Origin of the sequence: Fructobacillus sp. CRL 2054, assembly GCF_028764065.1 — a bacterium.
GTDB lineage: Bacteria > Bacillota > Bacilli > Lactobacillales > Lactobacillaceae > Fructobacillus.
On record NZ_JACOFN010000004.1, the window covers coordinates 1 to 105,007 of the forward strand.

Sequence of the window (105,007 nt, forward strand, 5' to 3'; positions counted from 1 at the left end):
ATTCGCTTATGGGCCATTAGCTCAGTTGGTTAGAGCGCTGTGTTGATAACGCAGAGGTCCCTGGTTCGAATCCAGGATGGCCCATCATCAGTCGACTTCGGTCGGCTTTTTTTGTGCTTTCTTTTAGTTTTTACTTGTCAAATGTTCCCTTCTAGCATAGAATATAGGCAAGAGCTCATCATAAGTAAGCCAGTACAGAAAGGTAGCGGTCGCTGTAAGCTACCAGGCTGAAACTCCAATGAGTCACGTTTAGCGGGCAATGCCGCTCGGGTCCCACCGTTATCGGAAAATGAGTGCTGCATCGATATGCAGAAACTGGGTGGTACCACGGATTGCGTCTTTTTCGTCCCTGACTTTTGTCGGATGAAAAGGCGCTTTTTATATAAAAGGAGATTATTATGCTTGATTTGAAGTACTTACGTAAGAACAAGGAAACGGCTGCCAAGCAGTTGCAGGACCGTGGAGTTGAAACTGGGACTTTAGAAGCATTACTAGCTAAGGATGAAGAACGCCGTACCTTGATTGCCAAAGTCGAAGAGATGAAGGCAAAGCGTAACGAAGCTTCTGACAAGATTGCCTTTGCAAAGCGTCAAAAGGAAGATGCTAGCGAAGCCATTTCAGAAATGCAAAAGGTTGCCAAAGAGATCAAGGAAATGGATCAGACTTTGGCGGATTTGGACGCTGAAGTAAAAGAAGCTGCGGCGCACTTGCCAAACATCGCTGAAGCCGATGTTCCAGTTGGCCCTGATGAATCAGCTAACGTTGAAATGCGTAAGTGGGAACCAACGGATTACGAAGGTCGTGTACATGCTTTGACGGAAGCACCAGCATGGTTGAAGCCACACTATGAAATTGGTGAAGATCTCGGTATCTTAGACTTCGAACGTGGTGCCAAGGTTTCTGGTGCCCGCTTCCTTTACTACGTTGGTGATGGTGCGCGTTTGGAACGTGCCGTTTATAACTTCATGTTGGACGAACACCGTAAGGAAGGTTACACGGAGATGATTACGCCAATCGTTGTCAACGATTCAGCGATGTTTGGAACTGGTCAGTATCCTAAGTTTAAGGATGATGCCTACCGTGTTCGTGACCTTGACCAAACGTACATTCCAACGGCTGAAGTGCCTTTGACAAACTACTACTCTGGCGAGACTTTGCCAGCAGAAGATTTGCCAATCTCATTCACGGCTTTGTCACCATCATTCCGTAAGGAAGCCGGTGCTGCTGGACGTGACACCCGTGGTTTGATTCGTTTGCACCAATTTAACAAGGTTGAAATGGTGAAGTTTGCTAAGCCTGAAGATTCAGATAGCGAATTGGAAATCATGACAAACAACGCGGCCAACATTTTGGAAAAGCTTGGTTTGCCTTACCACATCATCACTTTGTCAACTGGGGACATGGGCTTCTCAGCTGCTAAGACGCACGATGTGGAAGTTTGGATTCCTGCCCAAAACGTTTACCGTGAAATTTCATCATGTTCAAACACCCGTGACTTCCAGGCCCGTCGTATGCACATCACTTACCGTAACGACGAAGGAAAGCTTGAATTGGTCCACACGTTGAACGGTTCAGGATTGGCCGTTGGTCGTACGGTTGCTGCCATCTTGGAAAACTACCAAAACGAAGATGGAACCGTTACGATTCCTGAAGTTTTGCGTCCATACATGGGCGGTCAAGAGAAGTTGAACAAGACGCCACACCACTAAAATAACGCGATGAAAAAGCTTGCAATTGGACTAGCTCTTATCTGTCCTTTTCGGGCTTTTTTTGCTATAATTAGACTTAGTTTCTAAAATAATTTTCACATTAATAACTTTGATGAAAGGGGCGTATCTAGAAAACTAGGTACCGAACATTCGATGGCAAATCCAATTCGTAAGCTTGTTGATAATTCCAAGCACAAATTAAAGAAGATTGACAAGGTGGCTAACCAGGTTGAAGCTCTCTCAGAGAAAATGGCTGCCATGTCCGATGAGGCCTTGCAAAAGAAGACCCCAGAATTCCAAATTCGTATCCAAAAGGCCTTAGCTGGTGTTAAGACCGAAAAGGAACAGCAAAAGGCAACGGCCAAGGTTCTTGATGAAATCTTGCCTGAAGCTTTTGCCGTTGCCCGTGAAGGGGCCAAGCGTGTGCTTGGGCTTTATCCTTACCACGTGCAGGTTATGGGTGCCATCGTTTTGCACGGTGGAAACATCGCCGAAATGAAGACTGGTGAAGGTAAGACTTTGACGGCCACAATGGCGGTTTACTTGAACGCCTTGGCTGGAAACGGTGTCCACGTTGTTACGGTTAACGACTATTTGTCAAAGCGTGATGCCGAGCAAATGGGACAACTTTACAACTGGTTGGGCCTTTCCGTTGGTATCAATGTTGGTGACGATTCACCTGAAAAGAAGCGTGCTGCTTATGACGCCGACATCACTTACTCAACAAACTTCAACATCGGGTTCGATTACCTACGTGATAACATGGTGACCCGTGCCGAAGACCGCGTCATGCAACGTGGGTTGAACTACGCCTTGATTGATGAAGCGGATTCAATTTTGATTGATACGGCTCGTACGCCTTTGATTATTTCTGGACCTGGTTCAGGAATTTCCCCACTTTACCAACGTGTTGACCGTTTCGTTAAGACGTTGACTCGTGACGAGGATTATAAAGTCGATGAAGAAGCAAAGAATACTTCTTTGACACCGGAAGGTATCAAGAACGCCGAAGTCTTCTTCAACTTGGATAACATTTACGATAGTGAAAACACTGCCTTGACTCACCACATTGATCAAGCGCTCCGTGCCAACTTCAACTACTTGCGCGACAAGGATTACGTTGTGCAAGACGGTGAAGTAAAGTTGATTGATCAATCAACTGGACGTATTTCTGAAGGTACTCGTTTGTCTGATGGTTTGCACCAGGCAATCGAAGCCAAGGAAGGCGTTGAGATTAAAGAAGAAAACAAGTCGATGGCTCAAATCACTTACCAGAACCTCTTCCGTATGTACAAGAAGTTGTCTGGTATGACTGGTACGGCTAAGACGGAAGAAGAAGAACTTCTTGAAATCTACAACATGGAAGTAATCGAAATTCCTACTAACCGTCCAATTCAACGTGTGGACATGCCTGACCTTTTGTACCCATCATTGAAGGCCAAGTATAACGCGGTGGTTCAGCGTGTTGCTGAATTACACAAGAAGGGACAGCCCGTTCTTTTGGGAACTGGTTCTGTTGAATCTTCTGAATTGGTAGATAAGTTGTTGACGGCGCACAACATTCCTCACAACGTGTTGAACGCCAAGAACAACGAAAAAGAAGCCGAAATCATTGCCAACGCTGGTCAAAAGGGTGCCGTTACGGTTGCTACGAACATGGCTGGTCGTGGAACCGACATCAAGTTGGGCCCTGGTATTGATGAACTTGGTGGCTTGGCCGTTATCGCAACCGAACGACACGAATCACGTCGTATCGATAACCAGTTGCGTGGACGTGCCGGCCGTCAGGGTGACCACGGATTCTCACAGTTCTACCTGTCATTGCAAGATGACTTGATGATTCGTTTCGGTGCCGAAAAGGTCCGTGCACTCTTGCAACGCATGAACATGGATGACGAAGACACGGTGATTACCCACCGTTGGATTACTCGTTCTGTTGAATCAGCTCAGAAGCGTGTTGAAGGAAACAACTACGATACTCGTAAGAACGTCTTGCAGTATGATGATGTTGTTCGTGAACAACGTGAGTTGATTTACCACGAACGTGATCGTGTCTTGGATGAAAAGAAATCCTTGGATGACGTCTTGATGCCAATGGTTAAGCGGACAATCGACCGTGTGGTTGATGCGCAAACTCCTGGTAAGGACCCTGAAAAGTGGCACTTGGATGCAATTAACAAGTTTATCGAATCTTCATTGACGTCACCAAAGCATGGTTCAGTTCGTTTGCAGAACTTGAACCGCGATGAAATCAAGGATAAGCTTTTCAATATTGCCAAGGAAAACATGGAAGACAAGAAGAAGGACTTGTACGACGCTGACCAATTGTTGGCCTTTGAACGCGTTGTCATTCTTCGAGCTGTTGACCAACACTGGACCGACCACATCGATGCCCTTGACCGTTTACGTCAGGGAGTTGGACTGCGTGGTTACGGACAGTTGAACCCATTGGTTGAGTATCAAAACGAAGCCTTTGAAAACTTTAACAAAATGATTGCTGATATCGAATACGATGCAACTCGTACCTTCATGAAGGCCGAGATTCGCACCAACATGTCAGCCTAAGTATGATGAAGGACAAAGCGAACGATGAGTTCGCTTTTCTTATGGGAGGATCGCCATGGAAGTAGTGGCAGCCAAACAGGCGCTAGCGGCAATTCGCGAAGAAGTTGCTCGCTTTGAAAAAACATTGGATTTAGATGCTTTAACAGAAGAGATTGCCGACTTTGAAAACCAGATGACCGAACCAGGTTTTTGGGATGATCAGCAAAAGGCCCAGGGTGTGATTGATGAAACGAACGTTTTGAAGAAGCGTCGTGATTCATTCTTGGCCCTCGGCGAAGCTGCTGACGAAATCGAGATGTTGATTGAAATCGTCAACGATGATCCAGAGGACACGGATTCTGCTGAAGAATTGGGCAACCTTGTTGAAAAGACGAATGATGCCGTTCAAGCTTATAACTTGGAGCAGTTGTTGACGGGGGAATACGATGCCAACAACGCTATCTTGGAAATTCACCCAGGTTCTGGTGGAACGGAATCAACGGACTGGGGCGAAAAGCTCTACCGTATGTATACACGTTGGGCCAATGCCCACGATTTCAAAGTCGACGTCTTGAACTACAGTGCCGGTGATGAAGCCGGGATTGACTCAGCGACTTTGAAAATTTCTGGACACAACGCCTACGGTTTCTTGCGTTCTGAAAAGGGTGTGCACCGTTTCGTTCGAATTTCACCATTCGATTCAGCTGGACGTCGTCACACGTCATTCGTTTCCGTTGATGTCATGCCTGAATTGGATGACTCAATTGAGGTTGAAGTCCGTGATGATGATATTAAAATGGATGTCTTCCGTTCTGGTGGAGCCGGGGGACAGAACGTCAACAAGGTTTCAACTGGTGTTCGTTTGACCCACGAGCCAACGGGTATCGTCGTGTCATCAACGGTTGAACGTACGCAGTATGGTAACCGTGACTACGCCATGCGACTTTTGAAGGCCAAGTTGTACCAGCTTGAGTTGGAAAAGAAGGAAGCCGAACGTGCTGCCTTGGCAGGTGAAAAGAAGGAAAACGGTTGGGGATCACAGATTCGTTCTTACGTTTTGCACCCATACCAGATGGTCAAAGACCACCGGACGGGTTACGAAACCAACCAGCCACAGGATGTTTTGGACGGGGACTTAGACCCATTCATCAACGCTTACTTGCAGTGGCAATTATCATTAAAGAATCCAGATTAAGAAAAAAGCAGGGGATATCCCCTGCTTTTTACGTCTCCCTTTATGAAGGGGCTAGACTGCGTTATAATAGTAGCCAATTAGAAGACGTATTAAAGTAAAAAAGGAGCAGAATATGGCAGATCAATATACAAATTCAGCAAAGACTGTCCTGGCGATTGCCCAGGACCAAGCCAAGTATTTCCGCCACCTAGCCGTTGGGACGGAACATCTGCTTCTCGCACTGGCCATGGAACGGCAGGGAGTTGCTGGTAAGATTCTTTCCGAATTCTCCGTGACGGCCAAGGACGTGCAAGAAGAAATTGAGCACTATACCGGATTTGGGGTACAACAAAGTTTTGACCCTGATCTCTATTTGCCTTATTCACCAAAGGCTGGTGCCGTGTTGAACTGGGCCAAGGAACAGTCCGAAACACTGGGTCAGCAGGAAATTGGGACAGAATTGATTCTTTTGTCCTTGATTCAGGACCAGAGTATTTTGGCCGGTCGTGTTTTGCTCGCTCTTGATGTGAACTTGACTGACCTACAAAAGGCCATTCTCCGTCGTCTGGGTATTTCGGACTTGCGTAAGCAGTTGAAGCGAGCTAAGCCACACCAAAAGCCAATCGAAGGCACACCAACCTTGGATAAGTTGGGCCGTGATTTAACTCAGGTTGCTCGAACGGAGCACTTGGATCCTGTTATTGGACGTGACAATGAAGTTCGCCGTGTCGTCCAGATTTTATCACGTCGTACAAAGAATAACCCGGTACTGGTTGGAGAACCGGGGGTTGGTAAAACTGCCATTGCTGAGGGCTTGGCCCAGCGGATTGCGAAGGGACAAGTGCCTGATAACTTGAAGCACAAGCGTTTGATGGTCTTAGACATGGGTTCTTTGGTCGCTGGGACCAAGTACCGAGGCGAGTTCGAAGCTCGGTTGAAGCAGATTATCGATGAAATCGAGGCGGACGGCCAGGTTATCTTGTTCGTGGACGAACTTCATACGTTAGTCGGGGCTGGAGGAGCTGAAGGTGCGATTGACGCAGCCAACATCTTGAAGCCAGCCTTGGCACGTGGTGATTTGCAGATGTTGGGTGCGACGACTTTTGATGAATACCAGCAATCGATTGAATCCGATGCCGCTTTGGAACGTCGTTTTGCCAAGGTGACGGTTAACGAACCATCTACCGAAGAGGCAATTGCCATTCTGAAGGGCATTCGTCCAAAGTTTGAAAGCTACCACCGAGTTAACATTGAGGACGCTGCGGTTGAAGCAGCGGTCAAGCTTTCTGCCCGTTACATCACGGCCCGCTTCCTACCTGATAAGGCTATCGATTTGATGGATGAAGCGGCTGCAAAAGTCCAAATCGACGCCGTGGACCGGGCAACACCCGTTCACAACGACCGTGCCGATTTAGCCGAGATTGTGAAGGATAAGGACGCAGCCATTGCCGAGATGGATTTTGAATTGGCTGCCGATTTGCGCTTGAAAGAAATTGCTCTTCGTCAAAAGATTGATAAGGCCATGGTTCGAGCACAGAAGAAGGAAGCCAAGCAGGCTTCTTATCAGATGAAAGTTACGCCAGAAGACATCGCCGATGTCATTTCTGAACAGACCGGTGTGCCTTTGACCCAGGTTCAAGAAAGTGAATCCGACCAACTAATGAACTTGGAAAAGGAACTGGGTAAGCGAGTGATTGGCCAAAAGGATGCGGTATCCGCCGTCGCCCGTGCCATCCGCCGTTCCCGTTCTGGCTTAGCTGACCCTAAGCGTCCAATGGGGACCTTCCTCTTCTTGGGACCAACTGGTGTTGGAAAGACGGAGTTGGCCAAGGCATTGGCTGAACTGGTCTTTGGTTCCGAAGACAACATGATTCGAATCGATATGTCAGAATACCAAGAACAGTATTCTGCCTCCCGTTTGATTGGTTCAGCCCCTGGTTACGTTGGTTATGACCAGGGTGGTCAATTGACTGAACAGGTCCGCAAGCACCCATACTCAATCATCCTCTTGGACGAATTGGAAAAGGCCAACAAGGACATCTACAACTTGATGCTCCAGGTCTTTGACGATGGTTTCTTGACGGATGCCAAGGGACGACGTGTCAACTTCCGAAACACCATTATCATCATGACTTCAAACCTTGGGGCAACCCGTTTGCGTGATGAAAAGACGGTCGGCTTTGGTTCTGTTGACTTGGCTAAGAACAATGAAGCGGTTGCTAATAAGATTCGTGAGACGGTGAAGGAAACCTTCCGTCCTGAATTTGTGAACCGAATCGATGAAGTGCTCGTCTTTGACGCGTTGGAAGAACCAGAGGTTGAACAAATCGTTCGCTTACTTTCTAAGTCTCTCTTGGAGCGTGTGGCTGAACAGGGTGTCAAGATTAAGATTACCAAGGCAGCCGTTCAGGCTATTGCAAAGGAAGGGTACGACCGCGAATACGGTGCTCGTCCTGTCCGCCGTTTGATTCAGACTGAAATCGAAGATAAGTTGTCAGAAGCTTTGCTCTCTGGTGAAATCACGACTGCTGACATGGTGACGATTGGAGCCACAAAGGGTAAGATTACCTTGAAGGTCCAAAAGGAAGCTGAAAAAGTCAGTAACTAATTAAATGTTTAAACAGAAAAAGTCTTGGGAGAATGTTCCCAAGACTTTTTTTAATTGCATCAAAAAAAGAACCCGACGAAGCGAGTTCTTTTTGTTTTTACATCATATCAAGGTGAAGATCGTTTTCCTTAGTCAATCCTGCCTTCTTCAAGAAGAAGTAGTAGAACCATGCGGCAACACCAGGTACAAGAACACCGAAGACCATAACAAGCATCAAAGCGTGAACGTTTGTTCCAAGCAATGCCAATGGGGCGATCAATGAGTTCAATCCAAGACCGGCGATGGCGTAAGGAACCTTCAATTCAAATACACCAACGGCAACCATTGCTGAAACACCAGCGATAAGGGCTGGACCGAAGAAGAGCAATGGGCTCTTCAACATATTAGCGAATTGAACCTTAGGGGTAACGATTGTTTGGGCAACGTTAGCACCCAAGTCGTTTTGCTTGTAACCCATAACCGTATACATAACGAAGGCAGCAGTTGTTCCAACCAAAGCAGCTCCACCTGAAAGTGGGTCCAACATAACGGCGATGGCAAGGGCAGCAGATGAAGCAGGGGTCATCAAGAAGGCGAACCAGAAGAAGGAAACGATAAAGGCTCCTAAGAATGGGTTCACAGACATTGTGTCAGCCAACTTTTCTGAGATCCAGTTCAAGAACGGTGTTGTATAAGTAGCGGCAACCAAACCGGTTAAGGTACCAGTCAAAACAGCTGCAAATGGAACCAAAAGCATGTCCAAAGCTGTCTTACCAGTCAAGTAGTTACCAACCAAAACGGCAACAACGGCTGCCAAAACGGCGGAAACTGGCTGACCAGAAGTCATGATGATTGAACCAGCTGGTTGGTTGGCTGCCCAGTGGGTAGCAGTGTGTGTGTTCGCAACGGCTGTGCTAGCAAAGTAAACAGCGTTTGATCCAACCGTAGCAGCGATCAATGCGGCACCGGTTGTCAAAACAGTTGAGTCCAAGGCCATGGCAACCCCAACCCCAAGGGCTGGTGCCAACATCTTTTGACCCATTACACCGGCCTGCACCAAAGCAGGCAAGTGCAAGATGTTACCAAGGGAGCTGAGCAAGAGGCCCATTCCCAAAACTGACAAGATGGCGTATGAGACACCTTGTGAGACAGCGTATACCGCTGACTTCTTCTTTTCTTGCGCAGGTTCTTGCGGGCGCGTATCCGCCTTTGTTAATGTTGCATCCATTGTTACTTCCTCCAATAATTCGTTCATGCCAATAAAAAAACGCCAGGCAGCTGGCGTTAGTCTAAAGTCGTGGTTAATACGAAAAAAGAGGGCTGCCAGCCGGTGTTGTCTTTGCTGGCAGCTAAAAAGGTGACCAGCATTTATCAAATAATGATAATGCTAATCACAATGACGTTATTCAATTGAGTTGATTGCTTTGTAGTAGTCATAATCAATTCTCCTCGATTGGTTGTCTTAACTATACTAAGATTAAAATTAAATGTCAACATTTTAATAAAAATATTTTTATTCTCATTAAATCAACTCCGTTATTATCCATGAAAATAAGAGAAAAGGAAGAAATGGCATTTTCCTTTTCTTTATCATTAAAGGAACGAAAATTAATGTCGAAAAGGTAGAGGTGAAAATAAAGTTGGTAAAGGCTACCCCGTCAAACATAATTGCGGCCAAAACAAAGACAGGAAAATCGCCAACGCCCATTTTTTGTAAGTACATGAGAGGAAAGTTCAGTGTAAGGAAGAAAACTTTGAGCAGAATGAATACCGGCTCGTCATGCGCTAGTCCTTCATTAAAAAATAGAAAGTAGGGAGTAAGCAGCCACACAATATCGGTGTGTGCACGTTCCTTTTGGCTGTCCTCCCTGGCTAAGAAGAGTAGGAAGAAGTGGAGGAAGTAGGCAGGAGACCATTGGAAGGGGATGGTTAGCATCATAAGGGGGAAGAGTCCCTCGAAGAAAAGCCATTCCGGAACCGAGGTAAAGGTTTGGCTACAGTTACGGCAGCGGAACTTGAGCATTGGAGCGGATAGCAAAGGGATCATATCGTACCAGGCGAGGGGATGACCGCAGTTAAAACAATAGGAACGGTTTGTCCAGAGAGCCTGTCCTGATATTGCTCGATCTGCTAAGCAGCAAACTAATGAAGCAAGTGTAAATTGTGTGATAATCAATAATATTTCTTTCATGCCAGATTATACGTAGAAAGCTAGTAAAAGTTGTCGACTTTTCCATTAATAATTCTTAAGATTTTTATCTATAAAAACCCTGCAAAATCCCTTGACTTTACCCTAGAAACTGTTATTATATTTGACGTGCTTTTAAGACATATGCTCTGAATGTCGCTATTGTTGCGACAAAGGGCGGTGTAAAGGCAAGTCTAAGCAGGACTTCCGGGAGCACTTTTGTTTAATGACAAAAATGATACACCTGGAACTGTGAAAAGAAACGAAGGAGAATAGTAGGATGCCTACAATTAACCAATTGGTTCGTAAGTCTCGTAAGTCTCAAGCGACTAAGTCAAACTCACCCGCTTTGAACTTCGGCTACAACTCAATGAAGAAGAAAGCAACTAAGAATGCTGCGCCACAAAAGCGTGGGGTTGCTACCCGTGTTGGAACTTTGACACCAAAGAAGCCTAACTCAGCCTTGCGTAAGTACGCTCGTGTACGTTTGTCAAACTTGTACGAAGTTACTGCTTACATCCCAGGTATCGGTCACAACTTGCAAGAACACTCTGTTGTCTTGATCCGTGGTGGTCGTGTTAAGGATTTGCCTGGTGTGCGTTATCACGTTATCCGTGGTGCGCTTGATACTGCCGGTGTTGACGGCCGTATGACATCACGTTCTAAGTATGGAACGAAAGCTCCTAAGAAGTAATAAGGAAAGGAAAACTCATGCCACGTAAAGGTTATACAAAGCGTCAGGAAGTTTTACCTGACCCAATTTACAATTCAAAGCTAGTTTCCCGTTTGATCAACAAGTTGATGGTCGATGGTAAGCGTGGAACTGCATCTACAATCTTGTACGATGCGTTCGACCGTATCAAGGAAACAACTGGTAACGAACCATTGGAAGTTTTCGAACAAGCAATGGAAAACATCATGCCAGTATTGGAAGTTAAGGCCCGCCGTGTTGGTGGATCTAACTACCAGGTGCCTATCGAAGTTCGCCCAGACCGTCGTACGACTTTGGGACTCCGTTGGTTGGTTAACTACGCACGTTTGCGTAACGAACACACAATGGACGAACGTTTGGCAAAGGAAATCATCGATGCAGCCAACGAAAACGGTGCATCAGTTAAGAAGCGCGAAGACACGCACAAGATGGCTGAAGCCAACCGTGCCTTTGCACACTACCGTTGGTAGGATTTACCGGTTAGCTTGCTGACCGATTGCTTCTTAGCAATGAATACTTTTTTAAAAAAGCGAACTGAACCTAGGTCGCTTTTTATTGCAATAAACGAAAAAATTTAGGAGATCACAATGGCAAAGCGTGAATATCCGCTTAACCGTACTCGTAACATTGGTATCATGGCCCACATCGATGCTGGTAAGACGACTACGACTGAGCGTATCTTGTACTATACTGGTAAAATCCACAAGATTGGTGAAACACACGATGGTGCTTCACAAATGGATTTCATGGACCAGGAAAAGGAACGTGGAATTACGATTCAGTCAGCCGCTACTACCGCCGTATGGCGTGGGTTCACTGACCAATATGAAAAAGATCCTTTCCGTGTTAACATCATCGATACCCCAGGTCACGTGGACTTCACTATCGAAGTTGAACGTGCCCTCCGTGTTTTGGATGGTGCCGTAGCCGTATTGGATGGTGCTGCTGGTGTTGAACCACAGACCGAAACTGTTTGGCACCAAGCCACAACTTATAACGTTCCACGTATCGTCTTCGTTAACAAGATGGATAAGTTGGGTGCCGACTTTGCAATGTCAGTTGAATCAATGCACGAACGTCTTCGCGTTAACGCCGAAGCCATCCAATGGCCAATCGGTGCCGAAGATGACTTCGCCGGTGTTATTGATTTGATCAAGGAAGAAGCTTACTACCCAACTGATGAACTTGGTTCAACTTGGGAACCAAAGCCAATTCCTGACGAATACAAGGATATCGTTGCTGAACGTCGTGAAAAGTTGATTGAAGCGGTTGCTGATGTCGATGAAGCCTTGATGGACAAGTACCTTGAAGGTGAAGAAATTTCAGTTGACGAATTGAAGGCAGCTATCCGTCGTGCCACTTTGGCACTTGAATTCTACCCAGTTCTTGCAGGTTCAGCCTACAAGGATAAGGGTGTTCAAATGATGTTGGATGCCGTTGTTGACTACTTGCCATCACCATTGGAAGTTCGCCCATACGTGGCAACTGATCCAAAGACTGATGAAGAAGTTGACTTGATCGCCGATGACTCAAAGCCATTCGCGGCCTTGGCATTTAAGATCATGACTGATCCATTCGTTGGACGTTTGACATTTATGCGTGTTTATACTGGTTCATTGAAGGCCGGTTCATACGTACAAAACACTTCTTCAGATTCACGTGAACGTGTTGGACGTTTGCTCCAAATGCACGCTACTTCACGTACTGAAATCGAAGAAGTCTTCTCTGGTGATATCGCCGCTGCTATCGGTTTGAAGAACACTACTACTGGTGATTCATTGACTGATACTGAGCACCCATTGATTCTTGAATCAATGGAATTCCCAGAACCAGTTATCGAATTGGCCATCGAACCAAAGACGAAGGCCGATCAAGACAAGTTGGCTACTGCTTTGCAGAAGCTTGCTGAAGAAGATCCTTCATTCCGTGCTACAACGAACCAGGAAACTGGTGACACGTTGATCGCCGGAATGGGTGAATTGCAGTTGGACATCATGGTTGATCGTATGAAGCGTGAATTCAACGTTGAAGCCCAAGTTGGTGCCCCTCAAGTTGCTTACCGTGAAGCATTCACTAAGGACGTTAAGGCCCGTGGATTCTTCAAGCGTCAGTCAGGTGGTAAGGGACAGTATGGTGATGTTTGGATCGAATTCTCACCAAACGAAGAAGGTGCCGGATTCGAATTCGAAGACGCCATCGTCGGTGGTGTTGTTCCTCGTGAATACATCCCTTCAGTTGAAGCAGGTTTGAAGGATGCTTTGAACGCTGGTCCTGTTGCTGGATTCCCATTGGTTGACTTGAAGGCCAAGTTGTACGATGGTTCTTACCACGATGTCGATTCTTCTGAAGCTGCCTTTAAGATTGCCGCTTCATTGGCATTGAAGGAAGCTGCCAAGACTGCTGGTGCAGTTATCTTGGAGCCAATCATGGCCGTTGATATCGTTGTTCCTGAAGAAAACCTTGGTGATGTTATGGGACACGTCTCAGCACGCCGTGGTTTGATTGAAGGACAAGAAAACCGTGGACCTGTTTTGGCTGTTAAGGCTCAGGTTCCATTGTCAGAAATGTTCGGATATGCAACGACTTTGCGTTCAGCTACGCAAGGACGTGGAACTTTCCAGATGGTCTTCGACCACTACCAGGCTGTTCCTAAGAACGTTCAAGAAGAAATCGTTAAGGCACAAGGTAAGGAAGCTTAATTCCAACCTCTTAACGGATAACCAGACTAGTTTACTAGTCTGGTTTTTCTTTTGCCCTAAATTCTTGGTAAAGTCGGGCTAGACCGTTCAGGAAAAAACAGGTGAAAAGGCTATACGCTGCAGGACTGCCGTTGTAAAATAGAAAGACTGAATGAAATTGGAGAACAGGTATGCAAGCAAGCGAGAAGATTTTAGAATTTAAGCAGGTTGCCTTATCATTTGGAGAGACAGAGGTCTTGAAGAACATTGATTTATCACTAGATTCCGGGCAGTTTTATACCCTTTTAGGACCCTCTGGTTCTGGTAAATCAACCATCTTGAAGTTGATTTCTGGCCAATTACAGCCTTCAGCCGGGCAAGTGGTTTTTGACGGCAAAGTCATTAATGACCTCCCTGCTGAAAAGCGCCGGGTGAACACTGTTTTCCAAAACTACTCCCTTTTTCCAAACATGAACGTCTACGATAACGTGGCCTTCGGACCCCGTTTGAAGAAGATGGCGGAGCCTTTAATTGAAGAAAAGGTCAAAGAAATGCTTTCACTCGTGAAGCTTTCCGGCTATGAAAATCGTGACATCAATGAACTTTCTGGTGGCCAACAGCAGCGTGTGGCAATTGCGCGCGCATTGGCCAACGATCCAGAGCTGCTTTTGCTCGATGAGCCTTTGTCAGCCCTGGATTACAAGTTACGGAAGGTCCTGCAGACTGAATTGCGGACAATTCAACGCCGTCTTGGAATTACCTTTGTCTTCGTTACCCACGATCAGGAAGAGGCCTTGGCGATGTCTGACTGGATTTTTGTCATGAATGATGGGGTCATCCAGCAGCAGGGGACGCCGGAAGATATTTACGATGAACCGGTTAACAACTTCGTTGCCAACTTTATCGGGGAATCAAACATCGTGCCAGGTATCATGAAGTCTGATTACCTTGTCCACTTCGTTGGCAAGGACTTCGAAAACGTTGACGCCGGTATGCGTCCGAACGAACAGGTCGAAGTCGTTTTGCGTCCGGAAGACTTGGACTTCACTACGCCTGAAGAAGGAAAGTTGGTCGTGACCATCAAGAACCAGTCCTTCCGTGGTGATTACTACGAAATTATGGCCCAAGATGATGATTTGAACATGTGGCAGGTGCAGGTAACGAACCCTGCTGAAATCGGCGAACGGGTTGGCCTGACTTTTGACCCTGAAGACATTCACATCATGCGCTATGACGAGTCCGAAGAAGAATTCGATGCTCGCTTGGAAGCCTACGAAGAGGACGAAGCTGAAGCAGCCGGTTCGGGGGAGAATGCTCATGAATCGGATTAAGAAACGCTATACGGAAGCCTACTTGGGTATCTACGGACTTTGGCTATTGGCCTTTGTTGTGGCCCCAATGCTCTTGCTGCTGATCCAGTCTGTGAATGTGCCGGGGCAGGGTTTCTCACTGTCGAATTACCGGGACTTTTTCACGTCGGGCCCATACTTGGCCATGACGGTGAACTCCGTCTGGTACGCCTTTTTGATTACCTTGGTCACGTTAGCCATTGCCTATCCGCTTGCGCTGGTCTTGACGACCTTGAAGCACCGACAACTTTGGTTGCTTTTGGTGATTTTGCCAACCTGGATTAACTTGCTCTTGAAGACATACGCATTCATTGGGCTGCTCGGCAAAGGCGGTCTCTTAAATCAGGCGATTACGGGCATGGGCTTTGGCCCTAGCCAGTTGCTCTTTACCAACGGGGCCTTCTTGCTGGTAGCAGCGTACATCGAGCTGCCATTCATGGTACTACCAATCTATAACGCTTTGCTTGATATCGATCCGCTCTTGCCAGCCGCATCACGCGATTTGGGTGCCAGTCGTTTTCAAACGCTGAAGCAGGTCATCTGGCCGCTTTCAATGCCCGGGGTAAAAACTGGTGTTCAAACCGTCTTTATCCCCAGCCTTTCACTCTTTATGATTACCCGTCTGATTGGTGGTAATAAAGTCATTACGCTGGGAACGGCCATTGAGGAACATTTCTTAGTCACCCAGAACTGGTCATTCGGTTCGACAATCGGTGTTGTCCTTATTATTGCCATGGCCCTGACCATGGCTCTCACAACGGATCGAAAGAAGAAAGGAGGTCGCCGCAAATGAAAATTATTCAACGCTGCTGGTTGACCTTCTGTTTCTTCCTTTTGTACGCACCCATTCTCTTTTTGGTTGTCTACTCCTTTAATTCGGGGGAGACGATGCAGACATTTGAAGGCTTCTCTTGGGCCCACTACCAGGAACTTTGGCAGGATACCCGTTTGCTACAGATTGTTCTAGGGACTCTGGTCTTGGCCTTGAGCTCATCCTTGATTGCCACAGCCATTGGGACAATCGGTGCCCTAGCCATTTACCGGACGCCACGTAAGTTAGTCAAGCAGTCCTTGCTCGGATTGAACAACGTTTTGCTTGTGTCGCCAGATGTTATCATTGGGGCATCCTTCTTGATCTTGATGACAGCCTTAGGACTGAAGTTGGGCTTCTTTACCGTTTTGCTTGCCCACGTCGCCTTTTCAATTCCGATTGTGGTCTTGATGGTGCTGCCTAAGTTGCAGGAAATGAACCATGACTTGGTTTTGGCTGCTCAGGACTTGGGCGCCACGCCCACGGAAGTGCTGACGAAAGTTACGCTACCTGTTATTTCACCGGGAATCCTTGCTGGCTTTTTCATGGCCTTGACCTATTCCTTGGATGACTTCGCCGTGACTTTCTTCGTGACGGGGAATGGCTTCTCGACATTAGCGGTTGAAGTTTACTCGCGTGCTCGTCGCGGTGTTTCACTCGAAATCAACGCGCTATCAACGCTGATGCTTTTTGTAGCCTTCATCCTAGTACTGGGCTACTATGTCTATGGCCAGCGTAAGAAGGGGCAGAAGCCTAGTAAGTTAAAGGAGAAAGTTAAATGAAAAAAATTCTGATGACTTTTTCCGGTGTCTTTCTATTGATTTTGGTTTTGCTTGGGCTGCAATGGGGACTTTCGGCCTCTCGCAATCAGGACAATTCATCCAGCAAGGACACCTTAACCTTCTATAATTGGGGGGACTACATTGACCCAAGTATCTTGAAGGACTTCACCAAGGAAACTGGCTACAAAGTCAATTACCAAACCTTTGATTCCAACGAGGCTATGTACACCAAGATTAAGCAGGGTGGAACCAACTTTGATTTGGCTGTGCCTTCTGAATACATGGTGTCTAAGTTGAAAGAAGCGGGACTGTTGGCCAAACTCGACAAGAGTCAGCTGACGGGGATGAATAATCTCAACTCGCAGTTCATGAATCAGTCCTTTGATAAGGGGAACCAGTATTCCGTGCCCTACTTCTGGGGAACGCTTGGTATTCTCTATAATAAGAAAGTCGTGAACGGTTCGGACCTGAAGGACTGGTCCTCGATTTGGTCAAGTAAGTACCGCCACCAGTTGCTCTTGGTTGACTCTGCTCGTGATGTCTTGGGACTGACTTTGATATCACAAGGCAAGTCGGTTAATGATCAGAACGCAGCGGACCTGGCAGCGGCACAGGGAAAGTTATCTTCTTTGATGCCAAACGTGAAGGCGATTGTTGGGGATGAGTTAAAACTCTACATGGCTCAAGGGGAAGGTAACATTGCCGTTACTTATTCCGGTGAAGCTAAGAATGCCATGGAGAAAAACTCGGACCTGGCCTATGTGGTACCAGAAGATGGTTCCAACCTCTGGTTAGATAATTTAGTTATTCCAAAGTCTGCCAAGCACAAGAAGGCAGCCTACGCTTTGATTAACTACTTGAACCGTCCGGAAGTGGCAGCAAAGAATGCTGAATACATTGGCTATGCCACACCAAACCAGAAGGCCTATCAGTTACTCCCTAAGTCGGTGAAGTCTGACCAAGCTTTCTATCCTAAGCAAAGTATTTTGGATAAGTTGCAGGTTTACCAAAACTTCAACCAATATTGGACACAAAAATACAATGATGCCTTTTTGGAGTTTAAGTTGGGGAAGTAGTGAAAAGATTTGAAGCAAATTATGATAAAATATCATCATAAATCAGTAAAAACTCTTGCTAGAAATTAATCGAAAATTTAATAGAAAATACTGAAAAACCCTTGTATATCAAGGGTTTTTCTGCTATTATATTCAAGTACGCCTTTTGGGGTTGCCGATGCAAACCCCCTAAAAAGACTGGTGTATCAACGTTTAGCGATGATGATTAAGGTTGCGACACGCGCGGCCGCGTTGCCATGGGCGCGCAAACACAACATGTGTTGTCGGTTTTTGATCGGAGTTAGCTGATTTACAAAATCAACGAGGAGGCAGAAAATGGCACAAAAGAAGATCCGTATCCGCTTGAAGGCATACGAACACCGCATCTTGGACCAATCAGCGGACAAGATTGTTGAAACGGCAAAGCGGACTGGCGCAGAAATCGCCGGCCCAATTCCATTGCCAACTGAACGCTCTTTGTACACGGTGCTTAGCTCACCACACAAGTACAAGGATGCCCGCGAACAGTTCGAAATGCGGACACACAAGCGTTTGGTCGACATTGTGAACCCTACTGACAAGACAGTTGACGCATTGCGTAAGCTTGAATTGCCAGCAGGTGTTGCAATTGAAATCAAGCTCTAATTAAGTACCATCCCGCTGAGCATAAGCTTAGCGACGAAATGAAGGAGATAAGTCATGACTAAAGGTATCTTAGGCCGTAAAGTCGGTATGACTCAGGTTTTCACTGAATCTGGTGAATTGATCGCCGTGACTGCTGTTGAAGCTACACCAAACGTTGTTTTGCAAGTAAAGACGCAAGCAACTGATGGTTACAACGCTTTGCAGTTAGGTTACCAAGACAAGCGCGAGATTTTGTCAAACAAACCTGAACAAGGCCACGTTGCAAAAGCCAACACAGCCCCTAAGCGCTACATTCGTGAAATCCGTGATGCGGAAGGCGAATACGGTGTTGGGGATGCAATTGCTGTTGACACTTTCCAAGCCGGTGAATATGTTGATGTTACCGGTGTTACTAAGGGACACGGTTTCCAAGGTGCAATCAAGAAGCTTGGACAATCACGTGGACCTATGAGCCACGGTTCTCGTTACCACCGTCGCCCAGGTTCAATGGGTGCCATCATTAACCGTGTATTCCCAGGTAAGCTTTTGCCTGGTCGCATGGGTAACAACAAGCGTACGATGCAAAACATTGCCATCGTGCACGTTGACGTTGAAAACAACCTCTTGTTGTTGAAGGGAAATGTTCCTGGTGCCAACAAGTCATTGTTGACAATCAAGTCAACTGTTAAGACAAACGCAAATCACCCTGAAATCAAGATGGCCGGTTCAAAGCCAGCTGCTGATTCAGAAGAAAACTAAACTAATAGAAAGGAGAACAATCAATCATGACTAAAGTTGCTGTATTAAAGCAAGACGGTTCAAAGGCTGCTGATTTGGATTTGAACGAAGCAGTATTCGCCGTAGAACCTAACAACGCTGTGATTACGGAAGCCGTATTGATGCAACGTGCTTCAATGCGTCAAGGTACGCACGCCGTTAAGAACCGTTCAGCGGTTTCTGGTGGTGGACGTAAGCCTTGGAAGCAAAAGGGTACTGGTCGCGCTCGTCAGGGTTCAATCCGTGCACCTCAATGGCGTGGTGGTGGAATCGTCTTCGGTCCTACTCCTCGTTCATACGCTTACCGTATTAACAAGAAGGCCTACAACTTGGCCTTGAAGTCAGCTTTGTCACAAAAGCTTTCTGACAACAAGTTGGTTGTAGTTGACGCTTTGGCCTTTTCAGAAGCTAAGACAAAGGACTTCAAGCAAGTTCTTGCTAACTTGGCTGTTGACTCAAAGGCTTTGGTAATCGTTGACGAAAACAACGAAAACGCATTGCGCGCTGCTCGTAACTTGGCTAACGTTCAAGTTATGACTGCTGCAGGCGTTAACGTCTTGGACGTGGTTAACGCGGACAAGCTGGTGGTTGTTCAATCAGCGATCGAAGAAATCCAAGGAGGTCTCGCCTAATGGATGCACGCGATATTATCCGTCGCCCAATCATTACCGAAGCTTCAATGGCGCAAACAGAAATGAAGCGCTATGTCTTTGAAGTAGACGTACGGGCAACTAAGCCAGAAATCAAGCGAGCAATCGAAGAAGTCTTCGACGTAAAGGTTGCTAACTTGAACACCGCTAACGTAAGCGGAAAGAAGAAGCGTCAAGGTCGCTATGTTGGATTCACTCGTAAGATGAAGAAGGCTACAGTTACTTTGAAGGCTGACTCAAAAGATATTCAAATCTTTAACGAAGGTTAATTTTAATAGGAGGATAAGACATTGGCTATCAAGAAGTATAAGCCAACCTCAAACGGACGTCGTAACATGACTTCTTCTGATTTCTCTGAAATCACGAAGTCAACGCCCGAAAAGAGTTTGTTGGCAAAGAAGTCAAAGACCGGTGCACGTAACTCACAAGGTCATATGACAGTTCGCCACAAGGCTGGTGGACACAAGCAAGCCTACCGTATTGTCGATTTCAAGCGTGTTAAGGACACTAAGTCTGCAACAGTTAAGGCTATCGAATACGATCCAAACCGTACGGCTAACATTGCTTTGATCGTCTATGAAGACGGAATCAAGAGCTATATCTTGGCGCCTAAGGGATTGAAGGTTGGCGATAAAGTTCAATCTGGTCCTGATGCCGATATTAAGATCGGTAATGCCTTGCCATTGAGCGCTATTCCTGAAGGTACTTTGATTCACAACATCGAATTGAAGCCTGGTAAGGGTGGTCAATTGGCACGTTCAGCCGGTGCATCAGCACAGGTTTTGGGACGTGACGGTAAGTACGTTATCGTTCGTTTGACTTCAGGTGAAGTACGTTTGGTTATCGAAACTGCACGTGCAACTATCGGTGAAGTTGGAAACGCAGAACACTCATTGATTAACTGGGGTAAGGCTGGTCGTAACCGTTGGCGTGGAAAGCGCCCACACGTTCGTGGATCAGTTATGAACCCTAACGATCACCCTCACGGTGGTGGTGAAGGAAAGGCCCCTGTTGGTCGTCCAAGTCCACTTTCTCCATGGGGTAAGAAGACTGCTGGTAAGAAGACTCGTAACGCGAAGAAGGCTTCAACGAAGTTCATTATTCGTGGTCGTAAGAAGAGTAAGTAAGGGAAAGGAGATAACTAATGGCTCGTAGTTTGAAAAAGGGACCATTTGCGGACCCACACTTGCTTAAGAAGATCGAGGCCCAAGCGGACCAAGAAAAGAAGTCAGTGATCAAGACATGGTCACGTCGTTCAACGATTTTCCCAAGTTTTATCGGGTACACAATCGCAGTTTATGATGGACGTAAGCACGTTCCTGTTTATGTTCAAGATGACATGGTTGGTCACAAGTTGGGCGAATTTGTTCCAACACGTACTTTCCGTGGACACAAAGTAGACGATAAGAAGACTAAGTAAGGAGGAAATGCAAAATGGCTGAACAAGTAACATCAGCTCGGGCGACTGCCAAGATCGTTCGCGTTGCCCCTCGTAAGGCGCGCTTAGTTCTTGATACGATTCGTCGTAAGAATGTAAACGAAGCCTTTGCAATCCTAAAGTTCTTGCCAAATACTTCAACTGAAGATATTTACAAGGTATTGAACTCAGCAGTTGCAAACGCAGAAAACAACTTTTCACTTGACCGTGAAGATTTGATTGTTAAGGAAGCATTCGCAAACGAAGGACCTACGCTTAAGCGTTTCCGTCCACGTGCGAAGGGATCTGCTTCTGCAATTAACAAGCGCACAAGCCACATTACTATTGTGGTAGCTGAGAAGGAGGAAAAGTAATGGGTCAAAAGATTAACCCTACTGGCTTCCGTGTCGGCGTCATCCGTGATTGGGATGCAAAGTGGTTTGCTAACAAGGCAGACTTCTCAAACCAACTTCTCGAAGACTTGCGTATTCGTAAGTACATCGAAGAAAACTTGACGGATGCTTCAGTTGACCGTGTTGAAATTGAACGTTCAACGAAGTCACGTATCGATTTGACTTTGCACACTGCCAAGCCAGGAATGGTAATTGGTAAGGGTGGCTCAGAAGTTGAAAAGCTACGTACTCAATTAGCTAAGTTGACTGATGTCGATGCACGTGGCCGTCACAAGCGCGTATTCATCAACATCGTTGAAATCAAGAAGCCTGACTTGTCAGCTCACCTTGTGGGTCTACAAGTTGCAGGTGATTTGGAACGTCGTGTTGCCTTCCGTCGTGCAATGCGTGGTGCTATTCAACGCGCCCGCCGTGCCGGTGCTAAGGGAATCAAGATTGTTGTTTCAGGTCGTTTGAACGGGGCAGATATGTCACGTATCGAACAGTACACTGAAGGAACTGTTCCACTCCACACACTCCGTGCCGACATTGATTACTCATGGGACGAAGCAGCTACTGCTTACGGTAACTTGGGTATCAAGACTTGGATCTACCGCGGTGATGTGTTGCCAAAGAAGAAGAACAAGTAAGGAGGGAAGCAAACATGTTAGTACCAAAGCGTGTTAAATTCCGTCGTGTACACCGTGGCCACATGCGTGGTGAAGCAAAGGGTGGAAAGACGGTTGCCTTCGGTGACTACGGCTTGCAAGCAACAACTTCAAGCTGGATCACTAACCGGCAAATCGAAGCTGCCCGTATTGCAATGACCCGTTATATGAAGCGTGGTGGTAAGGTCTGGATCAAGATTTTCCCACACAAGTCATATACATCTAAGGGTGTTGGTGTTCGAATGGGTAACGGTAAGGGTGCACCTGAAGGATGGGTTGCCCCAGTTAAGCGTGGTAAGGTAATGTTCGAAGTAGGTGGCGTTGATAAGCCAGTTGCTGTTGAAGCATTGCGTCTTGCCTCACACAAGTTGCCTGTACGTACGAAGATTATTGCTCGGGAGGCTGAATAATGACTAAAGCAAACGAATTAAAGGCTTTGTCACTTGCGGATTTGCAAAAGCGCGAAGCCGAATTCAAGGAAGAATTGTTCAACCTTCGTTTCCAATTGGCTACTGGTCAATTAGAAAACACGGCCCGTATTTCAAAAGTTCGTAAGGACATTGCACGTGTGAAGACTGTCATTCGTGCACAACAGTTGGCAGAAGCCAACAAATAAGACGAAAGGAAGAAGCTGAAAAATGAGTGAAGAACGTAACGCTCGTAAGGTCTACCGTGGCCGTGTCGTTTCCGACAAGATGGAAAAGACAATTACTGTTGCTGTTGACACTTACGTCAACCACCCAGTTTATGGTAAGCGAGTTCGCTATACGAAGAAGTTCAAGGCCCATGATGAAAAGAATGTTGCCAAGCAAGGTGACATCGTCCAAATCATGGAAACTCGTCCTTTGTCTGCAACGAAGCACTTCCGTTTGGTTAAGGTCATTGAAGAGGCCGTTATCCTTTAATCTTAGGATTAACCAATCGTCGTAAATTATTGCTAACAAGGAGGATGAACCATGATTCAACAAGAGAGTCGTTTGAAAGTGGCTGATAACTCTGGCGCACGTGAAATCTTGACGATTAAAGTGCTCGGTGGTTCTGGCCGTAAGGTTGCTGGCATCGGTGACATGATTGTTGCTACTGTTAAGCAAGCTATCCCTGGTGGTACAGTAAAGAAGGGTGACGTCGTTAAGGCTGTCATCGTACGAACTGTTTCTGACGTACGTCGTACTGACGGTTCATACATCAACTTCGATGAAAACGCTGCTGTTATCGTAAAGGATGACAAGTCACCAGTTGGTACGCGTATCTTTGGCCCTGTTGCACGTGAATTGCGTGACAACAACTACACGCGTATCGTTTCATTGGCACCAGAAGTGCTCTAATACTGACAAGGAGGAGCCAATCATGTTTGTAAAAACAGGTGATAAGGTTCGCGTCATTGCTGGTAAGGACAAGGGTAAGGAAGGAACAGTTACAAAGACTGTTGCTGCCAAGAACCGTGTCGTTGTCGAAGGCGTAAACCTCGTTAAGAAGCATCAAAAGCCTTCTAACGAATACCCACAGGGTGGTGTTATCGATACTGAAGCACCTATCCATGCATCAAACGTGCAAGTACTTGACCCTTCAACTAACGAACCAACTAAGGTTGGATTCAAGTTTGAAGACGGCAAGAAGGTACGTTTTGCCAAGAAGTCTGGCAACAAGCTAGGCTAATTAAGCTAACCATTTGAAAGGTAGAAATCATTATCATGGCAAATGAATTAAAAGTAAAATATGTTAATGAAGTTCAACCTGCTTTAATCAAGAAGTTTAACTTCACATCATCAATGCAAGCACCTAAGATCGAAAAGATCGTTTTGAACATGGGTGTTGGTGATGCTGTGTCAAACTCAAAGAACCTCGATGAAGCGGTTGAAGAATTGAAGCAAATCGCTGGACAACAACCAGTGATTACGCGAGCAAAGAAGTCAATCGCCGGATTCCGTTTGCGTGAAGGTATGGCAATCGGTGCGAAGGTTACTTTGCGCGGAGAACGTATGTACGAATTCTTGGACAAGTTGATTAACATCTCTTTGCCACGTGTTCGTGACTTCCACGGTGTTTCTGGTAAGGCCTTTGACGGCCGCGGAAACTACACGTTGGGTATCCGTGAACAGTTGATTTTCCCAGAAATCGACTTTGACAAGGTGAACAAGGTTCGCGGTTTGGACATCGTTATTGTAACGACTGCACAAACTGATGAAGAAGGTCACGAATTGTTGGCTCAACTTGGCATGCCATTTGCTAAGTAAGACAACGATTTAAGGACGGCCACTCGTTTGAGTGGCACGTTCTTAAGTCCAGTAGACTTCGGTCTGCTTGACTTAAGAGCGTAACAATTGTTGCTACGTTCAAAATATATAAGGAGGATATCGATAGATGTCTATGACTGATCCAATTGCTGATTTTTTGACTCGTATTCGTAACGCCAACTTGGCGCGTCACGCTTCCGTTTCAATTCCAGCATCAAAAATGAAGAAGAGCATGGCTGAGATCTTGAAGCAAGAAGGTTTCATCCGCGACTACGAATTCGTTGAAGACAACAAGCAAGGTGTTATCAACGTATTCTTGAAGTACGGGGAAGATCAACAGCGTGTTATCACTGGTATCAAGCGTGTTTCTAAGCCAGGTTTGCGTAAGTACGCTAAGGCCGAAGAAATGCCAAAGGTTTTGAATGGCCTTGGTATCGCGATTGTTTCAACATCAATGGGTGTTGTAACTGACAAAGTCGCACGCGCTAACCAAGTTGGTGGCGAAGTGCTGGCTTACGTTTGGTAATATATCTAAGAAAGGAGACTTACCATGAGCCGTATTGGTAATAAAGTAGTTACGATTCCTGCTGGCGTTGAAGTTAAGCAGGACGGACAACACGTCACGGTTAAGGGACCTAAGGGAGAATTGTCATACACAATCAACCCTGAAATCACTATGCACATGGACGGAACTGAAGTTCGTTTCACTCGTGCAGCCGAAGACAAGAAGCACCGTGCTTTGCACGGTACAACCACAGCTAACTTCCTCAACTTGATTGAAGGAGTTACAAATGGTTTCTCAAAGACTTTGAAGATGGTCGGTGTTGGTTACCGTGCCGCTAAGAAGGGTTCAGTATTGAACTTGTCAGTTGGATATTCACACCCAGTTGACTTTGAAGACCGCGAAGGTTTGACTGTTGAAGTACCTGATGCTTTGACTATCAAGATCTCTGGAATTTCTAAGCAAGCCGTTGGTGACTTTGCTGCCGAAGTTCGCGCCGTACGCCCTCCTGAACCATATAAGGGTAAGGGAATTCGCTACGAAGGCGAAGTTGTTAAGCGTAAGGAAGGTAAGACTGGTAAGTAAGCTTAAGGCTCACTTATTCGTTTTAACCGTATTAATTAATTATTATTTTGAAAAGGCGACTAAGGTCGCCTAGAAAAGGAAAGCACAGCTATGATTTCAAAACCAGATAAGAACAAGCTCCGTGCACGTCGCCACAAGCGCGTCCGCGGAAAGGTCTCTGGTACTGCTGCTCGCCCACGTTTGAACGTTTTCCGTTCTAATGTAAACATCTACGCTCAATTGATTGATGACGTAGCGGGTGTAACGCTAGCAAGTGCCTCATCACAATCTGCCGATGTTACCGGTACTAAGGTTGAACAAGCCGTTAAGGTTGGTGAATTGATCGCCAAGAACGCTAAGGCTGCTAACATCGAAGAAGTTGTCTTCGATCGTGGTGGTTACGTATATCACGGACGTGTGAAGGCTTTGGCCGACTCAGCTCGTGAAAACGGCTTGAAGTTCTAAAGAAAGGAGGAATAAACAAATGGTTGAATTCGTAAACCCTAAAGAATTAGGTGAATTAGAAGAAAACGTTGTCGCAATTAACCGTGTTACCAAGGTTGTTAAGGGTGGACGTCGTTTGCGTTTCGGTGCTTTGGTTGTCGTTGGTGACAAGCAAGGACACGTTGGTTTCGGAACTGGTAAGGCACAAGAAGTGCCAGAAGCTATCCGTAAGGCTGTCGAAGATGCAAAGCGCAACTTGATCACAGTCCCAATGGTTGGTACGACTATTCCTCACGATGTTCTTGGAGAACACGCAGGTGGTAAGATTTTGATCAAGCCAGCTGAAGAAGGTGCCGGGGTTGCCGCCGGTGGTTCTACTCGTTCCGTAATGGAATTGGCTGGAATCGCTGATGTGACTGCTAAGTCACTTGGTTCATCAACTCCAGTTAACGTTGTCCGTGCAACTTTTGATGGTTTGTCAAAGTTGAAGGATGCTAACGACGTTGCAAAGTTACGTGGTGTTTCATTGGAACACTTGGCTGAATAAGGAGCGATAACATGGCTGATTTGAAGATCACTTTGATTAAGAGTGCGGCTCATCGCTTGCCTAAGCAACGTGCCATTGTTAAGTCACTTGGACTTAACCGTGTGTCAAGCTCAGTGGTGAAGCCTGATAACGCAGCAACACGTGGTGCAATTTTCCATATTGCTCACTTGGTTTCTGTTGAAGAAGTAAAGTAAAAAAAATAAAAAAAGGAGGGACCAAACCATGGATTTGAACGAATTACAACCTGCTGCAGGCTCACGCTTTGTACGCAACCGTGTTGGTCGTGGTACATCATCTGGAAATGGTAAGACTGCTGGTCGTGGTCAAAAGGGTCAAAAGGCTCGTGGTAAGACACGTCTTGGCTTCGAAGGTGGACAGATGCCTTTGTACCGTCGTATTCCAAAGCGTGGATTTACTAACATTTCACGTAAGGAATTCGCTGTTGTTAACTTGGAAAAGTTGAACAACTTCGATAACGGTACTGAAGTGACACCAGCATTGTTGATTGAATCTGGTCTCGTTAAGAACCAAAAAGATGGTGTTAAGATCTTGGGTAACGGACAACTTGACAAGAAGTTGACTGTTAAGGCTAACAAGTTCTCAGCATCTGCCGTAAAGGCAATCGAACAAGCTGGTGGTAACACCGAGGTGATTTAATGTTTCGCACGTTATTTAATGCCATCCGACAAAAAGATATTCGCAAAAAGTTGCTCTGGACTGTGTTCTTAATCTTCGTTTATCGAATTGGAACACATATCACGGTGCCAGGTGTTAACGCTGCTGCTTTGCAGTCAGTGGCTAACTCTGGTCTCTTGAACATCTTAAATATCTTCTCGGGTGGGGGATTGTTGAACTTCTCCCTCTTTGCGATGGGAGTGTCACCCTATGTTACTGCGCAAATTGTTGTGCAGTTGCTGCAATTAGATATCGTGCCACGTTTTGTCGAATGGAGTAAACAAGGTGAAGTTGGTCGACGGAAGCTTAATCAAGCAACCCGTTATTTGACCATTATCTTTGCCTTTTTGCAATCTGTTGGTATTACAGCAGGTTTCAACTCCTTAGCCGCCTATGGCTTGGTCCAGCAGACCAATAACGTGACCTCCTTCTTATTGATTGGGTCGGTCATGACAATGGGTACTTTCTTTGCCATGTGGCTCGGTGAAATGATTACTGAAAAGGGATTGGGAAACGGCGTTTCCATGATTATCTTCTCAGGAATTATTTCTCAGGCTCCTAGTTCATTTAAGGAAATCTTTAATGAAAACGTTTTGCAGGCTTCAAAGTCTCAAACGTTGAATGGTTGGATTTTCGTCACTGTTTTGATTTTGGCAATTATTCTCGTTATCGGGATTACGACTTGGTTCTACGAAGCATCTCGTAAGTTGCAAATTCAATACACACGTTCCGCTGCATCTTATGGATCAGAGGCCTATCTACCATTGAAGTTGAACGTTTCTGGTGTTATTCCAGTTATCTTCGCTTCATCATTGATTTCAACACCACAAACAATTTTGTTTGCCTTCCAGAGTAAGTATGGAAATGATCAGTGGTTTAAGGTATTGAAGGAAATCTTCTCAATGCAGACGACGACCGGAGCTATCTTCTACACGGTAATGATCATTCTCTTTACCTACTTCTATGCCTTTGTTCAGGTTAATCCAGAAAAGCTTTCTGAAAACTTGCAAAAGCAGGGAGCATACATCGTGTCAGTTCGACCTGGTATCGAAACACAGAAGTTCATTACGAGGCTTTTGCTTCGTTTGTCCTTCGTAGGTTCTTTGTACCTTGGCTTTGTTGCCTTGGTACCATTGATTGCCTCCGATGTATGGGGATTGAACGAAAAGATTGGGCTTGGAGGAACATCCTTGCTAATCACAATTGGAGTTACCCTTGATTTGCTCCGTCAAATTGATGGTTTGCTACAAAAGAAGAACTACGTTGGATTCATCCACTAGTTTGAAAAAGGAGTCTCATCATGACAAAAAACTTAATTCTTTTGGGCCTGCCTGGTGCAGGTAAGGGAACACAAGCTGAAAAGATTGTTGCCGATTATCCGATGGTTCACATCTCAACCGGTGACATCTTCCGCGCTAACCTCCGTGATAAGACAGCATTGGGCGAAAAGGCCCGTGCTTTCATGGACGCTGGAAACTTGGTACCCGATGAAATCACAAACGCCATGGTTGCAGATCGTTTGACTCAACCAGACGTTGTGAAGAACGGCTTTATGCTGGACGGGTATCCCCGAAACGAAGAACAAGCGAAGTTCTTGGATCAATTCCTTGCTGAGCATGAAGAAGCGGTTTCCGCTACTTTGTACTTCAAGGTTTCAGACGATGTATTGGTTCAACGACTCTTGGGTCGTGGACGTGCAGATGACACGAAAGATGTTATCGCACATCGCTTGGAAGTCAACAAGAAAGCAAACTTACCTTTGGTTGACTACTATGAAAAGCACAATGTCTTGCATACCATTGACGGTGAAGGCGACTTGGATACAATCTATTCAAACGTTAAGACTGTCTTGGATGGCTTGAACTAAGGCTTTCTTGTCAGCTATTGATAATTCTGGTATAATTTGATAGGTTAAGCACTTATCGATTATGTTGAAGTATGGTTACATAGGAGGTAATCTGCGTGGCCAACGATGTCATTGAAATTGAAGGCAAAGTCAAAGAGACGATGCCAAACGCAATGTTTCAAGTCGAACTTGAAAACGGGGCGGTAATCTTGGCGCATGTTTCCGGTAAGATTCGTAAGAACTACATTCGTATCTTGCCTGGTGACCGCGTCACAGTTGAAATGTCACCCTACGACTTGACAAAGGGTCGTATTACTTACCGTTTCCGTTAATTCGGAGCGGTCTATAATCAGTTAACCGAATAGGAGGAATAGATTATGAAGGTACGTCCATCAGTAAAAAAGATGTGTGAATCTTGTCGCGTAATCAAGCGTAACGGCCGGACAATGGTTATTTGCCCAGCTAACGCTAAGCACAAGCAACGCGCAGGTAAGTAAAACTTACCAAACATTAATTAATGCTTGAAAATGAACTTAAAAGTTCTTTCAAAATATCAAAAGGAGGTAAATTGTTATGGCTCGTATTGAAGGTATCGATTTGCCACGTGACAAGCGAATTGTCATTGGCTTAACATACATCTACGGAATCGGTGCAAACACTGCACAAAAGATCTTGAAGACGGCCGGTGTGTCAGAAGACATCCGTGTTCGCGATTTGTCAGTTGATGACGAAGACAAGATCCGTGAAGCAATCGCTTCATTGAACTTGCAGTTGGAAGGTGACTTGCGTCGTAAGATTTCTCTTGACATCAAGGGATTGCAAGAAATCGCCTCATACCGTGGTATTCGTCATCGTAAGGGATTGCCTGTTCGTGGACAACACACGAAGAACAACGCCCGTACACGCAAAGGCCCAGCTACGGCAATTGCAGGTAAGAAGAAGTAATTTTTCTTACCATCTCTTTACTAAAAAAGCGGCTTAAGCCATTTTTTAAAAGAGCCTCACTTTCGTGAGAAATGATTATCACAACCAAAGTTGTGTAATGTTGATGAGTTTTGCTCATCCGAGAAATTATAAGAAAAAGAAGGAGGCATATTATGGCAGTTCGTACTACACGCAAGCGTCGTGTCAAGAAGAACGTTGAATCTGGTGTGGCACATATCCACGCAACTTTCAACAACACAATCGTCATGATTACCGATGCACAAGGTAACGCTGTTGCCTGGTCATCAGCTGGTGCCCTTGGATTCAAGGGATCCCGTAAGTCAACACCTTTCGCAGCCCAAATGGCAGCGGAAGCAGCCGCAAAGTCAGCATTGGACGTTAACATGCGTACCGTTGCTGTTACGGTTAAGGGCCCTGGTTCAGGTCGTGAATCAGCAATTCGTGCATTGGCCGCAGCTGGTCTTGAAGTAACGTCAATCAAGGATGTTACCCCAGTTCCCCATAACGGATCACGCCCACCAAAGCGTCGTCGTGTTTAATTGATTTTCATTGCGCTTTGCTTTGAAAAGAGGGGGGTTAGAGTTAACAGATGATTGAATTTGAAAAGCCAGATATTCATAACATCGAAGAGGATGCCAACTACGGTAAGTTCATCGTAGAACCTCTTGAGCGTGGCTATGGGACGACTTTGGGAAATTCCCTACGTCGTGTCTTGCTGTCATCGCTTCCTGGCGTAGCAATCAACACAGTTCAAATTGACGGTGTTGTTCACGAATTCTCCACCGTTGATGGTGTTGCAGAAGACGTTACACAGTTGATCTTGAACTTGAAGAAAGTTGTATTTGCTACGGATTCTGCTGAAGAGCACACTTTGGAAATTGATGTTCAAGGACCAAAGGATGTTACTGCTGCCGACTTCGTCGGTTCAGCTGACATCGAAGTGTTGAACCCTGATTTGCATATTGCAACCTTGGCTGCCGGTAAGTCATTGCACATGACTGTTACGGTAGTAAAGGGTCGTGGTTATGCTTCAGCTGAAGAAAACAAGCAATTACGTGATGAAATGCCAATCGGTGTTTTAACGGTTGATTCAATTTACACGCCAATTGAGCGAGTAAACTACCACGTTGAACAAAAGCGTGTTGGTTCTCGTGATGACTTTGATAAGTTGACGATGGAAGTTTGGACTAACGGTTCAATCAAGCCATCTGACGCTTTGAGTCTTGGTTCAAAGATTCTAACAGAACACCTGAACTTGTTCACGGATATTTCCCCAGTAGCACAAGAAACCAAGGTGATGGTTGAAGCTGAAGCTCCTGTTAACGCAGCTGCTGATGCCGCTCCTATCGAAGACTTGGACTTGTCAGTTCGCTCATATAACTGCTTGAAGCGCGCCGGTATCAACACTATTGAAGAGTTGACCGACCGTTCAGAAGCCGACATGATGAAGGTTCGTAACTTGGGCCGTAAGTCATTAGACGAAATTCAAGAAAAGTTAACTGAGATGGGCATGGGCTTCCGTCAAGAAGATTAATTCATCAAAAGTTTAGAAAAAAGGAGGATTAACCGATGTCATACCGTAAGTTAGGCCGTACTTCATCACAACGTAAGGCAATGATGCGTGATTTGACTACTGACTTGTTGATTAACGGCCGGATTCAGACCACTGAAGCCCGCGCTAAGGAAATCCGCAAGACAGCTGACCAAATGATCACGCTTGGTAAGAAGGGTGATTTGGCTGCTCGTCGTAAGGCTGCTGCCTACGTTCGCAACGAAGTTGCTGACGTCAAGGAAGATGGCGACAACATCCGCATCCAAACTGCTTTGCAAAAGTTGTTTGAAGATATCGCACCACGCTTTGCAGAACGCAATGGTGGATACACGCGTATCATGAAGACTGTTCAACGTCGTGGAGACGCTGCACAAATGGTTATCTTGGAGTTAGTTGACTAATTTCTAATAACCAAAAACCTCTGACCATCTGGTCAGGGGTTTTTCTTTTGCTCTTTTTTACCGCTTAGTTCAGTCATTCGACCGCTTAGCGTCAAATCGACTTATAAAAAGTCAAATGCTCCTATACTAGTGAATGTAAAGGAGCAATATTCATGCTAATTCAAACCAAAAAACTCTGCCAGCAATACGGTGACTACCAGGCAGTGAAAAACTTAAACATTGAAATCGATAAAGGTTCCCTTGTTGCCTTGCTTGGGCCAAACGGGGCTGGAAAGTCAACGACGATGCGGATGCTAACAGGGCTGAAGAAACCATCATCGGGTGAGGTGATCTACGCACCCAACACGAAGATTGGCCTTGTCTTTCAAGAATCCGTTCTAGATGCTGATTTGACTGTAAAAGAAAACTTGCTGATTCGTGCGAAGCAGTATCGTCACATTGATGCCGCCCGCATCCCGCTATTGATTCAGGAACTGGGACTCTCTAACTTTCAAAATCAAAAGTATGGTTCACTCTCTGGTGGACAGAAGCGCCGAGTTGACATTGCCCGAGCGCTATTGAACGAACCTGATGTGCTTTTCTTGGATGAACCAACGACCGGTTTGGATATTCAGACACGTAACGCCATCTGGGCGCTCTTGCACAATCTTCAAAAGGAGAAGGGGTTGACCATTGTTCTGACCACCCACTACCTGGATGAAGCCGACCACGCTGATAAAGTCTTTGTCGTCGATCATGGCCAGCTCATTGCCTCTGGTTCTGCCATTGATATCAAAGCTAAGTACGCACAGAATCAGCTTATTATCTGGACGAAAAAGTCAGCAGAAGCATCCATCCTTCAAAACGCACTAAAAGCTGAAAACATCAATTACAACATTCTATCCGACGGTTCTCTACAAATTGCCGGCCTCGCAACTCCGGCCGTCCTCAAGCTGCTGAATCAAATCAGCCAAGTAATCGAGAACTTTGAATACCGTCCGGGCACGATGGATGATGCCTTCGTCGCACTGACAGGAAAGGAGATGCGCTAATGTTCGCACTCGTTAAACGAAACCTCATGCTCTACTTCCGCAACAAATCGGGGGTCTTCTTCTCGCTCTTTGGCGCGCTGATCTCCTTTGTGCTTTACCTAGTCTTCTTAAAGCAAACGATTAAGTCCTCTTGGGCCGCAATCCCAAACGCCTCCCAATTATTAGACAATTGGTTGATTGCCGGTACTTTAACCATTACTGCTATCACTACTTCTTTGACCGCTTTGTCTCAGATGGTTAAGGATGAAGAGCAGAAGATTGACTTGGACCTCCGCTTAACAGACATCGGTCCAGTTGCCGTTCGTTCCTCCTATCTCATCTCCGCTTCCTTTATTGCCTTTATCATGCAGGCCATCGTTTACGCGGTGATGGCACTTTACTTTGCTGGCACGGATTCACTCAGCTTTAATCTCCAGGTTCTTCCCGAACTGATTCTCATCATGGCGCTATCCGCTATCCTATCCACAGCCTTGAACGCCATCATCGTCAACTTCATTCATTCGGTAGATTCACTTGGTAAGCTGGCATCCCTAATCGGAACTGCCTCTGGTTTCCTTGTCGGGACCTATGTACCAATCGGTACCCTACCAGACTTTGCCCAGCTGCTGATGAAGTTAACGCCAGGGACGTACATCGCCGCGCTCTACCGCCAGACCTTGATGACACCTAAGCTAGACGACGTTTTCGCCCACGCATCAGCCCAACTCAGTCAGTTCGAGCAGTCGATGGGTGTTAAAATAGAGTGGTCAAGTCTTCTGACCCACGGTCAGAGCTATGCCGTTGTGATTGCCGTGCTTGTTTTCTCAGCCGGTATTCTAACAGCATTCAGTTTGAAACAGAGGCGTTTTGCCTAAGTAAGGTTGATTTAGTTGTGAAAGTCGAATTCATACAAAAAGATATTCCGAACGGTCAGGTTGAAGTAACCGTTGCCGCCACCGAAAAGAACCAGCAGGTTGCCAAAGTCATTGCCAGCCTATCGGCCCTGGAAGAAAGCGCGCCCGAGGTCCTCTCCCTTAAGACGGCGGACGGGCTCCAGCTAGTCAAAATAAAGGACATTATTTATGTCGATGTTTCGGATTCAGGTCTGCTAATCTACACGGCAAAGGAGACGCAACCCATCCAAAGCAAGGACCGCCTGGCGACTTTTCTAGACCGATTAAAGAACCCAAACTTTGTCCAAGTATCCAAGCACGCCGCGGTAAATATGAACCATTTGGAACGTTTGGAGAATTCCTTCTCCGGTTCGATGTTGGCCAAACTCGAAAACGATAACCAGACCATGGTTAGCCGCCGCTACGTCAAGAAGCTGATTGAACAGCTGGGGGCCTAAAAAATGAAAAAAATTCTACAACACATTTTGATTGGGGTAGGCTTCGGATCGTCGACCTACCTGGTCATTCTCCTCATCAACGCCGCTATCTATCATATCGACGTACTTTACTTACCGAGAAAAAATATTCTCGCCGTGTTAATTATGTCCGCCTTCATCGGCCTCTTGTCCATGATCTTTGACAGCGACCGACTGCCATTCTTAGCCGAGTTCATCATCCACCTCATCGGAACAGCCGCGCTATTCTGGACTACCGGAGAACTGACCAATTGCTTTCACACCAGCATGAACAGCTCCGTGCTCTGGTTTTACTTCCTGTTGACCTATGTTATCATCTGGGGCATCATCCGTTTTAACCAGGAGAAGCAGGTTTCAGCCATTAACGAAGCCTTAAAGAAGCGCCAACAAAAATAAGAAAATCAGAAAAGACCGGTATAGCCAAACCGGTCTTTTTTTACAGCTTAAGCTACTGGCAAAGTCGTCGGAGCCCCGCCAATATGGTAAAATAGCAGATAATGACAAACGCAATCACAATCAAAAATTTAAATTATAGCTACCCAGAGCAGGGAGAGCTTTTCAAAAATTTCGACTTCTCTGTCCAAGAGGGGGAGTGGCTAGCCATCGTTGGACACAACGGTTCCGGTAAGTCGACACTAGCTAAGCTCATCTTGGGCCTACTCGACTTTGACCAGGGCGAAATCCAGGTTTTTGACGAGAAGCTCTCAGAAGAAACGCTGGCCAGCATCCGCGCGCAGGTGGGAATGGTTTTCCAAAATCCCGATAACCAGTTTGTTGGGGCAACGGTCGCTGACGACGTGGCCTTTGGACTCGAAAACCGGCAGGTGCCATCAAAAGAAATGCCCGCCAAAATCGAGGCGGCCTTGAAGCAGGTCGGCATGGAAGACTATGCTGAACGGGAACCCCACACCCTTTCTGGTGGACAAAAGCAGCGTGTGGCCTTGGCCTCCATTTTGGCTCTCCACCCACGTGTCATCATCCTAGATGAAGCAACAGCCATGCTCGATCCTGAGGGAAAGCAGGCGGTTATGGAGACCTTGAAGGAACTCAAGGCCCGCTACCAGGACCAGCTCACACTCATCATGATTACCCACGACATGGAAGAGGCTGCCTTAGCCGACCGCGTCGCAGTGGTTAGTGATGGTCAACTGGTCTTTGACGAAAAGCCTGAAACGCTTTTCCTAAAGGGAAAGCAACTGGCTGAACTGGGCTTGGCCCAGCCATTTTCCATGGAGTTGCAGAGTGCCCTTGGCATCAGCCAAACAACCTATCGAACAAAGCAGGAGCTAGCCACATGGTTATCAACATTGAAGGCTTAGACTTTGCCTACGGGGCCGGGAAGCAAACGGTTCCCGTGCTGAAAAACATTAACTTAACCTTCCCGGAAGGGCAGATCACGGCCATCATCGGCCAGACTGGTTCTGGTAAGTCTACACTGGTGCAACAGCTGAATGCACTCTTGAAGCCAACGGCCGGGGAAGTGCACATTGGCGACCACACGGTGACCAATAAGACCAAGGAAAAGGCTTTGACGCCTATCCGGGCCGAGGTGGGGATGGTCTTCCAGTTCCCTGAATCACAGCTCTTTGCACCAACAGTCATAGAAGACGTGATGTACGGGCCAAAGAACTTTGGTGCAACGGACGAGGAAGCCAAGCAAGCGGCTGAAAAGGCCCTTGCAAAAGTCGGATTCGACACCTCCCTTTATGACCAGTCACCATTCAACCTTTCCGGTGGACAGATGCGCCGTGTCGCTTTAGCCGGCGTTCTCGCCATGAATCCGCAGACCATGGTCTTTGATGAACCGGCTGCCGGATTAGACCCCCAGGGGCAGGCTGAACTGCTGGATCTCTTAAGGACACTGCGAGACGAGGGTAAGACGATTGTCCTTATCTCCCACCAGATGGAGCAGGTGCTAGCACTTGCCAACCAAGTGGTTGTCATGAAGGACGGTCAAGTCGCCGCCCATGAACCGGTCGAAGAACTCTTCGCCCGTCCACAGTCCTGGTTTGCTGACCAGCACTTGGACCTACCTGAAACCATTGCCTTTCAAAAGGAAATGGAGAAGCAAGGCTTTGTCTTTGACCACCTGGCGAAGACGGTCGATGATTTGGCCAAGCAATTAGCGGGCCAGCTCGACTCAGCCAAGCTAACCGGACAAAGATCCGACCAAGCAGGCAGCCAAGCTCAGACGGGAGGACCTCACCATGAATAACCTCGTCATCGGTCAGTTCGTACCGGGTTCAGGGATTCTCTACCGGATGGACCCCCGTACCAAGATTTTAATGACCATCGTCTACGTCTTTCTCTTGGTCTTTGCCAACAGCTGGGTAACCTATCTCTGGTCTGCCATCTTCCTTGTTGCAGCCCTTCTCTTAACCAAGCAGGGCTTAGGACTTTACTGGCGGGGGATTAAGCCAATCCTTTGGTTAATTCTCTTCACGGTCGTTTTGCAGCTACTCTTCTCAGGGGGAACGCCAGTGCTCTTCCAGTGGGGGGCCATTAAAGTGACCGAACCAGGATTAATCAACGCGATTTACGTGATTGTGCGTTTCGTCCTCATCGTCTTGATGTCGACCATTCTAACGATTACAACGCCACCGACCGCCATTGCCTCGGCCATCGAATCCTTGCTGAAGCCCTTGAAGGCCATCAAGGTGCCGGTTGCTGAATTGGCGCTGATGCTTTCCATTGCCTTGCGTTTCGTTCCATTACTGATGGGCGAGACCGACAAGATTATGAAGGCGCAAAAGTCGCGGGGGATGTCACTGTCAACTGGATCACTAATGAAGCGTGCCAAGGCCGTGATTCCTTTGCTTGTCCCACTCTTCGTGGGTGCCTTGCAGCGGGCACTAGACTTGGCCAACGCCATGGAAGTCCGTGGCTTCGAGTCTGCCGAAGGGCGTACCCGCTACCGCGAGCTCTCCTATGGACGAGATGACACTTTGGCCTTTGTTGCCATCGCTGTCTTCGCCATCGGATTCCTCGCACTCTCATTTATTAAATAAGAAAAAGGCTGGCGCTATCAGTCAGCCTTTTTACTAGCAATTATCCAAGAAAGGGGGCGACACCATGCCACGTTACCGTGCAGTTGTTGCCTATGATGGCTCGGACTTTCTGGGCTTTCAAGTACAATCAAAAAACGGCGTTGAGCGCCACCGAACGGTCCAGGGTGAACTAATCAAGGCCGTCAATCAAATGGGAAAGAACCCAGCCGAACGAATCAAAGTCGTCGGTGCCTCCCGCACCGACACCGGTGTCCATGCCAACGGCCAGGTCATTCACTTCGACCTCCCATATGACATTCCAGGTGAAGGGGTTCGTAAAGGATTGAACACCATCCTGCCCCGGGACATTCTCATCCATGAAGTTCGCCAGGTGGACGATGACTTTCACGCCCGCTTCTCCTCCCATAACAAGCGCTACTACTATCGGGTGTCGACACAGGACTACGTTGATCCCTTCAAGCGTCGTTATACCGGCCACTTCCACTGGAATCTGGACGCCAAGAGAATTGAACAAGCCTTGCCGGACCTCATCGGCGAACAGGATTTCACGACTTTTGCAGCTTCGGGAAACCAAACCGCTACGAACGTGCGAACAATTACCCGAGCCGAAGTGGAAGTCAAGGAAGACGAGCATGAATTGGTCTTTACCTTCGAAGGAAACGCTTTCCTCTACAATCAGATTCGAATCATGGTCGGCGTTCTCTTGGAAATTGGAACCGGACGTCGCGAACCCGACTGCATTCCAGGGCTAATTGCTGCCAAGGACCGTGAAAAAGCACGGTACACGGCACCAGCTGCTGGTTTATATTTGGACCACATTGATTATAATGGTAGTAGCGATATCTAAAAGGAGAGTGTTATGACTTTATTTGAAGAATACGCACAGGCCTCACACGGCCTGCTCTACGTTGCAACCGAAAAGGATGGTCAGCCCAGCTTGCGCATGATGGGCTTTGGGATGGACCCAGAAAATCCAAACCACTGGTATCTGCTCAGCAAGGCTGATTCTAACAAGATGGCAGATCTTAAGGAAAACGACCGGGTCGCCATTGAAACCTTGATGAACGAAAACGGTGCTCGCATCGAGTCCAACCGAGCGACGTTGAAGCCTTCTGATAAAGTCTGGGGGGATGTAAAGGATTTCTTTACAAACCCTGTCTTCCATAAGAATCACCCCGAGCCTGAAAGGGAAGTACTCTTAGAACTCACGATTCGTTCTGCCCGTCTCTCATCTTTTGCGGGTAGCGAAGTGATGACTTTTGAAGCGTAACTTGATAGAAAAAAGGTAGGAAAATCTTTCCTACCTTTTTCATTACAATATATAATACTTTTATTTAAATATTGTATATTATCAATAAAATATTTAATATTTTAAATAATTTTCTTGCCCAATTACCACTAATCGTGGTATAAATAGGCGAGAACAATTTACCTTTAACTCTCACCATGCGGATTGGTCACTAGCGCTTAGTAATTGTCGGACTTTCTTTAGCGCTTCCTTGAAACTCTCAAAGTGCTAATTGAACATTGGCGTGATGATCCAGTGGGTTATTAGCAACTCCGGCTAGGCCTGTTCGACTTTGTGGGATGAGTTACTTTGTAGCTGGTACATTCTGTTTGGGGAATCGTTATGATGTATTCCTCTTACGACGACCCTACTCCTAAACTTGTCTTGTTGTAAGCATAGGGTTCCAGAGTGTTATTGGAAGATTGTTCTCACAAAAAAAATCGGCGCTGTTTCAGCGTCGGTTTTCTTTATCCAAATAAAAGTAAACAAAAAAGAAGCAACTCTTTTCAGAGTTACTTCTTTTATTTAGCTATTAATTACCACGGGAGGTGATTAGTGCTTACGTGTTAGCAAGTACAAACCAGCTACAGCAGACAATGCAACAGCTAATCCACTCAACAAAACTGGGCGAGCGTTTTCACCAGTTGCGGGCAAAGCACCGATGTTCTTCTTTGCAGAAGACTTCACATTGTTGTTTGCGCTTGAACCATTAGTACTGTTTGAACTCTTAGGAGTATCAGCACTTGGTGTTACGTTGTTATTAGATGGGGTGTTGCCACCGTTGTTACCACCATTATTGTTGGAAGGGGTGTTACCACCGTTGTTATTGTTGTTACCACCACCACCGGCAGTTCCACCAGCATTATAGCTAGCGGTCCAACTATCTTTAAATTGGTGATAGTTGTTAGTGCCATCTACGTGGACGTTGTTACCATAGGTTTCACCTGCTTTACCACCATCGGTTAAACGAGAGTAGTAGTAAATCAAATAGGTGTTGTTGGTGCTACCAAGGTCGATGTGGAACTTAGTGTTTGTGTCAATCACAATCTTGTCGCTGACATTACCTAAGGTAGTGAATTTATCACTACCATCGGCATTATAGGCAACCTTGAGGGCAACGAATGGATGTGTTGCTGTGTTCTCGAGAACCTGGTTATTAGCTAATTGGTCGGTTACAACCGCGTTATCGATTTGCTCTTGGGCGACATTGACACGAACAGTCCAATCAACCAAGGTTGGATCGTTCTTATCGTACCAACCGAACTTAGCTAACTTCTCATCCTTACCAGGACCGTAATCAGGGTTAATGTTTACGATGATGTGTCCAGGCTTGGTGTTGTCACTATTAGGAAGGTTCCAGTAAATTGTCTTTGGTGTGTTTACTGGAACCTTCGTCATATTCCAATTGCAGGCAATGAACAATTTTCCTGTAACATCACCATTAGCATTCGCGGTAACCATGTCATCGGCCATTGTGACGTGAATACGGTTCGTTGAAGAATCAACAACCGCGTGACCGACGGTATTTCCACTGCTGTCCTTCAAATCAAATTGCAGACCACTGGCCATTGAGAATTCCTCAGGAATCGTGGCATCAAAGGTCTTATTGCTTGAACTCAAAGAACCCTTCGGAATCTTGAACGTATAATCAACCTGAAGTGAATCATGTTGGTCAAAATTTGTTGTTGCGCTTGGATTAGTCAAGTCTTTTAATTCCGCGCTTGTAATCCACTGATTGTCGCTTGCGGAGGCTTGGGTATTTTGACTGCATGCGATGGCCCCCATCGTTAAAACAGTCAAAATAAGGGAGAATAACCGTTGACGACTAATTTTCATACTCATCATATCATCTCCTTCGGTTCCATTCTAACACTAATATTTAAAATGTTAAATTCTCATGTAAAAAGTTTCAAAACTTGATTTATTTAAAAAGTGATTAAAAAATAAAAAGGCAACCAGCCCTTTGCATGGGCTGTTGCCTTTTATTACTTGTAGTAAGAAAGTTCTTATTTTTTGCTTGAAAGCTTGAATAGTCCGAATGACGTTATGACTGCTAGTAAGCTAAGGGAGAGCCATGAGTTAGCCACCTTAGCGGTTGCGGGCAAGGGACTTGTCTTAGCTGTAGCTGAAGTGCCAGACTGTGCCTGTGAACCGTTTGAATTGTTTGAATTCTCAGGAACAGCAGGGGTAGCCGGTGTAGTTGGTACTGTTGGGGTATTTGGTGTAACCGGTGTGTTTGGCGTTACCGGTGTGTTGTCGCCTCCGCCATGATAACCTGCATTACCGCCGGCTGAATAGCTAGGTGATTCAACGTATTTTGTGTCTGTCTTGATGTTGGTACCAGTTAACGTTGCGGTGTTACCGTAAACCTTTTGAGCGCCACCATCGGTTAACTCTGACTCATAGTAAATGAGGTAAGTATCATCGATGTCTCCAAGGTTACCATGGAAAGTCGTGTCGCTATCTTTCACAAAAGTTGAAGGGTCAACAGTGCCAAGCGTATCAAAGTTTACGCCGTCAGCATGATACTTGACCTTAATGATATGGAAAGTACCGATTAACTTCTGATTAGCTGCTAAGACATCTTTTACGACGGCATTGTCAATGTGCGTTCGCGAGTAGTTGACTCGAACGCACCAGTGCAGGTAAAGAGGATTTTGGGGATCAAACCAAGACCATTTCTTGAGCTTTTCGTCAGAATCAGGACCAGTGGCGGGATTAACAACGACAGTGTCAGAATTGGGGGTTGTACCATTGTTGTCAGGCAAGCCCCAATTGATGACTGTTTTGTTACCCGTGTTGATTTTATCTAGGTTCCAATGCAGTGTGATATTGAAAGAACCCTCAATGTAATTCTTCGCGCTCATGCTGATGGCCCAGTCGGTATAGTGAAGCGTAATGCGACGGGTAGTTGGATTCGTTGTGGCTTTGGCCACAACTTGATTGTCCTTATCCGTTATATCAAAAGTAAAGGTCGACAAGATATTGAACTGTTCAGGAATGACAACAGAACTGTCACGGTTACTTTCGGTAATGGCTCCCTGCGGAATTTTGAAGCCGTAGGTTACCCGCATGTCATCCGTTGGCCCGTAGGGATTAGCGTTTTTATTGGTGAGATCTTCCAAACTGGCGCTGGTAATCCACTGGTTATCAGTGCTTGCTGCTGAAATTTGCTTGCTTTGACTGAATCCCCATACAGTGAGTGTAAGGGCAGCCAGGACAAGGAGAGACAGCTTGCGAATTGATACGCTACTTTTAATCATATTTTTCTCCTTAAAGTGCCATTGTACCCCCTGTTTAAGAAATATTTCAAATGTATTTCAAAATTCGTTTGAAAGTAATGAAGGTGGATCTTGATAAACGATAAAAGTTCCACGAGGTTCTTTAAAAAAGAAAGTAGTTTTGCCATATAATAGTAGAAAATCATTTCATTCTACTCCTAAAGGACTAACTTAAAAGATATTAATAAATGGTAAAAAAGACTGTCAAAAACTGCTTTTTTCATTGACAGGGACCCCTATATTTTATATACTGAACATCGGTATTGTTTACCTCACGATAAGCCCCGGAAACTTATTGTAACCGTTCGAGAAGGAACGCTCGAACATTGTAAACAACTAATTAAAGGAGCGCGCTATGCGTACAACATTTTTAGCAAAGCCAGGCGAAATCGAAAAGAAGTGGTACATCATTGATGCAAAGGACGTCGTATTAGGACGTTTGTCAACTGTTGTTGCTGCAATTTTGCGTGGTAAGAACAAGCCAACCTTCACACCAAACGTTGACATGGGTGATAACGTTATCATCATCAACGCTTCAGAAGTGAAGTTCACTGGTAAGAAGGCAACTGACAAGATTTACTACCATCACTCAAACCACCCAGGTGGCTTGAAGGAACGTACTGCTGGTAATTACCGTCAATACGATCCAGAAAAGTTGTTGGAATTGTCAATCAAGGGTATGTTGCCTAAGACTTCTTTGGGTCGCAAGCAAGGTTTGAACCTCCACGTCTACGCTGGAGCAGATCACAACCATGCTGCACAAAAGCCTGAAGTGCTTGACATCAACAAGTTAGTTTAAGAAAGGAGACCAAGAATATGACTGAATCAGCTCAATATCGTGGAACCGGTCGTCGTAAGAACTCAGTTGCCCGTGTACGTTTGGTACCAGGAACTGGCGCAATTACGATGAATGGTAAGTCTATCGAAGACTACATTCCTTTCCCTAACTTGCGTGAAGTTGTTTTGCAACCATTTAACGCTACTGATACGTTGGGTAACTACGACGTACTTGTTAACGTTAACGGTGGTGGATTCTCAGGACAAGCTGGTGCAACTCGTCACGGTATCGCCCGTGCCTTGTTGACTGTTGACCCTGACTTCCGTACTGCATTGAAGCAAGCTGGTCTTTTGACTCGTGACGCTCGTATGAAGGAACGTAAGAAGCCAGGTCTTAAGAAGGCCCGTAAGGCATCACAGTTCTCAAAGCGTTAATCTACGGATTATCTCTTTACAAAAAGCTCGCATTTGCGGGCTTTTTTTGTGTCTAAATTTTTACTTGAAGCATCTAAGCTAAAAAAACGACGGTTTTTGCCATTAATACTCTCTTTAATGGGCTCTTTATCGAAATATCGCTATTATTTGCATAAAGGCGAGTGCGATAGAGTGAATAAGGAGATTTTATGACAAAATACCAGTCATTATTGAAGTTGAAATACAACGGCCGAGGACGAACGCTTTCCGATGAGGAGGTACAAGAAGAATATCAGAAACGTTATCATTCTTGGTCTGCTCACCGGACAGCGCTCTTGCCTGTCTTGAATGACTATCGGAATCGTCATTTTCAAAATCATCCTTATCTCATCTTTTATACCTTGACGACTGAAATTGAAAAACAGCTAGCCGACTTTGGGGATAACTCCTTGGAAATACAGGGGTTAATCAAGGATTTACCGGTGATTGCCCAACAGACATATATTCGGAAAAGCTTGGTTGAAGAGATTTATCGATCGAATGAGATTGAAGGGGTAAAAACGAGCCGTTATGAACTAAACACCATCGCAGGCGAGCTAATTGGAACAGATGGTGCAGTAAAAAAAGGAAAACGTTTGATGTCAACGGTTAAACAGTACCTGGCTAGCATCGAAGGACAACCGCTTCAAATGAATGACTTAGCAGCTTACCGGATCCTTTACGATGAACTTCTCAAGGGAGAGATTCCAGAAGAAAGCCAGCCTGATGGGCGACTTTTTCGGAATAGTAAAGTTTACGTTGGCTCTTCAACAAGGGTTCGCCATCAGCCACCAAAATTCGAAAGGGAGATTGAGCAAGGCCTCATAGACTTGCTTGATTATATGAAGACGGATAAAGCCTTTCCAATTATTAAAGGACTGGTTAGCCATTTTATGTTTGAAAACATGCACCCCTTTTTTGATGGGAATGGGCGAATGGGACGGTATTTGCTCTCCGCTTATCTTTCTGAAAAGACCGATATGTATACAGGGATGGCAATTTCAGCGGCCATTTTAGTTGAACGAAACCGTTACTACGCTCTCTTTAAGGAGGCGGGGGATGTGTTGAACTTTGCTGATTTAACGATGTTTATTGAGGGGATGCTGAACATTGTGGTTGCTGGGCAGGAACAGATACTTGCGGACTTAAAGCAGCGCAAGCAAGCCTTGAACGAAGCACTGGAAGAGTTGAAGCAAAATATGCAGGTTCATTTTCAGAGCTGGACTCTATCAGACCACGAAGAAGAAATCGTTGCAGGGATTCTCTCCCTTCTTTTGCAGTCACAGGTGTTTGAAAATGAGTTCAATGGTGGTGTAAAAGTCATTGAAATCGCAGGGCGTTTAAAATCAGACTATCGTTTTTCTGAGGTGCAGGTTCGTCGACTTTGTCAATTTCTAGAGCATCAGGGACTAGTGGAAAAACGTAAATTACGACCTCTTTGTTATGCCCTGGTGGAGAACTAGTGTGGGACTACTTAGTGGTGTGCTACACTATTCTTAGTAGAAAAAAGAAATTAGGATAGAGATACCCATGAGATTAATTAATCGAATTATTGCGGACTTCAAACAGATCCGTCCATTAACTTGGATTATTGTGGCCATTTTGTTGGTCGCAATTATCGCCATTGCCCCTTCAGCATTGAAGGGTTAATAAAATAAAGGGGGCTTGCTAGTTAGCAGGCCTTTTTATTTTTCAACAACGTTCACTTATTTGGCTTGAAAACATTCAAATAAGTAGGAAAATACGTAAATCAAGGCCTTTTTTGGCTGATAATTTAATAAATGACCGTTTTTGTGGTAGACTTTTCACTGTTTATAGAGCTTTTATAAAAGCAAAGGAGAGAACATGACTAGTAAGAAAGATTGGGAAGACTATTTCGAGTTGTTAAACGGTCGGAAGCCAACCCCAGATGAAGTTGCAGAAGCGTTGAAGCAGGGAAAGTTTGAAGCGCCCCAACCACAGCCAAAGCCAGCGCAACCAGCGATGGCAGAACGTCCAGCGGCACCAGTACAAACAACGGCTGCACCAGCGGCCCCTGCTAAGGAAGGCCAAGCGAAGAGCTTCTTAGCTTGGTACAAGGATGCACTCTTGCACCCAGTGAACGCAGCCAGTCGTGCGGAAAAACCACACTTTGGTTATGCCATTATTTCTTATTTGGTTACGGTTTTGTTGTCAGCCGGCATCTTCTGGAACATCACTTGCCGTGTCTTTGCCTGGGCAAAGCAGCAACAGGGAGCGGACACGTCATTGATTAACAAGATTGCTGATCAAGTGACCACACCAATCTTTACTACTTTCTTGATAACCTTTGTCTTCTTGTTCTTGGTTGCTTTGCCAGGACTATTCTTGACAGCTAAGAATGGTAAGGGCTTCAAGGACCTCTGTGCTGACTACCTATCATGGTTCCCAGCTATTTCATTGATTGCTTTGCTTGGCTTTATCTATTCTTACGTAGCTTCAATGCCATCAAGCAGCGAATGGGAGAACATGCTCGAATCAGCCTTCGATAATGGTAACTTCACACCATTGATGAACGGTATCTCAAGTGTGCTTCTCACTATTTTGCCTTTGATTGCGATTCCACTCTTCGCCATCGGTTTGACCAACTACAAGGCCTTCCAAATGGTCATCGAAGCCCGCATTCAGGGACAAAAGTTTGATGCCTTCTGGTGGTTCATTATCCAAATTGTGATTACGGTTGTGATTGCTATCATTGTGATGAATGTCGTTGTGGATCCACAGTTTACTTCTTTGGGTAACAAGATTGCCAACACGATTTCAAATGCGACATCAAGCTCATACTCATATTAATTAACTAGAAACACTTTGTTTTGTTTAGAAAAAGTCGGTCTGTCCGGCTTTTTTTATGGCTTAAAAGTTAAGCTTTGTTAAAAAGTCGAACAATCTGGCCAAAATGTCGGTTGATATTTTTAATAAAACTCTGATACGTGGTACAATTTGAACTGTTATTTAATATAAATGAAATAGGAGAGAAGATATGTCTACTCGTAAAGAATGGGAAGAATATTTCCAAGCTGTTAACGATCGCATGCCTAGCGATGCGGAAGCAGCGGAAGCCTTGCAAAAGGGTGAATTCCAAGAAGCTACAACAGCACAAGCAGCACCAGCACAGGAAGCTGCCCAACCAGCACAGGCTGCTCAAGCACAACAAGGTCAACCAAACGAAAAGGTTGAAGAATTTAAGAAGCAAGCTGGTAACTACTTTGCTTGGTTCAAGGAACGTGCTATGGCGCCTTCAAAGTTCATGAACGAAGAAAAGCCAAACAAGATGTTCTTGTGGATTTCATTTGCATTGGCTGTTATCTTTGCTGCTTTGACACCATGGAACTACTTGCGTCGTGTTTTGGATCAATTGAATAACCAAACTGGTGGTGCAAGCTCTTCAACTAAGTCTGCCATGAGCTCATTCTTGAACTCAACATTCATCGACTCTGCCTTGATTATGATTGTTCTCTTCTTGGCTGCCTTCGTTGGAATGGCTATCTTGTTGAACAAGAAGGAAAACTTCCAAGTGATGTTGAACAAGTACTTGGTAATCTTCCCAGCTGCTACTGTTTTGACTTTTATTGGTTTCTTGTACTCATTCTTTGCAAGCACACCTTCATTGTCAGACTACAGCGCCTTTAAGTCAGCTATCAATGACCCATTGTCATTTAACATGTCAATTGCTGGTATCGTTGTCTTCGTGATCACGATGATTGTTGCCTTCCAGTTCATCCAAAAGAACTTGGTTTCTGACCAAAAGATGGACATTATCTGGTGGCAGTTGCTTCAATTTGTTATCACAGCCGTTGTCTTCGTTGTTTTGGTAAGCTACGTCTTCCAACCAATGTTGGATTCAGCTGCCACAACATTCATGAAGTCATCAATCTGGTACTAATACTATGACGCAACAAGAATGGCTCGACGCCTTTAAAAGTCAAAATGGTCGTGAACCTTCACTTGACGAATTCAAGCAAGCTAAGGCCAATGGTTTTGCCATGGCTAAGCCAGCCCAATCTGTTTCGCCTCAAGACGAATTAAAGAAATGGGTTGCAGAATTTGAAAAGCAATATAACCGTAAGCCTTCATTTGATGAAGTAAAGCAACGCCGTTTCTTGGGGAATGCTAAGCCAGCACAGGCCACTCAACCTGTCCAGCCACAGCAATCAACCCAGGCAACGCAACCTGTGCAAGCACAAACTGCGCCTCAACAGCCACGTCGCCAAAAGGCTGCCCAACAAGCGACACCATCTGCAGCCCCACACCGCAACCACAAGAAGGCTGGTAAGGGGAAGAAGCGTGGAATTCGCTTATTAATTCTTATTATCGTGCTTTTGGGTGGTGGCTACTTCTTTGGACAGAGCTACTACTCATACGATTCATCAATGGATCGTGCCGCAACGATGTTGAACAGCCACAGCTTGGATAAGTACAGCAAGAACGTGGTATGGGCTGACAACGATAAGACTTTGACTGGTAGTGAAGCTGAACCATTGGCTGATTTGATGAAGTCCAGCAAGTACGACAGCAAGTCCAACATCAAGGATTTGTTGAAGTCAAATGCCTACGGTATTCAATTGAAGAAGACCGGTAAGAAGTTCTTTGTCTTCGACGACTACAAGGTTGTTGTACGTCCTGTGACGGTTAAGGTTTACACTGATCAATCTGGATTGACAGTGAAGGCTAACGGTAAGGTCTTGGACAACGACTCTGATTCAGACAGCGTAATTACTGTTAAGCACCAAGCACCAGGGCTCTACGAGTTCACGGCTGCTGGTACTTCAGACGGTGACAAGTACAAGGGTAGTGACAACGAACAATTGGGTGATAGCTCAACTGCCCGTGTCTACATCTACACTGAAAAGTCATCATCATCTAGCTCATCTTCATCAAAGAACAAGTTGACAAAGGATGATGCCACATCAACACTTCAATCAATGGCTTCATTGCTTTCATCAATTGGTGCCAAGAATGATAGTGATAGCTCAAGTTCAACGACCGCATCAGACGTCTTTACTGACGGATCTGATAACAAGGCCTACACGGACTTCACTGAAATGATTAAGAACAACAAGACAACGTCAAAGCGTACGGCTGACTCAATCAACTTTGGTTCAATCGACGTTCAAGACGTGAAGTCAACGGGTAAGAAGACTGCTGATGCAACCTTCAAGATGCAAGAAGATTTCAATTACTCAGCTGATACTGATCCTGACAAGCACACTTCTGGTACTTTGACGCAAGTCTTCTTGCTTAAGGCACACATGAAGTATGACAAGAGTTCTGACAAGTGGTTAGTTGATAGCATCGATTCTAACCAACAGAAGATTTCTGAAACAGACAACACGAGGTAATTGTGATGTTCTAAAAAAGTCCCTTCGGGGGCTTTTTTATTTTGGTGCAATGTTTGGTGAATATAATTGAAATTTTATGGCAATTTCTTTGACTTATTCCAAATAAAGTTGCAAAATAGAGGCAGATAAAAGGTTGCCCTAACCAATGGTTAGAGAACTTGGCTGAATAGCCACCGCAACTACAGTGACATCAGCTTAGAATTGAGCAATCGGTTTGGAGAGCTGCTATGACAGTGAATAATCAAGCACAATATAAAAATGATATGAAAGGAACGTTGATTAAGTTCTTCGCCTTACCTATCGTCGTTTTGTTTGCACTATTTTCAATGACCGCAATGGGCATGAAAGGCGTATCAAATGCGGATAGCATGGTTTCAGCAAAGGCCTTGGACCCTAACAATTGCGTGAGCGGTACGAGCATTTCCAGTTTGTCTCACCCTGGAAATTCCAATTATAGTTACTACGATACGGTTCAAGCAAAGTGGACTTTTTCGATTCCTACTTCTGAAGATATCCAAGCAGGTGATACGTTGACCCTACCAATTCCTCCGGAATTGACAGCGTTAACAAATGATACCTTTGATATTAAGTCACCAAGCGGTGCTGTCTTTGCACACGTTGTTTTGAATAAAGACACCGGAACGGTAACCATGACTTTTGAGCAGCCCGCTGCAACTGCTGACCAAAACCACACCATTACTGGTGATTTGGAATTGCCACTTACCTTTAATAATAATGGATCAATTCAACCTGGTAAGACAAACAACATCCACTGGGGAATCAACGGATGGACAACACCAATTTACGTTGATCCACAGGAAGCACCTGCTACCGGTGAGAAAATTTTCAAGTGGTCTTCATTTGATAAAAACGATGAAAACCTTATCCACTGGGGTGTTCGTTACAACGCGGTCGCTGGAATGACGACAAAGAATGGTGTGATTAAAGATACGGTGTTACCAGGACACGCTATCTGTTCAAGCATTAAAGCCATTTATGTTCGTTATATTCCTGGTACGTTGGATTACAACCCAACAACTTACAACGGACAGAGTGAGATTCCACAAAGTCAGATTCACCAGACATCTAGCCAGGGATTCACAGTCGATATTGGTGATATTACTGATCCTGATGTTGCTATTGTTCTTCTCTACGACACTCGGATTACCGATGGCCGTTCATCAATTTCTTACTTAAACTTAGCAACGTATACGAATGATGGTGTTCAAGGTGATACCGCTCAAGCCTATCAGGCAATCACGAGGGGATCTGGTGGTGCTGATAATACCCCAGTCAATCCTGTAAACCCTGTTAACCCAACGCCAAATCCTACACCAGCACCAACCCCTAACAAGGGTGGTGGTGATAACGACAACGGCGGAAATGGTGGTAACGGCGGCAATGGCGGCGGTTACGTAACACCTAAGGGAAACGGTGGTAATGGTGATAACAGCAACAGTGGTAGCAACGCATCAAATACTACCAACGGTCAGGGTCACTTCACCTTGCCAGCAACTGGCAAGCAAGCTGACCAAGCCGGTGTGATTGTTACTGCCATTGCAACTGCAGTTACCGCAGCCTTCACATGGTTGTTTGGACGTAAGCACTAATAAGTAATCGTTAAATTAAAAGTCGCTGGCTCGAGAGAGTGGGCGGCTTTTTGTGTGTGCATTAAAAAGGGCGTACGATAATTTGATGTGTAAATGAAAAAGTCAAAACAGGTCGTATTGATACCCTAATTAACTTAATTTTCCAGATTTTCTTTTCATTCAATCGTTTCCCTGCTCTACTAATAGCAGGAATTAATGACAGTAATCGTCGATGAAAGGATGTAAGATGTTTATAAATAATAAAATTGTGAGCGCAGAAGAAACGCATTATATTCTTAGAAAATATCACTATAACTATTCTGATTTTGATGAACATGCCTCAAAGGAGGAGCAGTTAATCGTAATGCGTTACATTACCCAGGAAGCCAATCGAATGCAGAGACGGTTAGCAGGGTTGGAGTAAGATATTGAATGAAAGAGGATAACTTGCTAGCTATCCTCTTTTTGTTTGTTGAAGAAATCCTAAAAGCGAGGACCAGCGAGTGAAACTGCTGAACGTGTTGACTAACAGCCGGGCAAGTATTTTGAATTCATACTTATTGATGCATTGCTATAATATAGGATGATTGATAAGCAAAAAGAAAGGATAGTTCCATGCAAGCCATTTTTGAAGAAATTTTGAATAACGCTACTAAACGTGTCTATCGGATTACCTTTTATAATGGCGAAACGGCAGTGGCTACCTTTATCAAAGAGACTCAGGAATACCAATATTCAGGATATGAAGAACGTGAATATGTGAATCTTTACCCTGATAAAATTGAACAAATCATACGAAAAGCATGCGAGGATGAAAGCAAAAGTCGAGAGAAATATTTTACAACGGGGCAGCTGTTACACGGTGAGAATGCATGCAGTCATTTTTATTTTATTTCTGTACAGAAAATCATGGATAACTCGGACATTTTAAAGTATGGAATCAGTTATTCTGGGGATGAAATTCAAGCATATGCTTGGATTGACCGACGTACTGGATTGTTTTCCTACGAAGGAGAATATATTAACTTAGGACAAAAGAATTTACTTGAAAATATATTTAGAAAGAATGCTTACTCAAGACAACTAGCGATAGATCATTTTGCAACAGGATGTGGATAAATTAAGAACTAAAGAAAAGGCCACCAGACATAATCTGGTGGCCTTTTCTAATTGATATTCTTAATCCTGAATCAGATTTTCCATTTGCTTCAACTTGTCGGTTCCCTTGTATTGCTTATAGAGTACAGATAGGGATGAAGTTCCTAGCGTTTTGGCGAGGGACTCTTGTTCAGCACCATGGACCAAGGTACCTTCCGCCTTATAGGTAATTGTGTCTCCATCAATGTAGAAGACACCACGCTCTCGTGCCAGATTGCAGGTTTCATCTGGAATATTTTGTAAGCGCAAAATATACTTATGATCTTGTTGCTCTAACTTAATACCATGGAAAGTCGTATTCTGTTGGTAAAAGCCATTAGCGTTATTATTGATTGGATGCGCCGTACCGTTAATCAGATCATCCGGACTAGTTGGTCCCCAATCGGAGTAAAAGTCGCTTGGCATACCAAGCAATGCCAAGGCTTGCTTCTCCTTGAGAGAAAGCTTGTCGACACTTGCACTATCGTTGTTTGAACTCGTACTCTTATCGGAGTTTGTAGTTGTTGAATCGTCTACTTTATAGAAGTAGTGTTCATCACCCATGCTTTGACCACAGTAGATGCGATCGTTTGATTCTGATGCGAAGGAATCCGTAGAAACTCCCTTTGGAATAAATACGAATGGTGTCGCTGGCGATGGCCCGTCAAGCTTTCCATCCTTTGGCCCAACGTCTGTCTTGAATACACCGTCTTTAATAGCAGGTGGTGTCATTGATCCGACTGCCTTTGTATAAACAGCTAAGTTACTGGTTGAACCACTATCTGTGTAGTTTGCTGATACCAACCCCTTCTTATCAAAGGTATAACTATCACCCTTACTATTCTTCCAAGTTCCTACAACAGATGAGAAGTCCCCAGACTTAATCGCCTGAATGTCCATTGCCTGGCTCTTCTTAGCACTATTCTTAGAGCTTGAGCTTGATTTTGACGTCTTTGTCTTTGTAATTTTTGCTGAAGAACTCTCCTTATTTGAGCTGCTTGAGTGGTTAGCACCCACCGCATAAAAGCCACCAGCACCCGCAATAATCACAGCACCGGCGATGCCTAACATGCCTGCTTTTGAAATCATATTCTCCTTCTTACTTCCAACTAAATGAATTTTTATTCGTGAATAGTATAGCACTGTGGCGGGGATGGGAAAGTCGGATCGACGTTTATTGTGATTATGAGTTTTGAAAAATAATACTGGGGTGTAGCTCTATACTTCTTTAGATTAATTCCCACGACGCGTATAATAAAAATTATATGTGTCTTTTTTGTATATTAATTGCATATTAATAGTACGAAAATGCTACTGATTTATTGAACAGAAATTAACAACTCGAAGGAATTTAATGGGAATGATTTCAGACAATTTAGGTGAACTAGATTTTGAACGCGAACTAATTGATTATTTGCAACAGTTGGGTGGAACTAAGCAGTGGCAATATGTTCCAGAAATTAAGACAACGGAACAGTTGTGGGCTAACTTTAAAAAGATTTTGGAACAGAATAATCAGAAGTTAGACCGTCCACTATCGGAACAAGAATTCAAACAAGTTCAGCAAGTTATTATGGGAATTAAAAGCCCATATCAAGCCGGTCAATTTCTTTATGGATCGAATGGTGTATCACAGGTTGAAGTGGATTTAGATGATGGTCGGCATGTTTTCTTAGATGTATTTGATTCATCACAAATTGGTGCAGGAAATACCGTTTATCAAGTAGTTAATCAAATTGAACGACCAGCAGTTCAAGCTGGACGGCAAGATCGTCGTTTTGATACAACTTTATTGATTAATGGTTTGCCAATTATTCAAATTGAAGAAAAAGAAAATTCTCACCCTGCTTCTGAAGCCTTGAACCAGATGAAACATTATACAGAAGAAGGTCAATATTCTGACATCTTCTCCATGGTGCAGATTTTAATTGCCATGACAGAAACTGATACTCAGTACATGGCTGCGGCGACAATTGACAAGTTTAACAAGGCTTTCGCCTTTCGATGGGCTCGAGAAGATGATACAAAGGTTAACGGTTGGCGTGAATTTGCCAATGCCTTTCTTTCAATCCCAATGGCACATCAAATGGCTACAAACTATATGGTTTTGGACGGTACTAAGGGGCGCGAGATGCTAAAGGTTATGCGTTCCTATCAAGTTTATGCCACGAAGCGAGTTCTTGAAAAAGTCGAGAATCATCATTTTGGTATTGATGATCCAAAGCTTGGTTACGTTTGGCATACAACTGGTTCAGGAAAAACTATTTCATCATTTAAGGCTGCCTGGTTAGCTTCCCGTAAGCCAAACGTTGATAAGGTTATTTTTATGGTTGATCGTGTTGCGTTAACCGATCAAACGACTTCACAGTATACAGCTTTTGACCCTGATTCAACTGCTGAGGACCGTACATCAGTCATTTCAGATACTGCTAATGTGACGGATTTAAAGAAAAAGCTCTTATCAAAAGACGTCAAGGGAATTATCGTCACTTCTAATCAGAAGATGAATATTTTGGCTGAGCGTTACGCTGATCAACGTGATAAGTTTGATAAAAACATTCTCTTTGTTGTCGATGAAGCGCATCGTTCAACTGGTGGGGAAGGCTTTGCCAAAGCACGAAAGTTCTTTAAAAATGCAGCATGGGTTGGCTATACAGGTACACCGATGTTCGAAAAGAATCCAAGTACGCAAGATATTTTTGGTGATTTACTTCATGCCTATACAATCCGTCAGGCAATTTCAGATAACAATGTTTTAGGATTTAACGTTGAATTTCATACAACGTTACCTGAAGAAACAGTTAAGGAAGAATATCTACCAAAGTATTATGCGGCTAAGTATCCTGATTGGAATCAGGAAAAGATTCAACAAAAAATTGATTCAATGACACCTGCCGATATTGATGAAGCGGTTGAACCTGACATTTACGACCATAATGATCAGCACGTAAAAGAGGTCGTTTCGGAAATTATCGATCATTGGCAAAATCGTTCAGCAGATTATCGATATAATGCCCTGTTCACGACCCATGCTTCGGGTAATAAACCCTCTGTACCATTGGCGATGAAGTATTACCGTGAATTTAAGCGGCAAAATACGGCTGATAATCCAAAACTCAAGCGTAAGTTGAATATCGCCATCACTTTCTCATTAAATACGACGAATAATGATAGCATGTTTGAAAATAACCGTGATTTGCGTGAAGCGATGGCTGATTATTCAAAGATGTTTGGTGGCCATTTTGCTGAAGAAAATGCAGATGAGTATACTGCTGATGTTGCTGCACACTTGAACCGTTCGTCAGGAGATGGAAAAGTCCTCGATTTGGTTATTGTTGTTAATCGCTTGCTAACAGGATTTGACGCACCTAAGTTAAACACCTTATATGTTGACCGTACATTATCTGGTGCTAACTTAATTCAAGCATATTCTCGAACGAATCGTATCGAGGATAACAATTTTAAGCCTTTCGGATTAGTGATTAATTACCGTTGGCCAGAACTGTCAAAACAAGTTATGAACGAGGCACTGGCACTTTATGCTAACAAGGACTCTGCCAATATTGAAATCGAACTGATCGATCCTGGAGACGGCCCTGTTCTTGCTAAACCTTTTGAAGATGTTTTGGCGGACACAATTGAGGTTGTGGAAACGTTGCGCGATTTGTCTGACAATTTCCAAGATATTCCAAGGTCCGAAAACGATTGCAAGGAAATGCTCACTAAATTACGGCAGTATAATCGTCAGGTCAATCAATTAAAGCAATATCCTGAGTACGATTATGATAACCCTGAACAACTATTGACTGATTTGGGGATGACGGTCGAACAAGAACGCACCTTAACAGGTGGGTTAACAACTCGTGTGAAGGCGAAAGTTGCTGAAAATGAAGGTATCGATGTAAGTGAATTAGATTTGAAGATGAGTCATATTTCAGACGTGAAAGTCGACTATGACTATTTGAAAGATCTATTAGTTCAGTTGGCAAACGAAATGCACAATGGCGAACACGAAAAGGCCAAGAAAACATATGACAGCATTCGTAGCCAAACAAAGCAACTGGAAGATCAAAAGTATGCTAAGCGAGTAGAACGTACTGCCAAGAGTTTGCACTCAGGAGAACTTCAAGCCGGAAATTACCCTGTAAAGCAGGACGATATTGAAGGCTTGCTAAGTACCTCAGAATCAAATTCGAAGAAGGTTCAGATTCGTCGATTTATTAATACATGGGGATTAGACGTTACTGTTTCAAATGTTGAATCAATTTTGGAACACCACCAAAAGGGGCAGGATGATCTTAATACCATGGGGCAATTGGATGAATTAAGAAAAAATGGTCAGAAAAATTACGCAGAACTTTCAACAGATATCGAAGTTAAAAATCTGAAGAAGATTAAGTACCGTAATGTTTTTTCAGACGCTTTTATTAAGTTCGCCAATGCCTTTGTAGAAGAATACTAAATTAAGAAGGAGATACCATGTCAAAAGAAGCTACAGCACAGTCAATTACCAGCCAATTGTGGTCAATGGCTAATGATTTGCGCGGGAACCTTGATGCATCAGAATTTCGTAATTACATTCTAGGTTTCATGTTCTACCGTTACCTTTCTGAGCATCAAGAGCAATATTTGCAAAAAGAAGATATTTTGGACCTTGAAGAAGGTGAAAATATAAATGATGCCTATTTACGTGAAGCTCAAGGAGCTGACCGTAATGATTATATTGAAGATATTGCTCGAAACTTGGGTTATGCCATCGAACCAGAATTCACGTGGAAGACTATCGTTAACAAAGTTCATTCTGGTGATATTAAGCCATCTGATTACCAAGATATGTTCGACGAATTTAACAAGAACGCCCAGATTAACAAGTCGGCAGAAGAAGATTTCTCTGAAATCTTTGCCGATGTTAATTTAGGAAACTCACGTCTTGGGAACTCAACCGCAGCACGTGCAAAGTCATTGGGGGCCGTTGTTGAATCAGTTGATACTTTCAACTATGAAGACGAAAATGGTCATGATATTTTAGGGGATGTTTATGAATATCTAATCGCCGAATTTGCCGGAAACTCTGGTAAGAAGGCCGGAGAATTCTATACTCCTCACCAGGTTTCAAAGATTTTGGCTAAGTTAGTGACTCTCTCTGCCAAGGATGAAGGACGTTTTACTGTTTATGATCCTGCCATGGGATCTGGTTCTCTTTTGTTAACTGTGCAAGACCAATTGAAGAACGGTCATGATAAGGGACGTGTTGCTTTTGAAGGTCAGGAATTAAATACCACGACTTACAACTTGGCCCGCATGAACTTGATGATGCACGGTATCGATTATCAAAACATGGAGTTGCGTAATGCCGATACCTTGGAAGATGATTGGCCCTCAAAGGAAAGCAACGGCATTATGCAGCCCGTTACCTTTGACGCGGTTGTTGCTAACCCACCATATTCTGCTAAGTGGGATAACAACGACAACAAGATGAAGGATGCCCGTTTTAAGGATTACGGTAAGTTAGCTCCTAAGACAAAGGCTGATTATGCCTTCGTTTTGCACGGCCTTTACCACTTGGACCGCGAAGGAACGATGGCTATCGTTTTGCCTCATGGTGTTCTTTTCCGTGGAGCTGCCGAAGGTGTTATTCGACAAGCAATTATCGAAAAGAATTATCTTGATGCAGTTATTGGACTACCTGAAGGCATTTTCTTCTCAACTGGTATTCCAACGGTTGTTTTGGTCTTCAAGAAAAACCGGACTAACAAGGATATCTTCTTTATCGACGCTTCAAACGATTTTGAAAAGGGGAAGAAGCAGAATATTCTTCGTGATTCTGATGTTGATAAAATCATCGATACTTACCAAAAGCGTGAGGATGTTGATAAGTATGCACACGTTGCTAACATTGATGAAATCAAAGAAAATGATTTTAACTTAAACATTCCACGTTATGTCGATACTTTTGAAGAAGAAGCTCCAGTTGATGCCGAAGCCCTTCTTTCAAACATGCGTGAAATTGATGATGAAATTTCAGAATTAACTAAGAAAATTAATGAACAAATGGATGACCTAGTGGCCACAGATTCTGAGAGCGAAAAGACCCTAGACTTAATTAAGCAGGTGCTTAAATGAGTAAGGTAGTACAAAATAAGAAAACGGTACCAGAAATCCGTTTTTCTGGATTTACTGATGATTGGGAACAGCGTAAGGCGATAGAACTTTTTAAACCGGTATCAGAAAAAGGACATGCCGATTTGCCTGTATTGTCTGCATCACAGGAATTTGGGATAGTTAAGCGTAGTGATGTTGGTATTGATATTAAGTATGATAAGAATACTTTGGTAAATTATAAAAGGGTGCAGGTAGATCAATTTGTAATTAGTCTGCGTTCGTTTCAAGGTGGATTCGAGCTGTCCCATATTGAGGGTATAGTAAGCCCTGCGTATACTATTTTCACTTTTTTGGATGGTATGAAACAAAACCAAAGTTATTGGGAAGTTGTTTTTAAGACGTACCGATTTATTGAATCATTGAAAAAAGTTACTTTCGGAATTCGTGATGGTAAGGCAATAAGTTTTAAGGAATTTGGGGATGTAAAAGTCTCTTACCCTGTGAATGTGGATGAACAAAAAAGAATTGGTTCTTTGATTAACAGTACTAAAGAGCTTATTACTCTTCATCAGCGTAAGTTGAATACACTTCAGAGCCTCAAAAAAATTTTATTACAAAATCTTTTTCCAAAGAATGGACAAAAGAATCCAGTTATCCGTTTTACTGGTTACACGGATGATTGGGAACAGCGTAAGTTGAAAGATACACTGCTACTTTTAAAGGACGGTACACATGGGACGTATAAAGATGTTGATGAGGGTCCACTGTTATTGAGTGCTAAGAATATTAAAAATGGAAAAGTTGTAGTTAGTAAAGATGAAAGGCTTATATCTGATTCTGATTTTTCATCAATCCATAAAAAATTTAAGTTAGCGAAAAATGATGTGCTTTTAACGATAGTTGGATCCATTGGAGAAACCGCAGTATTACAGAATCCTCAAGGTCTTACTTTCCAGCGAAGTGTAGCTTATCTGCGTCCAGATAATAATTTAAACAGTCAGTTTTTGTATCAGACTATTAGAAGTGATGACTTTCAAAATGCTTTAAAAAGGAATCAGGTTACTTCGGCACAACCCGGAATTTATTTAGGCGACCTAGGAAAGATTGAAGTTAAATTACCAAATAAATCTGAACAAATATTAATCAGCAATCTGTTGCAAAATACAGACAATCTTATTACTCTTCATCAACGTAAATTAAATGAAGTAGAATCATTGAAAAAATTATTGCTTCAAAAAATGTTCGTTTAATTTTATTTTTAATGATAATTAGTTGATAAAGTTTTTATAATCAATATTATTAAGACGTGAGGGAATATAAAATATTCATTATCAAATAATTTGTATTAGTATTCAGCAATGTGATAAATCTTTATTACCTTTTAAATATAAAAGCGCTATTAGTATTTTTACTAGTAGCGCTTTTGCATTGTTTGGGAACAGCGTAAGTTTAAAGACCTATACAAGAAAGTCATTGAAAAAAATGATGGATCCTTTAAGTCCGACCAGATAATTTCTGTAGCGAATATGTACTTTAAAGAAGCTGATCGATTTAAATCTAGTCTTGAGTACATGAAAACTTACAATGTTTTTCGCAAAGGAGATATATCTTTTGAAGGAAATAAGAGTAAAAATTATGCCTATGGTCGGTTTGTTGAAAATACTATAGGAGATGGGATTGTATCGCATGTTTTTGATGTTTTCCGACCAATAGTAAAGTACGATTTAATGTACTGGAAATATTTTATTAATTATGAACCTGTAATGGGGCGCAAATTAATGCGTTCAACAACAAAGGCGACAATGATGAGCAATCTAGTCGCTAAAGATTTTTTGAAACAAGATGTATTAGTTCCTAATTATTCCGAGCAAAAAGAAATAGGATCATATTTAAGCAAGGTTGATAATCTACTTACTCTTCATCAGTAATAAATATAATTATTTTCAAGATAATGAATTGATTGCTAAAAAATGTATTGTATCAGAACTGATAACTAATTATTCAAAACAAATATTAAAAAGCATATATTAATTTTGATTGTTAAACGAATTCTTGGGAACAGCGTAAGCTACAAGAAATTGTAATTATGAAATCCGGTTTCACGGGAGACTCTAGATTGAATGAAGGTCCATACAAGTTAACTAGAATTGAAACAATTTCCACTGGATCCGTTAACATCAATAAAATCGGATATTCAAATGTTGAGCCACCAAAGGAATCACTTTTAAATACAGGAGATATACTTTTCAGCAATATCAATTCGTTAAAGCATATTGGTAAAACAGCTATTTATCAAGTTGATGACCATCTCTATCACGGTATGAACCTGCTGCGCTTTATACCTGAAAATAATTCTTTCCCATTATTTATTTACTATCTTTTGAATACTTATTCTAAAAGAAAATGGGTTAAAGAACATGCAAACCAGGCAGTTAATCAAGCAAGCATTAATCAGACTGAATTAGGAAATTGGATAGTGGATGTACCGACAAAAGATGAATAAAATTGGTTCTTTGTTACAAGATATAGATGCTAATATTACTCTTCATCAACGTTTGAAAATAGAAAACGACCTAACTTAGATTCGAAAGAGAACGCATGACCAGGTCAACATCTTGATTTTCTAGTTCTTGAATAATGTGTAGATAGGTCTTTTGGGTGGTGGTCATAGATGCATGGCCAAGTCGGCGAGCAACGCTTGCGATGGAGACGCCAGCAAAAAGAAGAAGGGAAGCATGTGTGTGACGTAAGCCATGGATAGAAATAGTGGGAATGTCTGCTTTTTCACAGTGACGATTCAGGAGATTGTTCACTGTTGAGTTATAGACTTTTTCATTTTCTTCGACAAAGATAGGCTCGTTTGGCGGAAGATTTTTGATTAGTTCTGAGAATTGGATGACGGTTTGCCAATCAATTTGGATTTTACGGACAGAGGATTGGTTCTTTGTTGGAAGAAATCATCCTTTTTCTTTATAGTTCCAAGTTTTGTTGATTGTTAGCATCTGGTGGGAGAAGTCGAAGTCACTAGGTGTAAGGGCTAGTGCTTCAGAGAAACGCATACCCGTTTTGGCGATAAGTAGGATAAACCAATCCCAGTTGATTTCGGTTCCAAGATCTAGTTGGCTTAGCATGGTGTGTAATTCGAATTGGTTGAGATATTTTGGTTTCTTAGGTCGGGGTGTTCTACCTTTAATAATTGCTTTACGGGTAGGGTCGCGTTCGATTAGTCCGTCATCAACAGCGTCTAAAATGGCGCCTTTTAGTTGGTGGTGAAAATCCATAACTGTTTGCCGCTCGTGTTCGGCTGCGTAATCATTAAGTAGTTGTTGGTAGCTGATACGTGTTAAATCTTTGACTTTTAATTTGGGTGCTAGCTTAACTAACCATTGCTGAGTCATTTGATATTTGGCCATTGTGACCTTACGGATAGCGCCTTCTTTATACATGACAATCCAGCGTTTGTAATAACGGTAGAATAGTTCGTTTTGGTTTTGTTCTGACATAAGATTTCTCCTTTTGAACATAAAAAAAGCAGTCGGTAAAAGTGGCTGCAGGTTTAGTATTCGAGAAATTCTTCCTGAAGTTAGAATAGCATGTTTTGAGAAGGGGTTTGAGTACATGTTGTGGTGATGTTGATTTTACAATATAATAAAAGGCCGACAATGAGTATTTTCAACATTTATAAGAAGTGTAGGGGCAATAACATGTCATATCAATTATTTTTTCAAGAACAAACTGAGGAAGAATATCTACGTAGATCGTCAGTGTTGGCTAATAAGTATTCCTATCAAAATTTAATTGGATTTAAAGAAAAGTCAGAAAAATATTTACATCTAATTAGGAACTTTGTTGCTATATTACAAGAGGTAGCACTTTTTATATCTTTCTCAAAAAATTGCTTTTGGGATTACAGCGCACCTATGTCGGTACTCTTCAAAAATTGTATTTCTTTCTTTATAAAATTTTATGGAGTGTTAGAAAAAAGGACAGAAGAGTCATTACTTGTACGTATACGGGCCTGCGAATTAAAAGCTATAGATCTTTACGGGGAATATAAATAAGTATTAATAAAAAGCCTCCCATTCTGGGAGGCTTTTTATTTTACATCAATCCTGGTGATGCTTTGGATCGATTTTATGTACTGCTTTTTTGACATCAGCTTCGACTTTTTCGGCTGCTGCTTCGACTTTTTTGATTTCGTCGGGCATGGCGAAGCGGTTGACGACGATGGCGAAGAGGACACCGACGAAGACATCGAGGACACGGAGTAGGACGTAGTCGATGGTGGCACCCATGGGGATGGTCAGGGCAATCATAAGGAAGGCGGCCATACCACCAACGATGCCGACGCTTTGGTCGAGTTTGTTGTGGATGATGATGCCAAGCATGATGAGGAGGGGAACCAGGATGATGGAAACCCAATCGGCGTCATGGGTATATTCTCGGATGAAGTAGTAGATGATGGCCAGGCCACCACCGACGACGTTTGAGATGACACGAACTTTGGCAAATGCGATGGTGTTGTCCCAGTTTTCTCGGAGGGCGAAGACTGAGGCTAGGGCCGGCACGAAGGCCGGTCGGTCGATGAAATGGTAGACCAGCATGACGAGCATGACGGTTAGGCCAGTTTTAAAGGTTCGTAAACCAATGTGAACGTGGAAGAAATTCATTACCTCTCCTAGATATAATTTTTTTGAAAGCGTAAAATGGCTGTAGAGCCACCCAAAGATATAAGTATACAACGAAATTAGGAGGTTGTCATGGTTGATAATGAAGTCTTAAAACAATTGCGTGAACACGAGTCAATTCGTGCTTTCCAAGATAAGAAGGTTTCAGATGACACGATGAATGCCATTTTTGAAGCGGCCTTTGCTGGTCCAAACATGCAAAACTACCAACCCGTTACGTTCATTGAAGTAACGAATCAGGCTTTGAAGCAAAAGATTACCGATAAGGTCCACATGGGCTACATTGCATCAGCCCCTCGCTTCTACGTTGTCTGCGTGGACTGGAACCGTGATTTGGTTGGACAGTCAGAAGAAAACCGCAAGGTGATTGAAGACCGAATCCAACACTACCAGTTCTTGGAAGGTGGCATCGTTTCAGCTTCCATTACCTTAGGCCGCGCCCAAGTGGCTGCCGAATCCCTTGGCTTGGGAACGGTTACCATGGCCGGTGTTATGGGCGCCTTTGACTTGTACGAGCAAGAGTTGGATCTGCCAAAGTACGTCAAGCCAATCATGGGATTCTCAGTCGGCTATCCTGACCAGAACCCTGGTGTAAAGCCAAAGTTGCCTTTGTCAGGATCTGTCATGGAAGGCAAGTACGACGAGAAGAAGGTTGAAGCAGCGGTTGCTGACTACGACAAGACCATGGCCGACTACTACGCTGAGCGTGACATGGACACCAACTGGACTAAGCACAACGCTAAGCTCTTCAAGATGATTCCAGCCGACCCACGTTTGTCCAAGTACCCAATGGATAAGGGTTTGAACTTGAAGTAAAAATTGATTGAATGGACCGCCGGAAGGCGGTCTTTTTTTATTGGCATTGTAGCAAGGATGGGTTATACTAGATATGAAATTAGCAGTCGTTATAAACGAGTGCTAAAAAGAATTCATGGAGGTTCTTGTGATGTTGAAACCATTAGCAGACCGGGTGATTGTCCAGGTCGAAGAAACAGGCGAACAGCAGGTTGGTGGCATTGTGATTGCCCAAGCCTCTGAGCAAAAGCCCGTAACGGGTAAGGTAGTTGCCGCTGGTCCTGGTCGTGTGACCGATGCTGGTCAAACCGTTGCGATGACGGTAAAGGCCGGGGACACCGTGCTCTTCGACAAGTTCGCCGGTCAGGCGATCGAAGTCGATGGGCAAGACTATCTCGCCTTGCACGAAAAAGATGTGATTGGGATTTTGGATTAAGATTTGAGGAGACTGGTCGGTTAGATGGCCGGACGGTCTTTTCCATAAAAAAGAGTTAAAAGAGGAGTTTTAGACATGGCAAAGGAATTGAAATTTGCTGAAGATGCACGCGCCAAGATGAAGGTCGGCGTCGATAAGCTCGCAAACACTGTAAAGACAACCATTGGACCCAAGGGTCGCAACGTTGTCTTGGAAGAATCTTACGGTTCACCTACCATCACCAACGACGGTGTGACCATCGCCAAGGCCATCGAACTGGAAGACCACTTCGAGAACATGGGCGCTAAGTTGGTGGCCGAAGTTGCTTCAAAGACCAACGACATCGCCGGTGACGGTACCACGACGGCCACGGTTTTGACCCAGGCCATCGTTGGCGAAGGCTTGAAGAACGTGACGGCCGGTGCCAACCCCGTTGGTATCCGAACTGGTATCGAGAAGGCCACGGCAGCTGCAGTGAAGAAGTTGCACGAGATGTCACACACAGTGTCAACTAAGGATGAAATCGCGCAAATCGCTTCGATTTCAGCTGCCAACGAAGAAGTTGGTAAGCTCATTGCGGATGCGATGGAAAAGGTCGGTAACGACGGTGTTATCACCATTGAAGAATCAAAGGGAATTGAGACGACCTTGAAGGTTGTCGAAGGAATGTCCTTTGACCGCGGCTACATGTCACAGTACATGGTGACCGACAACGAGAAGATGGAAGCCAACTTGGACAACCCTTACATCTTGATTACTGATAAGAAGATTGGGAACATCCAAGACATCTTGCCAGTCTTGCAAGCGGTTGTGGAACAGGGCCGTTCAATGGTCATTATCGCCGACGATATTACCGGTGAGGCCTTGCCAACCCTTGTTTTGAACAAGATGCGTGGTACCTTCAACGTGGTTGCTGTGAAGGCGCCAGGCTTTGGTGACCGTCGTAAGGCCATGTTGGAAGACATTGCCGTTTTGACTGGTGGTACGGTCATTACCGACGATCTCGGTTTGAACTTGAAGGATGTCACCGTTGAGCAATTGGGTTCAGCAAACAAGGTGAACATCTCCAAGGACAACACGACCATCGTGGAAGGTGCTGGTGACAAGGCGGCGGTTGCTGACCGTGTTGAAACGATTAAGAAGCAGATTGCTGAAACTACTTCAACCTTTGATAAGGAGAAGTTGCAAGAACGCTTGGCCAAGTTGGCTGGTGGTGTGGCCGTTATCAACGTCGGTGCGGCAACCGAAACCGAGTTGAAGGAACGCAAGTACCGCATCGAAGATGCCTTGAACGCGACCCGTGCGGCCGTTGAAGAAGGCTTCGTTGCTGGTGGTGGAACGGCCTTGGTGAACGCCATGGACGCTGCCGCCTCTGTTGAAGCCGAGGGGGATGTAGCCACTGGAGTAAAGACCGTGGTTGCTGCCTTGGAAGCACCTGTTCGCCAAATTGCGGAGAACGCTGGTTACGAAGGTTCTGTCATCGTGAACAAGTTGAAGGAACAGCCTGAGGGCACTGGTTACGATGCCAAGGCCGACCGTTGGGTTGACATGGTCGAAGCTGGAATCGTGGATCCTACCAAGGTTACCCGTTCAGCCTTGCAAAACGCCGCTTCTGTTTCCGCTTTGCTTTTGACGACTGAGGCCGTTGTGGCCGAAGCGCCAAAGGCAGATGATGCTTGTGCTGCCGCAATGGGTGGTCAAGCTGGCATGCCGGGAATGATGTAAAAATTAAGAGGTCGTTTCTCTCATAAATGACGGTTAGAAGCGCACTGCGGTGCGCTTCTTTTTTTATAAAAACTGTCGAAAAAAGGGGCCTTTGTGCTAGAATTGAAAACGTGGAGGGGCTTATGACATTTTATTCCCTAGATTATTTAGTTCATCAAAACAACATCACTAACAAGGTCTACATCACCCTGTTGGTCATCACTTTTATCGCCATGGGTACCGGGCTGATTGCCTCATTCCGGCACCGCTTTAACATGCGCTACCGCGACCTGACGATTATCGCCTTCTTGGCCTTCCTGTTTTTCGCCGGTTTGACCTATAACAACCTGCAGAACACGCAGACCCAGAACTCTCAGCAAAACGAGATGGCAGCCTTTGCTAAGGGTTACGCCAAGGATCAAAAGGCTAAGAAGTCTGAATTGTCCTTTAACTCAACGACCCTGCAGGACGGTATGATTGCTAAGGAAGGCAACAAGTTTTACCAGATTACCCTGTCTAAGGACCAGAAGTCATACAGTCGGACACAGGTTTATCTAATTAATGCGAAGGCAGAGGTGGCAAAGTAATGGCAGTTTATTTACCAATATTCTTAAAGCTTGGGATTGGCCTGATTGTTATCATTTTCCAAATCAATATTTTTGGTAAGGGAAACTTAGCGCCAACCAACGCCCTGGATCAAGTTCAGAACTACGTGCTTGGTGGTATTATCGGTGGAACGATTTACTCCGATGCCATTACGGTTTTCCAATTTATGATGGTCATGATTATCTGGACGCTGCTCGTTTTGGTCTTGAAGTTTGCTAAGGAGCACAACCGCTATGCCAAGGCGCTTTTGGATGGAAATCCTAAGATTTTGATCAACCGTGGAAAGATTGATGTGCATGCGGTGATTGCTGCTGGTCAATCGGCTTCTAGCTTGATGTTTAAGCTTCGTGAACAGGAAGTTTACGATGTTTCCAAAGTCAAGCGTGCCGTGCTGGAACAGAACGGTCAGTTGACGGTGATTGAGTACGGGGATGAATCACCTAAGTACCCAATTATTTACGATGGTCAGGCCAATGATGATGTACTTTTGGCCATTGATAAGGACGAAGAGTGGTTGGATCAGCAAGTGGTTGACCAGGACTACAAGGGTATTTCGGATATCTTTGTTGGTGAGTATCTCTCTGGTAAGATTCGTTTGACGCCTTATGATGGTGTGCGAAAGTAAAATCCATTTATTTAATCGATTGATCGAAAAAAGCCTTCTCACAGGAATCTGTGAGAGGGCTTTTTGTGTGGATGAGCGGTTGGGGGCCAGGATATGTGGTAACAGAACGAAGAAATAGTGGAGTAGTCGACATCCGTCCTGTGAAGGGTAGGGTAGTGGGCTGGCCCCCGGATTCAGCCAGTTTTGGTTCTTTTAGGATTGGCTAACCCGCTCAGTTCCTTGACAGTGTTTTGATTGGGTCAGTGCCGATAATCACCTTATCGCAGATGCCGATAAAGAGGCCGTGTTCGACGACACCGGTAATGGATTTGAGTTTATCTGCCAGGGTTGTTAAATCGGTTATATGAGAGATATCAACATCGATGATGTTGTGACCGGAATCGGTGAGGAGGTGCTCTCGCTCGTTTTTCATCCGGAAGCGGGGATGCAGGTTCATGTGCTGGAGGGTCAGGGCAACCTGCTGGGCACCGAACTCAATCACTTCGACAGGAAGTTTGAAGGAGCCTAGTCGTTCGGATTGCTTGGATTCGTCGACAATCCAGACGTTTTTCTTGGAGCGGAGTGCAACGACTTTTTCGTATAGTAAGGCCGCGCCACCGCCCTTGATGCCGTTTAGGTAGCTATCGAATTCGTCGGCACCGTCGACCGTGACGTCGATGGCGTTCACTTCGTCGATGTCTTTAACGACCATGCCCAGCGTTCGGGCGAGTTCGGCGGACCGTTTGGAGGTGGCAACCCCGGTGATTTGCCAGCCGTTGGCGTGGGCCTTTTCGGTTAAAGCACGAATGAAGAAGGCGGCGGTCGATCCGGTACCAAGTCCAACAACCATGCCATCCTGAATTTCATTGACGGCTGCAAGGGCAGCCCGTTGCTTTTGCTCTGTTGCTGTCATTTGTCACCTCCTAGGACATGGCCATTGGGGCGAGTTTGCGGGCGATTTCTTCCGAGGTCGGAATGGAAGGAATGGCGCCCGGACGTGAAACGGCAATGGCGGAGGCGGCGGAAGCGCGTTGGAGGGTTCGCTCAATGTTGCTGAGGTCTGGTTCGATTGTGGTGGCGATGGTACCAATGAAGGTATCGCCGGCAGCGGTGGTATCTTGAACGTCCACTTTGAAGTTTTTAACGGGACCAATCTGCTTACCAATGGCGAAGAAAGCACCGTCCTCACCGAGGGTAATGATTAGGTTATGAATTCCTAGTTGCTCTTGGTAGAGGGGGAGGCGGTCCTTTAGTGTCTTGTAGTTGGTGCTAGGTGGAAGATTGAGTAGGGCTGCTGCCTCTGTTTCGTTGGGTACGAGCAGGTCGGTGTTTCCTAAAATGGCGGACTCAATTCGCTGGGTGACAGGGGCTGGATTGAGGATGGTCATGGCGCCGGATTCTTTGGCGAGTTCGAATCCCCGTTGAATCACGGGACGGGGGACTTCGAGTTGAGCGACAACCACGTCGGCCATGGCGATGACGTCTTTGGCTTGGTTTACATCCTCGATGGTTAGTTCGGCGTTGGCGCCACCATGTACCAGGATGGTATTGTGGCCGTCTCTTTCCAGCATGATGTAGGCGGTCCCTGTTGGGCCCTTTTTACTTTGAATAAAGCGGGTGTTGATGCCCTCTTGTTCTAGCAGTTGAATGAAAGTTTGCCCTTCGGAATCGGAGCCAACGGCGCCGATAAAGGAAACAATGGCGCCCTGTCTTGCTGCGGCCACGGCTTGATTCGCCCCTTTTCCTCCAAAGTTCGTGGACTTACCCTCGATACTCAGGGTTTCGCCCTGCTGAGGGAGACGGTCAATCTTTTGCAAGACGTCGACGTTCAAACTGCCAATCACTACAATGCTCTTCATGATGAAATCCTCCGGGTGTTTTCTTTAATTTTAGGGGAGGGTTACGCGCGGGCGCGAGGCTGAGGACAAAAGAGGGTAGTAATTTAGCTTAACTAACAAATGTTTGCGACTTTGCTAGCCAGATTGAAATTTTTCTGATTGACTACAAGTAGAAAAGCTCGTTTGGGCTAGTAGTGAAAGACCGTATTAGAAGAGAGAAAAGGATGGTCGATTATGCTTCTTGTTGTGAATATTTTGAGTATTCCGCTTTTTATTTTTCTTGCTTACCTACTATCGAATGACCGGAAACAGATTCAGTGGCGGTCGGTGTCGATTGTCTTTGGATTGGAGTTATTGCTAGCCTGGCTCTTTACGAACTTTAAGGCGGGTCGGCAGGCCGTGATGGCTGCTGCCGATGGTTTTAACTGGTTAGTCGCCGCAGCCTGGAAGGGGATTGCCTTCGCCTTTCCGGAGTGGCTGACTTCCAATAATGGTGGACCGAACTTCGTGACGGGGGCTTTGCTCCCCATGCTGCTGGTGATTCCGCTCTTTGATATCCTGGCCTACTTCCGTTTCCTTCCCTGGATTATCAAATGGGTGGGCCGCGGACTGTCTAAGATTACCGGTCAGCCAAAGTTTGAAGCTTTCTTTTCCATTGAAATGATGTTTTTGGGGAACACGGAGGTTTTAGCTGTGTCTAAGGCGCAGTTGAACCAAATGTCAGCAAGACGAAACATGACTTTGGCCTTAATGTCCATGTCCTGTGTATCGGCTGCCATTATTGGTTCTTATACACAAATGATTCCGGGGCAGTATGTTTTGACCGCTATTCCTTTGAATATTTTGGGCGCCATTGCAGTGGCGGCTTTGTTGAACCCAACCAAGGTGGACGCGAAGGACGATGAGATTGTGCAGGTGAGCGATGACGGTGGGAAGCGGGAGCCTTTCTTCTCCTTCTTGAGCGGTTCAATTCTGGGTGCCGGGAAGATGGTGTTGATTATTGCAGCGACAGTAATTGCCTTCGTTTCTTTGGGAGAGTTGATTAATCAAATTCTGGGCTTGGTTGGGCTGAAGTGGTTGACGCTTGAAAATATCTTTGGTGTGATTATGTTCCCATTCGCATGGTTACTTGGGTTCTCTGTTGGGGATGCCTTCCAGCTGGCGCAATATATGGGAACGAAGTTGGTTACCAATGAGTTTGTGGTTATGGGCGAAGTTTCGAAGAACATGATGGCTGGTAAGGGACTCTTTGCAAACGACCACGCCCGAATTGTCCTTTCGGTCTTTCTGACTTCCTTTGCCAACTTCGGAACGATTGGTATGATCATTGCTTGTTTCAAGGGCTTGGTTTCACCTGAAAAGAACGACTATATTTCGGCACGAGTGCCTTATATGTTAGTTGCTGGGATTTTGGTATCACTGATTTCGGCGGCGATGGCGGGGCTGTTTGTTTGGTAATGTCTGAAAGGGGGAAGAAATGAGGAAAGTAATTGAACTAAATTTTGCTAATCCAGAAACATGGGCTATAAATGGACAAGAATTTGGGAAGGAAACATTTCATCGACAGGTAGAGCCTGTCCTTCCTGAAAATTTATCGGATAATGAAGTTCAAGTTGTTTTTCCGGATAACGTAGTGGTGATAACTTATACTTTTTGGAAGGGTTTTACCCAAGAGTTTATTAAGACGATTGGATATGAAAATATTTTTCAAAAAGTAGAATTTAAAACTTCCTCAGACAAATTGACAAGGGGATTATTGAATGAAATTGAGTGATTTGTTGATTTTAATGCCAAAGGAAATATTCATTAAAAAAGGCCAGCTAAATAGCTGACCAAAGATAAAGTAAAAGCCAGCGAAACTTCGCTGGCTTTTATCTTACATAAATTGTGAGAGGTCCTCTTGGGCGACAACTGTAAAACGTTTGCGTTCCAACTTCGTAATAATCTTACGGAGGACAGGTGAGTCAGGTGTCAAAGGCAAAGTGAAGAGCACAGCGAGTGGGCCGCCCTGGCTTGATGTTTGTAGTGACAAGACTGATTCGATGTTCGTGTAGCGGGTGATGGTGCGGGCCATGCGTTGGAGGTCGCCGCGGCGTTGACGGTCGCGAACGGCAATGGCTACGCCACCCTTGGCAAGTGACCAGGACTTGGCTAGAAGATCCATCAAAGCGGCGTGGGTCAGGATACCAACGAAGTGGTGCCCGTCGTCCACAACGGCGATGTATGGCAAATCGCGAATGGCGAAGAAGAGCTCGTAGAAGTCCGCTTTTGTTGAGATGAACTTCGTCGAGTTACGCATGATTGACGTTGCTTTTTGGTTGAGGTCGCCTTTGTTGGCAACAAACTCATAGACGTGTTGACGATAGATGTTTCCACGGAAAAGGTGGCCTGTGGAATCTAGGATGGGGATGGTCCGGAGATGCTGACCTTCCTTTTGATTTTCGAAGATGTCGTAAACTTCACCAATGGTGGTGTCTTCGGTCACGGTCAGCAAATCTTGCTTTTTGATAATCATTGACTTTGGAAACATGAGAAACCTCTTTTAAACGTACGTTCTTTCCTATATCCTAGCATACTTTTGGGGAAATTCGACTCTTTTACATGTTAAGATTATAGTAACGAACATTTTGGAGGGGAAAAGCATGAAATTCATCTTTGGTTTAGGAAATATTGGGGCGAAGTACGATCAAACCCGACACAATATTGGATTCATGGCGCTGGACCATTTTGCGGCCAGTCAGGGCGTTGACTTTACCCCAACAAAACTCTTTGGCCAAGCGGCCAAGTTGAACGTTGATGGGGAGACCGTTTGGTTAGTTAAGCCCACAACTTACATGAACGATTCAGGACAATCGGTTCGGGCCTTCTTAGACTTTTACGGTGGCAAGCCTGAAGATATTTTGGTCTTGAACGATGATTTGGACTCACCATTTGGTAAGTTGCGTTTTCGTGCCAAGGGGTCAGCCGGCGGACACAATGGTTTGAAGTCCATCATGGCGCACACTGGTACACAGAATTTCTTGCGTTTGAAGTTTGGTATTTCGCACCCGGATCACACGCACGAAGCGGTGGTGAACTACGTTTTGGGGAAGTTTTCAAAGGAAGATTTGGCCGAATGGGAAGAAACTTTTGAAAAGACGGACCAAGCATTACTCGATTGGATTAAGGGAGCAGATGCAGCGGCTCTAAGCAACCGCTACAACGGATAAGAATGGTTTTAGCGGATTACTTACAAAAAGAAAAAGAATTTCAGGTTTTTGCTGAACAGGAAAAGCCGGGGGAACGACAGTTACTCTTGGGACTTAACGGTGCGGCCAAGGCGGCCGGATTGGTATCCTTATTTAAAAGTCGCCCACGCCCCATCCTCCTGTTGACCGACACGGTTGCCCACGTCGAAGAACTGGCCCAGGACTTAACGGATTTGCTGGGTGCTGATCAGGTTTACCGCTTTGTGGCCGAAGAGGCCGTGGCAACGGAGCTGGCCATTTCATCCAACAGTCACGTGGCCGACCGCGTGGCGGCCTTGGTGGCCCTTGCCGAAGGAAAGCCAGGTATCTACCTGAGCAATTCTGCGGCTTTTTGTCGTTATGAACCAAAGGCTAGCGCCCTAAAGGCGGCTTGTCTGCAACTGCAGGTTGTACAACAGTATGACTTTGCCGAATTGAAGGGCCGTTTGGTGACCTTGGGTTACGTGAACACGCCCCAGGTGGAGCAGATTGGGCAGTTCGCCCAGCGCGGTTCGATTATTGATGTTTATCCTGCCGACCAGGACGAACCCTTCCGTTTAGATTTCTTTGACGACGAATTGGACCAGATGAAGACCTTTGATCCAATTAGCCAGAAGTCGACGGGGACGGTGCAGTCGGCTAACATCTTGCCGGCATCTGATTTGATTATGGATGAGGCAGCTTACGAGGCAGGGAAGACTGCGCTTGAGACGGCCTTTACTGATTATCGTAAAGAGGCGGCCGGTGTTGAAAAGAAGCACGTGACCGAAGGCTTTGCGCCAACGCAGCGGGCTTTGGATGAAGGTCGGCGTGACGAGGCAATCTTGCCCTATCTGTCTTATTTCTACCCAGAGAAGCAGACGATTCAGGACTATTTGCCCAAAGATGGTTTAGTAATTATCGATGAATACGCCCGGTTGCAGGAATCCTTGCTTACACAAACTGGCTTGGACAACGATTGGTTTGATTTGCAGGTGAAAAATAACCAGTTGATTCCACCTTTGGCCTTACGGGCCGAATTGGGTGACCGCCTGTCTGATTTGAAACAAGCCCAAACTTATTTGGCCAACTTGAAGCGTGGGTTGAATCAGTTAACCTTTAACCACTTGCTGGAATGGACTTCACGTCCAGCCAAACAGTATTTTGGGCAGTTAGACGCCTTGATGCCGGACCTGACTTTTGCAAAGGAACGGGGGATGACTTGGGTACTCTTGGTTGGTTCACAAGAACGAGCTGACCGCTTGGTGGAGTCCTTGGATTCCCGAGATGTGCAGGTGCCCATCCACCAGACAATTGAGGATAACCAGGTTCAGGTTGTCATTGGCAACTTGTCGGCCGGCTTTGAGTGGCCAATGGCCCACTTGATGGTCTTGACGGAGCGGGAGCTCTTTGCCAAAGCCCGCAAGCCGGTGGCCCGCAAGCAGAAGAAGCTGCAGAACGCCGAACGGTTGAAGTCCTATAACGAACTGTCCGTTGGTGACTATGTCGTGCACATTAACCACGGAATTGGTCAGTATCAGGGACTGGAGTCAATTGAGTCAAACGGCGGGAAGCAGGACTACTTGGTCATTGCTTACCAAAAGAACGCCAAGATTTTCCTACCGGTTACGCAACTGAACTTGATTCAGAAGTATATCGGTGGTTCTGATGCCGGGAAACGCCCAAAGATTAATAAGCTGGGCGGAACGGAATGGCAGAAGACTAAGAAGCAGGTCGAGGCCAAGATTGAGGACATCGCCGATGACCTCTTGGCTTTGTACGCCGAACGTGAGGCTAAGCAGGGCTATGCCTTCCCAGCCGATGACCAGGCCCAGTTGAAGTTTGACACGGCCTTTCCATATCCTGAAACGCCGGACCAGATTCGTTCGATTGAAGAAATCAAGGTCGACATGCAGAAGAAGCGGCCAATGGATCGCCTGTTGGTTGGGGATGTTGGTTTCGGTAAGACCGAAGTAGCACTCCGTGCCGTCTTTAAGGCGGCCCATGCGGGTAAGCAGGTAGCCTTGCTGGCACCAACAACCATTCTAGTGCAGCAGCACTACGAAACGATGCTGGAGCGTTTCTCGGACTTTCCAGAGATTCGTATTGGTCACCTGTCCCGTTTCCAAACGGCGGCTGAGAACAAGAAGACAATCGAAGCCCTCGAAAAGCACGAGATCGACATCGTGGTGGGAACCCACCGCTTGTTGTCAAAGGATGTGCAGTTTGCCGACCTGGGCCTGCTGGTTATTGATGAAGAGCAGCGCTTTGGTGTGAAGCACAAGGAACGCTTGAAGCAGTTGAAGGCCAACATTGACGTGTTGACTTTGACAGCCACGCCAATTCCTCGTACCTTGAACATGGCCATGGTGGGGGCTCGTGATCTTTCGGTGATCGAGACGCCACCGTTGAACCGTTTTCCAATTCAGACCTATGTGGTTGAACTGGACTGGACGCTGGTACGGGATGTCATTCAAAAGGAGTTGGCCCGCAACGGGCAGGTCTTCTACTTGCATAACCGAGTAGCCGACCTCGAAAACATTCGTTCTCAGATTGAAGACGTGGTGCCCGATGCTCGGGTAGCCGTTATTCACGGACAAATGTCTGAAGTTCAGTTGGAGTCAATTCTGTACGACTTCTTGAACCAGGAGTACGACGTGCTGGTGACGACAACCATCATCGAAACGGGCGTTGATATTCCAAATGCCAACACTTTGATTGTTGATAATGCTGACCACATGGGACTTTCCCAGCTCTATCAGCTCCGTGGTCGTGTCGGCCGTTCGGCTCGTTTGGCTTACGCCTACTTCACTTATCCATTTACGCGGACGCCTTCGGAAGAGGGGGAAAAGCGTTTGGAAGCCATTCGTGACTTCACGGAGCTGGGTTCAGGATTTAAGATTGCCATGCGTGACCTGTCGATTCGTGGGGCCGGTGATTTGCTAGGAAAGCAACAGCACGGCTTCATTGATTCGGTTGGATACGATTTGTACACGCAGATGCTAAAGGAAGCCGTTGCTAAGAAGCAGGGTGAGGAAAAGCCGGAAGAGGTGCAGCACAAGACCGACGCCGAGTTGGTTCTGGGCGTCTTGGCCTTCTTGCCGGATGACTATGTTGAAGATAACGCCCAGAAGGTCAACCTTTACCAGCAGATTCGTCGGGCACAGACCGACGAAGACTTTGACCAGGTCGAAGATGATTTGACCGATCGCTTCGGTGAGTTGCCAGATGAGACGGCCCGTTTGATTCTGGTTTCCCGATTGAAGACGATGGCCGATGAGACTGAGGTGACTCAGATTCGCCGTCAGAAGGACAAGGTCACGATTCGTTTCAACGAAGAGATGTCTCAAAAGCTAGCCGGTGAAGAAATCTTCATGGCGCTAAAGGACGTTCCTTATAAGGCGGTAGTGGATGGAAAGTCCGCTCAACTGGCCGTTACCTTAACCATTGATTTGAAACAAGAATCAGCCTACTGGCTGAACGCTGTTAAGGACTTCTTGGCTGCCTGCCAGAAAGCAACAGCAGAAAAGGATGAAGAAAATGCGGATTGATAAGTTTTTGAAGTTATCACGAATTATTAAGCGCCGGACGGTTGCCAAGGAATTGGCCGACCAAGGCCGAATTTCCATTAACGGAAAAGTCGCCAAGTCATCAGCTAACGTGGGTACCAATGACGAAGTGGAAATCCGTTTTGGAAATAAGACCTCGACTTTTAAAGTCTTGAAGTTGCAAGACATTGTAAAGAAGGATGAGGCACAGGATTTGTACGAAGTTGTTTCTGAGGAGTACCAAAGGGACTACAACAGCGAAGTTTAAGCTTTGGCAAACTTTTTGACTTCAACTTGTAACTGAATTGAAAATGTGTAAAAATGAGATTAAGGAGATATGACGATGGCAGATAGTAGTCGTTTACAATCAAATATTCGACCACTGAATGCGCGTATTGCTCAGCAAATCGCCGCATCTGATGCCAAGCGTGAAGCAACACGGCAGCATTATGCCCGTGCTCATCGTCGTCGTAAAAAGCAAATTGTGATTGTGGGACTGGCCATTGCGGCTGTTTTCATGGTCCAGTTAATCTTCGGACAGGTTCGTTTGCATGCCGCAAACAAGGCATTAACGAAATCTGAAAACCAATTAGTTGCTGTCCAGAAGTCAAACGACTCGTTGAAAAAAGAATCCAAGCAGCTCCAGGATGAAAATTATTTGAAGCAAATCCTGCGTGACCGCTATGGATACTCTAAGAAGAACGAGACGATTTATAACTTGCCAAACTAGGCAGGATGAAAAGCCACCCTCTGGGGTGGCTTTTTCTAAAAAAACATTATTAAAAAGTATGATTAAGAAAAAATGTTTGAGACAATCCAAGAAACAATTGAAAATTTAGCCCTCCCCAAGCGCGTTTTAGTGGCCTGTTCCGGTGGCTTAGACTCGACGGTGCTTGTCGACGCCCTCTGTCGTTACCGCTCGGATGTGTTGGTTTCGATTGCCCATGTGGACTACTGCCTCCGTGAGGAGAGCCGGGGGGATGCTGACTTTGTTCAGAATTTTGCTGAAGAACGGGGACTGCCTTTCTATAAAAAAGTCGCGGACCTATCTCAGGAAAAACAGGGGGTTGAAGAAAAGGCCCGCTTGATTCGCTTTGATTTCTTTGAGGGACTCTTGAAGGAGATTGGCGCTGGTGTGGTGATTTTGGCTCAGCATCAGGACGATCAGGCTGAAACCATCTTGATGCAAATTGTCCGTGGCGGTGTTTTCCAGCGCAAGTTTGGCATGAACCAGCAGAGTGGTCATTATTTACGTCCTTTTTTGAATTTTAAAAAGGCGGATTTGGCTGAATATGCTAAAGAACATCAGTTAACCTGGCGTGAAGATGTCACCAATCAGGACCCGGATTATACAAAACGTAACCAGATTCGTAACATCGTTTTGCCAGCACTGAATGAAGTCAATGAGCGGGCCCAGGAACACATTATTCAATTAGCAGAGCAGCTTTCCCGTGAAGAGTTGCTGATTGAAGGGCAGGCCAAGCGCTACCTCGAGCCTTTCTACAAAAACTATAACGATGTGCCACGACTTTGGTGGTTTCCATGTTTAAAATTAATTGCGACGCGAGCAGGACTTTATAATTTGAAAGAACGTCAGATTCAAGACGTTGTTGATTTGATGCGACAGAGTTCGAAGCCAAACGGGCGAATCACTTTGTCAGACGGTTATTACTTTGAGAAGTCCTACCAGACGGTTGATATTTTTAGAGCCAATCCAAACGAAGAAAAAAGCTCGAAAAAATTGCCGAAAGACGGCCAAAAGTCAGACATTCTTGTGTTAGAATTAGACCAATGGTATTTTTTGACAGATTTAAGGGTCAGAGTCCAATCAAATCGACCAAGTGAGTCGGATATGGGGTGCCTACCCCTGCCGGATAACTTAGAGGGTCGCTTCGAGTTGGTTTCTGCAAAGAGTAAGGACCGAATTCCTTTGAGTAGTGGTCATAAGACGGTTCGACGGCTCTTAATCGACGAGAAAATTCCAGTGGAAGATCGGTCGAAAACCTATCTTCTTTTGGACCAAGAAAAGAATGTTTTGGCGGTCTTTTTGGGACAGAAACGGTGGTATTTTACCCGTAACTGGCCGAAGGACCGACCAAGTGGCAAGCAATGCTTAGTATGGCGAATTGAGGAAAACTAGTGGATAACGATATTGAAGAAGTATTATTTGACCAAAAGCAAATCCAAGAGGCTGCAGACCGCTTGGGTGAGCAGATTACCAAAGACTATGCTGGGCAAAAGCCCCTCGTCCTTTCAGTGCTGAAGGGTGCCTACCTTTGGACGGCGGATGTGATTCGTAAGATTGACCTTTATGTTGATCTCGAATTCATCAAGATTTCCTCTTACCATGGTGGTGTTTCATCATCAAATGAAATCTCATTGGTAACTGATATTCACTCTGACGTAAAGGGTCGCGATGTTTTGATTTTGGAAGACATCGTTGATACTGGTCAGTCACTCCAGTTCTTGGAAGACCTTATTCTATCCCGTGGTGCAAATTCCGTTCGTGTTGCAACTTTGTTGGACAAGAAGGAAGGCCGCACGGTTGATATTAAGGCCGACTACGTTGGCTTTGACGTTCGCAACGAATTCGTTGTTGGCTACGGTTTGGATTACAAGGATTTGTACCGTAACTTGCCATACGTTGGTATCCTAAAGCAAAGTATTTATAAGTAAGCAGAACTTGAATCTGCCGGTTTGAATGGCTCATTAGTCAGTTCAGATAGTAAATTTTTAAAGATTGAGGAATTCAGATGAAAAATAAAAATGGCGGCTTTTTCAAAAGCTCCTTCTTGTATGTCATCATCTTCCTGGCTGTAATCGCAGGAATCTACTCCTTTATGGGTGGTTCCAACGGGTCAACAAAGACTCTGTCTCAGTCGGAATTTGTGAAGGCACTTTCTGATAAGGAAATTGACTCCTTTAGCATCCAGCCTGGAAACGATGTTTACACCGTTACTGGAAACTACAAGAAGAGCCAAAGCTCAAAGAAGAGTTCAAACTCTGGTTTGAACGCTTTGATTGCTCAGCAATCATCAACGACAAAGTTCCAAACTTCTGTCTTGCAAAACGATTCATCCATTAAGGACATCACGGCAGCAGCCAAGAAGTCCAACACCGAGATGACGACCAAGCCAGCCGCATCATCCGGCTTCTGGTTGAACCTCGTGATCTCAATCGTGCCAATGCTCTTGATTTTGGGTATTGCCTACTTGATGATGTCACAGTCAGCCGGTAAGGGTGGCCAGGGTGGCATGATGGGTAACTTTGGTAAATCAAAGGCTAAGCCTTCTGATCCAAAGGATAACAAGACCCGCTTTACGGACGTTGCTGGTGCTGACGAAGAGAAGGAAGAACTTGTAGAAGTTGTTGAATTCTTGAAGTCACCAAAGAAGTTCACCGAAATGGGAGCCCGTATTCCAAAGGGTGTCTTGCTCGAGGGACCTCCAGGAACTGGTAAGACAATGTTAGCCAAGGCCGTTGCCGGTGAAGCTTCCGTACCATTCTTCTCAATGTCAGGTTCTGACTTCGTTGAGATGTTCGTTGGTGTTGGTGCTTCCCGTGTTCGTGACCTCTTTGACCAAGCCAAGAAGGCTGCTCCTGCCATCATTTTCATTGATGAAATTGATGCCGTTGGACGCCGTCGTGGTTCTGGTATCGGTGGTGGAAACGATGAACGTGAACAGACATTGAACCAAATCCTGATTGAAATGGACGGGTTTGATAACTCTGAAGGTGTTATCATCTTGGCTTCTACTAACCGTTCTGATGTCTTGGACCCAGCCTTGCTTCGTTCTGGTCGTTTCGACCGTAAGATCATGGTTGGTGCCCCTGATGTTAAGGGACGTGAAGCCATCTTGAAGGTTCACGCTAAGAACAAGCCACTTTCTGATTCCGTTGATTTGGCTGCCATCGCCCACCAGACTCCTGGTTACGTTGGTGCCGATTTGGAAAACTTGTTGAACGAAGCGGCTCTCTTGGCTGCCCGTCGCAACAAGAAACACATTGATTCAGCAGACTTGGATGAAGCGGAAGACCGTATCTTCCAAGGACCTGCCAAGGCCAACAAGGCCATGTCTGAACTTGAACGTAAGACAACGGCTTACCACGAAGCTGGACACGCCTTGGTTGGTTTGGTGAAGTCCAACGCATCCGTTGTTCGAAAGGTTACCATTGTTCCTCGTGGACGCATTGGTGGTTACGCGTTGATGACACCAAAGACGGACCGTTACAACATCCGTTACTCTGAAGCACTCGAGCAGTTAGCTGGTTTGATGGGTGGACGTGCTGCCGAATTGGCAACCTTCAACGAAGCCTCATCCGGTGCTGCAAACGATTTCCAGCAGGCAACCAACTTGGCCCGTCAGATGGTGACGGCCTACGGTATGTCTGACAAGTTGGGTATGGTTCAACTTGAAGGAAACGCCTCTGTTTCATACAACGAAGGTGGCGGTGCCAAGTCTTACTCTGAAGAAACTGCGGCTTTGATTGATGAAGAAGTTCGTCGATTCACAACGCAAGCCTTCGAGGAAGCAACTAAGATTTTGACAGAGCACAAGGATAAGTTGGCTGAAATTGCCAACGCCTTGCTCGAAGTCGAATCACTTGATGAAAAGCAAATCAAAGACATCTACGAAACTGGTCACTTTACAAAGAAGGGTGAAGAAGACGAAGATGACGCCAAGTCTTATGACGAAGCAAAGGCTGCCTTGGACAACAAGGAAGACCAAGTTGAAAAGGCAGAAGAAAAGGGTGACAAGAATCCTGATCAGGCTTTGGAAGATGATTCTGAAGAGCCAGCATCAGCTGATGACGCCCCTGAATCTGATGACGATTCAAAGGCATAAGCGTATGAAAAAAGTTGGCTTCGGCCAGCTTTTTTTCTTGAAAGGAGACATTATGGCAGATCAATTAATTAAGGTCATTACAAAGGACGAGGTATTTCGTGCCTTCGCTGTTGATGGAACAAAGTTGGTAGAAGCAGCAGCCGAGTCCCATGAAACTTCTCGTTTGGCCACGGTCATTTTAGGCCGTGCCCTCTTAGCCACTGAAATTTTGGCGCAGGCCACTTTGAAGGGTGAGAAACGATTGAACGTGAAGATGGCGGGCCGTGGCCCAATCGGCCAAATCGTAACGGAAGCCGACACTCATGGTGCTGTTCGTGGTTACGTATCAAACCCAGATATCGAACCAATCGTCAACGATGATAACCAGTTGAACGTGGCTGGTGCCGTTGGAAATAACGGTTCCTTCCAGGTGACAAAGTTTGCCCCTTATTCAAACCCTTACATCGGGCAATCCATCATGGTGTCTGGTGAAATCGGTGATGACTTCACTTACTACCTCACGCACTCTGAACAGATTCCTTCTGTGATTGGGGTTGGTGTTACGATGAACCCTGATAACACGGTCAAGGCGGCAGGGGGATTCCTTGTCCAAGCTTTGCCAGGGGCCACAAACGCACAACTGGAAGACTTGAACGAAAAGTTGCAGAAGATGCCAGCATTGGCCACTTTGCTTGGTAACAAGAAGGGGCCTCTGGCAATTCTTGATGCCATTATCGGGGAGAACAACTACAGCAAGCTACAGTCGCTCGGTATTGGATTAGCGGCGGAACCTTCAAAGGATGCGTACGCAGCGCAGCTGGCGACTTTGCCATCACATGAAATCCAAGCCATGATTGACGAGGATGGTGGGGCAGAAGTCCGCGGCAAGTTCTCCGGTAAGCGCCACCACTTTACCGCCCACGAATTAGACATTATTTTGCAAGATGTCTTGAAACGGGAAGCGGCGCAGAAGAAGGAAGAAGCGCAGGACGCTGATTCTGACGCTGCTAACTCTGCGGATGATAAAAAATAAGATTCATGAAAAGTCGGCTCTGGCCGGCTTTTTTATTATCTTTGCATTTGCTATACTGATTAGTAGAGAAAATGCGAGTAAATCGCCGACAGGAAGGTAAATGATTCATGGCTGAAGAAAAAGCCCTTAATGATCAGATGCGCGCTCGTCGTCAAAAGATGCAAGCGTTGCAAAATGATCTTCAAATCGATCCGTTCGGCCACCGTTTCGATCGTGATTCGTTGGCTGCAGACCTCCACGAAAAGTTCGATGGTAAGAGCCAGGAAGAACTTGAAGCAAACCCCGTTAAGGTAATTATTGCCGGACGTATGGTTGCCAAGCGTGGAGCCGGTAAAGTTATTTTTGCCGATATCCGCGACCGTTCAGGTCAAATTCAAATTTACGCTCGTCGTGACGACTTGGGTGATAACTACCCAATCATCAAGCGTGCAGACCTTGGTGATTTCATCGGTATCGAAGGTACGATGATGAAGACTGAGGCAGGGGAATTGACTGTCTTGGTTTCACACTTGACGCACTTGTCAAAGGCCTTGCGACCAATGCCAGACAAGTTTCACGGAATTTCAGACGTTGAAACGCGTTACCGTAAGCGTTATCTCGATTTGATTGCCAACAAGGAATCATTCGTGCGTTTCCAACAACGTTCAAAGATTATTTCTGCTATCCGTGCTTACATGGAAAAGCAGGACTTCATGGAAGTGGAAACACCAATCTTGCAGACGCAAGCTGGTGGAGCCGCTGCCCGTCCATTCGTGACACACCACAACGCCTTGGATATTGATATGTACATGCGTATCGCCACTGAGCTTTACTTGAAGCGCTTGATTGTTGGTGGCATGGAACGTGTTTATGAAATCGGTCGTATCTTCCGTAACGAAGGAATGGACCCTAAGCACAACCCTGAATTTACTTCACTTGAATCATACGCGGCATACTGGGACTTCCACGATGTCATGGATGAAACAGAAGGTATCTTTAAGGCTGCTGCAGCTGCTGTGCACCCTTCATTGAAGTTGAACTACCAGGGAACGGATATCGACTTGTCAAAGCCATTTGCACGCAAGCACATGGTTGATTTGATTAAGGACCGCACTGGTGTGGACTTCTGGCCTGAAATGACGGTTGAAGAAGCTCAAAAGTTGGCAGATGACCACAAGGTGAAGTATGAAAAGTACTGGACGGTTGGTCACATCATCAACGAATTCTTCGAACAATTTGTTGAAGACACGTTGAAGGAACCAACTTTTGTTTACGGTCACCCAGTTGAAGTGTCACCATTGGCTAAGAAGAACGCCGATGACCCACGCTTCACTGACCGTTTCGAGCTCTTCATCATGGGGTCAGAATACGCGAACGCCTTTACGGAATTGAACGACCCAATCGATCAGCGTGCCCGTTTTGAAGCACAGGCCGCTGAACGTGACAATGGAAACGACGAAGCCGAAGGTATCGACGAAGACTTCTTAGAGGCCTTGGAATACGGTATGCCACCTACAGGTGGACTGGGTATCGGTATTGACCGTTTGGTCATGTTGTTGACGGATACGAACACAATTCGTGATGTTATCCTCTTCCCAACGATGCGCCCATAATTTTTTTAATAAAAGATATTGACGTGCTTAACTTTTCTTTGTATAATTATTGAGTTAGTTAAGCACTAATCATTCCGAATTAGCTCAGTTGGTAGAGCACACGACTGTTAATCGTGTTGTCGTCGGTTCGAGCCCGACATTCGGAGTATTTAAAAAAGGTCACAGGCTTGTCTGTGGCCTTTTTTGTGTCAATCATAAGTCTGTTAGATTGTTAATATGTCAATTATCCTTGCTTTATGGTGTTCTTTTCTGTATATTATCAAAGGGTCAATTATGAAAATGATTGCACACGAAATAACTGACGCCCGTGAGCGTCGATTTTGAAAGAAAAATATAATGTCAGCAGAAACAGAGCAAAGTGTTGAACACTTGCACTATCGCGACTTCTCTAAGAACCAGAAGATGACATTGTGGTCAACGGCCGCAGGATTTGGATTGGAGCACATGGATGCCCTCTTTATTTCCTTCGCCATGTCCTCAATCATTAAGTCATTGGGAATTTCAAACTTCGGTGGAGGGCTGATTTCAACCTTCTCAATGTTTGGAACTCTAATTGGTGGAATTGTCTTTGGAATGCTGGCCGACCGTGTTGGTCGTGTCAAGATTTTCACTTGGACCTTAGCCATCGTGGCCTTTGCCACTGGAGCGATTTACTTCGCCCATAACATTTGGTTAGTTTATACTTTCCGTTTCATTGCCGGTGTTGGAACCGGAGCCGAATACGGTGCCTGTGTGACTTTGATTGCCGAAAACTTTGCCAACAAGAAGATTGGTAAGTTGACGTCAGTTGCCCACATTGGTGGACAGTTCGGTGGAATCCTGGCAGCCATTGCCTCAGCCTTGATCATCCCAGCCTTTGGTTGGAACGCATTGTTCTTGGTTGGCTTGTTGCCAGTTGCCTTCGCCTTTGTTGTTCGTCGTCACGTTGGTGAATCAGACGATTTCGAAGCTGTTAAGGCTAGCCGTAAGCAGAAGCAGGAAACAGTTGCTCAAAAGGCGCCTGTCCTTGCCGTCTTCAAGACACCTGCCATGGCTTACCAAACAATTGCCTTGATCTTGATGATGATGGTTCAGACCGGTGGTTACTACGGGTTGATGAACTGGTTGCCAAAGATTATGCAAAAGCAATTGGGCTTGTCAATTTCATCATCATCACTTTGGATGATTGTGACAATCGTTGGAATGTCACTTGGTATGTACGCTTTCGGTTCAGTTTTGGACCGCTTTGGCCCACGCCTTTCATTCGGAGCCTTCTTGATTTTGGCTGCCGCAACGGTTTACTTGATTCTTGCTGCCCGTGATGCAACTTCATTGTTGATCATCATGATGGTCGTTGGATTCTTCTCAAACGGTATGTACGGTGGATTTGGGGTTGTTGTTTCACGACTATACCCAACGGAATACCGAGTAACAGCAAACTCTGTTGTTGCTTCAGTTGGTAAGTTGCTTGGTGGATTCTTCCCACCAATCATCGGTTTGTTGATGGACAAGTTCTCATTGACACACGTGATGATGTTCTTTACCTTTATCTACCTCTTCTCATTCGTCATTATGTTGACAATCCCAGCATTGCGCCGTAAGGACATTGAGTTCTAATAATTGATTTTAATCGAGTCGCCTTTGGGCGACTTTTTTAGTGCAATTAAAAGAGTGGATGGGGGTTAAAAAGTCGGATTTTAACGAAGTTTTTTCATGAAAATCGTTGACAGTTTGGATGGCAGATGGCATAATTAAATAGTTGTTTTGAAACAACAAACGTATTATTCCGAATTAGCTCAGTTGGTAGAGCACACGACTGTTAATCGTGTTGTCGTCGGTTCGAGCCCGACATTCGGAGTATACGCCGACGTAGCTCAGTTGGTAGAGCACGGGTATCGTAAACCTGGGGTCGGAGGTTCGATTCCTCTCGTCGGCATCTGGTAGCATCTCACTTTGGTGGGGTGCTTTTTTTGTGCGCTTTTTGGATTACATGGTGCGGAAGTTGGTGACGGTTATTTCTCTTTAAAGAAGGCACAAAAAAAGCAAACCCGAAGGTCTGCTTTTTTATCTGATGCGGATGGCGGGAGTCGAACCCGCACGTCCTAAAGCGGACACAGGATCCTTAATCCTGCGCGTCTGCCAATTCCGCCACATCCGCAACTTAACTTTTAGAATTTTACAGGGTATTTGGACTTTTGTCAAGGCGTTGTAAAAAAGTTCTATTTTTTTAGTCCTTAGGCCAAATATTTGTTAAACTAAGACAAGATTGGAGAATTGCTGATGAAGTTATTTAATTGGTCAAAAGACGACCAGGAAGATAAAACTGATTTGAGCCGGGTCGAATTCCTGCAAATGGAAAACGACCGGCTCTTAGATCAAATCGAGTCCTTAAAGCTCGATGTTACTGAATTGGAAGCAGAGAACAAGGCGATGGCAGACCAGCTTTCTCGTTCAGGGTTCATGCGTCGTATTATCCGAATTGGAATGGGCTTGGCCGTGCTTGCCTTAACCTACGCTTTGCTTGTTTTGGTTGGGGAACGTAATTCCAACTTACCATGGCTTATTTTAATTGAAGCGGCCTTTATTATTTTCATGGGCCGGGGTGAAGAGAAATGACCGGGGCGATGCGCCGGCCATTAGTCATGGCCAACTGGAAGATAAACATGGATCCTGACCAGGTTCAACCGTATTTGCAGCAGGTGATTCCTGAGGTGAATAAGGATACGGGAGCTGATGTCGCCATTGCGGCACAGGACCTGTACTTGACTCAGATGGTGAAGGAGACCGCGGGCAGTCGTTTGGCCATTGCGGCAGAAAACGCCCACTGGACGGACGATGGTGCCTATACAGGGGAAACCTCACCGAAGGCACTCGCCCTTGTTGGTGTCTCCTATGTCTTAGTTGGGCACTTTGAACGCCGTAAGCTCTTCAATGAAACGGATGAACGCGTGAACTTGAAGACCAAGGCAGCTTTGAAGAACGGTTTAAAGCCAATCGTTGATTTGGATGAGGACCTTTCAGCTTATGCTAAGGAAGACAAGAAGACAATTGTTTTGAAGCAGTTGAAGATTGCCTTGGAAGGAATTACGGCTGAAGAGATGGCCAATGTGGCCATTGCCTACGAGCCAACCTGGGCCATCGGGTCCGGAGAAGCGGCTTCTGCTGAGCAGGCCGAAAAGTCCGCTGAATTCATTCGCCAAAGTCTGGTGAACCTGTACGACCAAAAGGTAGCAGACCAGACGCGCATTCTCTACGGTGGCTCTGTCACAACGGAGAACGCCGCGGACTTCCTATCACAAGAAGACATTGATGGTATCTTGGTTGGAAAAGCAGCCTTGAAGCCGGAAAGCTTTTTGAAGCTGATTGACATTGCCCAGGAGACGGGCAGTGCTTCAAATTAAGAGCGCGATATTTGAAAAATTCACTTTTAGCCAGCCGGAGAAATTCGGCTGGCGTTTTTTTATTCCACAAATATGTGAAAATATCGACTTTCTCTTCTAGATAAGTGTTCAATTTACTAAATAAGGGTGGTATACTTTAAGTGGAATTATTTAGAGAATAACCCACAGACAAAAGGAGAACGAATAGATGTCTTTGATTTCTGATATTATCGCACGTCAAGTACTTGATTCACGTGGAAACCCAACGGTTGAAGCTGAAGTTATCACCGAAGTTGGTGGTTTCGGACGCGGAATCGTTCCTTCAGGTGCTTCAACTGGTGAACACGAAGCCGTTGAATTGCGTGATGGCGACAAGAACGTTTACGGTGGTAAGGGCGTATTGAAGGCCGTTGCTAACGTTAACGGTCCTATCGCTGAAGCCTTGGTTGGTAAGTTCGACGTAACTGACCAACGTGCCATTGACCAAGCTATGATTGCTTTGGATGGTACTAAGAACAAGGGTAAGTTGGGTGCCAACGCTATCTTGGCTGTCTCAATCGCCGTTGCTCGTGCCGCTGCTGACGAATTGGGAATGCCATTGTTTGCTTACATCGGTGGTATGAACTCATACGTTATGCCAACACCAATGATGAACGTTATCAACGGTGGTGCACACTCAGACAACAAGGTTGATTTCCAAGAATTCATGATCATGCCTGTTGGTGCTCCTTCAATCCACGAAGCTGTACGTTACGGTTCAGAAACTTTCCACGCTTTGAAGAAGTTGTTGGAAGCTGACGGTAAGGCAACTTCAGTTGGTGACGAAGGTGGATTCGCTCCTGACTTCGCTAACAACGAAGAACCATTGAAGTACTTGATCAAGGCCATCGAAATGGCTGGATACAAGCCTGGTAAGGACATCGCCATTGCTGTCGATGTTGCTTCATCTGAATTGTGGGATGCCGACAAGCAAAAGTACGTTTTGCGTTGGTCAACTAAGGAAGAATTCTCAACGCCAGACTTCATCAAGTACTTGGAAGACTTGGCAGACCGTTACCCAATTATCTCAATCGAAGATCCTATCGACGAAAACAACTGGGATGACTGGGCTGCAATCACTAAGGAACTTGGCAAGAAGGTTCAATTGGTTGGTGACGACTTCTTCGTTACAAACACTGAATACTTGGCTAAGGGAATCCGCATGGGTGCCGCTAACTCAATCTTGATCAAGGTTAACCAAATCGGTACTATGACTGAAACTTTGGAAGCCATCGAAATGGCTAAGGAAGCTGGTTACACTGCTATCGTTTCTCACCGTTCAGGTGAAACGGAAGACACAACCATCGCTGACTTGGTTGTTGCTACTAACGCCGGACAAATCAAGACTGGATCAATGTCACGTACTGACCGTATCGCAAAGTACAACCAATTGATGCGTATCGAAGAATTGCTCGGTGACACTGCCAAGTACAAGGGTGTTCACTCATTCTACAACTTGTCAGCACAAGCTCGTGAAGATATCATGAACAAGTAATTTATTTCGAATTAAAAAAGACGCTCCTTTATTGGAGCGTTTTTTTGTTTGCCTTCGTATTATTAATTAAGAAGATGTTGAACCTTCTAGAAAAGGAGAAATGCCATGTTAAAACGCTGTCACTGGGTCACTGCCGGTTCCTTAGCACCCGAGTTAGTTGATTACCACGATAAGGAATATTGCCGTCCTGTTCATGATGAGAAGAAGGCCTTGGAATATCTTTGCATGGAGATTTTCCAGTCGGGTTTATCCTGGCAGACGGTCTTGAAGAAGCGGGCGGCGTTGGCTGAAGACTTCGAAGGCTATGATTTGGCGAAGGTGGCGGCCTTTGGTGTTGATGATATTGAACGATTAATGGCTGATTCGCGAATTATTCGGAACCGGCGGAAAATTGAAGCCGTGGTGCATAACTTTCGGATTGTCGAGGGCTGGCATAGTGTTGGGCAGTCCTTTATTGATTACCTCTGGTCCTTTACGGAGGGGAAGGTAGTGGACATTGGTCCGGAGCCTGGGGAAAAGCTGCCGGCTGAAACGACTTTATCAAAGACTGTTAGCAAGGAGCTGAAAGCAGAAGGCTTTTCATTTACTGGGCCGGTAGTGGTGGAGTCACTGCTGCAGGCAGTTGGCATTCACAATGGTCATAACCAGGACTGCGCTTGGCATGATTTGATGGATAAATAAGGATAGAAAAAAGGACTCGTCCTTTTTTGTTATGATTTGCAACAAATTTGCCGCATTTTGCTTATAAATGCTGTTATAACAAGGTTTTCTAATGCGCGATCCGGGAGTCGAACCCGGATTGCAAGAACCGGAATCTTGCGTGCTATCCATTACACCAACCGCGCGAACCATGTTATTATAACCTATTTTTTAGGGATTTCCAAGTAGGTCTCATCAATCTTCTTGAAGGTAATTCGCCCTGCAAAGCGGTTTGTCAGGGTTTCTTCGAAGTCTTTGACGGTGGCGGGGGCGACGGCCACTTGGTGGTGGACGGACGTGTCAAAAGTCGTATCGATGAGGGGATAGTCTTCTTGCTTGAGCCAATAAGTGAGCTCGTCGTTGTTGGCGTAGTCAACGGTTAGTTCGAGTACAACGCGTTTGAGGCGAACGACTAGGCCAAGGGCGTCAAGACCCTGGGCGGTTGTACCGGCGTAGGCACGAATGAGGCCCCCGGCACCAAGTTTGATACCACCGAAGTAACGGGTTACGACGGCAAGGACGTTATGAACACCTTGCTTTTGAAGCACTTCGAGCATGGGCACGCCAGCTGTTCCGGAAGGTTCGCCGTTATCGGAGTAGCGCTTGATTTCGTCGTTATCACCGATGACGTAGGCAAAGACGTTGTGAGTGGCCTTGTAGTGTTCCTTGTTAATCATCTCGATTTTGGCTTGGGCCTCTTCTTCGCTGTTGACCCGGGCCAGGTAGATGAGAAAGTCGGATTTTTTAATTGTTTGCTGCCAGTGACCTTCTTGAGGTTTGAGTAAGTAAAAGTCTTCCATAATTCGTATTATATCATGAGCTAAATGTGGGAGAAAAGAAGGGCGTACTTTAGTAAGAGAAGGATGGAGGGGCTTTGATTGGAGAAAGAAGAATTATATGGTCGCCTGCATACCTGGCCGAGGAACCGTCCGGTGGTGGAAGGCGCGAGAGTTTTGTCTGTTTTAGAAGGTGCCCGTTGTCGGCGCTGTGGCGGCCGACGAAGGGCTGCACTACCAAAGGGCGAGAGTTACTGTTTAGATTGCTTGGCCTTGGGGCGGGTATCGACATTGGACGTGCTGTTGACGATTGAGGAGCCAAACGACTTTGTGCCGGGCAGTAAGCTGCGCTGGAAGGGGAGGCTGACGGGGAGACAGGAGGCGTTGAGTAAGCGCTTGATTGAAAATGCTCAGGCCAGTCAGAATCAGTTGCTCTGGGCAGTGACCGGTGCTGGAAAGACCGAGATGCTCTTTCCGTTGATTGACTGGGCGCTGACTTCCGGGCAACGGGTGGCGCTGTTGTCACCGAGGGTGGACGTAGTATTGGAGCTAGCGCCGCGTCTGCAGGCGGCCTTTGAGGTTTTTACTCAAGTTTTGTACGGGGCCCAGGAGGAACACTACAAATATAGCCAGTTGGTGATTGGTACGGTGCACCAGATGCTGCGCTTTTACCAGGCCTTTGATCTGATGATTATTGACGAGGTGGATGCCTTTCCCTACCGCAATAATCGGATGTTGGAACGGGCTTTACATCAAGCCTTAAAAAAGGAAGGCAGATTTTTGTACTTGACCGCAACGCCGTCAAGGAAAATGTTATCAATGGCTAACCGGGGTGAACTGGTTTTGCATCAATTACTAGGCCGGTTTCACGGAGGTAAATTACCAGAATTAACGATTCACTATGATCCCCGTTGGCGGAAGCGAATGACTTTGTCATTAAAAAAATCCTTGGAACTTTGGTATTTCGAAAAGAAACCCTTTTTCATATTTGTTCCAGCAGTCGATGATTTGGCACTACTGGAAAAGCAAGTTCGTCAGTTGGCTATTGGAAGGGGGACCACCGTTCATGCTACCGATTCGGAACGGATTTCGAAGGTCGCTGATATGCGGGCGGGAAAGTATGACTATTTAATCACAACCACTATTTTGGAACGGGGCGTAACGCTACCGAACTTACAGGCTGTCATTATGGGCGGCGACGATCCGACTTTTACGAAGGAGGCCTTGATACAAATGGCTGGTCAAGTGGGGCGTGCAAAGGACAGTCCACTAGGAGAGGTCCTCCTGTTTGCCTCCGGTCCTGCCAGAAGCATTCGGCAGGCGCAAAGGGAAATTCGGGAGTTGAATCGAAAGGCGGAAGAAAATGTTTGAGTGTTTGCTGTGTTCAAAGAAAATTGATGTACGTCCGAACTTGCTACTCTTACTGACGGGCTATGTACCGGTTCGAGATCGCTTATGTGATGCCTGTTGGCAAACTTTTAAAGAAATTGGTCCTTCTTTTTGTCCAGGTTGCGGTCGGACGGAAAAGAAGAAGCGGTATTGTCTAGACTGCCGAAAGTGGCAGAAGCGGGGGATGGCCATGATAGAAAATCGAGCGCTGTATCAATACAACGAGGAGATGAAAGACTATATGGCTCGCTATAAGTTTATTGGCGACTACCGCTTAGCGCCAATTTTTGCAGGAAAAATGCGCAAGGTGATTCGACGGCGTGTTAAAGAAGAAAAGATTGATTTGATTCTTCCCATTCCTCTGAGTGAGGAGCGAATTGCCCAGCGAGGGTTTAACCAGGTAGATGCTTTCTTACCGGTTTTTGCTAAAAAAGTTGATTTGTTGGCGGTGAAGGCCAGTCATAAGGTTGACCAGTCCTCCAAAAGTCGTTCTGAACGTTTACGAACGAAGCAACCCTTTGAGCTGAAGGAGGGGATGAAAGAAGAAGTTTCCGGTAAACATGTTCTATTGGTAGACGATGTTTACACGACTGGGCGAACGCTCTATCACGCTGCCCAGCTTCTTCGACAAGCGGGTGCTCGAAAGGTTAGTTCACAGACCCTAGCACGATAGTTGCTAAGCGCTTTTTGAGATGAGCACCTGTCGGACTTTTTCCTTAAGAAAAGCTTGCGATTCACGGGAAAGCTCCCATATCTGAACGGTAAATATGGTATAATCGAAAGGATTGTAGGGAAGAGTTTCTTCTTTTCTCAGGTAACCTAAATTTTGGAGAAAATTAACCATGGCAAGAGATATTGGAATTGATTTGGGAACGGCCAATGTGTTGATCTATGTTGAAGGCGAAGGTGTGGTTTTGAATGAACCATCCGTTGTTGCCGTTGACGACAAGACTGACCGCGTATTGGCTGTTGGTGCGGAAGCTTACCGAATGGTTGGCCGTACACCAGGTAACATTCGTGCCGTTCGTCCTTTGAAGGACGGTGTTATTTCAGACTTTGATATTACAGAAGCAATGTTGACTTACTTTGTTAACAAGTTGAACGTAAAGGGCTTCATGTCAAAGCCAAACATCATGATCTGTGCGCCTACGAACATTTCTGAAATCGAACGTAAGGCAATCATTCAGGCTGCTGAAAAGGCCGGTGGTGCCAAGGTATACTTGGACTACGAGCCAAAGGTTGCTGCTATTGGGGCTGGTTTGGATATCTTTAAGCCAGTCGGTTCAATGGTTATCGATATGGGTGGTGGAACTTCTGATATCGCCATTTTGTCACTAGGTGACATTGTTGTTTCAGAATCAATTCGTGTTGCCGGTGATCGTATGAACATCGACATCGTGAACTATTTGAAGCGTGAACATAACCTTGTTGTTGGTGAACGTTCTGCTGAAACGATTAAGATTGAAATTGGTTCAGCTTTGCCATCAGATAATCCAAAGACAATGGCCGTTCGTGGACGTGACAACTTCCAAGGAATGCCACAAACGATTACGGTTAACGCCAACGAAATCGAGTCAGCTTTGCACGAAACATTGGCACAAATCGCCGATGCTGCCCACTTGGCTTTGTCAAAGTTGCCACCTGAATTGGCAGCTGACATCATCGATCGTGGAATTATGTTGACCGGTGGTGGTGCCTTGCTTGAAGGAATCGACAAGTTCTTGGCTGACCGTTTGGAAGTCCCAGTATTTATCGCTGATTCCCCATTGGACAACGTTGCCAAGGGAACGGGTGCTTTGCTTGAGCACATGATGGATAAGGGCTAAGGAGTTTTTGATGTCTAAGAAAAATCAGAGCTTTGCTGTCTCATTGAAAAAAGAAGGTGATTTGGTCAAGGTGTTCGTTGACGAACGTGAAATTGGCCAAATCGAAGAAAACCAGGGTACTTTCGCCGGAACTTTGGGTAAGCAAGTTGTGATTGCTTCTGCCCAATCAGAAGACGAAGCCCTTCAGGCAATGTTGGCTTCTTATAACCTTTACTATTAATTTTTAGAAGAATCCTTTGCCTCGGCAAGGGGTTTTTGTACATAGAAACAACTGTAGGAGAGAACGATGCAACGTAGTGCTGCTCATCATTCAAATCGTACATCAGCATCTGAGTTGGACTGGGGAATGATTCTGGTCATGATTTTGCTGTTGTTAATTGGACTATATTCTTTATATTTTGCCATTCTTAATGATGGAAACGGTAAGTCAGCAGCTTTGAAGGCAATTATTATGCAATTGCTCTATTGGGGCGTTGGTGCGGTGATTATTGCTTTTATTATGCGCTTTGATGCCTTTCAACTATGGCGGTTGGCACCGGTTGCTTATGGTATTGGAATTGTCCTGCTGATTGGCGTGCTTTTCTTCTATAACCGTGCTTTGGCCGCTTCAGCTGGTGCGAAGTCTTGGATTGCCTTTGGGCCCGTCTCTTTGCAGCCTTCGGAAATTGTGAAGCCGGCTTTCATTCTGATGCTATCGAAAGTCGTGGCAAACCACAACCGACTTTATCCAGAACATACCGTTCAATCGGACTGGTTGCTAATTGGTAAGATGGTTGGGGTGTTTTTGCCCGTTGCCTTCTTGATTGCCTTGCAAAACGATTTGGGAACGTTGCTTGTTTTCATTGCCATCTTGGGTGGTATTACCATCGTCTCTGGTGTTACCTGGCGCATTTTAGGGCCAGCTCTTGCTGCTGCGGGTGCTTTTGGTTCCCTACTACTCTTCCTGGTTACGTCATCATTAGGGCGTTCAATTCTGGGTAGCTTTGGTTTCCAGGCCTACCAGTTTGCCCGTATTGATGCTTGGTTGCATCCTGGGCAAGATACATCTGATACGGGGTACCAGACCTATCAGAACTTGAAGGCCATTGGTTCAGGTCAGCTATGGGGGTCTGGATTCGGTAATATGAAGGTCTTCGTTCCAGTTCGCGAATCCGATATGATTTTCTCAGTGATGGGTGAGTCCTTTGGATTTGTCGGTGGGGCCTTCTTGATTGCGGTATACTTCTTATTGCTTTATTTGATGATTAAGGCGACCTTTAAGGCACGTAACTCCTTCTATGCTTATATTGCAACAGGGGTTGTTGTCATGGTGCTCTTCCACGTTTTTGAAAACGTTGGAATGAACATTGGTTTGCTACCGTTGACTGGAATTCCATTGCCCTTTATTTCTCAGGGTGGATCTTCACTGCTCTCCAATATGATTGGAGTTGGGTTGATTATGTCGATGTCTTATCAGCAGCAAAGTCGTACATTTAACGAATCGAATGACTTCTCACTATAAGGGGGAATCATGGATCAGTTGGTCATGATCGCAGAAAAGCAGGATATTCTCCTGCGACAACTAAGGGCCGGAGATCTCTTCGAGTCCTTGCCAGATTTGCTACGTGCCATTCGGGACGAAGTCGAGTATGAAGAGCCTACACCAGTTACACCTGTTCTATCAGCTGATGAGGCGATTAATCGGATGGCCTGGTATCAGGAGAACTGGAACAATCAGGGAGAAGCAGAGAGTATCCTCTTCGTTTCAAAGGAAGATTTACGTCGCTTTTTAACCTTGCTCTCTTCCACGGATGAAAGCATTCGTGATAGCGGGACTTTTTTCTTTCTTGGTTCTGCTATTCAAAACAATCATATTGAGGCTGAAACGCTCGATTGGTTAACTCGAGAATTGATTCATGATAGTCGCCTTTTCTCTCATTTATTTGAAGAAGAAAACGATGGTGCCTATTATCGTTCCTACTCGATGGCGGTTCTTGCCTTGCTATTAAGTAAGAATGCGGACAATACCGAGACTTTTATATCCGAGGAATTAATGTCTGACATTGTTCAACAACTTGGCATTTATATGCTAGTTGAAAAGGATACAAGGGGCTTTGTCGAAGGGCATGGATGGATTCATGCCTACACCCACTTAGCAAATGTTCTGGGTCAGCTCTTTGAGCAGCTGGCCTTGAAACGGGCAGATAAGCTTTACCTGTTAGCCTGCTTGATGACCAACTTGCGCTCCATTGATACCCCCTTAACGATGGGGGAGATGGGGCGGTTAGTTGGCAATGTCTTACAGTTGAGTCGTCGCCATAAAATATATGCTGACTATCTGCTATTGGCATTGAAGCTCTGGCGGCAGGATTTGGTTAATACGCCCTTTAAGCAGGACCGGTCGAATTGGCAAATGCTTTATATCCGGGTGGACTTCTTCCAGCAGATACTGGCCTTTGGACCAGATGCCAGTCCGCAGGATGTTTGGAACTACGCGCAGGCAACTAAAAATTATCTATCATGAAATCCTGGTTTGAACCAGTTTTAGAAAAGGAAAATCTTATGGCTAAACAACACGTTGTATTACTTTTTGGTGGAAACTCATCTGAACACGATGTCTCAAAGCGTTCTTGCTACAACTACTACAAGGCTTTGGAGGCAACAGGCAAGTATGACTTGTCCGTGGTTGCCATTGCTCAAAATGGCTACTTTTTGGATGCTGACCGCTCAATGAAGATCATGATGCAAGAAGATGAACAACCATTGGTTGATTCATACATGGCCGAATTGAAGGATAAGGGTATTCTTTCACCAATTAGGGCCTTAGAAGACCTTGGCCAAATTGACATCTTCTTCCCAGTGGTTCACGGAAACCTTGGTGAAGATGGTACCTTGCAAGGTTTGTTCCGTTTGTTGGACAAGCCATACGTTGGTGCTGCTTTGCGTGGACATGCCGTGTCATTTGATAAGGTATTGACCAAGGAAATCTTGACGCAAAACAACATTCGTAACACGAAGTACTTGGTTACCCACGCTTTTGACGATAAGAAGTTGACTTGGGCTGAAGTTGAAGAACAACTTGGTTCTGTTGTCTTTGTTAAGGCTGCCAACCAAGGTTCATCAGTTGGTATTTCACGAGCTGAAAACGAAGCAGAATATGAAGCCGCTTTGAAAGATTCCTTCCAATACGATCACAAGGTCTTGGTTGAACAGGCCGTTAACGGTCCTCGAGAACTTGAAGTTGGTGTAATTGGAAACGACAAAATTTTGGTTTCTGAAATTGGTGCCCACAAGGTTCCTGATCAAGGTGGAGACGGTAAGGGCTGGTATGATTACCACTCAAAGTTCGTGGATAACTCATCCGTTGCCTTTGAAATCCCAGCGAACTTACCAGATGCCGTAACGGAAGAAATCAAGGATATGTCAAAGCGTGCTTATCGCGCCTTGAACTTGCAGGGTGAAGCCCGTATGGACTTCTTGATTGATGAAGATAACGTGCCTTACTTGGGTGAGCCAAACACATTGCCTGGTTTCACTAACATGTCACTCTTCAAGCGCCTCTGGGATTACTCAGACATCGACAACGCCAAGTTGGCCGACATGCTTGTACAATATGGCTTTGACGCTTACAAGAAGTCAAAGGAAATTTCTTACTCATTCGAATCATTGGGTGAAGAAAAAGTCGGAACCTTTAACGGAAAAGACGGTAACAAGAAGTAATTTAAAATAAAAAAGCAGACCGAAAGGTCTGCTTTTTTATTTTATAGAGTGTTTGAAGTGGGGTCACATTTCACGTACGACTAGGACATCGACTTTGGTAATGCGAGTAACGTAAGAGGTAACTGATCCGACGACTAAACGTTCAACGGCATTTAATCCTGTGGCTCCAATGACAATGAGGTCGGCATGGATTTCGTCAGGAATATCATGGGCTAGCAATGCTTTTGGTGAGCCATAATCGATACGGTAGTCAACAGTAACACCAGCTTTTTCAGCTTGAGCTTTGTAGCCTTCGAGCATCTTACGGGCATCTTCGGTGACCGTATCAATCATTGAATTATCAAAGGCCGCGATATTTTGAATGGCACGCGTGTCAATGACATTGGCAAGGGTGATTTTTGCATTGTCACCGTTTGCCTTAGCAATCGTGATAGCGCGATGGAGAGCAGCCTCAGATTCCTTTGAACCGTCCATTGGTACAAGAATATCATGGTAGAACTGTGTCATAATGTTATCCTCCTCTTTTTCTTTAGTATAGTTCATTTGAGAAGAAAAGGACAATAAAAAAGTCCACCCGCAGGTGGACTCGTAGGGCAAGCCTACGATACTTCCTTGGCACCGTTAATCGCCGCTCAGATTTCCCTCGAAGTTATCGAGGTGGGTGGTTCACTCTAGAGAAAGCCTACCAAATGAGAAGGCTTGACTCACTGGTCGAGATTCCCGCCCGAATAAAAAGGTTGTAAGGAAAAAGCTGGTATTGCGGCAACGCGTATACCGAAGTATTCGTTTATAGTATAGGAAAAAAATCCAGAAAATAACAGTCTTGACATGTACGAATTTGCCGTAATTATTTCTTATGATTTAAGCCCTTTTTCTGCTTATTTTTGAGATTTTCATTGACTTCCTTGAGCTGTTTTTCAAAGGCAGAATTACCCTTTGGCTCGAAGTAGCGGTCGTTTTGAATGGCATCGGGTAGGTATTGCTGTGCCACCCAGTCATTATCAAAGTCGTGCGGATAGATATAGTCGTTTCCGTGGCCCAGTTTGGAAGCGCCCGAGTAGTGGGCGTCCTTCAGATGGGCTGGAATAGCTTGCGCTTTTGAGCGACTGGCCTGGGCCAGGGCGGCATCCATCGCCTTGTAGGCAGCGTTCGACTTGGGCGACAACGCTAGCTCGATGACAGCATTGGCCAGCGGAATCCGTGCTTCTGGTAGCCCAAGTTTTTCAGCCGTTTGAATGGCCGTGACCGCCCGGAAGGCGGCGTTTGGATTGGCGAGGCCAATGTCCTCATAGGCAATCACCGTCAGTCGGCGGACCAGGATTGGTAGGTCACCGGCAGCAATTAGTCTGGCCGTGTAATGGAGAGCAGCATCAACGTCGGAACCACGAATCGACTTTTGCAGGGCCGAAATCACATCGTAATGCGCGTCACCGTCTTTGTCGGCAACGAGGGCCTGCTTTTGGGAGGTTTCTTCGACGACTTCCAAAGTTACCGGAATGATGCCTTTATCGTTTTCCTTTGTCGACAGAACGGCTAGCTCTAGCGAGTTCAAGGCAGAACGAAGGTCCCCGTTAGTGGCCTGTGCTAGATGTTCCTTGGCTTCGTCCGTAATTTCAACGGGATAGTTACCTAGTCCGTTTTCCTTATCTGCCAGGGCTCGATCAATGGCCTTCTTAATGTCTTTCGTTGATAAAGGATGAACCTGAAAGATTTGGGTACGGGATCGAATGGCCGGTGTGACATTGAGGTAAGGATTTTCAGTTGTGGCACCGATCAAGATGATGGCACCGGATTCCAAGTGCGGCAAGAGAAAGTCTTGCTTGACCTTGTTGAGACGATGGATTTCATCGAGAAGGAGCACGACTGTTCCCGACATGGCGGCTTCAGCAGCAACGGCCTGTAAATCCTTTTGCGAATCCGTGGCCGCGTTTAGTGCCCGGAAGGCAAAGTTGGTTGAGCCGGCGATGGCAGAAGCAATCGAGGTCTTTCCAGTTCCAGGTGGACCGTAGAGAATCATCGATGATAGTCGTTTTGCTTCGACCATGCGCCAAATGATTTTATTTTCACCAACGAGGTCCTGTTGACCGACGATGTCTTCAATTCGCTTTGGCCGCATCCGGTAGGCTAATGGCTTTTGGGCAGGCATGGCGTCTCCTTTCTAAATGGAATTGTTAAATGATAAAAGAAAGACCAGCAAGAGCCGGTCAAGGAAGAATTAAATCTCAATGTTATCGATATTAACAGCGGTTTTAGCAGCTAGAACCAAGGCGTAAGGGTCTGCTGTCTGTTTAGAACGTTCATTGTTTGAAAGTAGTGAGTAGGGATTGCCTGATTTGATAGCCAGTTGTAGATAGTCGATATAATCGGCTCCGGCCAGGTCCTGGTCAATCGTTAGTGTGGCGTCAGGATAGGCCTTCATCTTATCTGCAAGGGCTGCTTTACTGGCATCTGATTCTAATTGTGAACCTTTAATTGCCAGGATGACACGCTCACGGAAGTTTCCTAGGTAGAGACGCTTTTCGTCTGGCTTTAAACTTGGTCCAGTTCCATTTTGATTTTGTTCAAGTCGTTCGTTGACGTCCATGAGCATTCTCCTTTGGTTTATCTTTACCCTATTATACGGAAAAAAGCGGATGGTTACAAAGTCCGTGCCTTTTGTCATTTTGTAAATAACATTTGATAAAAATGAGAAAAGTGTTAGAATTTAATCATATTAATGGAAAAGGAAGTAATGTTATGACTTTTAAATACTCAACGCACTTACCAAACACTGAGAACGATACGCTGGGCGCCATTTTGGATGCAGCAGCGAACCCAGAAGTCATTTCGTTGGCGGGAGGTTTGCCTGCCGCCGAACTTTTCCCTGTTGAAGACTTTCGCGCTTCAGCTAACCGCGTTTTTGATAACCAGGGCGCTGCAGCGTTGCAGTACGGTGAATCAGCCGGATTGCCAGCTCTCCGTAACGAAGTAGCAAAGAATTTCTTGAAGCCTCGCCAAATCGAAGCCGGCGTGAAAAACATTGCCATCAGTACTGGTTCTGAACAGGCCATCGAGCAAATTGCTAAGATGTTCATCGACGAAGGGGACACGGTTTTTGTTGAAGCACCAACTTACCTCTGTACGGTTGATGTGTTCCGTTCATTTGGTGCAAAGATTGTCACGGTACCAATGGATGAAGATGGTATGCGTATGGACGCCTTGGAAGAAGCCTTGAAGGCCCATCCTGAAGTAAAGTTGATCTACACCATCCCAACTTTCCAAAACCCAACTGGTCGTACAATGCCCGTCGAGCGTCGTAAGCAATTCGTTGAATTGGCCGATCAATACGGTGTGCCAATTTTGGAAGATGACCCATATGGCGCTATCCGTTACTCAGGGGAAGCGGTTCCACCTTTGAAGGCCTTTGATAAGACAGGCAATGTTATCTACATGTCCTCCTTCTCAAAGATTTTGGCACCTGGTTTCCGTTTGGGATTCGTTGTGGCTAGCGAAGACTTCATCACTAACTTCACTTTGATGAAGCAAATGGCAGATTTGCACTCGGACAACTTCTCACAGTACTTGGTTGCGGATTACTTGAAGAACAACGATGTGAACAAGCATATCGAAAAGATTTCTGCTCTTTACAAGCACCGTTTTGAATTGATGCAGTCCTTGATTGAATCAGAATTTCCAGCCGGTGTTAAGCATTCAAACCCAGAGGGTGGAATGTTCATCTGGTGTCAGGTCCCAGGAGACATCGATACGATGGCCCTCTTCAACGAATGTGCCAAGCAGGGTGTTGCCTTTGTTCCCGGTGAACCATTCTATGCTGGTGACAGCGAATCTGGAACCATGCGTTTGAACTTCTCTAACGTTGATGACGATACCATCCGCGAAGGAATGAAGCGCTTGGGCGCAGCTATCAAGAAGTTCTTGGATAAGTAAGCTATAAATGAAAAAGTCGAACCCGTGGGTTCGACTTTTTATGTGCCATTATTTAAGATTGTTTACTTTGGAAGGTTGTCCTTCATTTCCTTGACCAATTGTTGAATTTCTTCAGCCGGTACCTGTCGCTTTTCAACTTCGGCCTTTAGCTTGACGTCATAAGAAGTCTTTGGCTGATTAAGTGAATCGAGTTTTTGGCAAAGGGACTGGAAGCCAGAGTGCTGTACCTCATCGGCCGTTGCGTTTTGTTCCTTCAAAATGAAGTAATGCAAAATGATGTGCTCGATTAGATCGACGCGAGTAATGTTTTGCTTTTCTTGTGAGACAAAAGAAGCTGCGATTGCCTCGTTATCAGAATATTCAGGGTGTTCGTCCTTCATACGGTTGAAGATACGGTAGCAAGCTTGGAATTGGTTCAGACTTTCATAGCCACGAATGTTTTCAAAGTCGTGGTGGAAGTAGAAGCCGCCAAGGCTCTTGCCGGAGTTTCCACGAACAGGGGCGTGAATACCGGATGTTGAACCAGCCGCAATGGCTTGGTGTAGTTTCTTGTAGTAGGAGCTGAGGTTAAAGAAGTCCCTTAACTTTGCTTCATCTTGGTGGTTTTTCTTGATGGCTGCCAAAGCTGTTTGGTAGTCTTGACTCTTATAAAGGTCTTGATAACTGGTTTGTTCTTTCATCATATTCTCCTAGTTATTTAATGGCAAAGAAAAAAGCCAGTGCAGAAAGCACTGGCTTTTTTGTACAACCAAATGATATAAAAGATTATCCCAAACGGTTGTAGTATTCGACGATCAATGCTTCGTTGATGTCGGCATCAAGTTCTTCGCGTTCTGGCAAACGAACAAGCTTACCTTCCAACTTTTCAGCGTCAAATTCAACGAATTGTGGACGTGAAACAACTGATTCAACAGCGATTTGGATAGGAACAATGTTCTTTGACTTTTCGCGAACAGAGATAACTTGGCCAGGTACCACTTCGTATGAAGGGATATCAACGCGCTTGCCATCAACCAAGATGTGGCCGTGGTTTACCAATTGACGTGCTTGTTGGCGAGTAGTTGCCAAACCAAGACGGTAAACCAATGAGTCCAAACGACGTTCGAGCAAGATCATGAAGTTAGTACCGTGAGTACCTTGACGGATCTTACCAGCCTTGTTGAACAAACCGTGGAATTGACGTTCAGTCAAACCGTAAGTAAAGCGCAACTTTTGCTTTTCGCGAAGTTGAACACCATATTCAGAAACCTTACCGCGACGACCTTGTCCGTGGTCACCAGGGGCGTAGGCACGACGTGCCAATTCCTTACCAGTTCCTGAAAGTGAAACACCTAAACGACGTGAAACACGCCACTTTGGTCCAGTATAACGTGACATAATATATGTCCTCCAAAATGTATTTTGCTGTACATTGAAGGGTAAGCACCAGATGCGTGCAGCGTCAAAAATTTACGTTTCTCAGGGACAGTAGCTATGCCCTTACTAACGATTCGAGACGTTGTTGACGCGCTTCTTTGCCTACTGCTACTCAATAAACAACTTTCATAAGTATAGCAGGATTAAGGGGAGAAGGCAAACCTTGTCTTGGTTGGGAGAAGCAAAATTAACTTTTTATTCTATAAAAAAGTTAAGAAAAGTCTAAAAGATGCCCTCAAAAGGGGCAGGCTAGTCGAAATAGTGTAAAGTTGATACTAGCATATACTGAAGAGAAGAGGATACAACCAATGTGGATCATCATCGGAATCATTCTTGTACTAGCTGTCTTTGCTGCTGTTTCCTGGGCAATCTTGGAACAGCGTAAAGCAGCAGGGCAGGTGGCCGACTTTGAGCTGGCAAAAAAAGCTCTCTTAAATGAACACGTGGAAAAGATGATTGCAGATGCGCGAAAGATTTCGCTTTCTGGGCAGGCCTTGAAGGAATACGAAACAATTCAAGGACAATATTCCTATTTAAAGAAGACACTTTTTGCCAAAATTGACCAAGAACATGCATCTGCGGAATCAAAGACGGGTGGCTTGAACGTCTGGGGAACAAAGCGTGCTCTCCGTCACTTATTGGCTTTGACCAAGGAAGCGGCACAGGTTCAGGCAAGTATCAAGGATGGCTTAGATAACTTGTACAAGCAAAACGACCGTCATCACGCTGCTATTGAACAGTTACACGATGAACGTGATACGATTTTGAAGCGAATTGCTGAAGAACCTGAAAACTTCGGTCCAGCGGCAGCAGCTTTGACAGACTTTGTTAAGCAGGGCGAAGATTCGTATCGTGAATATAAGCAATTAGTAGAAGACGGTGAAGCATTGAAGGCTTCCGAGGCCTTTGAGGCCTTGGGAATGGAAGCCGGTCAGATGACCCATTACCTTCAATCTGTTCCAGTGATTTTTAACGCGATTAATGGTAAGTACCTTGATCAAGTACAGGAAATTGTGGACGGAAAGGCGAAGCTAGAGGCCCGGGGTGTTGTCTTTGATGACGACGCTATCCAAGCGGATTTGGATAAAGTCGATGCAGACCGTATGGCAGCCTTAGCGGCCTTGAAAGATTTGAAAATCAAGGAAGCAACGGACTTGCAGTTGGGTTTGAATAAGCAGATTCAAGCGCTCTATGATAAGTTGCAATTTGAGTTGGATGCCTATGACCGTTACTTCAAGCAACAGGATTTGGTCAAGCAAGCCTTTGACCGTATCTCCGAGCAAAACCACTCTTTGATGATTGAACTAGCCTACTTGAAAGCTCGCTTCCAGTTGACCCACGATGAAGAGGGTCAGCAACAGGAATACGCTAAGGAAATTGAAGACCTTGTTGCTGGGCAAAAGGAAGTATCATCTGCCTTGTCTGATAAGACAATGACCTATTCGGATGCTTGTGAGCGTCAACAGAAATGGTTGACTCTGATGGGCGAACTTGACCAAGATCAAGTGGCCATGTATAAGCAAATTGAGGAGTTCCAGCCAGCCTTGAAGTCGGCTAAGAAGTATTCAATTGCTTACATTGATGAATTAAAGGATTTGAAGCGTTCTTTGGAGCGCCGCGACCTACCTGGCCTACCAAAGTTGTTCTTGGACCACTTCTTTGCCATGTCTGATGAAATGACTCGCTTGGATGATGCGGTCAACGCTTCCCGTGTTGATTTGGATGCCGTTCAGCGTCAGGTGAACATTGTGTCATCTGATTTGGACACTTTGAAAGAAGATGCCAAAGTTGTTGCCGAACAGGCTGACCTGGCCGTTGCCTTGTTGCAGTATGCTTCTCGCTACGCCGTTGAAAACGTACGCATGGGCGATGCTTTGAAAGAAGCGCAAGTTCTCTATGACGAAGAATTTGATTATGCTCAAGTGATTGAAAAGATTAAGCCAATCTTGAACGAGTTAGAGCCAGAGGCTTATGCTCGTTTGGTTGCTAACCAAGATCCAGTTGAGTTATAAGCACATAAAAAAGCGATACCATTTGGTATCGCTTTTTGTTTACTTGTTTTTCTTTGATGAGATAGTTGAATGCTTCATACCGTAGAAGAAGTACCAGAGTAGTCCGATGACAACCCAGATAGCGTAGAGCTTCAAGGTAATCATTGGGAGACGGATAATCAAGAAGAGAGACAATCCGGCAGCCAGAGCTGGAAGCACTGGGTAGAATGGCATCTTGAATCCTGTATGTTGCAAATCCTGACGCTTTCGTAGGAAGAGCACCCCAAAGGTGATAAACATAAAGGCAGTTAAAGTGCCGATGTTAATCAAGTTTGTCAAAGTTGAAAGTGGGATGAATCCGGCAAGTACCGTTTCCACGACAACGGCTAAGATGATGGCGTTTTGTGGTAAGTGGTTCTTGTTCACTTTTCCAAGTCCCTTTGGCATCAAGCCGTCACGTCCGAATGAGTAAGCGAGACGGGATGAGGCGAAAATCAAGGCCAGGATGGCGGTAAACATACCAATCAAAGCACCAATTGTAATGACCACTGAGAACTGTGTTTGCTTAATTGTTTGTAAAGCAAAGGCTGCGGGATCATCAACCCCAAGCTTCTTATAGTTAACGATTCCCGTCAAAACGATGGCGAAGAGCGTGTAGAGGGTTGAAGAGATGACAACCGTTCCCAAAATTCCGCGCGACATTGTCTTCGTTGGGTTCTTTACTTCGGCTGCATGAGCAGCAATTGTATCAAATCCAAGGAAGGAGAAGATGATGGAAGCAGTCGCTGCGGTAATTCCACCAAGCCCCCAAAGCCCTGTTTGGAATTGCTTAGGGTAAAAGTCGGCGTAGTTAGTAGGTTTAATGAAGAAAAGACCACCGATGATGAAAAGTAAGATGATAGCAATCTTCAAGATAACGCCGGCGTTCTCGACTTTTTTGGACTGGGACAAGCCCGCAAAAAGAATGAAGGTTGAAACTAAGATAACGAGAACGGCTAAGAGATTCACAAGGCCGCCTTGGTCAGGTCCCACCTGTAGGTTAGTAGGTAATGGCATACCCATTTGTCCAAGAAGTGAGTTCAGGTAAGCGGCGAAACCAGTCGCAATGGCTGAAACAGCCAGGAAGTATTCAAGGATGAGTGACCAACCAAGGAGCCACCCGATGATTTCACCGTAGATAACCGATCCATATGAATAAGCCGAACCGGCAACTGGCATAGCAGAAGAGAATTCCGCGAAGGCCATTCCACAGATACCGGAGAAAAGTGCAGCTAATAGGAAGGCGATGGCAACGGCAGGACCAGCGTGGTTGGCTGCTTCGTGGCCGGGAAGGATAAAGATACCAGAACCAATCACGGTTCCGACACCTAAACCAATCAAATCCTTCGTTGAAAGAACGCGGGCCATTTGTCCGTCTTTTTCAAGGTAGCCTTCAACGGATTCCCGTTGAAAGGCTCGTTTTAGTAAGTTCATATTTAAAAATTCTCACTTTTTTCTAATTTATCACTTAATTGTAGCAGTTAAGAAATGGCTTGTCGATTCTTTTAATGGTAAAATGATGCGAGTTGAGAGGAGATTGGTCAATGGAAAAGCACGTGATTGTTTTAATGGGACCGGCTGGAGCTGGTAAAAGTACTGTTGCTTCTTATATAGAAGAAAAGTGGCAGATTCCACAAGTAATCACCCATACAACCCGTCCTAAGCGTGAAGGGGAAGTGGATGGTGTGGACTACTATTTTGAGACTGCTACGACTTTTCCGGAAAACCACTACCTTGAACAAGTTGAGTATGCTGGCAACCGTTATGGTTCTTCTATGGAAGGATTGGAGCGGGGATGGCAAAAAAAACATTTGGTTAGCATCGTTTTAGATACAAAGGGTGGCGAAACGTACCGCAAGGTGCTGGGTGGTAAAGTCTGCCTCTGGTATATCACAGTATCAAACGCTTCTATATTAAAGGAACGTTTAGTTGGACGTGGGGATGATGAAGCAGCAATTGAGAAACGTTTGAACTCGGCTGAATTTAAACGTGACTTGGAGCTACCAACTAATATGGAAGGTCATGCCACCGTCATTTACAATGATAACTGGAATGAAACGAAGGAAGAAATCGATAAATTGATTAAAGGGATGAAATGAAAGGGTAAAAACAAACATTTTATATCTCTCTTTGCCCCTCATTCGGCTTTAGAATATTCGTTAATTTTCTTCGAAAAAAGCATTGACCGAACGGGTCAATGCCGGTATACTAATTATTGTTCCTTGCGAGGGACAAGCGGTTATCAAGTTTTGCTTGATAATCACCAGCAAAACTCATAAAAATAGTTGTTGCACAAGTT

The 105,007-nt window shown here is 45.3% G+C and carries 109 protein-coding genes, 6 tRNA genes and 2 pseudogenes; 98 read left to right on the forward strand and 19 right to left on the reverse strand.

All coding sequences use genetic code 11. The features are described from left to right. Nucleotides 1–10: 10 nt before the first annotated feature. From H7198_RS02460 to H7198_RS02480, 5 genes are all read left to right on the forward strand, one after another. Nucleotides 11–84 (forward strand) — tRNA-Ile (locus tag H7198_RS02460). A 314-nt stretch (nt 85–398) separates the two neighbouring features. After that, a complete protein-coding gene (gene serS / locus H7198_RS02465; RefSeq protein WP_274458225.1) occupies nt 399–1,709 on the forward strand; it encodes a serine--tRNA ligase in 1,311 nt (436 codons plus the stop codon). Between the two features lie 153 nt (nt 1,710–1,862). Then, on the forward strand, nt 1,863–4,274 hold the full coding sequence (secA, locus tag H7198_RS02470) for a preprotein translocase subunit SecA (protein WP_274458226.1): 2,412 nt from the start codon (nt 1,863–1,865) through the stop codon (nt 4,272–4,274). A gap of 55 nt (nt 4,275–4,329) precedes the next feature. Continuing rightward, complete coding sequence (gene prfB / locus H7198_RS02475) at nt 4,330–5,448, forward strand: peptide chain release factor 2 (protein WP_274458227.1); 1,119 nt, start codon at nt 4,330–4,332, stop codon at nt 5,446–5,448. A 112-nt stretch (nt 5,449–5,560) separates the two neighbouring features. Further along, nucleotides 5,561–8,035 carry an ATP-dependent Clp protease ATP-binding subunit gene (locus tag H7198_RS02480; protein WP_274458228.1) on the forward strand — a complete coding sequence of 825 codons (2,475 nt, stop codon included), beginning with the start codon at nt 5,561–5,563 and terminating at the stop codon, nt 8,033–8,035. 97 nt (nt 8,036–8,132) lie between these two features. On the opposite strand, the gene H7198_RS02485 is transcribed toward H7198_RS02480, so the two are convergent. Further along, nucleotides 8,133–9,242 carry a PTS sugar transporter subunit IIC gene (locus H7198_RS02485; protein WP_274458229.1) on the reverse strand — a complete coding sequence of 370 codons (1,110 nt, stop codon included), beginning with the start codon at nt 9,240–9,242 and terminating at the stop codon, nt 8,133–8,135. Nucleotides 9,243–9,536: 294 nt separating this feature from the next. After that, complete coding sequence (locus H7198_RS02490) at nt 9,537–10,190, reverse strand: prepilin peptidase (protein ID WP_274458230.1); 654 nt, start codon at nt 10,188–10,190, stop codon at nt 9,537–9,539. Nucleotides 10,191–10,482: 292 nt separating this feature from the next. Here H7198_RS02490 and rpsL point away from each other — a divergent pair, with 292 nt between their 5' ends. From rpsL to H7198_RS02710, 44 genes are all read left to right on the forward strand, one after another. Then, entirely contained in the window at nt 10,483–10,896 is a 414-nt protein-coding gene (rpsL, locus tag H7198_RS02495) for a 30S ribosomal protein S12 (RefSeq protein ID WP_091502461.1), read from the forward strand. 17 nt (nt 10,897–10,913) lie between these two features. Further along, on the forward strand, nt 10,914–11,384 hold the full coding sequence (rpsG, locus tag H7198_RS02500; RefSeq protein WP_091502463.1) for a 30S ribosomal protein S7: 471 nt from the start codon (nt 10,914–10,916) through the stop codon (nt 11,382–11,384). Nucleotides 11,385–11,501: 117 nt separating this feature from the next. Further along, nucleotides 11,502–13,613, forward strand: a complete 2,112-nt coding sequence (gene fusA, locus H7198_RS02505; RefSeq protein ID WP_274458231.1) for an elongation factor G — start codon at nt 11,502–11,504, stop codon at nt 13,611–13,613. A 170-nt stretch (nt 13,614–13,783) separates the two neighbouring features. Next, on the forward strand, nt 13,784–14,923 hold the full coding sequence (locus H7198_RS02510) for an ABC transporter ATP-binding protein (protein WP_274458232.1): 1,140 nt from the start codon (nt 13,784–13,786) through the stop codon (nt 14,921–14,923). Continuing rightward, nucleotides 14,910–15,734 (forward strand): ABC transporter permease, encoded by an 825-nt coding sequence (locus H7198_RS02515; protein ID WP_274458233.1) that lies wholly within the window; start codon nt 14,910–14,912, stop codon nt 15,732–15,734. Before H7198_RS02510 ends, H7198_RS02515 begins: the two co-directional genes overlap by 14 nt. Continuing rightward, nucleotides 15,731–16,534 (forward strand): ABC transporter permease, encoded by an 804-nt coding sequence (locus H7198_RS02520; protein ID WP_274458234.1) that lies wholly within the window; start codon nt 15,731–15,733, stop codon nt 16,532–16,534. The genes H7198_RS02515 and H7198_RS02520 overlap by 4 nt, the downstream gene beginning before the upstream one ends. Beyond that, nucleotides 16,531–17,610 (forward strand): ABC transporter substrate-binding protein, encoded by a 1,080-nt coding sequence (locus H7198_RS02525; protein WP_274458235.1) that lies wholly within the window; start codon nt 16,531–16,533, stop codon nt 17,608–17,610. The genes H7198_RS02520 and H7198_RS02525 overlap by 4 nt, the downstream gene beginning before the upstream one ends. 315 nt (nt 17,611–17,925) lie before the next feature. Then, nucleotides 17,926–18,234, forward strand: a complete 309-nt coding sequence (rpsJ, locus tag H7198_RS02530) for a 30S ribosomal protein S10 (RefSeq protein ID WP_010691177.1) — start codon at nt 17,926–17,928, stop codon at nt 18,232–18,234. A 54-nt stretch (nt 18,235–18,288) separates the two neighbouring features. Further along, nucleotides 18,289–18,972: a 50S ribosomal protein L3 gene (gene rplC, locus H7198_RS02535; protein WP_091502475.1), complete on the forward strand. Its 684-nt coding sequence runs from the start codon at nt 18,289–18,291 to the stop codon at nt 18,970–18,972. A gap of 26 nt (nt 18,973–18,998) precedes the next feature. Then, nucleotides 18,999–19,622 (forward strand): 50S ribosomal protein L4, encoded by a 624-nt coding sequence (rplD, locus tag H7198_RS02540; protein ID WP_274458236.1) that lies wholly within the window; start codon nt 18,999–19,001, stop codon nt 19,620–19,622. Further along, nucleotides 19,622–19,909 carry a 50S ribosomal protein L23 gene (rplW, locus tag H7198_RS02545; RefSeq protein ID WP_091502479.1) on the forward strand — a complete coding sequence of 96 codons (288 nt, stop codon included), beginning with the start codon at nt 19,622–19,624 and terminating at the stop codon, nt 19,907–19,909. The genes rplD and rplW overlap by 1 nt, the downstream gene beginning before the upstream one ends. Before the next feature lie 21 nt (nt 19,910–19,930). Continuing rightward, nucleotides 19,931–20,767: a 50S ribosomal protein L2 gene (rplB, locus tag H7198_RS02550; protein ID WP_091502480.1), complete on the forward strand. Its 837-nt coding sequence runs from the start codon at nt 19,931–19,933 to the stop codon at nt 20,765–20,767. Between the two features lie 17 nt (nt 20,768–20,784). Further along, nucleotides 20,785–21,060, forward strand: a complete 276-nt coding sequence (gene rpsS / locus H7198_RS02555; protein WP_091502482.1) for a 30S ribosomal protein S19 — start codon at nt 20,785–20,787, stop codon at nt 21,058–21,060. A 14-nt stretch (nt 21,061–21,074) separates the two neighbouring features. Further along, on the forward strand, nt 21,075–21,431 hold the full coding sequence (rplV, locus tag H7198_RS02560; RefSeq protein WP_010691186.1) for a 50S ribosomal protein L22: 357 nt from the start codon (nt 21,075–21,077) through the stop codon (nt 21,429–21,431). Further along, nucleotides 21,431–22,099 (forward strand): 30S ribosomal protein S3, encoded by a 669-nt coding sequence (gene rpsC / locus H7198_RS02565; protein ID WP_091502485.1) that lies wholly within the window; start codon nt 21,431–21,433, stop codon nt 22,097–22,099. Before rplV ends, rpsC begins: the two co-directional genes overlap by 1 nt. Nucleotides 22,100–22,113: 14 nt before the next feature. Next, on the forward strand, nt 22,114–22,527 hold the full coding sequence (gene rplP, locus H7198_RS02570) for a 50S ribosomal protein L16 (protein WP_091502487.1): 414 nt from the start codon (nt 22,114–22,116) through the stop codon (nt 22,525–22,527). Next, complete coding sequence (gene rpmC, locus H7198_RS02575; RefSeq protein ID WP_047975019.1) at nt 22,527–22,733, forward strand: 50S ribosomal protein L29; 207 nt, start codon at nt 22,527–22,529, stop codon at nt 22,731–22,733. Before rplP ends, rpmC begins: the two co-directional genes overlap by 1 nt. Before the next feature lie 22 nt (nt 22,734–22,755). Beyond that, nucleotides 22,756–23,022: a 30S ribosomal protein S17 gene (gene rpsQ, locus H7198_RS02580; protein WP_010691191.1), complete on the forward strand. Its 267-nt coding sequence runs from the start codon at nt 22,756–22,758 to the stop codon at nt 23,020–23,022. A gap of 51 nt (nt 23,023–23,073) precedes the next feature. Then, nucleotides 23,074–23,442, forward strand: a complete 369-nt coding sequence (gene rplN, locus H7198_RS02585; protein WP_010691192.1) for a 50S ribosomal protein L14 — start codon at nt 23,074–23,076, stop codon at nt 23,440–23,442. 22 nt (nt 23,443–23,464) lie between these two features. Continuing rightward, nucleotides 23,465–23,773, forward strand: coding sequence for a 50S ribosomal protein L24 (gene rplX, locus H7198_RS02590; RefSeq protein WP_091502489.1), 309 nt, complete (start codon nt 23,465–23,467; stop codon nt 23,771–23,773). A gap of 35 nt (nt 23,774–23,808) precedes the next feature. Further along, the gene (rplE, locus tag H7198_RS02595; RefSeq protein ID WP_091502491.1) at nt 23,809–24,351 is read left to right on the forward strand and encodes a 50S ribosomal protein L5; all 543 of its coding nucleotides are present in this window, start codon (nt 23,809–23,811) and stop codon (nt 24,349–24,351) included. Nucleotides 24,352–24,478: 127 nt separating this feature from the next. Further along, a complete protein-coding gene (gene rpsH, locus H7198_RS02600; RefSeq protein WP_091502493.1) occupies nt 24,479–24,877 on the forward strand; it encodes a 30S ribosomal protein S8 in 399 nt (132 codons plus the stop codon). Between the two features lie 24 nt (nt 24,878–24,901). Then, a complete protein-coding gene (gene rplF / locus H7198_RS02605; RefSeq protein WP_274458238.1) occupies nt 24,902–25,438 on the forward strand; it encodes a 50S ribosomal protein L6 in 537 nt (178 codons plus the stop codon). A 90-nt stretch (nt 25,439–25,528) separates the two neighbouring features. Then, on the forward strand, nt 25,529–25,882 hold the full coding sequence (rplR, locus tag H7198_RS02610; protein ID WP_010691198.1) for a 50S ribosomal protein L18: 354 nt from the start codon (nt 25,529–25,531) through the stop codon (nt 25,880–25,882). 19 nt (nt 25,883–25,901) lie between these two features. Next, nucleotides 25,902–26,408 carry a 30S ribosomal protein S5 gene (gene rpsE, locus H7198_RS02615; protein ID WP_091502497.1) on the forward strand — a complete coding sequence of 169 codons (507 nt, stop codon included), beginning with the start codon at nt 25,902–25,904 and terminating at the stop codon, nt 26,406–26,408. Nucleotides 26,409–26,419: 11 nt separating this feature from the next. Beyond that, nucleotides 26,420–26,602: a 50S ribosomal protein L30 gene (gene rpmD, locus H7198_RS02620; RefSeq protein ID WP_091502498.1), complete on the forward strand. Its 183-nt coding sequence runs from the start codon at nt 26,420–26,422 to the stop codon at nt 26,600–26,602. 28 nt (nt 26,603–26,630) lie between these two features. Beyond that, nucleotides 26,631–27,065, forward strand: coding sequence for a 50S ribosomal protein L15 (gene rplO / locus H7198_RS02625; RefSeq protein WP_274458239.1), 435 nt, complete (start codon nt 26,631–26,633; stop codon nt 27,063–27,065). Beyond that, on the forward strand, nt 27,065–28,363 hold the full coding sequence (secY, locus tag H7198_RS02630; protein ID WP_274458240.1) for a preprotein translocase subunit SecY: 1,299 nt from the start codon (nt 27,065–27,067) through the stop codon (nt 28,361–28,363). Before rplO ends, secY begins: the two co-directional genes overlap by 1 nt. A 20-nt stretch (nt 28,364–28,383) precedes the next feature. Then, nucleotides 28,384–28,950 (forward strand): adenylate kinase, encoded by a 567-nt coding sequence (locus tag H7198_RS02635; RefSeq protein ID WP_091502505.1) that lies wholly within the window; start codon nt 28,384–28,386, stop codon nt 28,948–28,950. Between the two features lie 95 nt (nt 28,951–29,045). Next, nucleotides 29,046–29,261, forward strand: a complete 216-nt coding sequence (gene infA, locus H7198_RS02640) for a translation initiation factor IF-1 (RefSeq protein WP_010691205.1) — start codon at nt 29,046–29,048, stop codon at nt 29,259–29,261. A 45-nt stretch (nt 29,262–29,306) separates the two neighbouring features. Further along, nucleotides 29,307–29,426, forward strand: a complete 120-nt coding sequence (gene rpmJ, locus H7198_RS02645) for a 50S ribosomal protein L36 (protein WP_010691209.1) — start codon at nt 29,307–29,309, stop codon at nt 29,424–29,426. Between the two features lie 76 nt (nt 29,427–29,502). Further along, nucleotides 29,503–29,874: a 30S ribosomal protein S13 gene (rpsM, locus tag H7198_RS02650; protein ID WP_091502507.1), complete on the forward strand. Its 372-nt coding sequence runs from the start codon at nt 29,503–29,505 to the stop codon at nt 29,872–29,874. Nucleotides 29,875–30,026: 152 nt separating this feature from the next. Continuing rightward, the gene (gene rpsK / locus H7198_RS02655) at nt 30,027–30,413 is read left to right on the forward strand and encodes a 30S ribosomal protein S11 (RefSeq protein ID WP_091502509.1); all 387 of its coding nucleotides are present in this window, start codon (nt 30,027–30,029) and stop codon (nt 30,411–30,413) included. A 50-nt stretch (nt 30,414–30,463) separates the two neighbouring features. Beyond that, nucleotides 30,464–31,408: a DNA-directed RNA polymerase subunit alpha gene (locus H7198_RS02660; RefSeq protein ID WP_091502511.1), complete on the forward strand. Its 945-nt coding sequence runs from the start codon at nt 30,464–30,466 to the stop codon at nt 31,406–31,408. A gap of 35 nt (nt 31,409–31,443) precedes the next feature. After that, nucleotides 31,444–31,827, forward strand: a complete 384-nt coding sequence (gene rplQ, locus H7198_RS02665; RefSeq protein ID WP_091502513.1) for a 50S ribosomal protein L17 — start codon at nt 31,444–31,446, stop codon at nt 31,825–31,827. A 152-nt stretch (nt 31,828–31,979) separates the two neighbouring features. Continuing rightward, nucleotides 31,980–32,858 carry an ABC transporter ATP-binding protein gene (locus H7198_RS02670; RefSeq protein ID WP_274458246.1) on the forward strand — a complete coding sequence of 293 codons (879 nt, stop codon included), beginning with the start codon at nt 31,980–31,982 and terminating at the stop codon, nt 32,856–32,858. After that, a complete protein-coding gene (locus H7198_RS02675; protein ID WP_274458248.1) occupies nt 32,858–33,712 on the forward strand; it encodes an ABC transporter permease in 855 nt (284 codons plus the stop codon). Before H7198_RS02670 ends, H7198_RS02675 begins: the two co-directional genes overlap by 1 nt. A 17-nt stretch (nt 33,713–33,729) precedes the next feature. After that, nucleotides 33,730–34,188: a LytTR family DNA-binding domain-containing protein gene (locus H7198_RS02680; protein WP_274458249.1), complete on the forward strand. Its 459-nt coding sequence runs from the start codon at nt 33,730–33,732 to the stop codon at nt 34,186–34,188. A 3-nt stretch (nt 34,189–34,191) separates the two neighbouring features. Further along, nucleotides 34,192–34,602 carry a DUF3021 domain-containing protein gene (locus H7198_RS02685; protein ID WP_274458251.1) on the forward strand — a complete coding sequence of 137 codons (411 nt, stop codon included), beginning with the start codon at nt 34,192–34,194 and terminating at the stop codon, nt 34,600–34,602. 101 nt (nt 34,603–34,703) lie between these two features. After that, nucleotides 34,704–35,525, forward strand: a complete 822-nt coding sequence (locus H7198_RS02690) for an energy-coupling factor transporter ATPase (RefSeq protein ID WP_274458253.1) — start codon at nt 34,704–34,706, stop codon at nt 35,523–35,525. Continuing rightward, a complete protein-coding gene (locus H7198_RS02695; protein ID WP_274458255.1) occupies nt 35,501–36,421 on the forward strand; it encodes an energy-coupling factor transporter ATPase in 921 nt (306 codons plus the stop codon). Before H7198_RS02690 ends, H7198_RS02695 begins: the two co-directional genes overlap by 25 nt. Further along, complete coding sequence (locus H7198_RS02700) at nt 36,414–37,214, forward strand: energy-coupling factor transporter transmembrane component T family protein (RefSeq protein WP_274458257.1); 801 nt, start codon at nt 36,414–36,416, stop codon at nt 37,212–37,214. Before H7198_RS02695 ends, H7198_RS02700 begins: the two co-directional genes overlap by 8 nt. Before the next feature lie 64 nt (nt 37,215–37,278). Further along, complete coding sequence (gene truA / locus H7198_RS02705) at nt 37,279–38,061, forward strand: tRNA pseudouridine(38-40) synthase TruA (RefSeq protein ID WP_274458259.1); 783 nt, start codon at nt 37,279–37,281, stop codon at nt 38,059–38,061. 12 nt (nt 38,062–38,073) lie between these two features. After that, a complete protein-coding gene (locus H7198_RS02710; RefSeq protein ID WP_274458261.1) occupies nt 38,074–38,484 on the forward strand; it encodes a pyridoxamine 5'-phosphate oxidase family protein in 411 nt (136 codons plus the stop codon). Between the two features lie 570 nt (nt 38,485–39,054). Here the strand turns inward: H7198_RS02710 and H7198_RS02715 are convergent. Both H7198_RS02715 and H7198_RS02720 read right to left on the reverse strand, forming a co-directional pair. Then, the gene (locus tag H7198_RS02715; RefSeq protein ID WP_274458263.1) at nt 39,055–40,347 is read right to left on the reverse strand and encodes a collagen binding domain-containing protein; all 1,293 of its coding nucleotides are present in this window, start codon (nt 40,345–40,347) and stop codon (nt 39,055–39,057) included. A gap of 161 nt (nt 40,348–40,508) precedes the next feature. After that, nucleotides 40,509–41,765 (reverse strand): collagen binding domain-containing protein, encoded by a 1,257-nt coding sequence (locus H7198_RS02720; protein WP_274458265.1) that lies wholly within the window; start codon nt 41,763–41,765, stop codon nt 40,509–40,511. 373 nt (nt 41,766–42,138) lie between these two features. Here H7198_RS02720 and rplM point away from each other — a divergent pair, with 373 nt between their 5' ends. The 8 genes from rplM to H7198_RS02760 all read left to right on the forward strand — a co-directional run bounded on the left by rplM (nt 42,139) and on the right by H7198_RS02760 (nt 51,078). Further along, on the forward strand, nt 42,139–42,582 hold the full coding sequence (gene rplM, locus H7198_RS02725) for a 50S ribosomal protein L13 (RefSeq protein ID WP_274458267.1): 444 nt from the start codon (nt 42,139–42,141) through the stop codon (nt 42,580–42,582). Between the two features lie 17 nt (nt 42,583–42,599). Then, entirely contained in the window at nt 42,600–42,995 is a 396-nt protein-coding gene (gene rpsI / locus H7198_RS02730) for a 30S ribosomal protein S9 (RefSeq protein WP_091502539.1), read from the forward strand. A 188-nt stretch (nt 42,996–43,183) separates the two neighbouring features. Beyond that, the gene (locus H7198_RS02735) at nt 43,184–44,476 is read left to right on the forward strand and encodes a Fic family protein (RefSeq protein WP_274458269.1); all 1,293 of its coding nucleotides are present in this window, start codon (nt 43,184–43,186) and stop codon (nt 44,474–44,476) included. Between the two features lie 382 nt (nt 44,477–44,858). Continuing rightward, entirely contained in the window at nt 44,859–45,824 is a 966-nt protein-coding gene (locus H7198_RS02740; protein WP_274458271.1) for a hypothetical protein, read from the forward strand. Nucleotides 45,825–46,011: 187 nt separating this feature from the next. Further along, complete coding sequence (locus tag H7198_RS02745; protein ID WP_274458274.1) at nt 46,012–46,914, forward strand: hypothetical protein; 903 nt, start codon at nt 46,012–46,014, stop codon at nt 46,912–46,914. A gap of 4 nt (nt 46,915–46,918) precedes the next feature. Continuing rightward, the gene (locus H7198_RS02750; RefSeq protein WP_274458276.1) at nt 46,919–48,370 is read left to right on the forward strand and encodes a hypothetical protein; all 1,452 of its coding nucleotides are present in this window, start codon (nt 46,919–46,921) and stop codon (nt 48,368–48,370) included. A gap of 227 nt (nt 48,371–48,597) precedes the next feature. Then, entirely contained in the window at nt 48,598–49,980 is a 1,383-nt protein-coding gene (locus H7198_RS02755; protein ID WP_274458277.1) for an Ig-like domain-containing protein, read from the forward strand. A gap of 594 nt (nt 49,981–50,574) precedes the next feature. Then, a complete protein-coding gene (locus tag H7198_RS02760; RefSeq protein ID WP_274458278.1) occupies nt 50,575–51,078 on the forward strand; it encodes a hypothetical protein in 504 nt (167 codons plus the stop codon). A gap of 60 nt (nt 51,079–51,138) precedes the next feature. Here the strand turns inward: H7198_RS02760 and H7198_RS02765 are convergent, their stop codons facing one another. Next, nucleotides 51,139–52,185 carry a DUF6287 domain-containing protein gene (locus H7198_RS02765; protein WP_274458279.1) on the reverse strand — a complete coding sequence of 349 codons (1,047 nt, stop codon included), beginning with the start codon at nt 52,183–52,185 and terminating at the stop codon, nt 51,139–51,141. 265 nt (nt 52,186–52,450) lie between these two features. On the opposite strand from H7198_RS02765, the gene H7198_RS02770 reads away from it, so the two are divergent. From H7198_RS02770 to H7198_RS02790, 5 genes are all read left to right on the forward strand, one after another. Beyond that, the gene (locus H7198_RS02770) at nt 52,451–55,558 is read left to right on the forward strand and encodes a type I restriction endonuclease subunit R (protein WP_274458280.1); all 3,108 of its coding nucleotides are present in this window, start codon (nt 52,451–52,453) and stop codon (nt 55,556–55,558) included. A 17-nt stretch (nt 55,559–55,575) separates the two neighbouring features. Then, nucleotides 55,576–57,219 (forward strand): type I restriction-modification system subunit M, encoded by a 1,644-nt coding sequence (locus H7198_RS02775; RefSeq protein ID WP_274458281.1) that lies wholly within the window; start codon nt 55,576–55,578, stop codon nt 57,217–57,219. Continuing rightward, nucleotides 57,216–58,448, forward strand: coding sequence for a restriction endonuclease subunit S (locus H7198_RS02780; RefSeq protein WP_274458282.1), 1,233 nt, complete (start codon nt 57,216–57,218; stop codon nt 58,446–58,448). Before H7198_RS02775 ends, H7198_RS02780 begins: the two co-directional genes overlap by 4 nt. Before the next feature lie 177 nt (nt 58,449–58,625). Continuing rightward, complete coding sequence (locus H7198_RS02785) at nt 58,626–59,126, forward strand: restriction endonuclease subunit S (RefSeq protein WP_274458322.1); 501 nt, start codon at nt 58,626–58,628, stop codon at nt 59,124–59,126. Between the two features lie 158 nt (nt 59,127–59,284). Then, nucleotides 59,285–59,701 (forward strand): restriction endonuclease subunit S, encoded by a 417-nt coding sequence (locus tag H7198_RS02790; protein WP_274458283.1) that lies wholly within the window; start codon nt 59,285–59,287, stop codon nt 59,699–59,701. Between the two features lie 70 nt (nt 59,702–59,771). On the opposite strand, the pseudogene H7198_RS02795 reads toward H7198_RS02790, so the two are convergent. After that, nucleotides 59,772–60,701: pseudogene (locus tag H7198_RS02795) on the reverse strand (site-specific integrase). 201 nt (nt 60,702–60,902) lie between these two features. Here H7198_RS02795 and H7198_RS02800 point away from each other — a divergent pair. Further along, a complete protein-coding gene (locus H7198_RS02800; protein WP_274458284.1) occupies nt 60,903–61,259 on the forward strand; it encodes a hypothetical protein in 357 nt (118 codons plus the stop codon). A gap of 45 nt (nt 61,260–61,304) precedes the next feature. On the opposite strand, the gene H7198_RS02805 is transcribed toward H7198_RS02800, so the two are convergent. Further along, on the reverse strand, nt 61,305–61,868 hold the full coding sequence (locus H7198_RS02805) for an FUSC family protein (protein WP_345945863.1): 564 nt from the start codon (nt 61,866–61,868) through the stop codon (nt 61,305–61,307). Between the two features lie 90 nt (nt 61,869–61,958). Here H7198_RS02805 and H7198_RS02810 point away from each other — a divergent pair, with 90 nt between their 5' ends. The 5 genes from H7198_RS02810 to H7198_RS02830 all read left to right on the forward strand — a co-directional run bounded on the left by H7198_RS02810 (nt 61,959) and on the right by H7198_RS02830 (nt 66,031). Beyond that, the gene (locus H7198_RS02810) at nt 61,959–62,702 is read left to right on the forward strand and encodes a nitroreductase family protein (protein ID WP_274458285.1); all 744 of its coding nucleotides are present in this window, start codon (nt 61,959–61,961) and stop codon (nt 62,700–62,702) included. Nucleotides 62,703–62,832: 130 nt separating this feature from the next. Continuing rightward, the gene (groES, locus tag H7198_RS02815; RefSeq protein ID WP_274458286.1) at nt 62,833–63,117 is read left to right on the forward strand and encodes a co-chaperone GroES; all 285 of its coding nucleotides are present in this window, start codon (nt 62,833–62,835) and stop codon (nt 63,115–63,117) included. Nucleotides 63,118–63,192: 75 nt separating this feature from the next. Next, complete coding sequence (gene groL / locus H7198_RS02820; protein ID WP_274458287.1) at nt 63,193–64,821, forward strand: chaperonin GroEL; 1,629 nt, start codon at nt 63,193–63,195, stop codon at nt 64,819–64,821. A 122-nt stretch (nt 64,822–64,943) separates the two neighbouring features. Beyond that, nucleotides 64,944–65,387 (forward strand): DUF3290 family protein, encoded by a 444-nt coding sequence (locus H7198_RS02825; RefSeq protein WP_274458288.1) that lies wholly within the window; start codon nt 64,944–64,946, stop codon nt 65,385–65,387. Beyond that, entirely contained in the window at nt 65,387–66,031 is a 645-nt protein-coding gene (locus tag H7198_RS02830) for a DUF421 domain-containing protein (protein WP_274458289.1), read from the forward strand. Before H7198_RS02825 ends, H7198_RS02830 begins: the two co-directional genes overlap by 1 nt. 211 nt (nt 66,032–66,242) lie before the next feature. On the opposite strand, the gene rpiA is transcribed toward H7198_RS02830, so the two are convergent. Beyond that, entirely contained in the window at nt 66,243–66,923 is a 681-nt protein-coding gene (gene rpiA, locus H7198_RS02835) for a ribose-5-phosphate isomerase RpiA (protein WP_274458290.1), read from the reverse strand. Between the two features lie 10 nt (nt 66,924–66,933). Continuing rightward, nucleotides 66,934–67,869, reverse strand: a complete 936-nt coding sequence (gene rbsK, locus H7198_RS02840; RefSeq protein WP_274458291.1) for a ribokinase — start codon at nt 67,867–67,869, stop codon at nt 66,934–66,936. 213 nt (nt 67,870–68,082) lie between these two features. On the opposite strand from rbsK, the gene H7198_RS02845 reads away from it, so the two are divergent. Both H7198_RS02845 and H7198_RS02850 read left to right on the forward strand, forming a co-directional pair. Continuing rightward, on the forward strand, nt 68,083–69,306 hold the full coding sequence (locus H7198_RS02845) for a NupC/NupG family nucleoside CNT transporter (RefSeq protein WP_274458292.1): 1,224 nt from the start codon (nt 68,083–68,085) through the stop codon (nt 69,304–69,306). Between the two features lie 19 nt (nt 69,307–69,325). Further along, nucleotides 69,326–69,622, forward strand: a complete 297-nt coding sequence (locus H7198_RS02850; RefSeq protein ID WP_274458293.1) for a hypothetical protein — start codon at nt 69,326–69,328, stop codon at nt 69,620–69,622. 102 nt (nt 69,623–69,724) lie between these two features. Here the strand turns inward: H7198_RS02850 and cbpA are convergent, their stop codons facing one another. Beyond that, the gene (gene cbpA, locus H7198_RS02855) at nt 69,725–70,378 is read right to left on the reverse strand and encodes a cyclic di-AMP binding protein CbpA (protein WP_274458294.1); all 654 of its coding nucleotides are present in this window, start codon (nt 70,376–70,378) and stop codon (nt 69,725–69,727) included. 112 nt (nt 70,379–70,490) lie between these two features. Here cbpA and pth point away from each other — a divergent pair, with 112 nt between their 5' ends. The 13 genes from pth (at nt 70,491) to H7198_RS02920 (ending at nt 83,968) form a co-directional block, all read left to right on the forward strand. Further along, nucleotides 70,491–71,057: an aminoacyl-tRNA hydrolase gene (pth, locus tag H7198_RS02860; RefSeq protein WP_274458295.1), complete on the forward strand. Its 567-nt coding sequence runs from the start codon at nt 70,491–70,493 to the stop codon at nt 71,055–71,057. Nucleotides 71,058–71,059: 2 nt separating this feature from the next. Next, the gene (gene mfd / locus H7198_RS02865) at nt 71,060–74,605 is read left to right on the forward strand and encodes a transcription-repair coupling factor (RefSeq protein WP_274458296.1); all 3,546 of its coding nucleotides are present in this window, start codon (nt 71,060–71,062) and stop codon (nt 74,603–74,605) included. Beyond that, nucleotides 74,595–74,870, forward strand: coding sequence for an RNA-binding S4 domain-containing protein (locus H7198_RS02870; protein ID WP_091502584.1), 276 nt, complete (start codon nt 74,595–74,597; stop codon nt 74,868–74,870). The genes mfd and H7198_RS02870 overlap by 11 nt, the downstream gene beginning before the upstream one ends. 75 nt (nt 74,871–74,945) lie before the next feature. Continuing rightward, nucleotides 74,946–75,332, forward strand: a complete 387-nt coding sequence (locus H7198_RS02875) for an FtsB family cell division protein (RefSeq protein ID WP_274458297.1) — start codon at nt 74,946–74,948, stop codon at nt 75,330–75,332. A 72-nt stretch (nt 75,333–75,404) separates the two neighbouring features. Continuing rightward, nucleotides 75,405–76,742 (forward strand): tRNA lysidine(34) synthetase TilS, encoded by a 1,338-nt coding sequence (gene tilS, locus H7198_RS02880; RefSeq protein WP_274458298.1) that lies wholly within the window; start codon nt 75,405–75,407, stop codon nt 76,740–76,742. Then, complete coding sequence (gene hpt / locus H7198_RS02885) at nt 76,742–77,278, forward strand: hypoxanthine phosphoribosyltransferase (RefSeq protein WP_274458299.1); 537 nt, start codon at nt 76,742–76,744, stop codon at nt 77,276–77,278. Before tilS ends, hpt begins: the two co-directional genes overlap by 1 nt. Before the next feature lie 77 nt (nt 77,279–77,355). Beyond that, a complete protein-coding gene (ftsH, locus tag H7198_RS02890) occupies nt 77,356–79,449 on the forward strand; it encodes an ATP-dependent zinc metalloprotease FtsH (protein WP_274458300.1) in 2,094 nt (697 codons plus the stop codon). 52 nt (nt 79,450–79,501) lie between these two features. After that, nucleotides 79,502–80,461 carry an Hsp33 family molecular chaperone HslO gene (gene hslO / locus H7198_RS02895; RefSeq protein WP_274458301.1) on the forward strand — a complete coding sequence of 320 codons (960 nt, stop codon included), beginning with the start codon at nt 79,502–79,504 and terminating at the stop codon, nt 80,459–80,461. 107 nt (nt 80,462–80,568) lie between these two features. Then, on the forward strand, nt 80,569–82,053 hold the full coding sequence (gene lysS / locus H7198_RS02900) for a lysine--tRNA ligase (protein WP_274458302.1): 1,485 nt from the start codon (nt 80,569–80,571) through the stop codon (nt 82,051–82,053). Between the two features lie 73 nt (nt 82,054–82,126). Then, nucleotides 82,127–82,199: transfer RNA gene (locus H7198_RS02905), tRNA-Asn, on the forward strand. Between the two features lie 190 nt (nt 82,200–82,389). Then, complete coding sequence (locus H7198_RS02910) at nt 82,390–83,649, forward strand: MFS transporter (RefSeq protein ID WP_274458303.1); 1,260 nt, start codon at nt 82,390–82,392, stop codon at nt 83,647–83,649. A 168-nt stretch (nt 83,650–83,817) separates the two neighbouring features. Beyond that, a tRNA-Asn gene (locus tag H7198_RS02915) sits at nt 83,818–83,890 on the forward strand. A 5-nt stretch (nt 83,891–83,895) separates the two neighbouring features. Further along, nucleotides 83,896–83,968, forward strand: a tRNA-Thr gene (locus tag H7198_RS02920). 136 nt (nt 83,969–84,104) lie between these two features. Here H7198_RS02920 and H7198_RS02925 read toward each other — a convergent pair. Beyond that, nucleotides 84,105–84,190 (reverse strand) — tRNA-Leu (locus H7198_RS02925). A gap of 122 nt (nt 84,191–84,312) precedes the next feature. Here H7198_RS02925 and H7198_RS02930 point away from each other — a divergent pair. From H7198_RS02930 to H7198_RS02945, 4 genes are all read left to right on the forward strand, one after another. Then, nucleotides 84,313–84,648 (forward strand): hypothetical protein, encoded by a 336-nt coding sequence (locus tag H7198_RS02930; protein ID WP_274458304.1) that lies wholly within the window; start codon nt 84,313–84,315, stop codon nt 84,646–84,648. After that, entirely contained in the window at nt 84,645–85,433 is a 789-nt protein-coding gene (gene tpiA, locus H7198_RS02935) for a triose-phosphate isomerase (RefSeq protein WP_274458305.1), read from the forward strand. The genes H7198_RS02930 and tpiA overlap by 4 nt, the downstream gene beginning before the upstream one ends. A 187-nt stretch (nt 85,434–85,620) precedes the next feature. After that, entirely contained in the window at nt 85,621–86,946 is a 1,326-nt protein-coding gene (gene eno, locus H7198_RS02940) for a phosphopyruvate hydratase (RefSeq protein ID WP_274458306.1), read from the forward strand. 105 nt (nt 86,947–87,051) lie between these two features. Then, the gene (locus H7198_RS02945) at nt 87,052–87,627 is read left to right on the forward strand and encodes a DNA-3-methyladenine glycosylase I (protein ID WP_274458307.1); all 576 of its coding nucleotides are present in this window, start codon (nt 87,052–87,054) and stop codon (nt 87,625–87,627) included. A gap of 92 nt (nt 87,628–87,719) precedes the next feature. Here the strand turns inward: H7198_RS02945 and H7198_RS02950 are convergent. Together H7198_RS02950 and H7198_RS02955 are read right to left on the reverse strand one after the other, a co-directional pair. After that, nucleotides 87,720–87,791: transfer RNA gene (locus H7198_RS02950), tRNA-Arg, on the reverse strand. Nucleotides 87,792–87,809: 18 nt separating this feature from the next. After that, nucleotides 87,810–88,445, reverse strand: a complete 636-nt coding sequence (locus H7198_RS02955; protein ID WP_274458308.1) for a YigZ family protein — start codon at nt 88,443–88,445, stop codon at nt 87,810–87,812. A 306-nt stretch (nt 88,446–88,751) separates the two neighbouring features. Here H7198_RS02955 and H7198_RS02960 point away from each other — a divergent pair, with 306 nt between their 5' ends. The 8 genes and pseudogenes from H7198_RS02960 to H7198_RS02990 all read left to right on the forward strand — a co-directional run bounded on the left by H7198_RS02960 (nt 88,752) and on the right by H7198_RS02990 (nt 95,335). Further along, nucleotides 88,752–89,792 (forward strand): DEAD/DEAH box helicase, encoded by a 1,041-nt coding sequence (locus H7198_RS02960; RefSeq protein WP_345945864.1) that lies wholly within the window; start codon nt 88,752–88,754, stop codon nt 89,790–89,792. Beyond that, nucleotides 89,785–89,964: pseudogene (locus H7198_RS06965) on the forward strand (double zinc ribbon domain-containing protein); the annotation flags it as partial. The gene H7198_RS02960 and the pseudogene H7198_RS06965, both read left to right, overlap by 8 nt. A gap of 36 nt (nt 89,965–90,000) precedes the next feature. Next, on the forward strand, nt 90,001–90,483 hold the full coding sequence (locus H7198_RS02965) for a ComF family protein (RefSeq protein WP_274458310.1): 483 nt from the start codon (nt 90,001–90,003) through the stop codon (nt 90,481–90,483). A gap of 169 nt (nt 90,484–90,652) precedes the next feature. Beyond that, on the forward strand, nt 90,653–91,636 hold the full coding sequence (locus H7198_RS02970; RefSeq protein WP_091502613.1) for a rod shape-determining protein: 984 nt from the start codon (nt 90,653–90,655) through the stop codon (nt 91,634–91,636). 10 nt (nt 91,637–91,646) lie between these two features. Continuing rightward, nucleotides 91,647–91,856, forward strand: coding sequence for a DUF2969 family protein (locus H7198_RS02975; RefSeq protein ID WP_091502616.1), 210 nt, complete (start codon nt 91,647–91,649; stop codon nt 91,854–91,856). A gap of 66 nt (nt 91,857–91,922) precedes the next feature. Continuing rightward, nucleotides 91,923–93,137 (forward strand): FtsW/RodA/SpoVE family cell cycle protein, encoded by a 1,215-nt coding sequence (locus tag H7198_RS02980; protein ID WP_274458311.1) that lies wholly within the window; start codon nt 91,923–91,925, stop codon nt 93,135–93,137. Nucleotides 93,138–93,146: 9 nt separating this feature from the next. Further along, nucleotides 93,147–94,139 (forward strand): DUF2785 domain-containing protein, encoded by a 993-nt coding sequence (locus tag H7198_RS02985; protein ID WP_274458312.1) that lies wholly within the window; start codon nt 93,147–93,149, stop codon nt 94,137–94,139. A 38-nt stretch (nt 94,140–94,177) separates the two neighbouring features. Then, entirely contained in the window at nt 94,178–95,335 is a 1,158-nt protein-coding gene (locus H7198_RS02990; protein ID WP_274458313.1) for a D-alanine--D-alanine ligase family protein, read from the forward strand. Nucleotides 95,336–95,398: 63 nt separating this feature from the next. On the opposite strand, the gene H7198_RS02995 is transcribed toward H7198_RS02990, so the two are convergent. The 3 genes from H7198_RS02995 to H7198_RS03005 form a co-directional block, all read right to left on the reverse strand. After that, nucleotides 95,399–95,842, reverse strand: coding sequence for a universal stress protein (locus H7198_RS02995; RefSeq protein ID WP_274458314.1), 444 nt, complete (start codon nt 95,840–95,842; stop codon nt 95,399–95,401). Nucleotides 95,843–96,182: 340 nt separating this feature from the next. Further along, nucleotides 96,183–97,481, reverse strand: coding sequence for a replication-associated recombination protein A (locus tag H7198_RS03000; RefSeq protein ID WP_274458315.1), 1,299 nt, complete (start codon nt 97,479–97,481; stop codon nt 96,183–96,185). 69 nt (nt 97,482–97,550) lie between these two features. Next, nucleotides 97,551–97,919, reverse strand: a complete 369-nt coding sequence (locus tag H7198_RS03005; protein WP_274458316.1) for a DUF1694 domain-containing protein — start codon at nt 97,917–97,919, stop codon at nt 97,551–97,553. 152 nt (nt 97,920–98,071) lie between these two features. Here H7198_RS03005 and H7198_RS03010 point away from each other — a divergent pair, with 152 nt between their 5' ends. Next, nucleotides 98,072–99,262: an aminotransferase-like domain-containing protein gene (locus H7198_RS03010; protein WP_274458317.1), complete on the forward strand. Its 1,191-nt coding sequence runs from the start codon at nt 98,072–98,074 to the stop codon at nt 99,260–99,262. Nucleotides 99,263–99,324: 62 nt separating this feature from the next. Here the strand turns inward: H7198_RS03010 and H7198_RS03015 are convergent, their stop codons facing one another. Both H7198_RS03015 and rpsD read right to left on the reverse strand, forming a co-directional pair. Next, a complete protein-coding gene (locus H7198_RS03015) occupies nt 99,325–99,942 on the reverse strand; it encodes a hypothetical protein (RefSeq protein ID WP_274458318.1) in 618 nt (205 codons plus the stop codon). An 85-nt stretch (nt 99,943–100,027) separates the two neighbouring features. Beyond that, nucleotides 100,028–100,639, reverse strand: a complete 612-nt coding sequence (rpsD, locus tag H7198_RS03020; protein WP_091502630.1) for a 30S ribosomal protein S4 — start codon at nt 100,637–100,639, stop codon at nt 100,028–100,030. Between the two features lie 347 nt (nt 100,640–100,986). Here rpsD and H7198_RS03025 point away from each other — a divergent pair, with 347 nt between their 5' ends. Next, nucleotides 100,987–102,690, forward strand: coding sequence for a septation ring formation regulator EzrA (locus tag H7198_RS03025; RefSeq protein ID WP_274458319.1), 1,704 nt, complete (start codon nt 100,987–100,989; stop codon nt 102,688–102,690). A gap of 39 nt (nt 102,691–102,729) precedes the next feature. Here H7198_RS03025 and H7198_RS03030 read toward each other — a convergent pair whose 3' ends face one another. Beyond that, complete coding sequence (locus tag H7198_RS03030; RefSeq protein WP_274458320.1) at nt 102,730–104,142, reverse strand: APC family permease; 1,413 nt, start codon at nt 104,140–104,142, stop codon at nt 102,730–102,732. 110 nt (nt 104,143–104,252) lie between these two features. On the opposite strand from H7198_RS03030, the gene H7198_RS03035 reads away from it, so the two are divergent. Next, complete coding sequence (locus H7198_RS03035; RefSeq protein WP_274458321.1) at nt 104,253–104,807, forward strand: guanylate kinase; 555 nt, start codon at nt 104,253–104,255, stop codon at nt 104,805–104,807. The last annotated feature ends 200 nt before the right edge of the window (nt 104,808–105,007 follow it).

Bases quoted from the DNA above. Each gene is read 5' to 3' on its own strand.
- serS (WP_274458225.1), top strand. From the start codon at position 399: ATGCTTGATTTGAAGTACTTACGTAAGAACAAGGAAACGGCTGCCAAG.
- secA (WP_274458226.1), top strand. From the start codon at position 1,863: ATGGCAAATCCAATTCGTAAGCTTGTTGATAATTCCAAGCACAAATTA.
- prfB (WP_274458227.1), top strand. From the start codon at position 4,330: ATGGAAGTAGTGGCAGCCAAACAGGCGCTAGCGGCAATTCGCGAAGAA.
- H7198_RS02480 (WP_274458228.1), top strand. From the start codon at position 5,561: ATGGCAGATCAATATACAAATTCAGCAAAGACTGTCCTGGCGATTGCC.
- H7198_RS02485 (WP_274458229.1), bottom strand. From the start codon at position 9,242: ATGGATGCAACATTAACAAAGGCGGATACGCGCCCGCAAGAACCTGCG.
- rpsL (WP_091502461.1), top strand. From the start codon at position 10,483: ATGCCTACAATTAACCAATTGGTTCGTAAGTCTCGTAAGTCTCAAGCG.
- rpsG (WP_091502463.1), top strand. From the start codon at position 10,914: ATGCCACGTAAAGGTTATACAAAGCGTCAGGAAGTTTTACCTGACCCA.
- fusA (WP_274458231.1), top strand. From the start codon at position 11,502: ATGGCAAAGCGTGAATATCCGCTTAACCGTACTCGTAACATTGGTATC.
- H7198_RS02510 (WP_274458232.1), top strand. From the start codon at position 13,784: ATGCAAGCAAGCGAGAAGATTTTAGAATTTAAGCAGGTTGCCTTATCA.
- H7198_RS02515 (WP_274458233.1), top strand. From the start codon at position 14,910: ATGAATCGGATTAAGAAACGCTATACGGAAGCCTACTTGGGTATCTAC.
- H7198_RS02520 (WP_274458234.1), top strand. From the start codon at position 15,731: ATGAAAATTATTCAACGCTGCTGGTTGACCTTCTGTTTCTTCCTTTTG.
- H7198_RS02525 (WP_274458235.1), top strand. From the start codon at position 16,531: ATGAAAAAAATTCTGATGACTTTTTCCGGTGTCTTTCTATTGATTTTG.
- rpsJ (WP_010691177.1), top strand. From the start codon at position 17,926: ATGGCACAAAAGAAGATCCGTATCCGCTTGAAGGCATACGAACACCGC.
- rplC (WP_091502475.1), top strand. From the start codon at position 18,289: ATGACTAAAGGTATCTTAGGCCGTAAAGTCGGTATGACTCAGGTTTTC.
- rplD (WP_274458236.1), top strand. From the start codon at position 18,999: ATGACTAAAGTTGCTGTATTAAAGCAAGACGGTTCAAAGGCTGCTGAT.
- rplW (WP_091502479.1), top strand. From the start codon at position 19,622: ATGGATGCACGCGATATTATCCGTCGCCCAATCATTACCGAAGCTTCA.
- rpsS (WP_091502482.1), top strand. From the start codon at position 20,785: ATGGCTCGTAGTTTGAAAAAGGGACCATTTGCGGACCCACACTTGCTT.
- rplV (WP_010691186.1), top strand. From the start codon at position 21,075: ATGGCTGAACAAGTAACATCAGCTCGGGCGACTGCCAAGATCGTTCGC.
- rpsC (WP_091502485.1), top strand. From the start codon at position 21,431: ATGGGTCAAAAGATTAACCCTACTGGCTTCCGTGTCGGCGTCATCCGT.
- rplP (WP_091502487.1), top strand. From the start codon at position 22,114: ATGTTAGTACCAAAGCGTGTTAAATTCCGTCGTGTACACCGTGGCCAC.
- rpmC (WP_047975019.1), top strand. From the start codon at position 22,527: ATGACTAAAGCAAACGAATTAAAGGCTTTGTCACTTGCGGATTTGCAA.
- rpsQ (WP_010691191.1), top strand. From the start codon at position 22,756: ATGAGTGAAGAACGTAACGCTCGTAAGGTCTACCGTGGCCGTGTCGTT.
- rplN (WP_010691192.1), top strand. From the start codon at position 23,074: ATGATTCAACAAGAGAGTCGTTTGAAAGTGGCTGATAACTCTGGCGCA.
- rplX (WP_091502489.1), top strand. From the start codon at position 23,465: ATGTTTGTAAAAACAGGTGATAAGGTTCGCGTCATTGCTGGTAAGGAC.
- rplE (WP_091502491.1), top strand. From the start codon at position 23,809: ATGGCAAATGAATTAAAAGTAAAATATGTTAATGAAGTTCAACCTGCT.
- rpsH (WP_091502493.1), top strand. From the start codon at position 24,479: ATGTCTATGACTGATCCAATTGCTGATTTTTTGACTCGTATTCGTAAC.
- rplF (WP_274458238.1), top strand. From the start codon at position 24,902: ATGAGCCGTATTGGTAATAAAGTAGTTACGATTCCTGCTGGCGTTGAA.
- rplR (WP_010691198.1), top strand. From the start codon at position 25,529: ATGATTTCAAAACCAGATAAGAACAAGCTCCGTGCACGTCGCCACAAG.
- rpsE (WP_091502497.1), top strand. From the start codon at position 25,902: ATGGTTGAATTCGTAAACCCTAAAGAATTAGGTGAATTAGAAGAAAAC.
- rpmD (WP_091502498.1), top strand. From the start codon at position 26,420: ATGGCTGATTTGAAGATCACTTTGATTAAGAGTGCGGCTCATCGCTTG.
- rplO (WP_274458239.1), top strand. From the start codon at position 26,631: ATGGATTTGAACGAATTACAACCTGCTGCAGGCTCACGCTTTGTACGC.
- secY (WP_274458240.1), top strand. From the start codon at position 27,065: ATGTTTCGCACGTTATTTAATGCCATCCGACAAAAAGATATTCGCAAA.
- H7198_RS02635 (WP_091502505.1), top strand. From the start codon at position 28,384: ATGACAAAAAACTTAATTCTTTTGGGCCTGCCTGGTGCAGGTAAGGGA.
- rpmJ (WP_010691209.1), top strand. From the start codon at position 29,307: ATGAAGGTACGTCCATCAGTAAAAAAGATGTGTGAATCTTGTCGCGTA.
- rpsM (WP_091502507.1), top strand. From the start codon at position 29,503: ATGGCTCGTATTGAAGGTATCGATTTGCCACGTGACAAGCGAATTGTC.
- rpsK (WP_091502509.1), top strand. From the start codon at position 30,027: ATGGCAGTTCGTACTACACGCAAGCGTCGTGTCAAGAAGAACGTTGAA.
- H7198_RS02660 (WP_091502511.1), top strand. From the start codon at position 30,464: ATGATTGAATTTGAAAAGCCAGATATTCATAACATCGAAGAGGATGCC.
- rplQ (WP_091502513.1), top strand. From the start codon at position 31,444: ATGTCATACCGTAAGTTAGGCCGTACTTCATCACAACGTAAGGCAATG.
- H7198_RS02670 (WP_274458246.1), top strand. From the start codon at position 31,980: ATGCTAATTCAAACCAAAAAACTCTGCCAGCAATACGGTGACTACCAG.
- H7198_RS02675 (WP_274458248.1), top strand. From the start codon at position 32,858: ATGTTCGCACTCGTTAAACGAAACCTCATGCTCTACTTCCGCAACAAA.
- H7198_RS02685 (WP_274458251.1), top strand. From the start codon at position 34,192: ATGAAAAAAATTCTACAACACATTTTGATTGGGGTAGGCTTCGGATCG.
- H7198_RS02690 (WP_274458253.1), top strand. From the start codon at position 34,704: ATGACAAACGCAATCACAATCAAAAATTTAAATTATAGCTACCCAGAG.
- H7198_RS02695 (WP_274458255.1), top strand. From the start codon at position 35,501: ATGGTTATCAACATTGAAGGCTTAGACTTTGCCTACGGGGCCGGGAAG.
- H7198_RS02700 (WP_274458257.1), top strand. From the start codon at position 36,414: ATGAATAACCTCGTCATCGGTCAGTTCGTACCGGGTTCAGGGATTCTC.
- truA (WP_274458259.1), top strand. From the start codon at position 37,279: ATGCCACGTTACCGTGCAGTTGTTGCCTATGATGGCTCGGACTTTCTG.
- H7198_RS02710 (WP_274458261.1), top strand. From the start codon at position 38,074: ATGACTTTATTTGAAGAATACGCACAGGCCTCACACGGCCTGCTCTAC.
- H7198_RS02715 (WP_274458263.1), bottom strand. From the start codon at position 40,347: ATGATGAGTATGAAAATTAGTCGTCAACGGTTATTCTCCCTTATTTTG.
- H7198_RS02720 (WP_274458265.1), bottom strand. From the start codon at position 41,765: ATGATTAAAAGTAGCGTATCAATTCGCAAGCTGTCTCTCCTTGTCCTG.
- rplM (WP_274458267.1), top strand. From the start codon at position 42,139: ATGCGTACAACATTTTTAGCAAAGCCAGGCGAAATCGAAAAGAAGTGG.
- rpsI (WP_091502539.1), top strand. From the start codon at position 42,600: ATGACTGAATCAGCTCAATATCGTGGAACCGGTCGTCGTAAGAACTCA.
- H7198_RS02735 (WP_274458269.1), top strand. From the start codon at position 43,184: ATGACAAAATACCAGTCATTATTGAAGTTGAAATACAACGGCCGAGGA.
- H7198_RS02740 (WP_274458271.1), top strand. From the start codon at position 44,859: ATGACTAGTAAGAAAGATTGGGAAGACTATTTCGAGTTGTTAAACGGT.
- H7198_RS02745 (WP_274458274.1), top strand. From the start codon at position 46,012: ATGTCTACTCGTAAAGAATGGGAAGAATATTTCCAAGCTGTTAACGAT.
- H7198_RS02750 (WP_274458276.1), top strand. From the start codon at position 46,919: ATGACGCAACAAGAATGGCTCGACGCCTTTAAAAGTCAAAATGGTCGT.
- H7198_RS02755 (WP_274458277.1), top strand. From the start codon at position 48,598: ATGACAGTGAATAATCAAGCACAATATAAAAATGATATGAAAGGAACG.
- H7198_RS02760 (WP_274458278.1), top strand. From the start codon at position 50,575: ATGCAAGCCATTTTTGAAGAAATTTTGAATAACGCTACTAAACGTGTC.
- H7198_RS02765 (WP_274458279.1), bottom strand. From the start codon at position 52,185: ATGATTTCAAAAGCAGGCATGTTAGGCATCGCCGGTGCTGTGATTATT.
- H7198_RS02770 (WP_274458280.1), top strand. From the start codon at position 52,451: ATGGGAATGATTTCAGACAATTTAGGTGAACTAGATTTTGAACGCGAA.
- H7198_RS02775 (WP_274458281.1), top strand. From the start codon at position 55,576: ATGTCAAAAGAAGCTACAGCACAGTCAATTACCAGCCAATTGTGGTCA.
- H7198_RS02780 (WP_274458282.1), top strand. From the start codon at position 57,216: ATGAGTAAGGTAGTACAAAATAAGAAAACGGTACCAGAAATCCGTTTT.
- H7198_RS02790 (WP_274458283.1), top strand. From the start codon at position 59,285: ATGAAATCCGGTTTCACGGGAGACTCTAGATTGAATGAAGGTCCATAC.
- H7198_RS02800 (WP_274458284.1), top strand. From the start codon at position 60,903: ATGTCATATCAATTATTTTTTCAAGAACAAACTGAGGAAGAATATCTA.
- H7198_RS02805 (WP_345945863.1), bottom strand. From the start codon at position 61,868: ATGAATTTCTTCCACGTTCACATTGGTTTACGAACCTTTAAAACTGGC.
- H7198_RS02810 (WP_274458285.1), top strand. From the start codon at position 61,959: ATGGTTGATAATGAAGTCTTAAAACAATTGCGTGAACACGAGTCAATT.
- groES (WP_274458286.1), top strand. From the start codon at position 62,833: ATGTTGAAACCATTAGCAGACCGGGTGATTGTCCAGGTCGAAGAAACA.
- groL (WP_274458287.1), top strand. From the start codon at position 63,193: ATGGCAAAGGAATTGAAATTTGCTGAAGATGCACGCGCCAAGATGAAG.
- H7198_RS02825 (WP_274458288.1), top strand. From the start codon at position 64,944: ATGACATTTTATTCCCTAGATTATTTAGTTCATCAAAACAACATCACT.
- H7198_RS02830 (WP_274458289.1), top strand. From the start codon at position 65,387: ATGGCAGTTTATTTACCAATATTCTTAAAGCTTGGGATTGGCCTGATT.
- rpiA (WP_274458290.1), bottom strand. From the start codon at position 66,923: ATGACAGCAACAGAGCAAAAGCAACGGGCTGCCCTTGCAGCCGTCAAT.
- rbsK (WP_274458291.1), bottom strand. From the start codon at position 67,869: ATGAAGAGCATTGTAGTGATTGGCAGTTTGAACGTCGACGTCTTGCAA.
- H7198_RS02845 (WP_274458292.1), top strand. From the start codon at position 68,083: ATGCTTCTTGTTGTGAATATTTTGAGTATTCCGCTTTTTATTTTTCTT.
- H7198_RS02850 (WP_274458293.1), top strand. From the start codon at position 69,326: ATGAGGAAAGTAATTGAACTAAATTTTGCTAATCCAGAAACATGGGCT.
- cbpA (WP_274458294.1), bottom strand. From the start codon at position 70,378: ATGTTTCCAAAGTCAATGATTATCAAAAAGCAAGATTTGCTGACCGTG.
- pth (WP_274458295.1), top strand. From the start codon at position 70,491: ATGAAATTCATCTTTGGTTTAGGAAATATTGGGGCGAAGTACGATCAA.
- mfd (WP_274458296.1), top strand. From the start codon at position 71,060: ATGGTTTTAGCGGATTACTTACAAAAAGAAAAAGAATTTCAGGTTTTT.
- H7198_RS02870 (WP_091502584.1), top strand. From the start codon at position 74,595: ATGCGGATTGATAAGTTTTTGAAGTTATCACGAATTATTAAGCGCCGG.
- H7198_RS02875 (WP_274458297.1), top strand. From the start codon at position 74,946: ATGGCAGATAGTAGTCGTTTACAATCAAATATTCGACCACTGAATGCG.
- tilS (WP_274458298.1), top strand. From the start codon at position 75,405: ATGTTTGAGACAATCCAAGAAACAATTGAAAATTTAGCCCTCCCCAAG.
- ftsH (WP_274458300.1), top strand. From the start codon at position 77,356: ATGAAAAATAAAAATGGCGGCTTTTTCAAAAGCTCCTTCTTGTATGTC.
- hslO (WP_274458301.1), top strand. From the start codon at position 79,502: ATGGCAGATCAATTAATTAAGGTCATTACAAAGGACGAGGTATTTCGT.
- lysS (WP_274458302.1), top strand. From the start codon at position 80,569: ATGGCTGAAGAAAAAGCCCTTAATGATCAGATGCGCGCTCGTCGTCAA.
- H7198_RS02910 (WP_274458303.1), top strand. From the start codon at position 82,390: ATGTCAGCAGAAACAGAGCAAAGTGTTGAACACTTGCACTATCGCGAC.
- H7198_RS02930 (WP_274458304.1), top strand. From the start codon at position 84,313: ATGAAGTTATTTAATTGGTCAAAAGACGACCAGGAAGATAAAACTGAT.
- tpiA (WP_274458305.1), top strand. From the start codon at position 84,645: ATGACCGGGGCGATGCGCCGGCCATTAGTCATGGCCAACTGGAAGATA.
- eno (WP_274458306.1), top strand. From the start codon at position 85,621: ATGTCTTTGATTTCTGATATTATCGCACGTCAAGTACTTGATTCACGT.
- H7198_RS02945 (WP_274458307.1), top strand. From the start codon at position 87,052: ATGTTAAAACGCTGTCACTGGGTCACTGCCGGTTCCTTAGCACCCGAG.
- H7198_RS02955 (WP_274458308.1), bottom strand. From the start codon at position 88,445: ATGGAAGACTTTTACTTACTCAAACCTCAAGAAGGTCACTGGCAGCAA.
- H7198_RS02965 (WP_274458310.1), top strand. From the start codon at position 90,001: ATGATAGAAAATCGAGCGCTGTATCAATACAACGAGGAGATGAAAGAC.
- H7198_RS02970 (WP_091502613.1), top strand. From the start codon at position 90,653: ATGGCAAGAGATATTGGAATTGATTTGGGAACGGCCAATGTGTTGATC.
- H7198_RS02975 (WP_091502616.1), top strand. From the start codon at position 91,647: ATGTCTAAGAAAAATCAGAGCTTTGCTGTCTCATTGAAAAAAGAAGGT.
- H7198_RS02980 (WP_274458311.1), top strand. From the start codon at position 91,923: ATGCAACGTAGTGCTGCTCATCATTCAAATCGTACATCAGCATCTGAG.
- H7198_RS02985 (WP_274458312.1), top strand. From the start codon at position 93,147: ATGGATCAGTTGGTCATGATCGCAGAAAAGCAGGATATTCTCCTGCGA.
- H7198_RS02990 (WP_274458313.1), top strand. From the start codon at position 94,178: ATGGCTAAACAACACGTTGTATTACTTTTTGGTGGAAACTCATCTGAA.
- H7198_RS02995 (WP_274458314.1), bottom strand. From the start codon at position 95,842: ATGACACAGTTCTACCATGATATTCTTGTACCAATGGACGGTTCAAAG.
- H7198_RS03000 (WP_274458315.1), bottom strand. From the start codon at position 97,481: ATGCCTGCCCAAAAGCCATTAGCCTACCGGATGCGGCCAAAGCGAATT.
- H7198_RS03005 (WP_274458316.1), bottom strand. From the start codon at position 97,919: ATGGACGTCAACGAACGACTTGAACAAAATCAAAATGGAACTGGACCA.
- H7198_RS03010 (WP_274458317.1), top strand. From the start codon at position 98,072: ATGACTTTTAAATACTCAACGCACTTACCAAACACTGAGAACGATACG.
- H7198_RS03015 (WP_274458318.1), bottom strand. From the start codon at position 99,942: ATGAAAGAACAAACCAGTTATCAAGACCTTTATAAGAGTCAAGACTAC.
- rpsD (WP_091502630.1), bottom strand. From the start codon at position 100,639: ATGTCACGTTATACTGGACCAAAGTGGCGTGTTTCACGTCGTTTAGGT.
- H7198_RS03025 (WP_274458319.1), top strand. From the start codon at position 100,987: ATGTGGATCATCATCGGAATCATTCTTGTACTAGCTGTCTTTGCTGCT.
- H7198_RS03030 (WP_274458320.1), bottom strand. From the start codon at position 104,142: ATGAACTTACTAAAACGAGCCTTTCAACGGGAATCCGTTGAAGGCTAC.
- H7198_RS03035 (WP_274458321.1), top strand. From the start codon at position 104,253: ATGGAAAAGCACGTGATTGTTTTAATGGGACCGGCTGGAGCTGGTAAA.